The organism is Oceanobacillus sp. Castelsardo (assembly GCF_001659985.1).
GTDB lineage: Bacteria > Bacillota > Bacilli > Bacillales > Amphibacillaceae > Oceanobacillus.
Genome location: NZ_LYCS01000001.1, coordinates 461,371 through 576,713 on the forward strand (window position 1 = coordinate 461,371; position 115,343 = coordinate 576,713).

General features: G+C 34.3%; 132 protein-coding genes (2 of these 132 only partly in view). 6 read left to right on the top strand and 126 right to left on the bottom strand.

Annotated elements, in window-relative coordinates:
- The 22 genes from A9178_RS02315 to A9178_RS02400 form a co-directional block, all read right to left on the bottom strand.
- On the bottom strand, nucleotides 1-39 hold the start of the coding sequence (locus tag A9178_RS02315; protein WP_068672299.1) for a hypothetical protein. The gene continues 384 nt to the left of window position 1, outside the view; only the first 39 of its 423 coding nucleotides appear in the window; its start codon is at nucleotides 37-39; its stop codon lies off the left edge, out of view.
- Nucleotides 32-586, bottom strand: a complete 555-nt coding sequence (locus tag A9178_RS02320) for a hypothetical protein (protein WP_068672300.1) — start codon at nucleotides 584-586, stop codon at nucleotides 32-34. Before A9178_RS02320 ends, A9178_RS02315 begins: the two co-directional genes overlap by 8 nt.
- 100 nt (nucleotides 587-686) lie before the next feature.
- Nucleotides 687-854 carry a hypothetical protein gene (locus A9178_RS18855; protein ID WP_156520683.1) on the bottom strand — a complete coding sequence of 56 codons (168 nt, stop codon included), beginning with the start codon at nucleotides 852-854 and terminating at the stop codon, nucleotides 687-689.
- Between the two features lie 2 nt (nucleotides 855-856).
- A complete protein-coding gene (locus A9178_RS02325) occupies nucleotides 857-1,390 on the bottom strand; it encodes a Clp protease/crotonase-like domain-containing protein (protein WP_068672301.1) in 534 nt (177 codons plus the stop codon).
- Nucleotides 1,391-1,510: 120 nt separating this feature from the next.
- Nucleotides 1,511-1,864: a hypothetical protein gene (locus A9178_RS02330; RefSeq protein WP_068672302.1), complete on the bottom strand. Its 354-nt coding sequence runs from the start codon at nucleotides 1,862-1,864 to the stop codon at nucleotides 1,511-1,513.
- Between the two features lie 13 nt (nucleotides 1,865-1,877).
- Nucleotides 1,878-2,348, bottom strand: a complete 471-nt coding sequence (gene ssb / locus A9178_RS02335; protein ID WP_068672303.1) for a single-stranded DNA-binding protein — start codon at nucleotides 2,346-2,348, stop codon at nucleotides 1,878-1,880.
- Nucleotides 2,338-2,592, bottom strand: coding sequence for a hypothetical protein (locus A9178_RS02340; protein WP_197482141.1), 255 nt, complete (start codon nucleotides 2,590-2,592; stop codon nucleotides 2,338-2,340). Before A9178_RS02340 ends, ssb begins: the two co-directional genes overlap by 11 nt.
- A gap of 20 nt (nucleotides 2,593-2,612) precedes the next feature.
- A complete protein-coding gene (locus tag A9178_RS18860) occupies nucleotides 2,613-2,783 on the bottom strand; it encodes a hypothetical protein (protein ID WP_156520684.1) in 171 nt (56 codons plus the stop codon).
- Nucleotides 2,776-3,003 (bottom strand): hypothetical protein, encoded by a 228-nt coding sequence (locus tag A9178_RS02345; protein WP_068672305.1) that lies wholly within the window; start codon nucleotides 3,001-3,003, stop codon nucleotides 2,776-2,778. Before A9178_RS02345 ends, A9178_RS18860 begins: the two co-directional genes overlap by 8 nt.
- Complete coding sequence (locus A9178_RS19110) at nucleotides 3,000-3,161, bottom strand: DUF6011 domain-containing protein (protein ID WP_197482142.1); 162 nt, start codon at nucleotides 3,159-3,161, stop codon at nucleotides 3,000-3,002. Before A9178_RS19110 ends, A9178_RS02345 begins: the two co-directional genes overlap by 4 nt.
- Nucleotides 3,162-3,941: an ATP-binding protein gene (locus A9178_RS02350; protein WP_068672675.1), complete on the bottom strand. Its 780-nt coding sequence runs from the start codon at nucleotides 3,939-3,941 to the stop codon at nucleotides 3,162-3,164.
- 10 nt (nucleotides 3,942-3,951) lie between these two features.
- A complete protein-coding gene (locus tag A9178_RS18525) occupies nucleotides 3,952-4,863 on the bottom strand; it encodes a phage replisome organizer N-terminal domain-containing protein (protein WP_082918064.1) in 912 nt (303 codons plus the stop codon).
- A 174-nt stretch (nucleotides 4,864-5,037) separates the two neighbouring features.
- On the bottom strand, nucleotides 5,038-5,844 hold the full coding sequence (locus A9178_RS02360) for a recombinase RecT (RefSeq protein WP_068672306.1): 807 nt from the start codon (nucleotides 5,842-5,844) through the stop codon (nucleotides 5,038-5,040).
- A gap of 1 nt (nucleotide 5,845) precedes the next feature.
- The gene (locus A9178_RS02365) at nucleotides 5,846-6,778 is read right to left on the bottom strand and encodes a YqaJ viral recombinase family nuclease (RefSeq protein ID WP_068672307.1); all 933 of its coding nucleotides are present in this window, start codon (nucleotides 6,776-6,778) and stop codon (nucleotides 5,846-5,848) included.
- A complete protein-coding gene (locus A9178_RS02370) occupies nucleotides 6,779-6,991 on the bottom strand; it encodes a hypothetical protein (RefSeq protein WP_068672308.1) in 213 nt (70 codons plus the stop codon).
- A gap of 99 nt (nucleotides 6,992-7,090) precedes the next feature.
- Nucleotides 7,091-7,306 (bottom strand): hypothetical protein, encoded by a 216-nt coding sequence (locus A9178_RS02375; RefSeq protein ID WP_068672309.1) that lies wholly within the window; start codon nucleotides 7,304-7,306, stop codon nucleotides 7,091-7,093.
- 32 nt (nucleotides 7,307-7,338) lie between these two features.
- Nucleotides 7,339-7,488: a DUF7336 domain-containing protein gene (locus A9178_RS18865; protein ID WP_156520685.1), complete on the bottom strand. Its 150-nt coding sequence runs from the start codon at nucleotides 7,486-7,488 to the stop codon at nucleotides 7,339-7,341.
- Between the two features lie 203 nt (nucleotides 7,489-7,691).
- Complete coding sequence (locus tag A9178_RS02380; protein ID WP_068672310.1) at nucleotides 7,692-7,928, bottom strand: hypothetical protein; 237 nt, start codon at nucleotides 7,926-7,928, stop codon at nucleotides 7,692-7,694.
- A 97-nt stretch (nucleotides 7,929-8,025) separates the two neighbouring features.
- Nucleotides 8,026-8,283: a hypothetical protein gene (locus A9178_RS02385; protein WP_068672311.1), complete on the bottom strand. Its 258-nt coding sequence runs from the start codon at nucleotides 8,281-8,283 to the stop codon at nucleotides 8,026-8,028.
- Entirely contained in the window at nucleotides 8,280-8,558 is a 279-nt protein-coding gene (locus A9178_RS02390; RefSeq protein WP_068672312.1) for a helix-turn-helix domain-containing protein, read from the bottom strand. Before A9178_RS02390 ends, A9178_RS02385 begins: the two co-directional genes overlap by 4 nt.
- Before the next feature lie 120 nt (nucleotides 8,559-8,678).
- Nucleotides 8,679-8,972 carry a group-specific protein gene (locus A9178_RS02395; RefSeq protein WP_068672313.1) on the bottom strand — a complete coding sequence of 98 codons (294 nt, stop codon included), beginning with the start codon at nucleotides 8,970-8,972 and terminating at the stop codon, nucleotides 8,679-8,681.
- Nucleotides 8,972-9,805, bottom strand: coding sequence for a phage antirepressor (locus A9178_RS02400; protein ID WP_068672314.1), 834 nt, complete (start codon nucleotides 9,803-9,805; stop codon nucleotides 8,972-8,974). The genes A9178_RS02395 and A9178_RS02400 overlap by 1 nt, the downstream gene beginning before the upstream one ends.
- 69 nt (nucleotides 9,806-9,874) lie before the next feature.
- Between A9178_RS02400 and A9178_RS18870 the strand changes: the two genes are divergently transcribed.
- Nucleotides 9,875-10,039: a hypothetical protein gene (locus tag A9178_RS18870; protein WP_156520686.1), complete on the top strand. Its 165-nt coding sequence runs from the start codon at nucleotides 9,875-9,877 to the stop codon at nucleotides 10,037-10,039.
- Here the strand turns inward: A9178_RS18870 and A9178_RS18875 are convergent.
- Nucleotides 10,031-10,201 carry a hypothetical protein gene (locus A9178_RS18875; protein WP_156520687.1) on the bottom strand — a complete coding sequence of 57 codons (171 nt, stop codon included), beginning with the start codon at nucleotides 10,199-10,201 and terminating at the stop codon, nucleotides 10,031-10,033. The two genes, A9178_RS18870 and A9178_RS18875, sit on opposite strands and share 9 nt — an antisense overlap.
- Nucleotides 10,202-10,387 (bottom strand): hypothetical protein, encoded by a 186-nt coding sequence (locus A9178_RS02405; RefSeq protein WP_068672315.1) that lies wholly within the window; start codon nucleotides 10,385-10,387, stop codon nucleotides 10,202-10,204.
- 70 nt (nucleotides 10,388-10,457) lie between these two features.
- On the opposite strand from A9178_RS02405, the gene A9178_RS02410 reads away from it, so the two are divergent.
- Nucleotides 10,458-10,658, top strand: a complete 201-nt coding sequence (locus tag A9178_RS02410; protein ID WP_068672316.1) for a hypothetical protein — start codon at nucleotides 10,458-10,460, stop codon at nucleotides 10,656-10,658.
- On the opposite strand, the gene A9178_RS02415 is transcribed toward A9178_RS02410, so the two are convergent.
- Complete coding sequence (locus A9178_RS02415) at nucleotides 10,624-10,824, bottom strand: hypothetical protein (protein ID WP_068672317.1); 201 nt, start codon at nucleotides 10,822-10,824, stop codon at nucleotides 10,624-10,626. The two genes, A9178_RS02410 and A9178_RS02415, sit on opposite strands and share 35 nt — an antisense overlap.
- Entirely contained in the window at nucleotides 10,824-11,051 is a 228-nt protein-coding gene (locus tag A9178_RS02420) for a helix-turn-helix transcriptional regulator (protein ID WP_068672318.1), read from the bottom strand. The genes A9178_RS02415 and A9178_RS02420 overlap by 1 nt, the downstream gene beginning before the upstream one ends.
- Before the next feature lie 175 nt (nucleotides 11,052-11,226).
- On the opposite strand from A9178_RS02420, the gene A9178_RS02425 reads away from it, so the two are divergent.
- The 4 genes from A9178_RS02425 to A9178_RS02440 all read left to right on the top strand — a co-directional run bounded on the left by A9178_RS02425 (nucleotide 11,227) and on the right by A9178_RS02440 (nucleotide 14,182).
- The gene (locus A9178_RS02425) at nucleotides 11,227-11,682 is read left to right on the top strand and encodes a helix-turn-helix domain-containing protein (RefSeq protein ID WP_068672319.1); all 456 of its coding nucleotides are present in this window, start codon (nucleotides 11,227-11,229) and stop codon (nucleotides 11,680-11,682) included.
- A 19-nt stretch (nucleotides 11,683-11,701) separates the two neighbouring features.
- Nucleotides 11,702-12,133 carry an ImmA/IrrE family metallo-endopeptidase gene (locus A9178_RS02430; protein ID WP_068672320.1) on the top strand — a complete coding sequence of 144 codons (432 nt, stop codon included), beginning with the start codon at nucleotides 11,702-11,704 and terminating at the stop codon, nucleotides 12,131-12,133.
- Between the two features lie 44 nt (nucleotides 12,134-12,177).
- Nucleotides 12,178-12,936: a hypothetical protein gene (locus A9178_RS02435; protein ID WP_068672321.1), complete on the top strand. Its 759-nt coding sequence runs from the start codon at nucleotides 12,178-12,180 to the stop codon at nucleotides 12,934-12,936.
- A gap of 109 nt (nucleotides 12,937-13,045) precedes the next feature.
- Nucleotides 13,046-14,182 carry a site-specific integrase gene (locus A9178_RS02440; protein WP_068672322.1) on the top strand — a complete coding sequence of 379 codons (1,137 nt, stop codon included), beginning with the start codon at nucleotides 13,046-13,048 and terminating at the stop codon, nucleotides 14,180-14,182.
- 88 nt (nucleotides 14,183-14,270) lie between these two features.
- Here A9178_RS02440 and glnA read toward each other — a convergent pair whose 3' ends face one another.
- The 100 genes from glnA to A9178_RS02945 form a co-directional block, all read right to left on the bottom strand.
- The gene (glnA, locus tag A9178_RS02445) at nucleotides 14,271-15,605 is read right to left on the bottom strand and encodes a type I glutamate--ammonia ligase (protein WP_068672323.1); all 1,335 of its coding nucleotides are present in this window, start codon (nucleotides 15,603-15,605) and stop codon (nucleotides 14,271-14,273) included.
- Between the two features lie 72 nt (nucleotides 15,606-15,677).
- Nucleotides 15,678-16,052 (bottom strand): MerR family transcriptional regulator, encoded by a 375-nt coding sequence (locus A9178_RS02450; protein WP_068672676.1) that lies wholly within the window; start codon nucleotides 16,050-16,052, stop codon nucleotides 15,678-15,680.
- A gap of 106 nt (nucleotides 16,053-16,158) precedes the next feature.
- Nucleotides 16,159-17,403 (bottom strand): methionine gamma-lyase family protein, encoded by a 1,245-nt coding sequence (locus tag A9178_RS02455; protein ID WP_068672324.1) that lies wholly within the window; start codon nucleotides 17,401-17,403, stop codon nucleotides 16,159-16,161.
- A 35-nt stretch (nucleotides 17,404-17,438) separates the two neighbouring features.
- Complete coding sequence (gene hflX, locus A9178_RS02460) at nucleotides 17,439-18,665, bottom strand: GTPase HflX (RefSeq protein ID WP_068672325.1); 1,227 nt, start codon at nucleotides 18,663-18,665, stop codon at nucleotides 17,439-17,441.
- Between the two features lie 368 nt (nucleotides 18,666-19,033).
- A complete protein-coding gene (gene spoVK / locus A9178_RS02465) occupies nucleotides 19,034-19,960 on the bottom strand; it encodes a stage V sporulation protein K (protein WP_068672326.1) in 927 nt (308 codons plus the stop codon).
- Nucleotides 19,961-20,085: 125 nt separating this feature from the next.
- Entirely contained in the window at nucleotides 20,086-20,310 is a 225-nt protein-coding gene (hfq, locus tag A9178_RS02470; RefSeq protein ID WP_068672327.1) for an RNA chaperone Hfq, read from the bottom strand.
- 47 nt (nucleotides 20,311-20,357) lie between these two features.
- Nucleotides 20,358-21,284, bottom strand: a complete 927-nt coding sequence (gene miaA / locus A9178_RS02475; protein ID WP_068672328.1) for a tRNA (adenosine(37)-N6)-dimethylallyltransferase MiaA — start codon at nucleotides 21,282-21,284, stop codon at nucleotides 20,358-20,360.
- Between the two features lie 23 nt (nucleotides 21,285-21,307).
- A complete protein-coding gene (locus tag A9178_RS02480; RefSeq protein ID WP_068672329.1) occupies nucleotides 21,308-21,772 on the bottom strand; it encodes a Dps family protein in 465 nt (154 codons plus the stop codon).
- Between the two features lie 108 nt (nucleotides 21,773-21,880).
- A complete protein-coding gene (mutL, locus tag A9178_RS02485) occupies nucleotides 21,881-23,749 on the bottom strand; it encodes a DNA mismatch repair endonuclease MutL (RefSeq protein WP_068672330.1) in 1,869 nt (622 codons plus the stop codon).
- Nucleotides 23,750-23,846: 97 nt separating this feature from the next.
- A complete protein-coding gene (gene mutS / locus A9178_RS02490; protein ID WP_068672331.1) occupies nucleotides 23,847-26,432 on the bottom strand; it encodes a DNA mismatch repair protein MutS in 2,586 nt (861 codons plus the stop codon).
- A 149-nt stretch (nucleotides 26,433-26,581) separates the two neighbouring features.
- Complete coding sequence (locus A9178_RS02495; protein ID WP_068672332.1) at nucleotides 26,582-27,154, bottom strand: outer spore coat protein CotE; 573 nt, start codon at nucleotides 27,152-27,154, stop codon at nucleotides 26,582-26,584.
- A 626-nt stretch (nucleotides 27,155-27,780) separates the two neighbouring features.
- A complete protein-coding gene (locus A9178_RS02505) occupies nucleotides 27,781-28,035 on the bottom strand; it encodes a hypothetical protein (protein ID WP_369801932.1) in 255 nt (84 codons plus the stop codon).
- Nucleotides 28,036-28,262: 227 nt separating this feature from the next.
- Nucleotides 28,263-28,691 carry a YlbF/YmcA family competence regulator gene (locus tag A9178_RS02510; RefSeq protein ID WP_082918065.1) on the bottom strand — a complete coding sequence of 143 codons (429 nt, stop codon included), beginning with the start codon at nucleotides 28,689-28,691 and terminating at the stop codon, nucleotides 28,263-28,265.
- Between the two features lies 1 nt (nucleotide 28,692).
- Nucleotides 28,693-30,267 carry a tRNA (N6-isopentenyl adenosine(37)-C2)-methylthiotransferase MiaB gene (miaB, locus tag A9178_RS02515; RefSeq protein ID WP_068672335.1) on the bottom strand — a complete coding sequence of 525 codons (1,575 nt, stop codon included), beginning with the start codon at nucleotides 30,265-30,267 and terminating at the stop codon, nucleotides 28,693-28,695.
- Nucleotides 30,268-30,414: 147 nt separating this feature from the next.
- Nucleotides 30,415-30,675 (bottom strand): stage V sporulation protein SpoVS, encoded by a 261-nt coding sequence (spoVS, locus tag A9178_RS02520; protein WP_047186108.1) that lies wholly within the window; start codon nucleotides 30,673-30,675, stop codon nucleotides 30,415-30,417.
- A gap of 236 nt (nucleotides 30,676-30,911) precedes the next feature.
- On the bottom strand, nucleotides 30,912-31,709 hold the full coding sequence (locus A9178_RS02525) for a TIGR00282 family metallophosphoesterase (protein WP_068672336.1): 798 nt from the start codon (nucleotides 31,707-31,709) through the stop codon (nucleotides 30,912-30,914).
- Between the two features lie 203 nt (nucleotides 31,710-31,912).
- The gene (rny, locus tag A9178_RS02530) at nucleotides 31,913-33,475 is read right to left on the bottom strand and encodes a ribonuclease Y (RefSeq protein WP_068672337.1); all 1,563 of its coding nucleotides are present in this window, start codon (nucleotides 33,473-33,475) and stop codon (nucleotides 31,913-31,915) included.
- Between the two features lie 592 nt (nucleotides 33,476-34,067).
- Nucleotides 34,068-35,096, bottom strand: coding sequence for a recombinase RecA (gene recA / locus A9178_RS02535; RefSeq protein ID WP_068672338.1), 1,029 nt, complete (start codon nucleotides 35,094-35,096; stop codon nucleotides 34,068-34,070).
- Nucleotides 35,097-35,488: 392 nt separating this feature from the next.
- The gene (locus tag A9178_RS02540; RefSeq protein ID WP_369801933.1) at nucleotides 35,489-36,739 is read right to left on the bottom strand and encodes a competence/damage-inducible protein A; all 1,251 of its coding nucleotides are present in this window, start codon (nucleotides 36,737-36,739) and stop codon (nucleotides 35,489-35,491) included.
- On the bottom strand, nucleotides 36,736-37,314 hold the full coding sequence (gene pgsA, locus A9178_RS02545) for a CDP-diacylglycerol--glycerol-3-phosphate 3-phosphatidyltransferase (RefSeq protein WP_068672339.1): 579 nt from the start codon (nucleotides 37,312-37,314) through the stop codon (nucleotides 36,736-36,738). The genes A9178_RS02540 and pgsA overlap by 4 nt, the downstream gene beginning before the upstream one ends.
- Before the next feature lie 83 nt (nucleotides 37,315-37,397).
- Nucleotides 37,398-38,333: a helix-turn-helix domain-containing protein gene (locus A9178_RS02550; RefSeq protein WP_068672340.1), complete on the bottom strand. Its 936-nt coding sequence runs from the start codon at nucleotides 38,331-38,333 to the stop codon at nucleotides 37,398-37,400.
- A gap of 52 nt (nucleotides 38,334-38,385) precedes the next feature.
- Nucleotides 38,386-39,171, bottom strand: a complete 786-nt coding sequence (locus A9178_RS02555; protein ID WP_068672341.1) for a YmfK family protein — start codon at nucleotides 39,169-39,171, stop codon at nucleotides 38,386-38,388.
- 151 nt (nucleotides 39,172-39,322) lie between these two features.
- Entirely contained in the window at nucleotides 39,323-39,574 is a 252-nt protein-coding gene (locus A9178_RS02560) for a DUF3243 domain-containing protein (RefSeq protein ID WP_068672342.1), read from the bottom strand.
- Between the two features lie 77 nt (nucleotides 39,575-39,651).
- Nucleotides 39,652-40,368, bottom strand: coding sequence for an elongation factor P 5-aminopentanone reductase (gene ymfI, locus A9178_RS02565; protein ID WP_068672343.1), 717 nt, complete (start codon nucleotides 40,366-40,368; stop codon nucleotides 39,652-39,654).
- 13 nt (nucleotides 40,369-40,381) lie between these two features.
- The gene (yfmH, locus tag A9178_RS02570; protein WP_068672344.1) at nucleotides 40,382-41,665 is read right to left on the bottom strand and encodes an EF-P 5-aminopentanol modification-associated protein YfmH; all 1,284 of its coding nucleotides are present in this window, start codon (nucleotides 41,663-41,665) and stop codon (nucleotides 40,382-40,384) included.
- The gene (yfmF, locus tag A9178_RS02575) at nucleotides 41,658-42,944 is read right to left on the bottom strand and encodes an EF-P 5-aminopentanol modification-associated protein YfmF (RefSeq protein WP_068672345.1); all 1,287 of its coding nucleotides are present in this window, start codon (nucleotides 42,942-42,944) and stop codon (nucleotides 41,658-41,660) included. Before yfmF ends, yfmH begins: the two co-directional genes overlap by 8 nt.
- Nucleotides 42,945-43,126: 182 nt before the next feature.
- Entirely contained in the window at nucleotides 43,127-45,409 is a 2,283-nt protein-coding gene (locus A9178_RS02580; protein WP_068672346.1) for an FtsK/SpoIIIE family DNA translocase, read from the bottom strand.
- Between the two features lie 156 nt (nucleotides 45,410-45,565).
- A complete protein-coding gene (locus tag A9178_RS02585) occupies nucleotides 45,566-45,766 on the bottom strand; it encodes a YlzJ-like family protein (protein WP_068672347.1) in 201 nt (66 codons plus the stop codon).
- Nucleotides 45,763-46,485, bottom strand: coding sequence for a ClpP family protease (locus tag A9178_RS02590; RefSeq protein WP_068672348.1), 723 nt, complete (start codon nucleotides 46,483-46,485; stop codon nucleotides 45,763-45,765). The genes A9178_RS02585 and A9178_RS02590 overlap by 4 nt, the downstream gene beginning before the upstream one ends.
- 128 nt (nucleotides 46,486-46,613) lie before the next feature.
- The gene (dapA, locus tag A9178_RS02595) at nucleotides 46,614-47,489 is read right to left on the bottom strand and encodes a 4-hydroxy-tetrahydrodipicolinate synthase (RefSeq protein WP_068672349.1); all 876 of its coding nucleotides are present in this window, start codon (nucleotides 47,487-47,489) and stop codon (nucleotides 46,614-46,616) included.
- Between the two features lie 289 nt (nucleotides 47,490-47,778).
- Complete coding sequence (gene dapG, locus A9178_RS02600; protein WP_068672350.1) at nucleotides 47,779-48,987, bottom strand: aspartate kinase; 1,209 nt, start codon at nucleotides 48,985-48,987, stop codon at nucleotides 47,779-47,781.
- Between the two features lie 22 nt (nucleotides 48,988-49,009).
- Nucleotides 49,010-50,056 carry an aspartate-semialdehyde dehydrogenase gene (gene asd, locus A9178_RS02605; protein ID WP_068672351.1) on the bottom strand — a complete coding sequence of 349 codons (1,047 nt, stop codon included), beginning with the start codon at nucleotides 50,054-50,056 and terminating at the stop codon, nucleotides 49,010-49,012.
- Between the two features lie 68 nt (nucleotides 50,057-50,124).
- Complete coding sequence (gene dpaB, locus A9178_RS02610; protein WP_068672352.1) at nucleotides 50,125-50,709, bottom strand: dipicolinate synthase subunit B; 585 nt, start codon at nucleotides 50,707-50,709, stop codon at nucleotides 50,125-50,127.
- Nucleotides 50,706-51,590: a dipicolinic acid synthetase subunit A gene (gene dpaA / locus A9178_RS02615; RefSeq protein WP_068672353.1), complete on the bottom strand. Its 885-nt coding sequence runs from the start codon at nucleotides 51,588-51,590 to the stop codon at nucleotides 50,706-50,708. The genes dpaB and dpaA overlap by 4 nt, the downstream gene beginning before the upstream one ends.
- 155 nt (nucleotides 51,591-51,745) lie before the next feature.
- On the bottom strand, nucleotides 51,746-51,991 hold the full coding sequence (locus tag A9178_RS02620) for a YlmC/YmxH family sporulation protein (RefSeq protein ID WP_068672354.1): 246 nt from the start codon (nucleotides 51,989-51,991) through the stop codon (nucleotides 51,746-51,748).
- Between the two features lie 263 nt (nucleotides 51,992-52,254).
- Complete coding sequence (locus tag A9178_RS02625) at nucleotides 52,255-53,475, bottom strand: M16 family metallopeptidase (protein WP_068672355.1); 1,221 nt, start codon at nucleotides 53,473-53,475, stop codon at nucleotides 52,255-52,257.
- A gap of 25 nt (nucleotides 53,476-53,500) precedes the next feature.
- Nucleotides 53,501-54,451 (bottom strand): polysaccharide deacetylase family protein, encoded by a 951-nt coding sequence (locus tag A9178_RS02630; RefSeq protein WP_068672356.1) that lies wholly within the window; start codon nucleotides 54,449-54,451, stop codon nucleotides 53,501-53,503.
- Nucleotides 54,452-54,620: 169 nt separating this feature from the next.
- The gene (locus A9178_RS02635; RefSeq protein ID WP_068672679.1) at nucleotides 54,621-56,735 is read right to left on the bottom strand and encodes a polyribonucleotide nucleotidyltransferase; all 2,115 of its coding nucleotides are present in this window, start codon (nucleotides 56,733-56,735) and stop codon (nucleotides 54,621-54,623) included.
- A 201-nt stretch (nucleotides 56,736-56,936) separates the two neighbouring features.
- Nucleotides 56,937-57,206: a 30S ribosomal protein S15 gene (gene rpsO / locus A9178_RS02640; RefSeq protein WP_068672680.1), complete on the bottom strand. Its 270-nt coding sequence runs from the start codon at nucleotides 57,204-57,206 to the stop codon at nucleotides 56,937-56,939.
- Nucleotides 57,207-57,335: 129 nt separating this feature from the next.
- Nucleotides 57,336-58,271 (bottom strand): bifunctional riboflavin kinase/FAD synthetase, encoded by a 936-nt coding sequence (locus A9178_RS02645; protein ID WP_068672357.1) that lies wholly within the window; start codon nucleotides 58,269-58,271, stop codon nucleotides 57,336-57,338.
- 18 nt (nucleotides 58,272-58,289) lie between these two features.
- On the bottom strand, nucleotides 58,290-59,177 hold the full coding sequence (truB, locus tag A9178_RS02650; RefSeq protein WP_068672358.1) for a tRNA pseudouridine(55) synthase TruB: 888 nt from the start codon (nucleotides 59,175-59,177) through the stop codon (nucleotides 58,290-58,292).
- 177 nt (nucleotides 59,178-59,354) lie between these two features.
- A complete protein-coding gene (gene rbfA / locus A9178_RS02655; RefSeq protein WP_068672359.1) occupies nucleotides 59,355-59,696 on the bottom strand; it encodes a 30S ribosome-binding factor RbfA in 342 nt (113 codons plus the stop codon).
- Nucleotides 59,697-59,756: 60 nt separating this feature from the next.
- Complete coding sequence (locus A9178_RS02660) at nucleotides 59,757-60,035, bottom strand: DUF503 family protein (protein ID WP_068672360.1); 279 nt, start codon at nucleotides 60,033-60,035, stop codon at nucleotides 59,757-59,759.
- Nucleotides 60,032-62,158, bottom strand: coding sequence for a translation initiation factor IF-2 (infB, locus tag A9178_RS02665; RefSeq protein WP_068672361.1), 2,127 nt, complete (start codon nucleotides 62,156-62,158; stop codon nucleotides 60,032-60,034). Before infB ends, A9178_RS02660 begins: the two co-directional genes overlap by 4 nt.
- Nucleotides 62,159-62,178: 20 nt before the next feature.
- Nucleotides 62,179-62,478 carry a YlxQ family RNA-binding protein gene (locus A9178_RS02670; protein WP_068672362.1) on the bottom strand — a complete coding sequence of 100 codons (300 nt, stop codon included), beginning with the start codon at nucleotides 62,476-62,478 and terminating at the stop codon, nucleotides 62,179-62,181.
- The gene (gene rnpM / locus A9178_RS02675; RefSeq protein WP_068672363.1) at nucleotides 62,468-62,743 is read right to left on the bottom strand and encodes an RNase P modulator RnpM; all 276 of its coding nucleotides are present in this window, start codon (nucleotides 62,741-62,743) and stop codon (nucleotides 62,468-62,470) included. Before rnpM ends, A9178_RS02670 begins: the two co-directional genes overlap by 11 nt.
- A gap of 9 nt (nucleotides 62,744-62,752) precedes the next feature.
- Nucleotides 62,753-63,850: a transcription termination factor NusA gene (nusA, locus tag A9178_RS02680; protein WP_068672364.1), complete on the bottom strand. Its 1,098-nt coding sequence runs from the start codon at nucleotides 63,848-63,850 to the stop codon at nucleotides 62,753-62,755.
- Between the two features lie 15 nt (nucleotides 63,851-63,865).
- Nucleotides 63,866-64,336 carry a ribosome maturation factor RimP gene (gene rimP, locus A9178_RS02685; protein ID WP_068672365.1) on the bottom strand — a complete coding sequence of 157 codons (471 nt, stop codon included), beginning with the start codon at nucleotides 64,334-64,336 and terminating at the stop codon, nucleotides 63,866-63,868.
- Between the two features lie 251 nt (nucleotides 64,337-64,587).
- Nucleotides 64,588-65,427, bottom strand: a complete 840-nt coding sequence (locus tag A9178_RS02690; RefSeq protein ID WP_068672366.1) for an STAS domain-containing protein — start codon at nucleotides 65,425-65,427, stop codon at nucleotides 64,588-64,590.
- A gap of 140 nt (nucleotides 65,428-65,567) precedes the next feature.
- The gene (locus A9178_RS02695; RefSeq protein ID WP_068672367.1) at nucleotides 65,568-69,860 is read right to left on the bottom strand and encodes a PolC-type DNA polymerase III; all 4,293 of its coding nucleotides are present in this window, start codon (nucleotides 69,858-69,860) and stop codon (nucleotides 65,568-65,570) included.
- 122 nt (nucleotides 69,861-69,982) lie between these two features.
- Nucleotides 69,983-71,254 carry an RIP metalloprotease RseP gene (rseP, locus tag A9178_RS02700; protein ID WP_068672368.1) on the bottom strand — a complete coding sequence of 424 codons (1,272 nt, stop codon included), beginning with the start codon at nucleotides 71,252-71,254 and terminating at the stop codon, nucleotides 69,983-69,985.
- Between the two features lie 186 nt (nucleotides 71,255-71,440).
- Nucleotides 71,441-72,232: a phosphatidate cytidylyltransferase gene (locus A9178_RS02705; RefSeq protein ID WP_068672369.1), complete on the bottom strand. Its 792-nt coding sequence runs from the start codon at nucleotides 72,230-72,232 to the stop codon at nucleotides 71,441-71,443.
- Nucleotides 72,233-72,247: 15 nt separating this feature from the next.
- Nucleotides 72,248-73,006 (bottom strand): undecaprenyl pyrophosphate synthase, encoded by a 759-nt coding sequence (locus tag A9178_RS02710; protein ID WP_068672370.1) that lies wholly within the window; start codon nucleotides 73,004-73,006, stop codon nucleotides 72,248-72,250.
- Nucleotides 73,007-73,339: 333 nt separating this feature from the next.
- Nucleotides 73,340-73,897, bottom strand: a complete 558-nt coding sequence (gene frr, locus A9178_RS02715) for a ribosome recycling factor (protein ID WP_068672371.1) — start codon at nucleotides 73,895-73,897, stop codon at nucleotides 73,340-73,342.
- 2 nt (nucleotides 73,898-73,899) lie between these two features.
- The gene (gene pyrH, locus A9178_RS02720) at nucleotides 73,900-74,622 is read right to left on the bottom strand and encodes a UMP kinase (RefSeq protein WP_068672372.1); all 723 of its coding nucleotides are present in this window, start codon (nucleotides 74,620-74,622) and stop codon (nucleotides 73,900-73,902) included.
- Between the two features lie 118 nt (nucleotides 74,623-74,740).
- Nucleotides 74,741-75,625 carry a translation elongation factor Ts gene (tsf, locus tag A9178_RS02725; protein ID WP_068672373.1) on the bottom strand — a complete coding sequence of 295 codons (885 nt, stop codon included), beginning with the start codon at nucleotides 75,623-75,625 and terminating at the stop codon, nucleotides 74,741-74,743.
- 174 nt (nucleotides 75,626-75,799) lie between these two features.
- A complete protein-coding gene (gene rpsB / locus A9178_RS02730) occupies nucleotides 75,800-76,552 on the bottom strand; it encodes a 30S ribosomal protein S2 (protein WP_068672374.1) in 753 nt (250 codons plus the stop codon).
- 185 nt (nucleotides 76,553-76,737) lie between these two features.
- Complete coding sequence (locus A9178_RS02735) at nucleotides 76,738-77,178, bottom strand: DUF6115 domain-containing protein (protein ID WP_068672375.1); 441 nt, start codon at nucleotides 77,176-77,178, stop codon at nucleotides 76,738-76,740.
- 45 nt (nucleotides 77,179-77,223) lie between these two features.
- Nucleotides 77,224-78,000, bottom strand: a complete 777-nt coding sequence (locus A9178_RS02740; RefSeq protein WP_068672376.1) for a FliA/WhiG family RNA polymerase sigma factor — start codon at nucleotides 77,998-78,000, stop codon at nucleotides 77,224-77,226.
- Nucleotides 78,001-78,038: 38 nt separating this feature from the next.
- A complete protein-coding gene (locus A9178_RS02745) occupies nucleotides 78,039-78,536 on the bottom strand; it encodes a chemotaxis protein CheD (RefSeq protein ID WP_068672377.1) in 498 nt (165 codons plus the stop codon).
- Nucleotides 78,529-79,158 (bottom strand): chemotaxis protein CheC, encoded by a 630-nt coding sequence (locus A9178_RS02750; protein ID WP_068672378.1) that lies wholly within the window; start codon nucleotides 79,156-79,158, stop codon nucleotides 78,529-78,531. Before A9178_RS02750 ends, A9178_RS02745 begins: the two co-directional genes overlap by 8 nt.
- 2 nt (nucleotides 79,159-79,160) lie before the next feature.
- A complete protein-coding gene (locus A9178_RS02755; protein ID WP_068672681.1) occupies nucleotides 79,161-79,610 on the bottom strand; it encodes a chemotaxis protein CheW in 450 nt (149 codons plus the stop codon).
- Nucleotides 79,611-79,856: 246 nt separating this feature from the next.
- Nucleotides 79,857-80,918, bottom strand: coding sequence for a protein-glutamate methylesterase/protein-glutamine glutaminase (locus tag A9178_RS02760; protein ID WP_068672379.1), 1,062 nt, complete (start codon nucleotides 80,916-80,918; stop codon nucleotides 79,857-79,859).
- Nucleotides 80,919-80,923: 5 nt separating this feature from the next.
- Entirely contained in the window at nucleotides 80,924-81,784 is an 861-nt protein-coding gene (locus tag A9178_RS02765) for a MinD/ParA family protein (protein ID WP_068672380.1), read from the bottom strand.
- Nucleotides 81,774-82,901, bottom strand: a complete 1,128-nt coding sequence (flhF, locus tag A9178_RS02770; protein ID WP_068672381.1) for a flagellar biosynthesis GTPase FlhF — start codon at nucleotides 82,899-82,901, stop codon at nucleotides 81,774-81,776. Before flhF ends, A9178_RS02765 begins: the two co-directional genes overlap by 11 nt.
- The gene (flhA, locus tag A9178_RS02775; RefSeq protein ID WP_068672382.1) at nucleotides 82,898-84,934 is read right to left on the bottom strand and encodes a flagellar biosynthesis protein FlhA; all 2,037 of its coding nucleotides are present in this window, start codon (nucleotides 84,932-84,934) and stop codon (nucleotides 82,898-82,900) included. The genes flhF and flhA overlap by 4 nt, the downstream gene beginning before the upstream one ends.
- A 17-nt stretch (nucleotides 84,935-84,951) precedes the next feature.
- The gene (flhB, locus tag A9178_RS02780; protein WP_068672383.1) at nucleotides 84,952-86,031 is read right to left on the bottom strand and encodes a flagellar biosynthesis protein FlhB; all 1,080 of its coding nucleotides are present in this window, start codon (nucleotides 86,029-86,031) and stop codon (nucleotides 84,952-84,954) included.
- Nucleotide 86,032: 1 nt separating this feature from the next.
- Nucleotides 86,033-86,809, bottom strand: coding sequence for a flagellar biosynthetic protein FliR (gene fliR / locus A9178_RS02785; protein ID WP_068672384.1), 777 nt, complete (start codon nucleotides 86,807-86,809; stop codon nucleotides 86,033-86,035).
- Nucleotides 86,810-86,812: 3 nt separating this feature from the next.
- The gene (gene fliQ / locus A9178_RS02790; protein ID WP_068672385.1) at nucleotides 86,813-87,082 is read right to left on the bottom strand and encodes a flagellar biosynthesis protein FliQ; all 270 of its coding nucleotides are present in this window, start codon (nucleotides 87,080-87,082) and stop codon (nucleotides 86,813-86,815) included.
- Between the two features lie 176 nt (nucleotides 87,083-87,258).
- Nucleotides 87,259-87,924: a flagellar type III secretion system pore protein FliP gene (gene fliP / locus A9178_RS02795; RefSeq protein WP_068672386.1), complete on the bottom strand. Its 666-nt coding sequence runs from the start codon at nucleotides 87,922-87,924 to the stop codon at nucleotides 87,259-87,261.
- The gene (locus A9178_RS02800; protein WP_231889780.1) at nucleotides 87,917-88,552 is read right to left on the bottom strand and encodes a flagellar biosynthetic protein FliO; all 636 of its coding nucleotides are present in this window, start codon (nucleotides 88,550-88,552) and stop codon (nucleotides 87,917-87,919) included. Before A9178_RS02800 ends, fliP begins: the two co-directional genes overlap by 8 nt.
- 15 nt (nucleotides 88,553-88,567) lie before the next feature.
- A complete protein-coding gene (locus A9178_RS02805) occupies nucleotides 88,568-88,930 on the bottom strand; it encodes a response regulator (protein ID WP_068672387.1) in 363 nt (120 codons plus the stop codon).
- Between the two features lie 134 nt (nucleotides 88,931-89,064).
- On the bottom strand, nucleotides 89,065-90,207 hold the full coding sequence (fliY, locus tag A9178_RS02810; RefSeq protein ID WP_068672683.1) for a flagellar motor switch phosphatase FliY: 1,143 nt from the start codon (nucleotides 90,205-90,207) through the stop codon (nucleotides 89,065-89,067).
- A 20-nt stretch (nucleotides 90,208-90,227) separates the two neighbouring features.
- On the bottom strand, nucleotides 90,228-91,211 hold the full coding sequence (gene fliM / locus A9178_RS02815) for a flagellar motor switch protein FliM (protein WP_068672388.1): 984 nt from the start codon (nucleotides 91,209-91,211) through the stop codon (nucleotides 90,228-90,230).
- Nucleotides 91,212-91,236: 25 nt separating this feature from the next.
- On the bottom strand, nucleotides 91,237-91,656 hold the full coding sequence (gene fliL, locus A9178_RS02820) for a flagellar basal body-associated protein FliL (protein WP_068672389.1): 420 nt from the start codon (nucleotides 91,654-91,656) through the stop codon (nucleotides 91,237-91,239).
- Entirely contained in the window at nucleotides 91,649-91,885 is a 237-nt protein-coding gene (locus tag A9178_RS02825) for a flagellar FlbD family protein (RefSeq protein ID WP_369801934.1), read from the bottom strand. Before A9178_RS02825 ends, fliL begins: the two co-directional genes overlap by 8 nt.
- Before the next feature lie 28 nt (nucleotides 91,886-91,913).
- Nucleotides 91,914-92,762, bottom strand: coding sequence for a flagellar basal body rod protein FlgG (flgG, locus tag A9178_RS02830; protein WP_068672685.1), 849 nt, complete (start codon nucleotides 92,760-92,762; stop codon nucleotides 91,914-91,916).
- Nucleotides 92,763-92,831: 69 nt separating this feature from the next.
- Entirely contained in the window at nucleotides 92,832-93,206 is a 375-nt protein-coding gene (locus tag A9178_RS02835; RefSeq protein ID WP_068672686.1) for a TIGR02530 family flagellar biosynthesis protein, read from the bottom strand.
- A 14-nt stretch (nucleotides 93,207-93,220) separates the two neighbouring features.
- Nucleotides 93,221-93,682 carry a flagellar hook capping FlgD N-terminal domain-containing protein gene (locus tag A9178_RS02840; RefSeq protein ID WP_068672390.1) on the bottom strand — a complete coding sequence of 154 codons (462 nt, stop codon included), beginning with the start codon at nucleotides 93,680-93,682 and terminating at the stop codon, nucleotides 93,221-93,223.
- Between the two features lie 11 nt (nucleotides 93,683-93,693).
- Complete coding sequence (locus tag A9178_RS02845; RefSeq protein WP_068672391.1) at nucleotides 93,694-95,304, bottom strand: flagellar hook-length control protein FliK; 1,611 nt, start codon at nucleotides 95,302-95,304, stop codon at nucleotides 93,694-93,696.
- 29 nt (nucleotides 95,305-95,333) lie between these two features.
- Nucleotides 95,334-95,933: a MotE family protein gene (locus A9178_RS02850; RefSeq protein WP_068672392.1), complete on the bottom strand. Its 600-nt coding sequence runs from the start codon at nucleotides 95,931-95,933 to the stop codon at nucleotides 95,334-95,336.
- Nucleotides 95,934-95,937: 4 nt separating this feature from the next.
- Nucleotides 95,938-96,384, bottom strand: a complete 447-nt coding sequence (gene fliJ, locus A9178_RS02855) for a flagellar export protein FliJ (protein WP_068672393.1) — start codon at nucleotides 96,382-96,384, stop codon at nucleotides 95,938-95,940.
- 4 nt (nucleotides 96,385-96,388) lie between these two features.
- On the bottom strand, nucleotides 96,389-97,699 hold the full coding sequence (gene fliI, locus A9178_RS02860) for a flagellar protein export ATPase FliI (RefSeq protein WP_068672394.1): 1,311 nt from the start codon (nucleotides 97,697-97,699) through the stop codon (nucleotides 96,389-96,391).
- On the bottom strand, nucleotides 97,692-98,465 hold the full coding sequence (fliH, locus tag A9178_RS02865; RefSeq protein ID WP_068672395.1) for a flagellar assembly protein FliH: 774 nt from the start codon (nucleotides 98,463-98,465) through the stop codon (nucleotides 97,692-97,694). The genes fliI and fliH overlap by 8 nt, the downstream gene beginning before the upstream one ends.
- A complete protein-coding gene (gene fliG, locus A9178_RS02870) occupies nucleotides 98,458-99,474 on the bottom strand; it encodes a flagellar motor switch protein FliG (protein ID WP_068672396.1) in 1,017 nt (338 codons plus the stop codon). Before fliG ends, fliH begins: the two co-directional genes overlap by 8 nt.
- Nucleotides 99,475-99,484: 10 nt before the next feature.
- Nucleotides 99,485-101,080 carry a flagellar basal-body MS-ring/collar protein FliF gene (fliF, locus tag A9178_RS02875; protein ID WP_068672397.1) on the bottom strand — a complete coding sequence of 532 codons (1,596 nt, stop codon included), beginning with the start codon at nucleotides 101,078-101,080 and terminating at the stop codon, nucleotides 99,485-99,487.
- Between the two features lie 60 nt (nucleotides 101,081-101,140).
- Nucleotides 101,141-101,440: a flagellar hook-basal body complex protein FliE gene (gene fliE, locus A9178_RS02880; protein ID WP_068672398.1), complete on the bottom strand. Its 300-nt coding sequence runs from the start codon at nucleotides 101,438-101,440 to the stop codon at nucleotides 101,141-101,143.
- Nucleotides 101,441-101,459: 19 nt separating this feature from the next.
- On the bottom strand, nucleotides 101,460-101,912 hold the full coding sequence (gene flgC / locus A9178_RS02885; RefSeq protein ID WP_068672399.1) for a flagellar basal body rod protein FlgC: 453 nt from the start codon (nucleotides 101,910-101,912) through the stop codon (nucleotides 101,460-101,462).
- Between the two features lie 2 nt (nucleotides 101,913-101,914).
- Nucleotides 101,915-102,310, bottom strand: a complete 396-nt coding sequence (gene flgB, locus A9178_RS02890; protein ID WP_068672400.1) for a flagellar basal body rod protein FlgB — start codon at nucleotides 102,308-102,310, stop codon at nucleotides 101,915-101,917.
- Between the two features lie 477 nt (nucleotides 102,311-102,787).
- On the bottom strand, nucleotides 102,788-103,567 hold the full coding sequence (codY, locus tag A9178_RS02895) for a GTP-sensing pleiotropic transcriptional regulator CodY (RefSeq protein WP_068672401.1): 780 nt from the start codon (nucleotides 103,565-103,567) through the stop codon (nucleotides 102,788-102,790).
- A gap of 29 nt (nucleotides 103,568-103,596) precedes the next feature.
- Nucleotides 103,597-104,988 carry an ATP-dependent protease ATPase subunit HslU gene (gene hslU, locus A9178_RS02900; protein ID WP_068672402.1) on the bottom strand — a complete coding sequence of 464 codons (1,392 nt, stop codon included), beginning with the start codon at nucleotides 104,986-104,988 and terminating at the stop codon, nucleotides 103,597-103,599.
- Nucleotides 104,989-105,007: 19 nt separating this feature from the next.
- Nucleotides 105,008-105,553 carry an ATP-dependent protease subunit HslV gene (gene hslV / locus A9178_RS02905; protein ID WP_068672403.1) on the bottom strand — a complete coding sequence of 182 codons (546 nt, stop codon included), beginning with the start codon at nucleotides 105,551-105,553 and terminating at the stop codon, nucleotides 105,008-105,010.
- Nucleotides 105,554-105,697: 144 nt separating this feature from the next.
- Nucleotides 105,698-106,612 carry a tyrosine recombinase XerC gene (xerC, locus tag A9178_RS02910; protein ID WP_068672404.1) on the bottom strand — a complete coding sequence of 305 codons (915 nt, stop codon included), beginning with the start codon at nucleotides 106,610-106,612 and terminating at the stop codon, nucleotides 105,698-105,700.
- A gap of 358 nt (nucleotides 106,613-106,970) precedes the next feature.
- Entirely contained in the window at nucleotides 106,971-109,046 is a 2,076-nt protein-coding gene (gene topA, locus A9178_RS02915) for a type I DNA topoisomerase (protein WP_068672405.1), read from the bottom strand.
- A 510-nt stretch (nucleotides 109,047-109,556) separates the two neighbouring features.
- Nucleotides 109,557-110,459, bottom strand: coding sequence for a DNA-processing protein DprA (gene dprA, locus A9178_RS02920; protein WP_068672406.1), 903 nt, complete (start codon nucleotides 110,457-110,459; stop codon nucleotides 109,557-109,559).
- Between the two features lie 587 nt (nucleotides 110,460-111,046).
- Entirely contained in the window at nucleotides 111,047-111,949 is a 903-nt protein-coding gene (gene sucD, locus A9178_RS02925; RefSeq protein WP_068672407.1) for a succinate--CoA ligase subunit alpha, read from the bottom strand.
- Between the two features lie 24 nt (nucleotides 111,950-111,973).
- Complete coding sequence (gene sucC, locus A9178_RS02930; RefSeq protein ID WP_068672408.1) at nucleotides 111,974-113,134, bottom strand: ADP-forming succinate--CoA ligase subunit beta; 1,161 nt, start codon at nucleotides 113,132-113,134, stop codon at nucleotides 111,974-111,976.
- Between the two features lie 92 nt (nucleotides 113,135-113,226).
- A complete protein-coding gene (locus tag A9178_RS02935; protein ID WP_068672409.1) occupies nucleotides 113,227-113,496 on the bottom strand; it encodes an EscU/YscU/HrcU family type III secretion system export apparatus switch protein in 270 nt (89 codons plus the stop codon).
- A complete protein-coding gene (locus A9178_RS02940; RefSeq protein WP_156520688.1) occupies nucleotides 113,493-114,689 on the bottom strand; it encodes a hypothetical protein in 1,197 nt (398 codons plus the stop codon). Before A9178_RS02940 ends, A9178_RS02935 begins: the two co-directional genes overlap by 4 nt.
- 43 nt (nucleotides 114,690-114,732) lie before the next feature.
- Nucleotides 114,733-115,343 carry the 3' portion of a ribonuclease HII gene (locus tag A9178_RS02945; RefSeq protein ID WP_068672411.1) on the bottom strand. Its footprint extends 190 nt past the window's final position, so the window shows 611 of its 801 coding nt (coding positions 191-801); the start codon falls outside the window, past its right edge; it ends in the stop codon at nucleotides 114,733-114,735.

Below are 115,343 nucleotides of genomic sequence, written 5' to 3' on the forward strand. Positions count from 1 at the left end.
ATAACCATAAGCGCGCTTTATCTCTTCCAACCTACTCATCTTCATTCACATCCAATCTTTTCTCCACCGGGCAAACAAGTTTGATCATTCTGATATCCCAACTGTCACCCATCTCGTCTTCCACTGAGTTGTCCCATACAGATTCAACTTCTCCCAGCACTAAAAAATTGTTAATCACCTTAAAAATATCACCTTTTCTGTACTCGTTGACTTCCCTATCATGTGACTTCCAAAATCTACGCTCTTTTTCTTCTTTGATTTCTTGTGGTGTGGCGTGGCGTAGTTTTTCTTTGTGGATGTAACTATTATTTATAAAATACGCTTTTGATTCATCAAGTTTCATGGTGACTCCGGTTTCTGTATTAGTTATATAATCATTTTCCTTAAACTCCGGTTTTACTTCATAACCGGTGTATAAAGCTTTAATAAATGTATCTAAATCTAGATTGTTAAGTTTTTTCAATTCCCCAACAAAACTCCAACCTTTATAAAATATGTGGGTCTTAATTAAATCGGTTTTGCTATGATGTTTTTTTCCGTATTCAATCGCTTCTGCTTGCTCTTTAGTAACCCTTACCCTTTCCATTTCAATCCCTCCAAATTAATCAATTTAAGCCGTTCTAAGACGTTTTATTTATTTCGTATAGTTTTAGTCTAGCAAACTACTAAAAACGCTTTGAGCGTTATCAGAACCAATCAGAATGAGGTGACTTAACTTCCACTTCCATCGCTCTTAATCTAGCTAACTGGTTAACTAATTCTTTATAATCCTTTTCATCGGTATCATGGTAGTTGTATTTTCTAAGTTGCTCGATGACAAAACTCTTTTTATAATCATCGAGTGTTTGGTTCATCGTCACTTCTCCTTATACTGTTCGTTTATTGGTTCTGTCGCTGCTCTTTCGGGATCCCATCCATAACTTCTTATTCGAGCGCTATAGGTATTTGCAGATATACCGTTAGACAATGCTATATTTTTGTATTTTCGATACTCTAACACCCTATCTTTATTTTCAGGGGTAAGTCCTCTTGGCGTTGTACTCGCTTCTTCTATCGTCCAACCTTTTTTAATACGGTTAACAAAATTTTGATAAGTTATATTTAGTCCGTTTTTTACCGCCTTTTCATGTTCTTCAGAATAAATTTTTGTTTTTTGCTTCGGCCGGGTTATGGCTTTCTCTAAAGGCCATCCGTGTTGATAAATTCGTGTTCTAACCAATTGTTTAGATATGCCGTTCTTTTCTGCTATTTCATAATATTTATCTAATGTTTTTCTCATCGGGGAAGTTAGTGCTTTTTCTTTACTCCAACCGTGATATATCCTTGACCTCAACGCAGTTTCTGTTATCCCGTTTTTCTCAGCTTGCTTAATATCTTTAATCGTTAACATACCTTTACCAACCCCCGAACATGGCGTAATATTTACCTTTCCAGTAACTCGACAACCTAGCGTCAAATTTATTACCTACATCTACACCGCGTCTTTTGCTGATTTTGAATTTAATAGTGATCATGGTTTAACCTCCAACGCTATACGTGCTTTATTCCCTTGATCATTGTCGATTTCCAGCAGTCCATCAGCGCTTCTTTCATTTGCTACATAATTTTCCTCATTCGCATAAAACTTCAAAGCTTCTTCGAGTTCCTCAATCCGTTCCAACAGCCCCACAACATAAACCTGTCCGTCCCTTAATTCCTGCAATGCATGTATTGCTAATTCCTTACCGGTCCAACTGCTAGGTGTAAATGGTTCTGGATATTTTTCAGCACCTTTTTTGATTTGCGTTTCTTTTACTTCATCCGTAATTTTGTCTACTTTTTTATAAAATGGATGGTTAAAATGGTTAATTAGATTTTCATTCATCCCTTAATCCCCCTTAAAAAGGTAATTCATCGTCGCTAATATCAATTGGTTGTCCATTATTAGCAAAAGGGTCCTCGTTATTGAAATTAGATTGATTCTGGTTGTTTTGTTGATTCGGTTGAGTGTTTGTTCCTGGTTGATTGTTTTGCCCTGTGTTGCCGTTATTTTTGCTTTCTAGGAACTGGATGGATTCTGCTAAAATTTCTGTAACATAGACTGTCTTTCCATCCTGTCCTTCGTAAGTTCGAGTTTGTACACGACCATCAACCCCGATAAGATTTCCTTTCTTTTGATAGTTTGCTAGGTTTTCAGCCTGTTTTCTCCAGGTTACACAGTTTACAAAGTCAGCTTCTTGTTGTCCTTCTTGATTCTTAAATGGACGATTCACTGCTACAGTAAAATTTGCCACTGCATTTCCTGTGGGTGTGTATCTTAAATCCGGATCACGTGTTAAACGGCCCACTAAAATTGTTCTATTCATCATTTGTTTTCCTCCTATAAGCAAATGCTCTAGTAATTTTTCCCTCGTCCGCTAAGTAAGCCAAAGCGTATAATATTTCCATGTACGGACGTTTAAAGCGTTCCATCAAATCCTCAATTTCCCAACCATTTTCATATAGAATGTTTATTTCATGTAACAATCCTGTGGAGAACGCATCATCATATTTGCTTGTTACATAGACAAGCCCTCCACCTGGCAGTTTTTTATCGTTCTTCCACCTTTTCATCCGATGTTCTTCAATGGGAATCATGCTATTTCACCTTTTAATTTCGCTAATCGATATTCATAATATTTCAAACGCTTTTGCTTTTCCGTTTCACTTTTATATTCACAATGACTATCGGGGCAAGGATGAAAAGTTATGCCCCATGAATGCTCTGTGTTTATTCCGCCTGTTCCGTTGCAGGTTTTACACATGGGATTCACCTTCTAACAGTTCTGGATTTTCAAAGACAGTGCCAATCTTTTTATTTCTGTTGTCTCTGTCGTGAAAGACTTCCCAAAATTTACCCTTACCATTTGTCAATTCAATTGTCTTCGCTTTATGTCTTATAAAGATTCCGATTTTAGTTGGATTGTTTTCCCCAGCCCAACCATTTTCAATAATGTCACCGAACATAAATCTTTCTAATTTCACACCGCATCCCCCTCTATCACTTCATCAATCGTCACTTGGTTCTTTTCAAATTCCGCATCAGCCAAATCCCTCAAATGCTTCTCATAACAAACAGGTCCATATCCACGATCAATGCTTTTCTTGTCTTTTAGTTTTCTTCCGCATGTAGTGCATTGCATTTACATTGCCCCCTTAGCAAATTTCCCTAATCGGTAATTATCTCCATCAATTTCCACAACCGTTGTATCTCGATTGACAATCCTGCTGAAATTCCGTTCGCCTAACTTTGCTTCCAAATCGTTGGGGTTGTAGTTTGATGTATAAATCGTATGAAGACCTTGCCTGCTATCCACGATTTCAAATAACTTTTCCCATGCCCACTCGCTTGATTTTTCAGCACCTAAGTCATCCAGAACTAAGACGTCCGTATTGTTTAACATTTCGATAATGTCACCTTCTGAATAATCGCTATCCTTGTTATAACTAGCTCTAAACTTAGTTAGCAGTTTAGGAACTGAAATGAATATCGCACTATAAGGTCTCCATTCTTCTCTGCCGTTATCATGAATGACTTTATATTGCTTTTTGATAATCTCATCCGTGATTGACTTTGCTAGATGCGACTTTCCAACTCCATAAGTACCAGAAAAGAGTAGATTAATAGGTTTATCTTTATCGAATACCTCAACAAATCGTTCCGCTACCATTTTTGCCTTTGCTTGCGACTGGTTACTAGCTTGATAGGTTTCAAATGAAGCTTGCTGAAGGTCCTTGTTGATAAGAGAATACCGATTGAAAAACTGCTTCATTTTGGCTGTTTTTAGATTGTTTAAGCTATTCAATGATTTTTTAGCTAAAGCTATATCCTCACACTTGCAACCATATTCAACTTCATCAATGGTTTCTCTTGGTGTTATCTCGATTTTTTTGCCTTTGTCTGGGCCTCCTACCAATTCCATTTCGTAAACTCTAGTTTTCATCTTGCAGCCAGGACACGTTTCCTCCCTTAGAAAAGTCATATTTGGAGTAATCTTGCCTATAACTTGACTGAGTGATTTCATTTTGTTTACCTCCATTTATCGCTTTTAATGATGGTTTATTTATAGTATTTAACCGGTCTAGAGCTTCTTCTCTACTCGTGTTTCTCATAATACCGATGGTGTAATCTTCTTTTTTTCCTGCATGAACTTCTATATGTGTTTTAAGTGCATATTCAATGACAGCAGGATCGTATTTCTTCCACTTTTCCATAGTGTTACAAATTACACTTTTTGCTACTTTTCCGGTTTTCCTAGTTTCCCTAATGACATCCCAATATTTTTTATTTAATTCATTAAAATTATTTATTGGGGAAAAGACCGGCAATAAATCTTTGATTTTTGACGTATAGTCTTTTTCTTTATCTCTTTCTATATCTTCTTCTCTTTCTTCTTCTGTACCGTCACGTGACGTCACGCTAACGTCACTTTCTTTTTTTGTCTCAATTTCAAGTTGTTTTTTTCTCTCTCGATACCTTCTATTTCGCTCTGCATTAAGCTTTTTAACACGTTCCATACCTTCAATGTTTTGATGTTTTTCCCAGTTAGAAATTGAAATAAAGGCATCTTCGTCAATCTCTATCATTCCAAACTGTTTAAACGTCTCCAGAGCCATTCTTATTACATTTAGAGGACGATTAAATATAGTTGCTAACATCTCATCTGTGTATGGGATATTCTCACTCAAATAGATATATCCACTTGCGTTTGTTTTTCCCGCCTGCGACAGAAGCTTGACCCAAATAATGAGGATGGTATCAGCTTCCGGCATTTGTTCAATAAGCCTTATTTTCTCGTCCTCAAACATATTCGTACTTAACTTTATCCACTTCACATCACTCATTACTGGATCACTTCTCCTTAGTTTCTCGGTATCTCACAGACTGCAAATCTACCTTTTACTTTTTTAATGACATATCCTGGATAGTGTTGCATATATTGTAGGATGTGCCTTTTTAATTCTTCTTCGTTTTTTGATTGCTCCCAGATCCAGTCTGGGAGCCTTACATTTGATTTGTTATGCATTTTCTTCTACTGTAAAATCTTGCTGTTCGTTTTCGCCTACTACCTCGTAATCTGCATCTATAACATCAGACGAAAATTCTTCATTTACTTCTACCGGATCCTTGCTATCCTCAACCATGCCTTTTTGCATATCAATAGAAAGGATTCCCCATTTATTTAGCATGTTACGAATAACTGTTTTCCTAGCCATAGCATCCCAGTCGTTTTTCCATCCGAAATCTGATTTACTGAATCTTTTCTTATGTTTTTCTACATCTTCTTTAGACCAATAAACTGTCTTTCTAAAACCATTAATAAGTTCAAAATAGCCTGTATACCCAATTACTTTGTCCGATGTTCTGCTTTCGAAATCTAATTCAATTTCTTCTGTAAGACGGTCCCATTTTTTCAATTCACCTTCATAAACCTCAATCACGTTTATATTGCGATATTGACCTGTTCTAAGCGCTAATTGAATGTATCCTTTGTAACCCATTTGGAATTGCGCTTTACCACCGTAAGGGACAATCCATGCATACCCTAGGTTCTTATCAACTGGAAGGTCTAAAGTAGCCGCAATCATGGCACTTGAAATAACACTCATTGGTTCGGCTTTTTGAAGCATTTTCTCGCTGTTATAAAGACCTAGTATCGATGCTGTGAATTGATTAGCGCGTTTCCCTAACACTTCCTCAAAACGATTCATAACAGCTGGAGAAGCTAGTAATTGCTTCATTGTTGTTCCTTGTGTTTTACCTACCTGGTTATTACCTTGTTTTTTATTTGAAATTTGATTTTTTAAAGTTGAATTTGTGGCCATATTATCCAATCTCCTTTACGCCGAATCTACGGCTTGTAGTTTGCTTTAAAACTGAATTATATATATCTGGATACTTACTCTTTAAAAGCTTGCTATCGACCCTATTTGACGTAACGGGCTTCCAATCAACTTGGTAGTTCTTAACGAAACCCGTTTCGGCTTCTTTTAATTCATGCTTAAGCTCGTTTTCTGTTTGCTTCGCCAATTCTTGTAACTGTTTGATGTTTTGTTTTAACTCCAAGTAGTTGTCCAGTTTTTCTTTATAACCGAAAGACAAGTCAACAATTTTTTCTGGATCCGATTCTTCATATCGTTCTTTCAAGAATTTTTCTGCTGCACTTGAACCATCTAATGCAGGTGGTACGTTCCCTAATACATGGTGATTCCAGAAGTGAACCTCCGCATCAAATATCATTTGAATAAGTTCCTCATCCCGTTCAATGTCTTTCCAAATGAATCGTTGTCCACCTACTAAAACAGCTATATAAGCGTGTTTATAACCAGTTACACCTAAATAGTGTTGGACTTGTACTAAATAGGGCGCTGGGATTTCTTCGCTTTCCCAATCTTTAGCCAAGAATGCACTAGCTGTCTTGCATTCGAGAATGGCATCCTCCCCAACAACTTTTCTATCAATGTTTGCTGTAATGAAGTTAAATTTTGGATGTTGCATCATAAAGTTGTTACGACGTACTTTTTTACCCGAACGAACTTCAAACTCTTTTGCAACTACTTCTTCAAGCAAATTTCCAAAGTATGCTGCTTCTGCTTGTGATTCTTCTACATGGGTTTGACCTGTCTTCTCTAGCCACAATTCAAATGGTGTACGATATTTATTTAATCCAAGGATGATGGAAGCATCACTTCCGCCAATTCCTTTTGTACGTTCTTCAAGCCACTCTTGGCGAGTCATTTCAAGTGTGTTTTTAGCCATTTACTTATCCTCCAATTCTTCCAGTTCTTCTAATCTATCTTTATCAACAAGAACTTCATCAAAATTGACTACAAAATATACTTCCTTGTTTATGTTGCTATCATCAATAACCAAGTTATCCCAATGTGTATCTTCACCAGTTGTTGTCTGCACTTGCACTTCATAATCCATATCGTAATCAAGTAAATTTTCAATTAACTCCCTAACAGTCATCTTATTTCCTCCTATTGTTTAAATTAGCGATTCATCGTATAATGGAAATACGATATTATTAAAATAATCTTGATTTAAAGCCCTCTGCCAAAGGGCTTTTTATTTTGCGAATTCATAAGTAGCACCTATCGCTTCCAATGCTTCTTTTGTTTCATTCATCAATGTTTCCACTAAGAAAAATTCATCTTCATATACTAGGATTTCATCACCACAAAACACTTCATTACCAAGTGCATCAATTCCGTATTCTTCACGGCGTGGACTGTAGATTGGAAAGCCTGTCCTAATTGTTCTTTCAATTAATGGATGTTCCATGTTATGACCTCCTTTTTTTATTGAAAACTTCATTAATTAACTTCTCTTTCATCGATAAAAAAATTATTGGATGATGTTGTTCTTTCACTGATATAAGCTTCAGCTTTTTCTCTTGTTGAAAACGCGCCTTCTATCGCCCAATCATCAAATGCATCTACCCAAACAACAATGTAAACTTTCACTTCCTTCTTCCCCCTTTCCCATGTACTAGGGTTAATCGCCCCTTTGTAACCGAGAACCATATAATTAGGAGGATCATATGGCTTAAATTCAGGGGAGAATTGCAGTTCTCGGCTACAAAGGAAGGACTAAACCTTCCTTGCTAGATGTATTTGTGATATAATAGGTGTACCGATATTTACTGACTCACGTTTGCAGACGTGGGTTATTTTTTTGCCTTGAGAAAGTTTTTGATTGCAAATTCACCTTTCCATCCTTTTACGACCGCCAACGCATCATCATCATCTCTATCTATCGTGTAATAACTTCTTTTAATTCCTTCAAAACGTTTTAAGAGTTGATACGCTTCTTTTTCAGAGGGGCTATTATGGTTATAAATTTCCATTTTCAACCCCATATCCAACAACTCGCCAACTGTGTAATCCCTATAATTCTTTTGCATTTCCATTCCTCCTAAAGTGAAATTATTAAAGCGAAATATACAAACACTAATGTTGCGATTCCCAACCCTAAGTAAAATCCATCTACAAACTTTTCATTCATGACAACATTCTCCTTAAAATTAATTCTGGTGTGATTCCTTCCAAGATTTTTGCCAATTTATCCATGTGTTCTTTGTTATCTTTCATCTTTTGTAATTCTCTTAAAGAACGAATAACGTTTTCGTGATAGATAGCTGCCTTTTCAAAATTTCCATTCATAGAATGTTCCATAGCTTGTGATTGGCAGTAAATGTAGCAATCCGCCTCCCTACTAGCACGTTCTAAATCTGACTTTAAAAACATTGATTTGTTCATATGAATAATCCTCCTAAAAGTAGTATTGTTCCTGTGATTAGTTGTGTGATAGGTTGTAACTGATTAACTACTTCAACGCCTGCATAAAGCGCCATTAGTACATCTGGGTTGTTAGTTATACGGCACCACTTAATTAAGTCAGCTGCCTTTAATTCCATTCGATTATTTTCTAATCTTGATATGTTGCTCCTGGACATATGTAGCTCTTCTGCCATTTCTTCTTGGCTTATGTCAGCAACAACCCTCATTTTTCGTAAAATAGAGCCAAATTCCATGTGCTCACCTCCTATGTGCGTATTCCGCACAATGATTACTGGAGTTGGGCAGTAAATCTTAGGTGACTGTCATATAATGTAATTACCAGCTTCCCTCAAGTTGGTTGTTTTGCTAGATTGTTAGATAGCTTCCTGCGATAGAAGGGATTTATATTGGTTATCCTTTGCCCATCGTTCTAAAAACGCTCGGCATTCTTTCGCAGGAAAGTACCACTTTCCACCTGTACTAAATTTTGGAAAGTCCGGATCATGGAAGAACTTATCCTGTATCGTATTCCAAGACATGTTGGTTTGTCTTTTAAGTTCTTTCGTGTCCCAAAAAGTGATTTCAAGTTCAATTTTGTTCAATCGTTTTTGTATTTCTTCCAAGTAAATTTGTTTTAATTCATCTTGATTGACTTGGATTTGGAACATTAGATAACCTCCTGTTGATTTAGAAATTTATTAATAAAGTAAATTTGACCTTTGCCAGTAATTTTAGGAGTGCGAGTCTTTTTCATTTCGCCATCAGATCCACTTCTTAACCCGTGCTTGGTAACCATAATTCCTAAGTCAAGGCTTCTTTGGGTTGGTGTGTTCCATAATTCGCCTTTTTGTCTGCAAAGATAACCATTACTTCGCAACCAATCGAAAAGACGATTTGTTCCAATATCAATACCTTTTTGTCGTAAGACAGTTGCCAAATCCTTTATTAGGACAGTGTCTTTAGAAACACTTACGGCATCAGCGTAAATCACTTTTGGTTTTTGTAATTCGATTGTTTGTTCAGCTTGTATACGTTTTTGTTTTTCTAATTCTTTTTGTTCGCGTTCTTCTTTCAAATCAGTTGCTAATTTAATGATCGTATCTGGGTTAAGAAGAACTTCTTCTATTTTTTCTGGTGTCATATATGCACCGTGTTTTCTGATAGATGGGATGACTTCATGAGTTATCCAGCGTTTGAATTGTTTCGCTTCTTGTTTACGAGATTTTAAAACCAATTGATATAAACCAAATTCATTAACAACGTTCACTTCTTTGTTTCCGAACTGGGTAGGTATTGTGTAGGTAGCTTTTTCGTCTTCGTCAAGTCCGCCCGATACATACCTATTTCCTTTTTTATCAATTCGTTCTTGACCATTAATTGTTTGAGAAATATTTTTAATTTCTAATATGTCGCAAACATCTTTTGCAACAAACCAAGGTTCGTTGTTTTTCTCGATAATTCTTAAGTGCTTACCGTTAAATATTTTTGTTAATTGATTCATTGTTATTCCTCCTCAAAGGATTTTTGTTCCTTCCTGTCGAAAGTAGTACTTAGGAAGGAGGTGTGCATTATGTCTAAAACTGATAAAGAATTAGCTGTTGAAATTGCGAAAGCTTATATTGAAGCTTCATCCAACCTTAAGCAACAAAATGGCGCTTCAAAGCCGATAGTCAAACCTGATGAAGTGTTAGGACTGATTAAAGATTTTCATGCTGAACTAAAGAAATTAGATTGATACACTTTGTTCGAAATAAGAGTGAAGAAGGTTAATAACTTTGGCGAGTTCTTCTTCGCTCCAACCCTTTGATTCAGCAAACTCAACTAGTTCTTGTGACTTTTGAATAGTTTCTCTTATTTCCTTGATGTCAATTGATAAGGTTGTTTTTAATTGATTCATTTAATTACCTCCTTGAATTTGCGATTCTACATCGATTGGATCAGTAATTTTTACTAAGTCATCAACAGCCTGTTCTCTGCTGTAGTTTTGATCAGATGATAGTTCGAATGCCACGCGTAAAATTTGCGTTTTGATATCTGACATAAACCAGGCTTTTTGGATTTCGTTTTTAAACTTCTGTTCCAACTAGATCAACTCCTTAAAGGTTTTCCCTCACCTCATGTCGAATTATGACTATGGAAGGAGGTGAATATTTATGGAACGCTATTCTCGAATTTATTCCTTTAACGCATACGGGAATAAAACTAACCTAGAAAAGACAATCAAAAATTTTGTTGATGCTGGATGGGAATTTATTGGTGATACTCCCGTTCTTACTGCTCCATTCATCAGCGTTGGTTGGCTAAAAGAAAAAGGAGAAATTATTTACCCGGATGGTTATCCCAAACCAAAATAAAATAGTCTGAATAATGGGGTAAATCCATTTCACCGGCTTTTGTTCCTGGCGCCCATACTGGAGTCCAACCCTTGGATATCATCATTTCAGCCTCTTCTCGTTCTCCCACAAACGTGATTAGGTTGAATGATTTTCCAAGATCGACAGTAAATTGTGGTTGATTCATTAAACGACCTCCTTTTCGGTTTGTTCCTTTAAGGAACCACTGTTTTCAAAAAAAATCACCCAATCAAACTTTAATGTCTTAGCAATACGTTTTGCTACTTCTACAGATGGTGTTTTATTTCCTTGTTCGATATGGGTGTAATGACTTCTTGAGATGCCGGATAACATCGCAACTTCCGATTGCGTTAAACGTCTGCTATCACGCATTTCTTTTAACCAGGTTCTCATTTTACACCTCCTAATGTTCCGTTAAGGAACCTTTAACTTAATTACATTATATGTTCTTTATAGGAACATGTCAACATATATTTAAAATAAAGTTATACTTTTAGAAACATATAGTGAAGTTACTGTGAGAAACATTTATAATGAAGGTGTTGGTATATGAAAGAGAGGAACATTTATGACCGTATTCGCCAAAAGATTAAAAACTTATAGGGAGAAATTGAAGAAAGAAGATTCAAAATGGACTCAAAAGTATGTAGCAGATAAAATCGGTTTGGCTAGAGTTACATATACAGCTTATGAAAACGGAACAAAGATGCCCCCATTTGATACAATAAATAGGATTGCAGAATTATTCGACATAAAAACCGATTATTTAATGGGAAGAACCGATAACCCTAAAAGGAAAACCACGTTATCTGAAAAAGACGAAAAAGATATTGCTAAACGCATGGAGAAAATGAAAAGAGATTTAATAGAAGGAAATGCCGAGGGCGAAGGTTTAAGCTATAGAGGCGAACCCATGAGTCCGGAAGCTATCGAATCTTTATTGGAAGCTCTGGAACACGCTGAACGAATAGCGACTTTAGCAAATAAGAAATACACCCCTAAAAAATATAGAGATAAAGAATAAAATATAGGGGGTCAATTGGATGTGGATTAAAGAGATTGTAGAAAACCTAGTAGATAAACATGGCACGAATGACCCGTTTAGAATCGCGGAGGCAGAGAACATATATATCGTTGAACAGGATTTACATGAGGAAATCCTTGGTTTTTACAAATACATAAGAAGAAACAAGTTTATTTTCCTAAATTCCAATTTAGAAAGTAACGAAAAACTATTTACATGCGCTCATGAATTAGGTCATTCGAAATTACATCCTAGAACAGACACCACATTTTTAAGAAGCAAAACACTTTTTTCAGTTGATAGGATAGAGAATGAAGCAAACCGGTTTGCGGTGGAACTTCTCATGCTTGATGAGAATTTATATGGATTTAAAAATACAAATCTAACAATCTATGATGCTGCTGATTTGTATAGTGTTCCTAAAGAAATCTGTCATCTGAAAAAATTTTAGACTCAATATAGATATATTTTACCGGATAAAAAGGAGGATTTTTTATGAAAAAGTATTTATATCTTGTGTTTACCGTTTTATTAGTTTTTATGGTTGCTTGTGGTAGCGAAAACACGTCTAATGATGCGGGTAGTAGTGAAGGGAATGAAGAAGAACAAGCAGAGGTTTCCGAAGATGATAAAAGTTCCGCTCAAAAACAGGCTGAATGGATGGAGCAACAAGAAAATGCAGATAACCAAGAAACACAAGAATTTAACGAGGATACCGGCAAAGGTTATATTGAAGATTTAGGATATGTTGAAACCGTAGGCGTTGGCTATAGCGATGAATTAGGGATTGATGGCACAGATGCACCTCTGCAACCAGTAGAAATGGGAAGTGCACAATTAGAAATAGAAGGATTAGCAATCTTAGAAGTTAAACCAAATGAAGATGCAAAGCAGTTGTTTTTTGATGATAAGGAAAAAGTGAAAGCTATTGTAGTAGGTATGAAAGCTGAAAACACTTCAGATGATGATATAGAATTCCATCCTAACAACTCTATCATGGTCACAAACACAGGTGAACAAGTGGAGTCGGATATGTTTTTGATGGGTGATGCAGGTGGAGAGTTTTTAGGCAAGGTTAAAAAGGAAGGACAAACATGGTGGATCCTTCAAGATGCAGATGAGGACATCTCAGAAGTGAAAATGATAATATCCCCTCCTTATACTATGGATGACTGGGAAGATCTAGCAGAGGAAAAACGTATTGAGTTTGAAGTTTTAAGTTGGGAAGAAGCACAAGAAAGAGATGCGAAATAGTCACAAGGTGTACATTAATTTGTACACCCTCTCTTTTACCATTGGATAGAACATACATTCTTTATAAAAGTTGCAGAATCTGCACAAAACTAGAAAGGAGTTTATAAAAATGAATATAACTTATCGGAAACACAATGGAAAATGGGAGTTTCGGATTCGATACAAGGATCCAATTTCCCAAAAAAACCGTGAAAAATCAAAGCGTGGCTTCAGAACCAAGCCAGAGGCAAAAAAAGCTGCCGAAGAAATTCAAAGGCAACTACAGGAAGGATATGACCAAAGTGGTATGTTGTTAAAAGACTTCTTAGATTTTTGGTTAAAGGAGTATAAAGAAGGTTCTGTTAGAAAAAACACCCTATCCTCTTTGCAAAACAGTGTTGATAATCATATTAAACCATATTTCGAAAATATTGAACTGAGGGATATTACCCCTGATTTATACCAAAAATTCTTAAATTACCTTTATAAAAAAGGTTTATCTAAAAATACACGATCGCGAATACACAATTGTTTTTATAGTGCTATGAAAAGGGCCGTTATTAATAAGTTGATAATTTCAAACCCTGCCCAGGTAGCTATTATTAAAGGGGAAGTTAAAAAAGAGGAAATTAAATTTATTGATTCTTCTGAAGTGGCTAGTTTTCTAACTCACGCTTATCAATACGGCTATATTTATTGGATTTTCTTTAAAACCCTAATTGAAACCGGTATGAGAAAAGGAGAAGCTGCTGCTCTTCAATGGACGGATATAGATTTTAAAAATATGACTATTACTATTAATAAAAGTCTCGATTTTCAACCTAGAAGTAAGGATGAGCTATTTGGTGACCCAAAAACATATCATTCAATAAGAACTATTTCCATGAGTAAATCTTTAGCTGATTCTTTTCGGTTTCATATTAATTATCAGAATCAAAATAAACTTGCATTAGAAGATTTATACCATCATGAACTTAATTTAGTGTTATGTAGAAATGATGGTAACTTTATGCCAAAATCCACTTTATTTAATGCTTTTGAACGCATTTTAAAACGTGCTGATTTACCTAAGTTACCTATCCACTCTTTAAGACACACTCACGCCGTCTTACTTTTAGAAGCTGGTGCAGAAATGAAATATGTTCAGGAAAGATTAGGCCACGGAAGTATGCAAATAACATCTGATATTTATTCCCATGTGTCTAAAAAAATGGAACAAAAAAATATCGCCCAATTTGAAAAATACATGGACGATATTCTAAAATAATATTTTTTTGGGGTGAATTTGGGGTGAGTCTAATTTTTACTCTTTATATTTAATACCACCCCAACATCAAAACCCTGTCATATCAAGCTTAATAGATACTCATGTACTGTTCCCTTTCCCAAGGATGCACTTGAAGTCGAAACATATCCCATTCAATCTCTTTCGCTTCCATAAAGCGTTCAAATAAATGATTACCTAAAGACTCGACAATTACTTCATCTTTTTGCAAAATATCTAATGCGCCTTTTAGTGTAACTGGTAAGTCTGCAATTCCTTCTTCTTCACGTTCTTCTTTTGACATAACATAAATATTTCTATCAACTGCAGGAGGAGGAGTCAATTTATTCTCAATACCTGAAAGCCCAGCTGCTAATAACACAGATAATGCCATATATGGATTTGCTGAAGGATCTACACTACGAACTTCAAGACGAGTACTTAATCCTCTTGAATTCGGAACACGTAATAACGGACTTCTATTTGATGTAGACCACGCCACATAAGAAGGCGCCTCATAGCCGGGAACTAAACGTTTATAAGAATTTATAGTTGGGTTTGTAATTGCAGTGAAAGCTGTTGCATGTTTAATGATACCCGCCAAGAAATGATATGCTGTTTCACTCAACTCTAAATCCCCATTTGGATCATGGAATACATTTTTTCCATCTTTAAATAAGGACATATTAACATGCATTCCAGATCCATTTACACCGAAAAGTGGTTTAGGCATAAATGTTGCATGCAAGTTATGTTTTCTTGCAATTGTTTTAACTGCTAATTTGAAAGTTTGAATATCATCCGCATGTTTAATAGCAGCAGAATATTTAAAATCAATTTCATGTTGTCCTGGAGCACTTTCATGGTGAGAAGCCTCAATTTCAAATCCCATTTCTTCTAATTCAAGAACGATGTCACGACGACAGTTTTCTCCTAAATCCGTTGGCGCCAAATCAAAATAACCTGCTTGGTCATTCAATTCTAGCGATGGATGACCTTTTTCATCTAATTTGAATAGGAAAAATTCTGGCTCCGTCCCGATATTGAAAGCATCAAAACCAAGTTCTTTCATTTTCTCTAGATTACGTTTAAGGTTGTATCTTGGATCCCCTTCAAATGGTGTTCCATCTGGTTTATAAATATCACAAATAAAACGTGCTACTTTTCCCTTTTCAGAGGTCCACGGGAAAACGACAAAGGTATCTAAGTCCGGATATAAATACATATCAGACTCTTCAATACGTACAAATCCTTCAATGGAGGAGCCATCAAACATCATTTTATTATCTAGAGCCTTTTCTAATTGACTTAAAGGAATCTCCACATTTTTAATGGTTCCAAGCATATCCGTGAATTGTAAACGAATGAATTTAACATTGTTTTCTTTAATTTGTCTCACTACATCTTCTCTAGTATATTTTGGCATTTGTTGTCCTCCTACATAAAGTTAATAGATTATTTTCTAACTAGCCAAATAAAATGTAAATTAACTTACCAATTAACGATTTAGAAAAAATCTCGAAAGCTCACCTTGTCTTAAATTTACTTGTCCTAATCTGTCTGGGTGTTTTAATTCATTCCCCAAGATCTTTCTTAGCTCTTTCAAACTCAAATCGTTATCCTTTGATTTTAGATTCTTTTCTATCTCTACTTTCGCTGATTCTTCAAGCATTAACTTTATCCCAGCTAAATTTAATCCCTTATCAAGAAGATCTTTAATTTCTAATAGTCTATCCACATCATTGAAAGAAAATAAACGTTGGTTTCCTTTCGTTCTTTCCGGAAAAACTAATCCATGCTCTTCGTAATATCGTATTTGTCTAGCGGTTAATTCTGTTAATTTCATAACGATACCAATTGAAAATAATGGCATTGAGCGACGTTCTTTATCATTCAAAAAGATAACCCCCAATACTTTTTAAAGTATAAATGATGTAAGGTTTAGTGTCAATAAATTGTTAGGTTTCCTTACATGAGGTTTATTTTACGGTTAAATGACCTGCTTCCACTAGACTTTTTACAGATTCGATAATGGCAATTTTTACATGAGCATATGTTAAGCCTCCTTGGACAAAGGCTGTATAAGGTGGTCTTATTGGTCCATCAGCAGAAAGTTCAATACTAGCACCTTGTATAAAAGTACCCGCCGCCATAATAACCTCATCGTCGTATCCCGGCATTTCACTTGGATATGGAGTAACATAAGAATTAATTGGCGAATTCTGCTGTATTGCCTGGCAAAAAGAAATCATTTGCTGCGCATCATCAAATGTTACCGATTGAATAAGATCCGTTCTTTTTTCTAAATAATCAGGTGCCGTCTGAAAGCCTGCTAGTTCTAAAAATCTTGACGTAAAAATGGCGCCTTTTAATGATTCCCCTACGATATGAGGAGCTAAAAAGAATCCTTGGAACATTTCCTGTAACATATTAAATGTTGCACCTGTTTCTTTTCCAAGACCTGGAGCCGTTAAACGATTCGCACAGCTCTCAACCAATTCTTGCTTCCCAACTATGTACCCTCCAGCTCTTACAATTCCACCACCAGGATTCTTAATTAAAGAACCAGCCATAATATCTACACCAACATGAAGAGGTTCTATTTCCTCAACAAACTCTCCGTAACAATTGTCTACAAATACAATTAAGTTTGGATTAATTTCTTTAACAAACTGTACCATTTCTTGAATCTCCGCTATTGTGAAAGATGGTCGATCATCATAGCCTTTGGAACGCTGTATACCGATTACTTTTGTCTTTTCCGATATAGCTTTTTCTACCCCTAGAAAATCGATGGCCCCCTCTTTTGTTAAGGATACTTGATTATAATCAATATGAAAGTCTTTCAAGGATCCCGAATTTTCACCTCTAATACCGATCACTTCTTCCAATGTATCGTAGGGTTTCCCTGTAATATAAATAAGTTCATCTCCAGGACGTAAAAGACCAAAAAGCGCGGTAGTTATTGCATGTGTTCCCGAAACAATCTGTGGTCTTACAAGTGCATCCTCTCCACCAAATACTTCAGCATAAACCGCTTCTAATCCTTCTCTACCCATATCATCGTATCCGTAACCACTAGTTGACTGAAAATGACTATCACTAATTCGATGTTTTACAAAAGCATCTAACACCCTTTTTTGATTCACTTCCACTATATCCTGGATATTTTTATGAATACCTTCACAATCTTTCTCTGCTTGTTTTACTATTGTTTCTAACATTTCTCCATTCTCCTCACCTAAAACTTACCAATATTTTAATTCATTAAATGGTTTAACGGATGATTCATCCGAATATACCCACTAATGATAAATTCATTTGATTGTTCATCAAACTCTTTAGCAGTTATTATTGTATCACGTTCTAATTTAGCTAACATATTTCCATCATTACTTTGAATGCTGTAGCTTTTCCATTCTTCCATCAATATTTTCTCAATTCGCTTTAACATTTTATGAAGATCATCATAATCATAAGCACTAATTAAGATGTTTGGATGTTGTATTGGAAAAAACTCCGTTTCAACTAAATCCCTTTTGTTATATACAGTAAGCATTGGAATCGTGTGAGAGTCTAATTCCTCTAGTAGTTTCATTACAGTTTTTTGTTGTTCTACTTGATTCTCCTCGGATGCGTCTACTACATGTATTAAAAAGTCCGCTTCTTTTACCTCTTCTAACGTAGAACGAAAAGCAGCAATTAAAGCAGTAGGTAGATCTTGAATAAACCCAACAGTATCTGTTGCTAAAGCTTCAAAACCTGATGGAAATTTAATTTTTCTGGTCAAAGGATCTAACGTTGCAAAAAGTTTATTCTCTTCAAGCGAATCACTATTGGTTAAACGATTGAACATGGTCGATTTTCCTGCATTCGTATAGCCAACAATAGCTATTTGAAAAACTTCATTCGTTTTTCTCCTTTTTCGATATTGTTCACGTTGTCGAACCACCATTTTTAATCTTCTTTTTATATCTACTATTCGATTTCTAATATGACGTCGGTCTGTTTCCAGTTTAGTTTCTCCTGGACCTCTTGTCCCAATTCCAGCACCAAGACGAGACATTTCAACACCATGTCCTGCTAATCTTGGTAATATATACTCTAATTGCGCCAATTCTACTTGTAATTTACCTTCTTTTGTTTTAGCGCGGCTAGCAAAAATATCTAAAATCAACTGACTTCTATCAATGATTCGCACCCCTAAAAAATTAGCTAAGTTTCTCAATTGACCTGGGGACAGCTCATCATTGGAAATGATTAAATCAATGTCCAATTTTTCTACTTCCAGTTTTATCTCTTCCATCTTCCCTTCACCAATATAGGTTGCAGGATGAATTCTATTTCTATTTTGTGTAATTACTTGTACAACGTTCCCACCTGCTGTCCTTCCTAAAGAAATAAGTTCCTCTAATGAAGAATGAAAATGTTCATCCTTCTGTGTCGGCTTTTTGACCGCAATAATTAAAATTTTCTCTTCTGGCATACATTAAACCTCTTTCTTATAAAATGAAACTCATTCAGTGGGGGGCGACGCACAGGACGTGCTAGTGCCGACGCCTGAGACAAATCATTACGATGGGACGAGTAATCGGAATCCCAGGACGTCGCGATTTTAGTTGACCTTTCATCCCACACTGAATGTTAGTTGAACTTATCAGGGCACTACTGGCTGGTGTCCCCCACTTAGATTTCTCAGTTAACTCGATTTCTTGAAGCGAGGGTCTTACAGCGAGTTAAGACGTGATAAGCGAATTATTCTTAGGTTATCCTTAACTTATTATTACACCATAGAAATGATCAGAAAACAAAAATAACCCCAGTTCATATAATGAGGTTATTTTTGTTTAAACATTATGATGACTCATTCAGCTGAATATCTTTTGCTGTAATATAAACTAAATCATCCGTTGTAAAACGTTCTTGTTCCAATAATCTTACTGCATGCATACGAATGGAATGTTCAATCACATTTCGTATAAATCTAGCGTTAGCAAAATTCCGTGATTTTTCTTGAATTTTTTTATATAAATGATTACGAAGTTCCCATTCCGCTTCTTTCGATAATTTATATTCCCTATCTGCAGCCATTTGTTTCGCAATATCCATCAGTTCATTAACATCATAATCAGCAAAATCTAAAATAAAGGGAAACCTAGATTTTAATCCGGGATTTAATCGCAAAAATCTTTCCATCTCTTGCGGATAACCTGCTAAGATAAGTACAAAGTCATTATGATGATCTTCCATATGTTTTACAAGACTATCGATTGCTTCTTTACCAAAATCCTTTTCACCACCACGGGCAAGTGAATAAGCTTCATCAATAAAAAGAACTCCACCCATTGCTTTTTGAATAATGGCACGCGTTTTTTGTGCAGTTTGGCCAATATACTCTCCAACTAAATCCGCTCGTTCCGCCTCAATAAAATGACCTTTAGAAAGTAAATTCATATCAAAGTAAAGTTTAGCTAATTTCCTAGCAACTGTCGTTTTACCTGTACCAGGATTCCCTTTAAAAAGCATATGAAGAACTTGTTTTGAATTTTTTAAACCTAATTCTTTTCGTTTTTCATTGATTACTAATGTAGCATAAATTTCTTTCACAGTAGATTTCAGTTTATCCATTCCAATAAATGCCCGGAATTCATCATCTATATTTTTAAACGGGTTATTTTCCTTATAATCGATATTTGTTCCATTCTCGACCTTCACTCTTTTATTTTCATGTAAAACTATATTGATTTGCCCATTTTTGTGACGATTTATTTGCGATTCCACACGATCACCCCTTTTGTCACTTTTAGTATACTCACCACATAAAAAAATTGTGACAAACGCCTAGGCTTTTGAATTCTAAAAAATCACAAATTAAAAACGGGCACTTATTTATGCCCGTTTGGATATTATTCTTTATCAAGTGAAATATTTTTAACTGGAGCAAAAGTTGAGATTGCATGTTTAAAAATCAATTGTTGTTTGCCCTCTGATTCTACAAGTACTGTAAAATTATCAAATGCTTTCACGATACCCCTTAATTGGAAACCATTCGTTAGAATAACTGTTACAGAAATATGGTTTTTTCTTAATTGATTTAGAAATTGATCCTGAATATTGACAGATTGCGCCATCGTGCTTCCTCCTCTTTTCTATCTATACATAATAAATTCTACTTTTTTTACAAAATTCCTGCTATATCGTCTAAAATTATATGAAACTTTTCTTTTGTATTAAAATCAGACATATCATACCAGTTTATGTTCATTTTATTTTTAAACCATGTGTACTGTCTTTTTGCATACCTTCTTGAGTTTCGTTTAAGCGTTTCAATCGCTTCATCTAATGAGATTTCACCTTTTACATATGGAACCAATTCTTTATAACCAATCGCATTCATAGATTGACAATTTTCATATCCTTTATCTATTAATCCCTTCACTTCTTGAATTAAACCTTCTTCTAACATGTTGTCAACACGATGATTAATTCGGTTGTATAACTCGGTTCTATCCATTTCTAATCCAATAAGAATTAAATTATACGGCGATTCAAATGTTTGTTCATTTTGATATTCTGTCATCGTTTTTCCAGTTGTTTCATAGATTTCTAAGGCACGAATAACACGCCTATAATTGTTTGGATGTATTTTTTCGGCTTGGACAGGATCAATTTCTTTTAAATCATTATATAAAGGGATTGGGCCTTCTTTTTCTATCCTTTTTTCTAATTTTTGTGTAAGAGCTTCATCCCTTTTTTTGTTGGAAAAATTGTAATCATATAAGGCGGCTTGAATATATAATCCACTACCGCCAACGAGAATTGGTAATTTATTTCGATTAGATACATTTTCAATATAATATTGTACATGTTGTTTAAAATCAGCAACAGAAAATTCCTCATCGGGCTCTTTTATATCAATCATATGATGAGGAATATTTTCCATTTCTGATTTTTTTATTTTAGCCGTTCCAATATCCATCTCTTTGTAAACCTGCATGGAGTCTCCACTAATTATTTCTCCGTTAAACCGCTTAGCAATCTCAATGCTTAAACTGGTTTTCCCGACAGCGGTTGGGCCCATAATAGAAATTACGGTTTTTTTCATCAGTCTTCCCCTATTTTAGTTATTTATTCATTTGAGTCATATGCTCGGTAACTATTTAGCATCCAAACATATTTTTCTAATTTCCCTTGAATAGTGATTAATAAATCTGCAGTCGGTTCATCCTGCTGTTCTTCAGCTAATGATAGACCTTTCTCTTTTATTTCACCAATTATCTGCTGATAATCTTGTATTAATTGATTGACTATTTCATTTTCCTTGTCATCTGCGTTTGCTTCCGTTAATGTTGTTTCTTTTAAATACTTGGTCATTGTCGCAAGTGGTTTCCCATCTATTGCTAGAATTCGTTCCGCTATTTCATCTAAATCAGTTGCTACCATTTCATACATTTCTTCAAATTTCTCATGAAGCGTAAAGAAATGTCGTCCTTGTATGAACCAATGGTATCGATGAAGCTTTACATATAATACGAAGTAATTGGATAGTTCCTGATTAAGAAAATTAATTAATTCTTGATTTTTGTTTTCCAAATTCCACACCCCTTTTTATACGTCCAGCTCAAGCACTAAACGGGCGCTTACGCCTTTTACCCTATTATTGCCAATAGGGTGTGAAATTTATACCTTATATTACATAACTTACATAACCCGTTTAAACATCTTTTCTAACTCATAAGTAGAAAAATGAACAATAATTGGTCTTCCATGTGGACATGTAAATGGATCTGTCGTACTTCTTAAATCTTCCAATAGACGAAACATTTCATCTTGATTTAAATAATGATTCGCCTTTATCGATCTTTTACATGACATTAATATAGCCGCATCTTCTCGAATGGATTCGACATTGATTTTTTCCTCATTCATTATTTGTTCAATCATTTCACGAATGACCTCTTCTTCAAATCCATTAGGAAACCAATTCGGATGGGATCGAATAATATACGTTTGATTTCCAAAAGCTTCAAAAAATATCCCAACTTTTTCTATTTCTTCTTTATATTGTTCGATAAAAAGGGATTCCTGCTTCGAAAATTCAAATGTCATCGGAAGCAATAATTCTTGTAATTCATTGGTAGGCTTCCCTAATTTATCTCTAAAAAATTCATATTTAATTCTTTCTTGAGCCGCATGTTGATCAATCATATATAGACCATTTTCATTTTGTGCTAAAATGTATGTTCCTTGTAACTGACCTATCGGGTACATCATCGGCACCCTTTGTTGGCTGACATTTTCAAATACTATTTCATCAGTAGTATCATCACTTTTAATTCCATCTTCATCTTCATTTATTTCATAAGTAGAAAGTGTTTCTTCTTGTTGACTATATGAAGTAGATGGCGTGATGTTATCTTTCAACGTAACTTCTTCATCCTCGGTAGGTTTCTGCCAATTCGTTATATTTTCCCTGACACTATCATTGAATTTTGGCATGGAAGCTGAGCTGCTAAAATCCATGGAATGTTGATAACTTTTTTCTTTTGGTTTTGGTTTTTGAGTCTCAGTCATTTCTGGAATCAAGGTAATTTCTCTAAATTTATGACGGATAAGTTCTTCTAATTGGGTAAAAAGTTCCTTATCTTTACTGAAGCGTACCTCTAGTTTCGTAGGATGTACGTTTACATCAACTAAAATAGGATCCATTGTAATAGACAGTACGACTATTGGTGATCTCCCAATAGGAAGTAATGTATGATAACCACGTATGATTGCTTGATTCAACGGGATGCTTTTAATGTATCTCCCATTAATCATCGTAGATATATAATTTCTTGACGCTCTAGTTATCTCTGGCTTAGCAATAAAACCTTCAATATGAAAATCTAAATTTTCTTCTTGGACCATCAACATGTTTTTCGCCACGTTCATACCGTACACTTGTGAAATAACTTGTAGCAAATCTCCAGTACCTGCTGTCTTAAATAGGCCCTTCCCATTATGTGTTGCTTCAAATCGTATATTAGGATGAGAAAGAGCTAATCGATTTAATAAATCTGTTATATGACCTAATTCTGTATGCAGGCTTTTCATATATTTTAAACGAGCCGGTGTATTAAAGAACAAATCATTTACTGTAATTTCTGTCCCTTTTCTTGCATCACTTTTCTTTTTGTCAATTTTTTTACCGCCCTCTAGTATTAATTGAATTCCGGCTTTATCTCCTTCAGAAGTTTGAACGGATAATTTACTTACCGAGGCAATACTAGCAAGTGCTTCCCCACGAAATCCTAGAGTTTTTACATGGAATAGATCACTTTCATTCCTAATTTTACTTGTTGCATGAGGTAGAAATGCACGCTCTGCATCGGCTTCCGACATTCCTTCCCCATTATCGGTAACTTTAATTTCTTCTAATCCCGCTTCCTTAATATCGACTTTGATCCATGTACTGTTTGCATCAATACTATTCTCTACCAATTCCTTTACGACAGAAGCCGGTCTTTCTACCACTTCCCCAGCTGCTATTTTATTTGCTAATGCATCAGACATTTGAACAATCTTCATTAAGGCAAATTCCTTTCTAACAGTGGTTGTTCAAAAAGTCCGGTGAAAATGACACTTGGTACTTCATCCTTCTTTTTGAACACACACTAATATTTCTCTATAGTTTTTTTACTTCTTTTTGTAATTTATATAATTCATTCATTGCATCCATTGGAGTCATATCGAATAAATCAAGCTCTTTTAAAGCTACTAGTATTTTATTCTCTGATATAGAATTATTTTCTTTCTTCACTATTTCACTAGATTCAGCTTCCTTGAAAAAGGAAAGTTGTCCAGGCTCTTCATTTACATTAGCAGGTTCTGATTTATCCCCAGCCTCTAAATCTTGTAAAATAACATTCGCTCTATCTATTAAGCCCTCTGGTAAATTAGCTAACTTGGCAACATGGATTCCGTAACTTTTATCCGCAGCACCTTCATTAATCTGATGTAAAAATACAACATTACCCTCGTATTCTTCTGCACGAACATGAATGTTTTTTAATCTCGGTAACGTCTTTTCTAAACTAGTTAATTCATGATAATGGGTGGAAAACATTGTTTTTGCATGGATATGATTATGAATATATTCCACAATTGCTTGTGCCAAGGCCATTCCGTCATACGTACTTGTCCCACGCCCTATTTCATCTAATAAAATTAAACTATTCTCTGTTGCGTTACTAATCGCGTGATTCGTCTCCAACATTTCAACCATAAACGTACTTTGCCCAGAAACTAAATCATCTGCTGCACCTATTCTGGTAAATATTTGATCAAAAATAAACAGTTTCGCCACGTCCGCTGGAACAAAACAACCAATTTGAGCCATAATTACCGTTAGAGCAAGCTGACGCATGTACGTACTTTTACCTGACATGTTTGGACCAGTAATTAATAACATGTTCTTTTCTTCATCTAATTGAATATCATTTGGAACATAATTCCCTTCATTCATGACTTGTTCTACAACCGGATGTCGCCCATTCTGTATGAAAAGTTCTTTTTCATCAAAAATTGGCCGTTTATAATTATTCTTTTCACTCACAGTAGCAAAAGCTTGTAGTACGTCAATTTGACTTACTACCTCTGCGATATGTTGTAATTCGGGGATATGCTCTTTTATTTCTTCCCTAATTTCTACAAATAATTGATATTCTAAATCTACACTTTTTTCTTCTGCTTCCAAAATTAATTCTTCTTTTTCTTTTAATTCTGGAGTAATAAATCTTTCTGCATTCGTTAAGGTTTGTTTACGTTCGTATTTTCCTTCGGGCAATAAATGTAAGTTTGCTTTCGTTACCTCAATGTAATAGCCGAATACTTTATTAAACCCTATTTTTAACGACTTTATATTCGTTTCTTGTTTTTCTTGTTGCTCCAATTCAGCTATCCATTTCTTGCCATTCTTAGAAGCATCTCTATAAGAATCAAGTGTCTCGTTATATCCTTCTTTTATAATCGATCCTTCTTTAATAGATATTGGAGGTTCATCTATAATACCCTTCTCCAATAAATCTATTATGTGTTCAGGGTAAATTAAACGATTAGCTAGATTTTTAATTTGCTCTTGTTCAAATTGAGTTAAAACTAACTTTAATTCTGGAATTTTCTCTAATGATTGTTTCAATTGAATTAAATCTCTCGCATTTACATTTCCAAAAGCAATTCGACCTGCTAATCGTTCTAAATCATAGACAGATTTCAAAATTTCTCGTATGGAATCTCGTTCCATAAAACTGTTGTAAAAACTTTGTACTACGTCTAATCTATTTTCAATCTGTTGTCGATTTAATAAAGGCCTTTCCACCCATTTTTTTAACGTTCTAGACCCCATTGCTGTGACCGTTTGATCTAACACCCATAGTAAACTTCCATGTTTACCCTTCTTGATAATCGTTTCCGTTAATTCTAAGTTTCTCTTAGAATACATATCTAAGGAAAGATGATTGTTTAGTTGGATTACTTCTGCTTTTTTTAAGTGATCAAGCGATCTTTTCTGAGTATATTGGATATAATTTAATAATCGACTGAATGCTTTCATAAGTTTCTTGTCATTTAGATTTTCGCTTAAATCCCGATATTCCGCATTAAAAGTAACTTCTTTTTGATAAGACAATGTTACATTTAATTTATCCTGCAATTGCTTTTGTAGATTTTCAGGAAGATTGGATGATATAACAATCTCTTTTATCGGTTGATTATAAAGTTCATGAACGACTGCATCCCAACCATTAGTAATCTCTGCAATCCGATTTTCTCCTGTAGATAAGTCATTATAAACAATTACATATGTGCCATCTTCAAAGTGGGATAGACTAGCAATATAATTATTTTCACCTTCATTTAGCATATTACTTTCCATAACTGTCCCAGGAGTAATCAATTGAACTACCTCTCGTTTAACCACTCCTTTAGCCGTCTTAGGATCCTCTACTTGCTCACAAATTGCTACTTTATAGCCTTTCTCAATCAATGTCTTAATGTATCCTTCAGCTGAATGATAAGGAACGCCGCACATTGGGATTGGTTCGTTTTTTCCGTTACCACGTTTCGTTAACGTAATTTCTAATTCTCTTGCTGCTTTTAATGCATCATCATAAAACATTTCATAAAAGTCGCCAAGTCTATAAAATAAAAAAGCATCCTTGTAATCTGCCTTTATTTTCATATATTGTTCCATCATTGGTGTCAGCTTAGTCATATAAATCCTCCAAAAAACCGATATTTACTACAAATATTATAGCATAAATATGAGTTAATTCGACAAAGCACTCAAATCTAGAAAAATTAGAAAAACTTTACTTCACACCGAACAAAAAATACGAGAGAAAAGTTCTCTCGTATTTTCACCTAATCTTTTTTATTTAAAAAGTTCGGTTTTACATTTTCTAATTCATCATCTGTTACTTTATAGTCCCATGAATCATCAACATCATAATCATCATGATCGTGACTCCATTTAGGATCTACTTTAACAAATAACTTTGTCTCACCAATCACTTGCACAAGAAACTCACGCTCCACCTCAACGACAATTTTGTGACCTTTGTTTGTAATTTTGCATTCTAGGCAATTAGGCTGTTGTACCACTTTAGCTAAAACATCACATTCATCACTAAGCATATTTTCATCTTTAATGGAAAGTGGAATGATATCTGTATACGTTACTCTTTCTGTAACAACTTCTGTTTTCGTATTATCATTATACGAATACCACACGTTGATATCATAGCTTCCTGTTATTTCAACCGTATCCTCTGATTTTTGTTTTGCATTATATAAATGGTTGATAACCCAGCATCCTAAAATACTTGAAGGTCTATGTGATGGGGTAATGGAATGTGAGTCTTGTGTGAATTTACGCCCTTTTCCAATAACTGCTTTCGTAATAATCTGTCTGTAGTCTTTATCAAGAAAAGTCATAATTACTCTTACCTCCTCTTATTTCATTGTCATTTTATGCAAGACAAATACCTAAAGTGCATAGAAAGCTTGGTTATTATTTATCGGCTTTTAAATCAACACATATTTATGTATCCGCATATTGGGAACTTTAGCGTTTTTTAAGCAATTTAAAGAAATATCTAATATCAATGAAATATATCTATGGAATGAGCCCCGTCTTTCCGCGCCGGGGCTTCATCCAAACTATCTTATTTTCAGTAATATTTATTGCAGCAATAACAAAATTCCTTTTTATGCTTCTTCTTACATCTATAAATTGGTCCACAGTGATCATCATGATGTTTATGCTCTTTGCATTTATTATGGTGATGTTCTTTTTTACAGCAAGAACGATGATGATGTTCTTTCTTGCAACAAGAATGATGATGCTGTTTACATTGGTCGTGACAACACATAAATTTTCCTCCCTTCTTACTATTAGCATACGTATATAAGAAGAGAGAGATTGGACTAGTCTCGTAGTTATTTAAATCATTTTTTAAGTCCTCCAGCTACCACTTCACATAAAGTGAAACTTGAATCAGTGGGATCTTATAGCCAGTTAACCTGCGATAAATTAAAAGAAGCAACAGTTCAAAACACTGTTACTCCTTATCTGTTTTCTGTGAAATGTTTTTGCTACCACTATACAACCCTGTTGCTGACAAACCAAGCATTAATCCAATAATAATTCTTTGCTTTACTTCTGCATCGATATAAAATATTCCAAATAGTAAACCGACAACTAAAGCTATAAAAGGTGAATACTTTATAGGTACCCCACTCCGCTTAAATAACTCAACAACCCCTAGTATAAGTGGAATAATCGCAATATCATAAATTTCAAACAATGTATACACCTCCTAAAATATGTTCTTTATATAATATTCAATCAACAAATTTTTGTATGGACAGGTAAATAAAATTGAATACCTAGGTGGTCATCTATCATTGGTAATCAAAATGTCATACTTGCTACTAAATCTTTCATATCATTCTGATTATCGATTGCCAAAATATCAATACAATTTGTTTAAATTCTTCACATAAAAAAACCAAGCAAAATTAATTTTGCTTGGTTTTTTTATTAATGAGAGCAACCTATTTTATTTTTTGATTTCGAACCTGTCTCCCCTGATAAAACATCTCCACCAGTTGATTCGATTACACGGTTCGTTACCTCTCTAGCAATAGTTCCTGAAACAAGTTGTAAAACGTCATTTACTACAATTTGCGTTTCTTTAAATTCCTGAACTACGGGAATTTCGTCAATTTCATTTTGTAAACGCTCAATTTCTTCATCAACTTTTTTTAACGCTTCATGCTTTCCATATGCTTGAAAATTTACTGCTTGTTTTTGTAACGTTTTTATTTTTTGAATTAACTTCTGTACTTTTTGATTTTCGTTTAATTTAGCTTCTACTTGCTTAAATCTTTCTATTTCATCAGTGCTTGAAAGCATTTCAGCTAATCTTTTCGCTTCATCTAGTACATCTTTACGTGTGTAGGTAGCCACATTAGTTCACCTCAATTGTATTTTCCACCATTATACCATCTAACGACCAAGTTTTGGCTTCCGTAATTTTAACCTCAACAATCTTACCAATTGAAGATTTCGGACCTTTAAAGTTTACTAATTTATTCTTTTCTGTATATCCCGCCAATACGTCAGGGTCCTTTTTACTTTCCCCTTCAACTAGAACCTTCACTACTTTATCTTTGTAAGTCTTCATGGATTCTGCTGCTTGTTTATTAACTAATTCATTTAAACGGTATAGACGTTGTTTTTTCACTTCTTCCGGTATATCATCTTTCTTACGCGCTGCTGGTGTTCCTTCACGTGGAGAATAAATAAAGGTATAAGCAGCCTCAAACCCTACTTCTTCCACTAACGACATCGTTTCCTCAAATTGTTCATCTGTCTCATTAGGGAAACCAACAATGATATCTGTTGTAAGTGTTGCGTTTGGGATTGCTTTGCGTATTTTACATACTAATTCTAAGTATTCTTCACGGGTATATTTACGGTTCATTTTCTTCAATACTTCACTGCTTCCAGATTGAACTGGAAGATGAATATGATCAAGAAGGTTGCCTCCCTGAGCTAGCACTTCAATTAAGTGATCATCAAAGTCTCTCGGATGGGAAGTAGTAAACCGCACTCTCGGAATATCAATCTTATGGATGTCATTCATTAAGTCACCAAATGTATAATCTATATCTTCAAAGTCTTTTCCATACGCATTTACATTTTGGCCTAGTAATGTAACTTCTTGATACCCCTGCGCAACTAAATGACGAACTTCTTGAATAATGTCTTCTGGACGACGACTTCTCTCTTTACCACGCGTCATTGGAACGATACAATATGTACAGAATTTATCACATCCATACATAATATTAACCCAAGCCTTAATTTTACCTTTTCTTACTTTAGGAAGGTTTTCAATAATATCGCCTTCTTTAGACCAAACTTCAACAACCTGTTCTTTCCCGAACATTGCCCCTTTAACTAGGTCTGGTAAGCGATGGATATTGTGTGTTCCAAAGATTAAATCAACATGGGGATGTTTTTTCATGATGCGATTTACAACCGACTCTTCTTGTGACATACAGCCACATACACCAAGAATTACATCCGGTTTTTCCAATTTTAGTGGTTTTAAATGCCCAATTTCTCCGAATACTTTATTTTCAGCATTTTCACGAATTGCACATGTATTTAATAGAATAATATCAGCTTCATTTGTTTCAGAAGTAGATTCATATCCCATTTCATTTAAAATACCGGCCATCACTTCGGTATCATGTTCATTCATTTGACACCCATATGTACGTATAAGGAATTTTTTACCTTTTCCAATCGTTTTCATATCCTCTGGAATAGAAAAGTCATAGTGAAATTTAACGTCTTCTTTAAAACGTTTTCTGGCTTTTTTTATATCAGGAGGCTGGTAACTTTTATGAAAGTATTTCGCTATCATTTCTTCACTTGTAGTGTTTTTAATGCGTTCTATATTGTCGTGATTACTATTTTCTACTGAATCTACTTGTTTTATTTGTGCTTGTTCTTTACGTTGTTCTTCATTCATAATGATACTCCTTTCATAGGAAATAAATATACATAAGTTTACAATTTTACAGTATAACCCTTATTATTAAATTTAACAATAATAAGTCCGATGAGCAAATAAAAAACCCCCCCTAAATTCTAAGTAAGGGAGGGTTTAAAAAGACCTTTATCTAGGTTCTACAATTAGTTTAATCGCAGTTCTTTCTTCATTGTCAATCATAATATCTGTAAAAGCTGGGATACAAATTAAATCCACTCCACTTGGTGCGACAAATCCTCTTGCTATAGCTACAGCTTTCACTGCTTGATTAAGAGCACCTGCTCCAATAGCTTGAATCTCCGCTGTACCACGTTCTCTTAAAACATTTGCAAGTGCACCTGCTACTGAATTTGGACTTGATTTCGCTGAAACTTTTAATACTTCCATGACTAGTACCTCCTTCATTTGCTATTATAGTTCTACTGATACTATATTCGTGGAGATGTTAGCTTATTCCCTATTATGCATCAATTTTTCAAAAGATTCAATAAACCACTTTAGGAATACCGATAAAATGTACGATAGAAGCATATTTCTTAGGCAGTAAGGAAAGTATAAAATCTTTCCCGTCTGCATAAGTGCAACTAAGACATCGCCAAAAGGCTTGGCGAATGCCAAGTTTTCTAACCGAAGAATGGATGATCTTCATTAATTAAAATACGTTCAACATTCGTTGCTTTACCGCTCTGATTGTCTATTGTGATTACTACTGCTCCTAGCTGGGTCCTTCCGTTTTTCGTTACTTCAAAACGGACAGGTAACGATGTTAAAAACCGTTTTATAACCGCATCTCTATCCACACCTAAAATTCCGTCGTATGGGCCTGTCATTCCTACATCAGTAATATATGCAGTACCTTCTGGCAAAATGCGTTCATCTGCGGTTTGTGTATGTGTATGCGTACCTACAACCGCACTTGCACGTCCATTCACATACCAACCAATAGCCTGCTTCTCACTTGTTGCTTCCGCATGGAAATCTATAAATATAATATTAGTCCTTTTCTTGGCTTCCTCTATTAATTCGTCTACTTTTAAAAACGGATCATCAATTGCTGGTAAAAAAGTCCTTCCTTGTAAATTTATGATAGCAACTTCTACCCCATTTACATTAATATAGATGATCCCTTTACCAGGTGTACCTTTAGGAAAATTAGCTGGACGAATCATATATTTTGCATCGTCAATAAACTCAAATATTTCTTTTTTATCCCAGGTATGATTTCCCATCGTTATTACTTGGGCACCCCACTCCATAAATTGTTTATATATTTTTTCTGTAATACCTTTTCCTGAAGCAGCATTTTCGCCATTTATAATAGTTAAATGCGGGCGGTACTTTTCTTTTAATTTAGGTAAATATTCTTTAACCATTTCTCTCCCTGGAGATCCTACGACATCACCTATAAACAATATTTTCATTCTTATCATCCTATCCTTTATAATATGTATAGTTTTCCATAATCATTTTCCATTGTCAAAATCTTTATTAATACTTTTGTTAAGAAAAGGCGCTGGAGCCGGATGTGGCAATTTCGCGAATTAGTTATTAACAAGTAGTTATTTTTATAATTTCCCAAACGAAAATAAAAAACAAAAGTAGCCAGTTAAGTTGGCTACTTTTGTTATTTTGCATATTCTACTGCTCTCGTTTCCCTTATGACAGTTACCTTTATGTGACCAGGGTAATCGAGCTCGTTTTCTATTCGTTTCCTTATATCCCTAGCAACGCGAACAGATTCTAGATCGTCAATTTCATCTGGTTTAACCATTATACGAATCTCTCTACCTGCTTGAATTGCAAAGGACTTCTCTACACCTTCAAATGATTCAGAGATTTCTTCCAGTTTCTCTAATCTCTTAATGTAGTTTTCGAGTGTTTCACTTCTAGCACCTGGTCTTGCTGCAGATAATGCATCGGCAGCGGCTACTAATACAGCAATGATAGATGTAGCTTCTTCATCACCATGGTGGGAAGCGATAGAATTAATGACAACAGGGTGTTCCTTGTATTTAATTGCTAATTCTTTACCAATTTCTACGTGACTGCCTTCTACTTCATGGTCTATAGCTTTACCAATATCATGTAGAAGTCCTGCTCTTCTTGCTAACGTTACATCTTCGCCTAATTCAGCAGCAAGCAACCCTGAAAGGTATGCAACTTCAGTAGAATGCTTCAACACATTTTGACCATAGCTTGTACGATATTTTAGACGACCAAGTATTTTCACTAAGTCTGGATGTAGACCATGTACGCCAACCTCAAATGTTGTTTCTTCTCCAACTTCACGTATATATTCGTCAACTTCACGTCTTGCTTTGTCCACCATTTCTTCAATTCTTGCTGGGTGGATACGTCCGTCTTGAACGAGTTTTTCTAAGGCAATACGAGCAATTTCTCTTCGAATTGGATCAAAACCAGATAAAACAACCGCTTCCGGTGTATCATCGATAATTAAATCAATACCAGTTAACGTTTCAAGTGTACGTATGTTTCGACCTTCTCGACCGATAATACGTCCTTTCATTTCATCATTTGGAAGGTTTACAACAGATACAGTTGTTTCAGCAACGTGGTCTGCAGCACAGCGCTGTAAAGCAAGCGATAAAATACTTTTAGCCTTTTTGTCAGCTTCTTCTTTGACACGATTCTCAGCTTCTTTAATCATAACTGCTGAATCATGTTTTACTTCTTTTTCAATCTTCTCTAAAATAATCTGTTTCGCTTCGTCTGATGTATATCCAGATATGCGCTCAAGTTCCATTTGCTGCTGTTCTTTCATAGCTTCCACTTTGCTTTTCATTTCTTCAATTTGTTGTTGTTTGTCTGCTAGACTTTGTTCTTTACCTTCTAACAACAGTTCACGTTTGTCTAATGTCTCACTTTTCTTATCAAGACTTTCTTCTTTTTGCAACAGACGATTTTCTTGTTTTTGTACTTCTGTTCGACGTTCTCTGAGTTCTTCCTCTGTTTGCTGGCGAAGTTCATGAATTTCATCTTTCGCCTCAAGAAGTGCCTCTTTTTTAGAGGCTTCCGCATTCCGATGTGCTTCTTCTACAATCTGCTTCGCTAAATTTTCCGCACTAGAAATCTTAGCTTCTGCAATAGATTTACGTATCAGATAACCAACAACAATACCGACGATCAGAGTAAGCAAAATGGAGATGATTACATAAATAAGATCCATCTTTTCACCTCCTATTGCCATAGGTTTAACTTTCATATTGTCGGCATGTAACATTTAGATGCATAATCTAACAATTAATCTTATAAAAATTATAAAATTATACAGTACAATTGTAATTGTCTGTATTATAAATGTCAAGAAAACGTCATAAAAACACTACAAAAAAATCCATATATTTCCTGTAGCAAGAAAGATTCTATTCCTTTCGTACGGATTTTTGTAGTTCGGTCAGTCGATTAAAACTGAAAAATGTTTCTTTTCCTACGTTTCGGTATTCATTTACCCGATGAGTTGCGCCTTGAAAGTTTTTTCTCCGCGTTCCGGCATTCATCGCCTCATATAGATACAAAATGAATTAATGGTATTGTTAAATAATCACTTGAGATAATGCGTGGATGAAATTTTCGGTGCAATCAATTTTTCGGCAGATTTTCGAAACAAAACCAACTATAAAAACAAAAAAACCAAGGGAAGTTTTTTACTTTTTCCCTTGGCTTTTTCTCGTTAAGTAGAGGATTTTGTAACAGCAACCCTTTTATAACAGATAAGACATTCGCCAATGATTGACGAATGTCCAGATACTAACTATTCATTAAACATCGAGACTTTCTTGTTCTGCCTCTTCAGGAGCCGCATCATCTAAATTATAATGATTTCGAATTGCTAAATGTATTTCATCCATCATTTCTGGATTTTCTCTTAAGAATATTTTAGCATTCTCACGTCCTTGACCAAGACGTTCACCATTATAGGAATACCAAGCACCACTCTTTTCAACAATATCTAAGTCCGATCCAATATCTAGAATTTCTCCTTCTTTAGAAATTCCCTCACCGTACATAATATCTACTTCAGCTTGTCTAAATGGAGGTGCAACTTTATTCTTAACTACCTTAATTCTTGATTTATTCCCAACAATTTCATTTCCTTGTTTTAATTGTTCCGCACGGCGAACTTCTAATCTTACAGAGGAGTAGAATTTAAGCGCACGTCCACCTGGTGTTGTTTCAGGGTTTCCGAACATAACACCAACCTTTTCACGAATTTGGTTAATGAAAATGGCAGTTGTTTTAGATTTATTAATCGCACCAGACAGTTTTCTTAATGCTTGTGACATTAGTCGCGCTTGTAAACCAACGTGAGCATCTCCCATTTCACCTTCAATTTCTGCTTTCGGTACCAGTGCTGCAACGGAGTCTACAACAATAATATCTACCGCTCCACTACGAACTAATGCTTCAGCAATTTCTAATGCTTGTTCACCAGTATCAGGCTGCGAAAGTAATAATTCCTCGATATTTACTCCTAATGCACGTGCATAAATTGGATCCAAGGCATGCTCCGCATCGATGAAAGCCGCTTGTCCACCTTGTTTTTGAGCTTCCGCAATTGCATGTAACGCTACAGTTGTTTTACCGGAAGATTCTGGACCATATATTTCTATTACTCTACCTCTTGGATAACCACCTATACCTAATGCAACATCCAATGCTAGAGAACCACTCGGAATCGTTGCAATCTTCTCTAATTCTTGTTCACCAAGTTTCATAATCGAGCCTTTTCCAAATTGCTTCTCTATTTGTCTTAAAGCCATATCTAAAGCTTGTTTTCTATCGCTCAACGAGACTACCTCCTTAAATTAACTATTAGAGGATGTTCAAACAAGTCCGGTAAAATGACACTTCGAATTTCTTCGTTGGCTTGCTTTTCCGCTCCTCATGTACCTTTTGATGTACACTCCGCTCCTTGGAAAAGAAGAACACTTTTCCTTCGTGCGATGCGGAATCAGAGAAGCTTTCCTTATGCTCAAAGCTAAGCCGCCTCGAACTTCTCGGTCCTTTTATCCTCCTTTTGAACATGCACTATTACCATCATACAATGATTTTTAACTTTTGCCAAGAAAGAATCGAATAAACGTTCTTATGTTTTGGTAGTTAAAAATATCCAGAAATGTCTATTTGAACTACTAAGATGAATAGAAAACATCAAATCTATTACTCTTTTCGTGTAGATTTAAGATTTTAGAAAATGGAAAACTATTTCTAAACCTTTTAAAGTTGCTCTTCTTCTAATTGCATTTCTATCACCAGAAAATATAAACTTCTCTACTTTTTTATCCCCATTACTAGTTACGAGTGCAATATAAACAGTACCAACGCCTTTGCCTTCTACTTCATCAGGACCAGCAACTCCAGTAAAACTAAGTCCAATATTTGCATCTAGTTTACGAGCGACCTGTTCTGCCATCTCCAAAGCACATTCTTCACTAACCGTCCCTTTATTTTGAATGGTCTCTTCAGAAACACCTAATACATCTTGTTTTACATTCGTATCGTAACAAACAATTCCTCCACGACAAACACTAGAGGCACCACTAACCGAAATAAGTCGATGGGAAAACATTCCACCAGTTAAACTTTCTGCACTAGCAATCTTCATATTTTTCTCTTTTAACAATGAAATAATTTTTTCTTCTATCGTCTCATCGTTAATTCCATAGAAATGATCGCCAACTTCATTGAGAATCTGTTTTTTGCTCTCTTCTAATAATTGATCTGCACGTTCCTTCGTCTCCTCTTTTGCAGTTAAACGAATAACGACACCAGTATTTTGTGCTAATGGTGCAATAGTAGGATTTTTTTGTGTCTGAATTAAACGGCTTAATCTATGTTCTAATTCTGACTCTCCAATACCGAGGAATTTCAATACTAACGACTTAATGACCTCGTTATTCCCAGTTAGTTTTTGGAGATATGGGAAAACTTCATCTGTATATAAACCTTTCATTTCCCTTGGTACACCTGGAAGGAAAACCCATGTGGTGGAATCATGATTAATAATCATACCCGGGGCCATACCTTTCCTATTAAAAAGAACCTGGCTTCCTTTAAAAACTCGTGCTTGTCTCCTATTATTCGGTGTCATGGGCTTATTATTTTTTTCAAAAAATGATTCAATTTTGTCCATGGATGGTTTATGTTCAACTAATTCAAGTTTTGTCATCAGTTGAAAAGCTTCCCTAGTCAAATCATCCTCTGTTGGCCCTAAACCACCAGTAACGATAATAATATCTGACCGTTTTTGAGCTTGTTCAAATGATTCATGTACACGATTTAGATTATCACCTACTACTCCATGCTGGTACACATTGATACCTAAAGACGCAAGTTGTTCCGATAACCATTGAGCATTCGTATTTGCTATTTGTCCTAATAGTAATTCTGTTCCAACTGCGATTATTTCAGCTTTAAAATTTTTCATCATTTAGAATCCCTCATTACATGCCAATTTTTTATAAAATAGTCAACACCTGATAAAACGGTGAAAAATAATGCAATATATAACATGATTATTCCTATTGGTAATCCAATATACGAGAATGGAAAATTATGCAATAATAAAATGGCTATAGCAATCATTTGTGTTGCTGTTTTAATTTTACCCATGCCACCTGCAGCTAAAACAATTCCCTCGCCAGCGGCAACCAGACGTAAACCTGTTACAGCAAACTCTCTACTAATAATGATAATAACAACCCATGCAGGAGCATTTCCCATTTCAATCAGAAGAATTAACGCTGCAGAAACAAGTAATTTATCAGCCAATGGGTCTAAAAACTTACCAAGGTTTGTTACTAAATTATGCTTTCTTGCTATATAGCCATCTACCCAGTCCGTTGTGGATGCAATTATAAAAATCAGTGCAGCTATAAAATGTGCTACAGGTAATTCACTATTTCCTATATCCCATACTCCCCACTCAAATGGAAAACTAAGTAATAAAATAAAGATCGGAATCATTAAAATTCTAGATAATGTAAGTTTATTTGGTAAATTCATGATTTAATTCCCTTCTATCTTAAATGCTTAAATGTAACTAGAGAAACCCTTCCACATAGATAACTTGGAAGGGTCTACTATGTTTATTCAATTTCTTGATTATTAATATTAATCCATAATTGTTGATGCACATATTTATTAGCATCAACTGGATATTCTAATTCCATACCATTGATGGTTACTTTTAAATCGGAGGCATTTCCAATGTTCAAGAAAATTTTACTTGATCCACTTAAATCTAATTCAAGTGGTGAGTTCTCAGCTTCTAGAGTACTACTAAATAAAGACTGATCTTGATCATCTTTTACATCAAGCCATGTTCTTGAATTTGTCTCAAAAACTAAATTAATTTCTTCTCCAACATTCGATAATTCAAGAGTAGATTTAGGGCTAGATCCTGACCCTTCTTCAACTACCGTTAACTCTGGTTGAGATTCATTTTCTTGATTGCCTTCCTTATTCGTATCCTCTTGTATTTCTTCAGAATCTGTTTCTGAGTTTCTTGAATCTTCATTTGTTTTGTTATCTTCTATTGCAGAATCTTTTTTATCTTCATCATTCGGGTTGTTAATGATAATTTCTGTTTCATCCAATTTGTCTTCTTTTGCATTATTATCCCCATTATTTAAACCACCACTAAAAAACCAAATTACAAATACGATAGCAAGAATCAATAAAATAACAATAACCGTCGGGAATGCAGAAAAGAGTTTCGAATTTTTCTCTACACTTTCCTTTTTAGATCTCTGCATTCGACTATATTCAGCCGGAGATGATTCTTCTTTTGTTTCCGGAATTTCTTCTTTATGTTCTTCTAGTAATTCACTAGGCTCAATTCCAACTGCATCTGCATATTCCTTTATAAAAGCTCTTGCATAGAACTTACCCGGAAGTATTTCTAATTTTCCTTCCTCAATTGCTGCTAAATATCTCTTCTGAATTTTAGTTATTTCTTGTAGTTCATCTAATGACAAACCTTTAGAAACTCTCGCCTCTTTCAGTCTTGCCCCTATGTCCATAAAAAACACCTTCCGTTCTAACTATAGGTTAATCTGAAGTCTGATCACAAAGTTAAAAGCCGAACATAGAAAATCCATTTCCGCCATGAAATTGTTGTTCTTCAAACTTTTCATATGTAATCTCTTCGTCTTCATGACTCCTTAATTCAATAATATAATCAAAATCTTCCATTGTATATTCTGTTGACTGAACAAATATATCCGGATGCTCTACTATCTTGACTGCTGGTAATTGCATCAATTCTCGAATTAATTGCCAGTGTTGTTCATTAGCTTTAGTGGACACAATACCGTCCATAATATAAATAGTATTTGTACTATATTCTCCTTCTATTAATTGATTTCGTATTGTCTGTTTAAGCATTGTACTAGAAACAAATAACCAACGTTTACTTGCGCATACACTTGCAGCTACAACAGATTCTGATTTCCCAACCCTTGGCATTCCACGGATCCCAATTAATTTGTGCCCATCTTGTTTAAATAATTCAGCCATAAAATCAACTAATAAGCCTAATTCACCTCTAACAAAACGAAAGGTTTTACGGTCATCTCGATCTGTATGAATATATTTTCCATGCCTTACAGCCAATCTATCTTTCAACTTTGGTTTTCGTATCTTTGTTATTTTTATCGTTTCCATCATTTGTAAAACAGTTTTTAGACGTGCAATATTCTCATCATATTCCGATAGTAGAAGCATACCCCGTCTAGAATTTTCTACACCATTTATTGTAATAATATTGATGGATAACATACCTAATAATGACGATATTTCACCTAACAACCCTGGTCTATTTGTTTGAATTTCATACTCAAGGTACCATTCTTTATCCATAGAAAGCCCCTTTACGATACATTATTCAATACTAGTACTATCATAAATGATTTTATCACTAGTGAAAAGTATAATATGTAAACTTTGCCAATTTCCCTATTTAATTATGAAAAGAAGCTGTACCGTTAAGTATACAGCTTCTAGAAAAGATTTAATTTGATTTTTGAACTAATTTTACCATCGTACTCGCAATAGCTTGCTGTTCTTGTTCAGAGGCAGCATTCCAAAGTTCTTTTAATACAGCCTCTTCCTTGTTTTTTGCATCCACATTCTCAGCTAAATAGTCGCCAACTTCTGCAGCAATACTGTTTATTGTTTGTTGATCCATCCCCTGTTGCTGCGCCTGTTGTAAACGATTTGCTAAGAAACCTTTCCATGTATCAAAATTTTCAAGAATTGACATATTATTTCTCTCCTTTTTCAAGTTTATTACAGAAATAGTATGTGACTTTGAAAATCATTTATACATGTTCGAGTGTATTACCACCCACCATTCACATTCAGAATTTCACCTTGTATATAACTTGATTTTTCATCCAATAAAAAAGATACGGCATGTGCAATTTCACTTGGTAAACCAGCACGATTTACCGGGATTTCTGATATAACTTGTGCTTTTTCTTCTTCTGATAATGTCCAATTCATTTTCGTATCAATAAACCCCGGACTAATAGCATTTACTGATATACCGCTCGGTCCTACTTCTTTAGCCAGTGCTTTAACAAAACTATTTTGTGCTCCTTTAACAGAAGAATATACAACCTCGTAACTTGCACCAACATTACCCCAAATGGATGTAATAAATATAATATTACCAAAATGTTGTTTAATCATATTTGGCAATACCTGTCTTGTGATTTTCCAAGGAGCTTTAACGTGAAGTTTTAACATTTGCTCCATTAATTCGTCTGACATCTCTTGAAATAAACGAAATTCGGCTTTACCACTTGCAAAAACAACGATATCAACTGGAAAGACTAACTGGTTTAAAAATTCATTTGTTTGTTTTTCATTACTAAGATCTGCTTGTATAACACTAAGAACACCTTTGTCATTAATCTTGTTTCGTAGTTCCATCATCGCTTCTGAATTTTTATTATAATGTAAAATCAATTGATATCCATCTTCTGCTAAACGTTCCGCAATCGCTTGACCAATATCTCCACTAGCACCTATAACTAAAGCATTCTTCCCCATACCTACTCTACTCCTACTTAGAAGAAATCGTACAAACTGCTAAACGTTCTTCCTCAATCCACTCATTTAGAAATTGATTTGCTTCATCTAACTTTAATGCTTGAACCGTTGGGATGATATCAAACAAATCTACTTTTGAAATATAATAATGCGTATATTTATTCGCCATAAATTCTAATGAATTCATGGAGCGTAACAGTCTACCGATTTTTTTCTTCTTCATACGGTTAAAGTCTTCTTCTTTTATAGTTTCATTACGGGTAGATAATAATAATTCTTTTACTTTCTTAGAAAATAGTTCAGGGTTGTCGCTATTACTACCTATCAACGTATATCCATAATTTTTATCTAATGTTGTTTCAAAATAAAAGCTATCGTCAATTAATTTTTCTTGGTAGAGTTTTTGATAAAAGGAACCACCTTTTGAAAAATAATAATCCACTATCATATTTTGTAATAAATCTTTTTTAAGGAATTCTTCTCCACTTAGTTCTTTCGATGATTCCTTTATCCCGACCGTACATTTAGGAACTGAAACTGGCATTTTGATTTGATGTTCTTTCATGGCCACTTCTTTTGGCTCATCCGGTAAATTACGATTAATTTCTTCCATCTTCTTAAATTCCTTAGAAGCCTGGTTTATTTTGATCAAATTCATCATTTGTTCAGGATTAAAATTACCCGCAATAAATAGCGTCATATTTTCTGGATGATAAAATGTATAATAACACGTATATAAATCATCCTTCGTTATTTTACTAATGGACTCTACTGTACCAGCTATATCAATATTAATCGGATGATTCTTAAACATCGCTTTAATGGTTCCCATAAACGATTGCCAATCAGGTTGGTCATCATACATTTTAATTTCTTGACCGATAATACCTTTTTCCTTTTCAACCGATTGTTCTGAAAAATAAGGATCCTGTACAAAGTTAATTAATGTTTCTACATTCTTCTCTATATGATTGGTTGCAGAGAATAAATATGCTGTTTTAGTAAACGAGGTGAAAGCATTCGCAGAAGCACCTTGCTTTCCGAAGTCAGCAAATACATCATGATCTTCTTTTTCAAATAATTTATGTTCCAGAAAATGTGCGATACCCTCGGGAACCGTTATTTTTTCAGTTTGACCAATCGGAACAAACGTCTGATCTATGGACCCATAATTAGTTGTAAAAATTCCATATGTTTTAGCCATTTCGGGTTTCGGTAATAAAAATACAGTTAAACCATTATCTAATTTTTCAGTATAGAGTGTTTCAGCAATCTCATCATACGTTTGTTTATTCATTTTCTTGGCCTCCTCCACTCGTTAAAAGATAAACTGTATCTTCTTCTATTTTTTGTGCAACTTGTATGACTTGTTCTTTTGTTACACTTTTAATTTGACTAATTATTTCATCTGGATCTATTGTTTTCTCCCCAACTACTTGTTGATATAAAAGCTCAATTAAGCCTTGGGGGTGATCCATTGTCTCTAACATTTGATTACATATTAATTCTTTCGTTTCTGATAAATTCGTTTCCGTAAAATCCCCATTTCTCATCGCCGTTAATTGTTCTCTAATAATATCTCTAGCCTTTTCAAAGTCTTCGGGTGCTATCCCACTAAATACGAAAAGTAATCCTTTATGACTCTCCATTCGTGAGGAAGCATAATAGGCTAGACTATTTTTTTCTCTAACATTGATAAATAGTTTAGAGCTTGGAAATGCACCAAAAATACCATTAAACACTTGTAAAGCATAATAATCTTCATCTTTAAAATAAGTGTTGGTTCGATAACCAATATGCAATTTAGCTTGTTGAACATTTTGTTTCTCGATAATTTCTTTTGGTTCCGTAATTTCCTTTTTTGTTACCTCTTGTCTATCTAATACGTTTACCGAGCCGCGATTCATTGAAGTAATCATTTCGCTTTTAATTTCTTCTTCATTAAAATCCCCTAAAACATAGATATCCATTTGATTATCCTGAAGTAAGCTTTGATAATAGCTATAAAGATCTTCAGATGTTAACGAATTCAAGTCTTCCTCATACCCGTGAACATGTAATGAATAAGGTTCATCTTGACACATTTCATCGATTAATCTCATGTTTGCATATTGCATTTTATCATCTTGAATCGCACTCATTTTTTGTTTCAATGTTTCTTTTTCACGATCGAAAACAGTTTCATCAAATGCATTGTTGTTACTATTCGAATGGAAAATAAATTCACTTAATAATGCTATACCCTCTTTGATAATGGAAGTCTCTTCAGGAATGAATTTCGGATTCGCCAATTCCAATCTAAAGGTTAGAATATGATTTTCTCCCTTTTTCCCTCCATCAACAGATAAAATTGCTCCGTATAAATCATCCAATTTTAATTGTAATTCTTTTCTCGTTGGATAAGATTTCGTACCTTGCTTCAATATATAAGGTAGTAATGCTCTTTTGGTAATCGTTTCTCTTTCTAAAGGTGCTTTTAATTTTGCTACGATGTTAATTGTTTTATATTTATTACTTTGAATAAAATGTAACTCTATATCATTTTCATTCAAACGTTTTTCCGTTATATCCTGCATGAATGAACCTCCCAAAATATAAATTTCCTTTAAAGAGGATGTTCAAAAAGTCCGGTTCTCTCCTTTTGAACATGCACTTATACTTCTATATTGCACATTTTTTCCAGTTATCATCCATTATACGGTAAAAAAAGCAGACTTGCGAACATCACAAGTCTGCTAAATGATTTATTTCTTTACATTTATGAAGTTTTTTCCTCCTGAGTACCGGAAACTAATACTGTTCTTGGTTTACTTCCTTCATAAGGTCCGACAATTCCACGATCTTCCATCGCATCAATTAGTCTTGCAGCCCTTGTATAACCAATTCGAAATCTTCTTTGTAACATGGAAACACTTGCACTTTGCATTTCTATAATAAGTTGTACTGCATCATCATAAAGTTCATCATCCACTTCTGTAAGGACCTCTTCATTCTCATCTGGTATCATTTCTTCTTGATAAGAAGCTTTTTGTTGATCGATACAATGATCCACAATTCTTTCAACTTCATCGTCTGATAAAAATGCTCCTTGAACCCGTTTTGGTTTGGAAGCACCTACTGGTAAAAACAACATATCTCCTTTTCCAAGAAGTTTTTCTGCACCACCAGAATCCAATATGGTTCTAGAATCTGTTTGCGATGAAACACTAAAAGCAATTCTTGATGGTATATTCGCCTTAATAACCCCGGTAATAACGTCCACTGAAGGCCTTTGGGTAGCAATGATAATATGAATACCAGCAGCCCTTGCCATTTGTGCAAGTCTTGTAATAGAATCCTCCACATCATTAGAAGCAACCATCATTAAATCAGCAAGTTCATCAACAATCACAACGATATATGGCAAGTGCGGTTGTGTCTGTTCAGATGATAAATTATGCTTACGAATATATTCATTATATCCTTCTATATTTCTAGTTCCAGTATCAGAAAACAGGTCATATCTTCTTTCCATTTCAGATACCACTTTTTTCAAAGCTCTTGAAGCTTTTTTCGGATCTGTAACAACGGGAGCTAATAAATGGGGTATTCCATTGTAAACATTTAACTCCACTTTTTTCGGATCAATCATCATCATTTTAACCTCATGTGGTTTCGCCCGCATTAAAATAGTTGTAATAATTCCATTTACGCAAACACTTTTACCACTTCCGGTAGCACCTGCAATAAGTAAGTGTGGCATCTTATTTAATTCAGCAACGACAGCGTCCCCTGAGATGTCTCTTCCTAATGCAACTAGTAGTTTGGAAGATTTATTATTCCATGTACTATCTAAAACTTCCCTAATCGATACCATTGCAACCTCTTGGTTAGGAACTTCAATTCCAACTGCCGACTTCCCAGGTATTGGAGCTTCAATCCGTAAATCCTTAGCAGCTAGAGCCAATGCCAAATCATCATGTAGACTTACAATCTTACTGACCTTCACGCCTGCCTCAGGTGATATTTCGTATTTTGTAACTGCAGGACCTACATTTACCTTCGTAACCCTTGCACGAACTCCAAAACTTTTAAATGTACGGTCTAACTTTCTTACCGTTGCTTGAATTTGTGATTTTTCTTGATACTGTGAATTATGAGCTGGTTCCGCTAGTAAATCAGGAGAAGGTAAAATATATTCATAGTTTTCCGTCTCAGTCATCGGAATTGTCATTGGATAATCCACTTCTTCATCATCTGCATTGTTAGACTGGACTTCTTCCTTTTCATTTTGTTGATTTATTTTTTCATCATTTGTTGCTTGAGCATGATAAGCAACATCTGTAAAATCTGTTATTTCAGGTTCTTCCATACTTACTTGTTGATTATCTACTATTTCAGGTTCTGTTACGCTATCTTCTTTCATTTCATTTCGCTTCACTTTGGCATTTTTAATTCCTTCACCAAAACGCACAAACATGTTCTTACATTTCCCTATTAATTTCGAAAAAATATCCCCTAAAGATAATTCAGTTAAGAATACGATACCAATAATGATAGAAAAGACTGCAACAATTTTTGCCCCTACTAACGAAAATAAATAATTTGTAAAAGTAAAGAGGATTCCACCTATCATTCCCCCACCTGTTTGCACAGTATTACCATTACCATTTATAAATTGTAAAAAATGATGCCATGTTGAGCTAATGATAGAGGAGTTTTGCAGTAATAACTGTTCAAAGGTTTGTATATGTGTTATCAATAAAATCCCAGCGAATAAAATATAAAATCCGACTAATTTCTTATGAAAGAAATCTGGATACCTTCTTTTGACCATAAGAAAGATACCAATTACTAGTAAAAATACCGAAGCTATAAAATACCAGATTCCTAGAAAGAATCGGAATAAATATTCTAATCCACCAGGAATAGCCCCGTCACTAATTGCACTTGCCCCACTTCCAAAGATAGCTAAAGCAACGAACAATAATCCTAGCAATTCTTTTTGCAATTTCTTTTTACGGTTTGAATTTTTCCTTTTCTTTCCCTTCTTTTTTTTCATTATTTCACCTCACTATTTTCTAAAGGTAGTCGCTGAGCGCTGGAGCTGGATGTAACCAATAAAAGAAAACCTTGCCAAATTTGGCAAGGATTATATCAACTATATTATAACATAAAGTCTATTATCATTGGATAATTGTAAGACAGCTGAATAAGGTTAATTTAAAATGGATCCAGGTGAAAATTTTAGAAAATCTTGCGGATCAGTGGATAACAATTGTACCATTTGATAGGAGCCATCCAAGTTCTTGTCTGCTATCATCATCTTTCCATCATATGAAATGCATTCCCTATTTTTAAAGCCTTCATCTGAAGGTGGAAAGATATCTGATTGTGATAAAGGCGTATATAAGATCACTGTATCACCTGACTTTCATTTCCTCTATTATTATCGATGAGCTCATTTAATTTCTTCATCGCATTACTTACCCCTCCAACCTCATCAATCAACCCATGTTCTACTGCATCCGTTCCTACTACGTTTGTTCCAATATCTCGGGTTAAATTCCCCTTTGCAAACATAAGATCTTTAAATACTTCTTCTTTAATATTAGAATGATTGACAACAAATTGAATTACTCTATCTTGCATTTTATCTAAGTATTCAAATGTTTGAGGAACACCAATAACAAGACCTGTTAATCTTACAGGATGAACGGTCATTGTCGCTGTTGGTACGATAAAAGAATAATCCGTTGATACGGCGATTGGTACTCCAATCGAATGACCTCCACCTAAAACAATGGAAACAGTTGGTTTTGACATGGAAGCAATCATTTCAGATAGTGCCAATCCGGCTTCTACATCTCCTCCTACCGTATTCAATAAGATTACGACACCTTCTATCTTAGGATTTTGTTCAATCGCAATCAATTGTGGGATAATATGTTCATATTTTGTTGTTTTGTTTTGTGGTGGAAGTTGAACATGACCTTCTACCTGGCCAATAATTGATAAAACATGAATATTCGAATCAGGAGCTTGTGGAACATTAGTTTGTCCTAATGATTGAATTTTTTGTACTAACGATGAAGCATTCGATTGCTCGTCCTTTTTTTCTTCTTGTTCTTTATTCATAAACGTTCACTCCCTAAAGCTTATATCAATCTTAGTATGAACATAATTTGTATTAACGATGCAGGATTTTTGAGAATAAATAAAAGGAGTTCATTAGACATTTAAACATTAAAAAAATATCGGCTTTTTTATAAGCCGATATTTTCTATTAGTGTTTTTAGTTTATTTCTTTCTAATTCATCTAATGGTAATAATGGTAATCGAACCCCACCGGCATCTATGTTTTTCATTTGCAAGCCAGCTTTAACCGGCGCTGGAGATGGAGACGTAAATAATCCATTCATTATCGGTAACAATTTACGGTGCATATTTGCTGCTGTTTCTATATCCCCGTTGGAAAAACTTTTAATCATTTGTTTCATTTCATTTCCAATAATATGGGAGGCAACGGATACAACACCAGTTGCTCCAATAGATAGCATTGGTAAGGTCAAACTATCATTACCACTATAAACCGTAAAGTCATCATTCGTTTTTTCAATAATTTCAGAGATCTGATCTAAATCAGTCCCCGCTTCCTTGATAGAAACGATATTATCTATTTTACTTAACCTAACCACTGTATTTACATCCATATTAACGATAGAACGTCCGGGAATATTATACAACATGACTGGCAGTTTCGTTTCTTTTGCAATTTGAGAAAAATGTTGAAACATACCTTCTTGATTAGGTTTATTATAGTACGGTACTACAAGTAAGAAACCGTCAACCCCTAATGATTCCGATTGTTTTGTTAAGAAAATAGATTCCTTTGTATTATTACTTCCAGTACCGGCTATAACAGGAACCCTTTTATTTACTATTTTTACTACATAGCGAAATAATTCAAGCTTTTCATCAACTGATAACGTTGGTGATTCACCAGTAGTTCCACCAACAACCAATCCATCTGTACCATTTTTTAATAAATAGTCAATTAAAACTTCTAATTGATTATAATCTAATTTACCATCCCTATTGAATGGCGTTACCATTGCAGTTAATACTTGACCGAAATTCATATTTTCACCTTCTTAATAATATTGAAGAAGATCCTGTTGGCTTTTAGGGGAAGTTCAAAAAGTCCGGTAAAAATGACACATCGAATTTCTTCGTTGGCTTGCTTTTCCGGTACTCACGTATTAATTACATACGTTCTGTTCTTAGAAAACTCGACATTCGCCATGCACTTCGGCGAATGCCTTAGTTGCACTTATGCAGAAATGCCCTCTTTTCTGCCTCAAAGCTACGCCGCCTCGAACTTCTTGGTCCTTTTTATCCTCCTTTTTGAACAAACATTTTACTATATTATTAAAGAGTAAAAACATTGTGTAAAGCATTCACAGCAGTTTTTAAATCTTTTTCGTGAACAAGAACCCAAATTGTCGTGTAACTATCAGCAGACTGTAGAATCTGGACACCTGCATTTGTTAATGCTTGAACGATTTCAGCTGCAACTCCGGGTACTCCAGTCATACCGGCGCCTACAGCTGATACTTTTGCACAATTTCTTGTAATTTCGGGTTTAAACCCTAAAGTTTCAAGTACGTAAACTGCCTTATCTGCTAAATTATTTGGAACAGTATAAATTACCCCTGCTGGTGAAATGTTGATGAAATCAACTGAGATTCCTGCTTCCGCCATAGATTTAAATACATCCGATTGGAGTCTGTATACCTCTTCCTTCGTTTGAACTTTTATTTGGGTTATAGAAGACATATGGGCTATCCCTGTAACTAAACGATCCTGAATATCAACACCCATTTCCTTGGCTCTAGATGAGGTTACTAATGTTCCCGGTTCAAGTGAGTAGGTTGATCTGACGCGCAACGGGATTTTTGCTTGCATTGCGATTTCTACCGCTCTAGGATGAATTACTTTGGCACCTTGATAGGCAAGGTTACAAATTTCGGAATAAGTAACAACATCTAAAGAATGAGCATTTTCCACTATTCTTGGATCTGCCGTCATAATACCTTCAACATCCGTAAATATTTCAACCATTTCTGCCTGTAGTGCAGCTCCTAGAGCCGCCGCAGAGGTGTCACTCCCCCCGCGGCCAATGGTAGTAATTTCTCCCATTTCTGTCTGTCCTTGAAAACCTGCTACTACAACGACATCATTTTCTTCTAACTCTTTATAAACTCTTTCTGGTTTTACTTCTTTAATCTTCGCTTGCGTAAAGTCATCACTCGTAATAAATCCCGCTTGTGCGCCTGTTAATGCAATTGCATTAATATGTTGTTTTTTTAATTCATTTGATAATACAACAGAAGAAATAATTTCCCCACAAGACATAAGCAAATCCATTTCACGATCAGAACTTTTCGCTCTAGGGAAATTCACTAACTCTAAAAGTGAATCTGTTGCATATGGATCTGGCTTCCTTCCTAATGCAGAAACAACAACTACTAACTTATAATCTTTCACAAGTGCATTTTTAATATGCTTTATAACATGTTGTCTATTTTCTTCAGATTGTACAGAAGTACCACCAAATTTTTGTACTAAAATCTGCATCTTAACACCTCAAATAAACTGCTTATAGCCAATTATTTTTTACCAATGTTTGGGCAATTTGTACCGTATTCCAAGCAGCACCTTTTAGAAGATTGTCAGATACAATCCATAAGTGAAATCCCTTATCATTGTCTAAGTCTCTTCTTACTCGACCAACAAAAACTTCTTCTTTATTTGCTGAACTTAAAGGAGTAGGATACGTTTGAGTAGATGGATCATCTTGTAAAATAATTCCTTCTGCATTTTCTAAAGTTTCCCAAATATCTTGAACAGTTACCCCATCTTTTTCTACTTCAATATATACACTTTCCGCATGAGATGTGAAAAATGGTAAACGTACACATGTAGCTGCTACTGGTAAATCTGGTTCATGCATAATTTTTTTCGTTTCATTTATCATTTTCATTTCTTCAAATGTATATCCATTTTCTTGGAATAAATCTATTTGTGGTAATGCATTAAATGCAATTGGATAATGCTTTTTGTCACCGCCAACGGGTAATAAATTTGCTTCCATTTCTTCATTGTTCAAGTATTGTTTTGATTGTTGTTCCAATTCACCAACTGCTTTTGCACCTGCTCCTGAAACAGCTTGATAAGTGGAAACAATAATTCTTGATAATCCAAAATGATCTTTAATTGGTTTTAATCCTGCTACCATTTGAATGGTAGAGCAGTTCGGATTTGCGATAATTCCTTTATGTTCTTTGATATCTTCCGCATTTACCTCAGGTACAACTAGAGGCACATTTTCATCCATACGGTATGCACTAGTATTATCAACTACCACCGCTCCCCTTTTAACAGCTTCTGGGGCTAATTGTTTAGAAACAGAGCCCCCAGCAGAGAACAACGCTATATCTATTCCTTCAAAGCTTTCTGGTTTCGCTTCTTCCACTACAATTGTTTTACCAGCAAATGCTAGTTCTTTACCAGCTGAGTTTTTTGAGGACAAAAGCTTTAATTCATTAATAGGGAACTTTTTTTCTTCTAATATTTTCATTATTTTTTGACCAACTGCACCAGTTGCTCCAACCACTGCTACATTATATGCTGTTTTTTCTAACATTTAAAATTCTCCCCTCACTCTTTTAAAAAATAAAATCTCTTAATATATTATTTTAACATATTTTTATATTAAAAAGGAATAATAATAGGTTGGAGTTGCTCATGGTCTATCGCAGACTTTATTGTGTCTTCTAATAGATCCAGATTCGCTACTAATGAGTTTGGTTTTTTCATGGGATTATCTTGCCCAAATGGTACAAAAAATATATATTTACTGTTTAATAATCGCATCAAATTAACACCATTTAGCCCGAGAGCATCATTGGTAGTAACGGAAAGAACAACAGGATTTTGGTTTCTTATAGTGGATTTTGCAGCCATTAATACGGGATTATCCGTAATCCCATTAGCAAATTTTGCCATGGAGTTTCCGGTAAGCGGGGCAATCACCATACAATCTAGTGGTTTGTCGGGACCTAAAGGCTCTGCATCGGGCATAGAAGTAATTACTTTTTGACCGGTTAATTCCTCTAATTTTTTTAAATGGTCCTCTCCTCTACCAAATTTAGTTTCAGTACTCTGTACAGTATAGGATGCTATTGGAATGACTTCGACACCTTGATTCATTAAGTTTTCAATTTGCAAAAACACTTTACTAAATGTGTGATGGGAACCAGTTAAACCAACACCGACACGTTTCCCTTTCAAATTCATGATAAACTCCCCTCATTCAATAATATTTGTTTAATAACGTCTGCCAGAATTCTTCCAGCTGTTTTCGGGGCTACAATACCTGGCAAACTTCCTGTTAAGATTGCTTGAATACCGCGTTTATTTGCATATTCAAAATCAGTCCCCCCTGGATTTGACGCAAGATCTAAAATTATTGCATTGGAAGGTAAATGTTGTATCGCTTTTTGATCAACGACCATTGCTGGTACAGTATTTATTAATATGTCACAATCATTAGTATGTTCATGAAGTTTATCAATTGGAATTGCAGTTAAACCCATTTCTGTAATTCTTGCCAATTCTCTAATATTATTGGCGCTAACTGCTACTTTTGCTCCAAAAGCAGCAAATCGATTTGCTACTGTTTGACCAACTCTACCGAACCCTGTAACGAGTACGCGTGAGGAATGGATTGTATAGTCTGTATTCTCAATTGCCATCATGATGGCACCTTCTGCTGTAGGTATAGAGTTATAGATAGCGACATCATCCCGATTAAATAATGGAATAAGCTCTATTCCAACTTCTTTTGTAACTTTATTCAAATAGTCATTTGTAATTCCGGTAAACATTTTTGTTGTTTTTTGTAGCTGTCCGAACCACTCAGGGGTTAACTTTATTTTTTGATCGGAAAAGACCGTTTCGATATTTCCTTTAGAATCTGTTCCAGTTATTGGTAAAATAACACTATCCAATGTATTTAATTCTAATTCAGCAAATTGGATTTGTTTCAATCCTGTAAAACTTTGATTTAAATTATCAAAACCAACAAGAATAATAGTTGTTTCTGGCATTAATTGTAATTGCCTAATTAATTCTAAATATCTTGCATCTCCACCAATTACAGCAATTATTCGACTCATGATTATTTCTGCCCTCCATACATAACTAATCCAAAATCTGTTCCTTATAGCTTATGTCTTTCCACAATGAGAGTGATTAGTCCATACTTAAAAACATAAAAAAAGGTCATAATCTTTGATTATGACCCATAACAATTAATATATTTTTATTTTAATTAAAACTTATTATTTTTCATTTCCACCATAATCATATCTTCACCAATTTTTTTAACTTCACTCCAATGAATTTTCGTCATTTCCCCTTCTTTTTTCAATCCAAACCATTTATATGTTGGTATAATGAAGGCCTCAATCTGTCCGGTTGTTTCATTAATTTCTAAATCGGTCTGCCCAAGTATTCCTAACCTTTCTCCTTCATTGATATTAACAATCTCTTTACTGCTAATATCTTTAAAGCGCATAAAATTACCCCCATCGTATGATTATAGTAAATTTATATGTATCAGATTATGGTCGTATGTCATATTTATAGTTTAAACAAAAAGAGGCTGGGACAAAAGTTTTTTTACCACATAAAATCCGAACATGGTTGAGCAGATAATCGCTCCGGAAATATACTTCGCTTAGATAGAGGATTGTTCGGCTTTGGGATTAAGCACTTTTGTTATGTCCCAGCCTCTTCATATTTAGTAGATAATTGGGATTATACCCATCATAAGTGAAATTAAAGCATTTCCGGTGCAATTAATGCAACTGATTGAGAATTACTAAACGTATTATTAATTACTTTTCTTATAGATTCGTGACTTACTGCATCGATTTCTTTAATCATATCATCTAAACTTCTATGTTTTTTGAGTAATAATTCATTTCTTCCATTTCTACTCATTCTGCTATTTGTGCTTTCTAAACTTAACATTAAGCTTCCTTTTAGCTGCTCTTTACTATTTCTTAACTCTTTATCTGTTAGGCCATCTTTTATTAATAACTCTAATGTATTATTAATCGTATTTTGCAGTAATGGTAGTTGTTCTTTGCCTGTACCTGCATAAATGGTAAGAAGTCCATTATCCAAATAGGTTGAATGATAAGAGAAAACAGAATAAGCAAGGCCTTGTTTTTCTCTAACATCTTGGAATAGCCTTGAACTCATACTTCCACCAAGTACATTATTCATGACAACTAAACTGTACGTATTCTTATCGCCTAATTTTATTCCGTTGAATCCTAAACATAAGTGTGCCTGTTCCGTATCTTTATTTCTTTCAATACGATTCGCTAAAAAGGTTGGTTTTTCAATCGTTTCCTTACTTTCATTTCGTTCAAACTCACCAAAATAAGAAGCTATATTGTTGATAAAGCTCTCATCCACATTACCGGCCACAGAAATTACTACATTATCAGGTGTATATCGTTCCTCTACATAATTACGTAGGTCTTTAGGTGAAAATGACTTTAAATGCTCTTCTGTACCAAGAATAGGATACCCTAATGGATGATCACCAAAAGATGCTCGAGCTAATAGATCATGCACAATGTCATCTGGAGTATCTTCATACATCTTTATTTCTTCATAAACAACTTTCTTTTCTCTTTCCATTTCTTCTTCATCAAATGAGGAATTGAAGAACATATCTGCTAATATTTCTAATGCGTACTCTTTATGTGTATCTAAAACTTTCGCGTAAAAGCAAGTGTATTCTTTAGAGGTAAAAGCATTGATTTGACCACCTATAGAATCAAATGCCTCTGCTATTTCTTGTGCAGATCTTGTATCGGTTCCTTTAAAAAACATATGTTCCAAGAAATGCGAAATACCATTATTCATCTTCGTTTCATTTCTAGAGCCGGTTAATACCCATATCCCAATCGTTACTGAACGTACAGAAGGTATATTTTCTAGAACAATTCTTAATCCATTTCCACATGTATGTCTCTGTATCAAAGTTCGTCCTCCTAAAGCGTTTTATTTACCTTTCTTCACTTAATAATTTTTCAATCGTACCTATACGATACTCTTTTTCTTTAATTACTTTAATTAAATCATCAAGTCCATTCGCAATTACAGATGTCGGATGCATCAAAATAGTTGCTCCGGGGTGAATTTTACTATTTACTCGGTTAATCATAACATTTACAGAAGGATTCTTCCAATCAATCGTATCTACCGTCCATAGAATCGTCTCCATTTTTAGATTAGAAGCACTTTGTACAACCTGCTCATTAAAGCTTCCACTTGGTGGGGCAAACCATTTCGGAGTTTTATCTGTGATTGCTGTTATAATTTCATTTGTTTGTGCAATTTGCTCCACTATTTTCTGATTAGACAGTGTCGCCATATCTGGATGATTATAGGCATGATTACCAATGATATGCCCTTGCTCATCAATCATTTTTACCAAATCCGGGTTTTCTTTAGCCCATTTCCCTTCAATAAAAAATGTTGCTTTCACCTTATGATCATTTAATGTTTTTAAAATATCCGGAATATATTCCGTTCCCCATGAAACATTAATCAAAAATGAAACCATTTCTTTCTCAGGATGGCCCCTATAAATCGGAGATGCTTGTAAATCTGCTAATTTAACTTTAGGAGGGATTTCATTATAAACTAAAAGGGATTCATCGAATACACCTTTATCCTTCATTTTTTCATATGATTTATCCACATTTACCTTAATTCCATTTCTACCCGGGGTTTTCTTCCACACTTCATCAATATATGCATCAACTGGTGGTTGCTCAAATTCCTTGCTTTTTTCCTCTATTTCCATATATAGGGAATCTTCTTTTTTTATAGCATGAGAGAGAGTTGTTGTTACCTCTTCATTTATTTCAATTGGATTATTAAAGCTATTGTAGGATAATGCCACAATAATAATAAATAAACATAAATTAATGTATTTTCGGTATCGGTACATCGTCTTGCCCTCCTTCTTATACAAATGTATGCATAAGAGGGACAAGGTATGATAAAGTTACTAAGATGATATTTTGGGTATAAAAAAAGAAACTGCTCATACAGCTTCTTTCTCTTACTATTATTGCTTGTTTAATAAGGTGGAATCCCACATACTTTTTAAACAACTTTTATTGATTCGCCTTTTCTTTTCTTTCCCTTTCTTCAATTAAAACTGCTTTTCTAGAAAGGTTAATTCTACCTTGACGATCAATTTCTTTTACTTTTACTAAAATTTCATCGCCAACGGATACTACATCCTCTACTTTATTTGTTCTTTCTTCTGCAAGTTCGGATATATGAACTAATCCATCTTTTCCTTTGAATAATTCAACAAATGCACCGAACTTCTCAATTCGTCTCACAGTTCCTAGATACATTTGTCCAACTTCGACTTCACGAACTAAATCCTCAATAATTTTCTTCGCTTTTTCATTCATTTCAGGGTCTGTAGACGAAATAAAAATACTTCCATCTTGCTCAATATCAATCTTAACACCTGTTTCGTCAATGATTTCATTGATTTGTTTTCCACTAGGACCGATAACCGTACGAATTTTATCTGGATTAATAGACATAGTTAGAATTTTAGGTGCATATTGAGAAAGACCTTCTCTAGGTTGATTAATGGTGGCAAGCATAGATTCTAGAATTTGCATTCTGCCTTTTTTAGCTTGGGTTAACGCTTCTTCCAAGATTTCTTTCGACAATCCATCAATCTTAATATCCATTTGTAATGCAGTTACACCATCTTTTGTTCCTGCTACTTTAAAATCCATATCACCAAGTGCATCTTCCATCCCCTGAATATCAGTAAGAATCGTGTAATCTTCTCCTGATTTCACAAGACCCATGGCAATACCTGCAACTGGAGACTTAATTGGTACACCTGCATCCATCATAGCTAACGTACTTGCACAAATACTTGCTTGTGATGTAGAACCATTTGATTCAAGTACTTCCGAAACTAAACGAATGGTATAAGGGAATTCTTTTTCGGATGGAACTACTTTCTCTAACGCTCTTTCACCTAATGCACCATGTCCAATTTCACGACGACCTGGTCCACGAATTGGTCCCGTTTCCCCTACACTATATTGCGGGAAATTATAATGATGCATGAAACGTTTGGATTCTTCCAAATCTAACCCGTCTAATATCTGAACATCACCTAGAGCCCCAAGCGTACATACACTTAGCGCCTGTGTTTGTCCACGTGTGAATAGTCCGGAACCATGCGTTCTTGGTAAAACTCCGACACGTGAAGATAGTGGGCGAATTTCATCAATCATTCTTCCATCAGGGCGAACTTTTTCAACCGTAATTAGACGTCTAACTTCAGCTTTAACTAATTTATCTAAAATAGTTTTAACTTGATTGTAAATTTCGGGTTCTTCTTCATCGTAACCTTGAAGAACATTATCTTTAACCTGTTTTATTGCTTCTTCTCGTGCATGTTTTTCTTTTACTTGAATTGCTTGTAGTAGACTATCCTTTGCTTCTGCCTCAACTTTAGCATTTAATTCTTCTTCGGTATCAAATAATTGAACTTCAAATTTCTCCGTACCAATTGTTTGAATAATTTCCTCTTGGAATGCTACCAATCGTTTGATTTCTTCATGACCAAACATGATTGCATCGAGCATTACTTCTTCGGGTACTTCATCTGCACCCGCTTCTACCATATTAATAGCATCTTTAGTTCCCGCAACAGTTAAATCAATATCGCTTTTTGCCTCTTGTTCTACGCTAGGATTAATAACGAATTCACCGTTGACACGTCCAACATGGACACCAGCGATTGGTTGTTCAAATGGGATGTCAGATACACATAATGCGATAGATGACCCTACCATTGCAGCAATCTCGGTTGAACAATCTTGATCAACACTCATTACTGTACTTATTACTTGTACTTCATTTCTAAAACCGTCAGGAAACATAGGACGGATTGGACGATCGATAAGTCTGGATGCAAGAATTGCCTTTTCACTCGGTCTTCCTTCACGTTTAATAAAACCACCAGGGATTTTACCAACTGCATATAAACGTTCCTCATAGTTTACAGTTAGAGGGAAGAATGGTAAATCTTTTGGTTCATTTGATGCTGTAGCAACAGCTAATACTGAAGTATCGCCATAATGAACCATACAAGCTCCATTTGCCTGTTTAGCCAATTCTCCTATTTCTACGGTAAATTTTTTACCTGAAATTTCAGTGGAGAAAACATGTTTTTCATCTGTCATTTCATATAGTACTCCTTTCATTGCTCATTCTACCTTCATTTTATAGTTTATAAACATAAATGTAAATTTTATGCCCTACTAGAGGTTGTTGTTAAAAACACACTACTAGATATTAGGAATTTACAGGTTCTGTTTATATTATGTACTTTAAATTTCCCAGATAATAGAAGAAGCAGGATTGCTCCTGCTTCTGCAAATTCATTATCGACGTAAACCAAGTCTTTTAATTAGTTCACGGTAACGAGTAACGTCTTTATTTCTTAAGTAGTTTAATAAATTACGACGTTTACCAACCATTTTAAGTAGACCACGACGTGAATGGTGATCTTTCTTATGAATACGTAAATGTTCATTTAATGTGTTGATTTCCTCTGTTAGTACAGCGATTTGTACTTCTGGAGATCCAGTGTCTGTTTCATGAACTTTGTATTCATTAATGATTTCATTTTTACGATTTTGTGTAATTGCCATTTTGGCACCTCCTAATATAAATTTCATATCCCCAATCTCCTAGCAAACGTCGGAGTTACGTTTTGCCAAGGGATGGTTCACGTTCTTTAGCATAACGCTTTTGAATCGAAATTGCAAGAAAAAGATTCACTAAATAGAGAAAAAACGACGAATATTGACCTCATCTAACTTCATTTGGTCAATTAACGCTTCTACACTATCAAATTTTTCTTCCTCTCGTATATACTTGTACCATTCTACTGTTAATTCTTGACCATATAAATTGTTATTATAATCTAAAATATTAACTTCTATCGATAAGTCTTCCCTATCAGCTGTAAATGTTGGGTTCGTCCCAATATTTGCCATGCCAAAAAAAGGTTCATTATTATATAGTACCTTTACAGCATAAATTCCTGGTTTAGGTAATAATGCTTGCTTATCAACTTGTAGATTTGCTGTAGGAAAGCCAATTTCCCTTCCACGTTGATCTCCCTTAATAACAATCCCCCTCAATTTAAAAGGGCGGGTAAGTAATTCATTAGCTTCCTCAACACTACCCTCTTTTAGGAGTTTTCTAATTCTAGTAGAACTTACTTTTTCATGATCTAATGAAACTTGTTCCACAGTAGTATAGGAAAATTTATCTCTAGTATATTCACCAATATTCTCCATATTACCTTTACCTTTATGACCAAAAGTATAGTCAAATCCTGCTACAAGATGCTTAATATTTAAATCAATAATAAATTGATCGATAAACTCCTGTGGTAATAACTTAGAAAATTCTTTATTAAAATCGATAATATATAATCGATCCACACCTAATTCTTTAATGATTTCAACTTTTTCTTTTAATGGTGTTATATAGTTAACGTGATGGTCATCTTTTAAAACAACTAAAGGATGCGGATGAAAAGTTATAACAGCGCTCTCCATATTATTTTCTTTTGCTCGTTGAATTGCTTCATTTATTACTCTTTGATGTCCCCTATGTATACCATCAAAAAAGCCAATCGCTGATACTGTATTTGGAATATCATCCTTTAATAAAGAATGCGGAAAACTCAATTCATAGATATTCATATTCTTCACCTGCACTTATTACCCATTAAAAACACGAATAGGTTTTATTTGATTTTTGTTTTCAGGGTGTATTTGATAGATTGCGAGTAATTTATTTTTATGTATTACCATAAAAGGATTGGTCTTTGGAAGAACTTTTGGAATCGGAAGCTTTTGTCCATTCTTTACTTTACTCTCCAAAGTTTCATCCACATAAAGTATATCTAAGTGATCTAATCCTTTTATTATCGGAAATAGTAAGTTGCTTTCTTCATTATTCATTACCGCTTCTTCTATAGTAGCAAAATCTACTGAATTTTTCTCTGAAAAAGATCCTGTTTTTATTCTTGTTAAATCTGACATATGTGCAGGGTATCCTAATTTTCCACCTATATCAACACATAAAGTACGAATATATGTACCCTTTGAGCAAATCACTTTTATTTTAAATGAGTCATGCTTCTTCCCTAACAATTCAATGTCAAATATAGTGATTGTTCTCTTAGGTCGTTCCACTGTTTTATTTTCTCGTGCATACTCATATAGCTTTTTACCATTCACTTTAACTGCTGAGTACATTGGAGGAACCTGTGTGATCGGACCTTGGAATGAAAGCAAGACATTCTGAATGATTTCCAGTGTTGGTGATTCTGATACTTCCATTTCTTCTAGAATTGTTCCATGGGCATCTTCTGTGTCCGTGGCTGTTCCTAATTTTACCTCAGCTATGTATGTTTTTTTAGTATCGGTTAAGAAAGGAACAATTTTTGTAGCATTACCAATACATATAGGTAAAACACCATCTACCTCTGGATCCAAAGTCCCTGTATGTCCAACTTTTTTCGTTTTAAAAAGTTTTCTACATCGTATAACACAATCATGTGATGTCATTCCCCGTGGTTTCCATAATGGTAATATACCATCCACGTCATCAACTCCATTCATGTTGAATGATCAAAAGTTCATTTGTTTCTTGCGCCTTTGTTTTTTGTGGCTATGGATACTTAGATACCAAAATAGCGACGTCCGGCTCCAGCGCCTTTTTCTTTCTATGGAAAAATCTGACTCACTTCCCGAGTCAGATTTCCAAATGTTATTAAAATCCTATTTATTCAAATCACGTAGTATGTTTTCTATATGATTACCATAGGCGTATGCTTCATCAAATTCAAAAGAAATTTCTGGTGTTTTTCTTAAACGAATTCGTTTACCAATTTCAGAGCGTATAAACCCTTTAGCTTTAGCAAGTCCTAATAAAGTATCTTTTTTCTGTTTTTCGTCTCCGAGAACAGAAATGTATACTTTTGCTTGCTGAAGATCTCCAGTTACTTCTACATCCGTAACTGTAACAAAACCCACTCTTGGATCTTTAATTTTCCTTGTAAGAATCTCACCTAGTTCTTTTTTCATTTGTTCTGCAATACGATTTGCTCGTAATTCAGCCATTATATTCACCTCGTGAAAAACCGTTATTTAAGAAGTGATCTAAAGAGGTTATTCAAGCATTTAAACTCTTTCTACATTTGTAATCGTACGTTCCAATTCAGGGAACGTATCAATGACACGTAGCACCTCTTGAATGATTTGTTCCGCGTTTGTCAAACTTGTTGAAATAGTAACTATTCCTAATTTTGTACGCTGCCACAAATCGTGAAAATCTAATTCTGTAACAGCGACATTAAAGTCTTTTTTTAGTTTAGCGATTATTTTTTTAATAATGGATCGTTTATGTTTCAGTGAATGTCCATCATACATGATACATTCGACTTCTGCATATAAAATCATGTACGTTCAATTTCCTCCATTACAAATGCCTCAATAACATCTCCAACCTTAATATCATTAAATTTGGTGATTGTTATACCACATTCATAATTTTGTGCTACTTCTTTTACATCGTCCTTGAATCGTCTTAATGTATCAATTTCACCTTCATAAAGGACAACTCCATCACGAATAATACGGACACCAGAATCTCTAGTAACCTTACCATCTGTTACATAACATCCCGCAATTGTTCCCACTTTTGAAACCTTATATGTTTCACGGACTTCTACCTGACCAATTACTTTCTCTTCAAATTCTGGATCAAGTAATCCTTTCATTGCGGATTCAATTTCTTCAATTGCTTTGTAAATAACGCGATGCATACGGACATCCACTTTTTCTCTTTCCGCTGAGCCTTTTGCATTTGCGTCTGGACGAACATTAAAACCAATTACAATCGCATTGGATGCTGAAGCTAAGATAATATCGGATTCCGTAATAGCACCAACACCAGTGTGGATGATATTAATTTTAACACCTTCCACATCAATTTTCTGTAGTGAAGAAGAAAGTGCTTCTGCAGAACCTTGAACGTCAGCTTTTATAATGATATTTAATTCTTTCATTTCACCTTGTTTGATTTGTTCAAACAAATCATCCAGACTTACTTTAGCCTGTTCATTACGATTTGCCGCAATAGCTTCTTGTTGACGTGCTTCTCCAATTTGACGGGATTTTTTCTCATCATCAAATACTACGAATCTGTCTCCAGCTTGCGGTACATCTTGTAAACCTGTAATTTCTACCGGCATGGAAGGTCCTGCTACTTCAACACGTTTTCCTGTATCATTTATCATTGCACGAACTCTACCAAATGTATTTCCAACAACTAATGAATCTCCAACATGAAGGGTACCATTTTGAACAAGTAAAGTTGCAACACTTCCACGACCTTTATCTAATTCCGCTTCAATAACCGTTCCAGTAGCATTTGCTTCTGGATTAGCCTTTAATTCTTCCACTTCCGATACTAGTAGTACCATTTCTAACAAATCATCGATTCCTTCATTCTTCAATGCGGAGATATTAACAAATATCGTACTACCGCCCCAGTCTTCCGGGATTAACTCATACTCTGTTAATTCTTGCATGACGCGATCAGGATTTGCTGATTCCTTATCCATTTTGTTAACTGCAACAATAATTGGTACTTCCGCTGCCTTGGCATGATTGATTGCCTCGACTGTCTGTGGCATAACACCGTCATCTGCAGCTACGACTAGAATAGCGATATCCGTAACCTGCGCACCTCTTGAACGCATACTTGTAAAAGCAGCATGACCAGGTGTATCTAAAAATGTTATCTTTTTACCTTCGACTTCTACTTGGTATGCACCAATGTGTTGGGTAATACCCCCTGCTTCACCAGCAGTCACTTTTGTATTACGTATAGAATCAAGTGTAGTTGTTTTACCGTGGTCAACATGTCCCATAATTGTAACAACAGGAGGTCTAACCATTAAATCTTCTTCTTTGTCTTCTACGATGTATTTATCAAGATCTGTATCTTCTAAAATAACTACTTTTTCAACTTCCACATTAAATTCACTACAAATAATTTCTACTGCATCATCGTCTAAATCTTGGTTCTTAGTTGCCATCACACCTAAAAACATTAATTTTTTAATGACCTCTGCTGGTTCTTTATGAAGCTTATCAGCTAAATCACTTACAGTTAACGTATCACTATACGTAATTTTTTCAGGTGTCTCTTTTTTGACAGGTTCCTGATAATTAGTAGCTCTATGATGCTTATTAGTCTTCTTAGGACCTTTATGATTCTTATTTTTAGGCCTACTGTTATGTTGATTTTTTGGTTTTTGTTTATCTGACTTGTTATGATCAGATTGTTTTTTATTGCCTGACTTCATTCCTTCAGGTTTTTGTTTAGGTGTTTCCTTTTGTTGGTTCCCTTTATTATCTTTGGAACCAAATTTCTTATCCAATTGTGTTACAGTATCTGTTGAAATAGTAGACATATGGTTCGTTACTTCCACATTTAACTCTTTTAAATAATTGATAACGTCCTTACTAGTTGTATTAGTTTGTTTAGCATATTCATATACACGAATTTTGCTCATACGTTCACCCCCGAAATTAATTACCCGAGCAACGATTTAATTTTATTGGCAAAACCTTTATCTAAAATTGCAATTGCTACTCTATGGGATTTTCCGATTGCATTGGATAACGTTTCTCGATTATCCACCAATTCATATGGTACCTTGTAAAACTTACATTTATCTGTTATTTTTTTTTTCGTTTGGGGACCAATATCATTTGCAAGTAAAACTAACTTTGCCCGATTACTTTGAATATCTTTAATAATTGTTTCCTCACCTAGTGATAATTTTCTTGCACGATATGCTAACCCAAGTATGTTTAAATAATTACTTTTCATTGTTTTCTACCATTTTTTTTAGTTCATCGTATACAGATGAATCTACTTCAGCATTTAAGTGTCTGTTTAATATATTAGATTTTTCTGCCTCTACGATTACATCTAGGTTCTTGGTTAAGTATGCCCCACGGCCATTCTTCTTGCCTGTAGGATCTACTGACACCTCGCCATCTTTATTTCGAACTACACGGATGAGTTCCTTCTTTGGCATCATTTCATTTGTTACAACACATTTTCGTTCAGGTATTTTTCTTTTTTTCACCATGAATCCCCCTTATTCAAACAAATCTTCATCATCGTTGGAATAAGCGTCTTCTAATTCCGATAAAATTCCTTCTTCTCTAGCCTCTGATTCACTCTTAATATCAATTTTCCAGCCGGTTAATTTAGCTGCAAGCCTTGCGTTTTGGCCTCTTTTTCCTATAGCTAGTGAAAGTTGATAATCAGGGACAATAACTGTAGTCGCTTTTTCCTCTTCATCAACTAAAACTTCTATTACTTTTGAAGGGCTTAATGCATTTGACACGTAAACTTTAGGATCTTCTGACCATTCAACAATATCAATCTTTTCACCCTTCAATTCGTTAACGATTGCTTGAACACGTTGCCCTTTTTGACCTACACACGAACCAACCGGATCCACCTCCGGATCTTGTGCATGGACAGATATTTTTGACCTATCCCCTGCTTCTCTGGCAACTGACTTAATTTCTACCGTTCCATCGTATATTTCCGGTACTTCCATCTCAAATAATCTTTTAAGTAACCCAGGATGTGATCTAGAAATATAAATTTGTGGCCCTTTACTTGTATTCTCAACTTTTGTTACAAACACTTTTATACGATCGTGAATGTTATATTCTTCATTAGGTATCTGTTCTGTATCTGCTAATTTAGCTTCGATTTTACCCAGGTTCACATAAATGAAGCGTGAATCTTTTCTTTGGATGATACCTGTCATAACATCTTCTTCACGATCGACAAATTCAGAAAAGATAACACCTCGTTCGGCTTCCCTTACTCTTTGTGTTACAACTTGTTTAGCTGCCTGTGCCGCTATTCTTCCAAAATCCTTTGGTGTCACTTCGACTTCGATTATATCGTCCACTTCATGATTGGGGTCGATTTCTCTAGCAACATCTAATGATACTTCCTGTTGTGGATCTTCCACCTCTTCTACAACTGTTTTTCTAGAAAAAACAGCCATTTTACCGGTATCTTCATTTAGTTCAACTCTCACGTTGGAAGCGGATTTGAAATTTTTCTTATATGCAGAAATAAGAGCAGCTTCTAGTGCTTCTAACAGAATTTTTTTATCTATTCCTTTTTCCTCTGACAAACTATTCAATGCGTCAAACAATTGACTGCTCACTTTACTAATCCCCCTTTAAAAAACTACTGCAAGCCTAGCTTTAGCGACTTTTTCATATGGTATTTCTACCTGTTTTTTTCTCGTTTTCACTTTGTACTCAATGGTTAAAATATCATTAGCGAAAGCTATTAATATGCCTTCGTATTCTTTCTCTCCATCAATTTGTTCATAAAGTTTAACATTTATGTTTTGATTAATGTTGTTCTCAAAGTCCTCTTTTTTCTTTAACGGCCTTTCAACACCTGGGGAAGAAACTTCTAAGAAATAAGGATCTTTTATCGGATCTAATTCATCTAATTTCTCACTTAATTGTTCAGATACTTCTCCGCATTCAGTAATATCTACCCCACCAGGTTTATCAATATATATACGAAGGAACCAATTCTTTCCTTCTTTAACGTATTCTATATCAACTAATTCTAAACCCTTATCATGGAGAATCGGTAAAACTAATTCTTCTGTTGTTTGAATAACCTGTGAACTCATCGTAATCCTCCTTTACGCTGAATTGTTTATTTCTTATTATGAACTATTCAATTGAATCCTATCTATTCAATATAAAACCCCTGCCCAAAAATACTTGGCAAGGGGAATTCGAGTTCATGAAGAATGGGTATGAAGAAAGAGTGAGCATACGCCCACTCTTTTAACATTTCGTATCATTACTTACCAATAAAAATATATCACAAAAATAACTTTCATGCAAGAATTAGCATTTCCTTACATTTTTGGTATTTTTACAGCGCCCTATCTGGAATTAAATAGTTATCTAACGCTTGTTGTAATGTCGCTCTTATTTCAGCCTTATCTTTTAAACGTATATTTAATTCTACAATCTTTTTAACTATATCTGGTCGTATACCTGTAATAATCGGTTTGCACCCCATCATTACTATTCCATCCAAGAACCTAGAAGTATGCTTCAGTGCCTCGGTGTCGATTTGAACGACACCGGATAAATCAAGAATTAGTGTTTGAATACTTTTCTCGCCGATTTGCATAAGAATCTTTTCTTCAATGACTTTCATACGTATCTCATCCATCGTTCCTATTAAAGGTATAATACTAGTAGTTGATGATATTGGAATCATTGGTACAGATAAATTTTCAACTAATTTTCTTTGTGCTTCTATTAATTCATCCTTATAATTTGAATAACTAATGAAAAAGCCTTTAAAGAACTCATCAATTAACGAATTAATTTCTTTTCCCATTCTAAAAAACTCGTCACTATTTATGGAATGGGAGTTCAATTGATCATAGTCGTATAAAAAATTCCATAAGGTAGTTCTGATTGCTTGAATCCATTCTACTTTTAAAGCCAAAGTTAAATCATGTTTAGCCCAAGCTACGCCCTCTTGATTACCGAATTTAATTACTTTGTCCTCTAATTCATCCACTACATATAAAACTACTGTTAACGCATTTTCAACTAAATTAATATTACCTAATAATTTAATTTCTTCAATTTTATCCCGAACATTAATTGCTTCTTCTAACAACTCTCTTTTAAATACATCTTGATTTTCAATTATAAAATGTTTAATTGTCATATTATCTTTATATTTAAGTTTCAATACCTTCACACTCCAGAACAGATGATAACATTTTGCCTGTATTAATTAACAATATTTTAAAAATTACATCTATCATTATACCATGTAAAATATAATATAATAAAAAGAAAAGAAGCAAGCATTTGCTTGCTATCTCATCTTTAAAATAAGGACAATTGGTTTTTTTCTGCCATACCTTCTAAACTTCCCTGATTATCAAGGTATTCTAACACTGTTTTGGAAATTTTACTTCTTTCCCTAAGGTCTTCTTTAGAAAGAAATTCTCCCTCTTCCCTTGCCTTCACTATATTAATAGCGGCATTAGTACCTAAGCCATCGATTGCATTAAATGGAGGAATTAAACTATTGCCTTCTACTATAAATTCTGTAGCACTTGATTTATATAATTCCACTTTTTTAAAAGAGAACCCTCTCTCACACATTTCAAGAGCCACTTCCAATACTGTCATTAAGTTTTTCTCTTTTGGTGATGCATCATTCCCTTTAGCAGCAATCTCACCAATTCTATTTTTAATAGCAGTCGAGCCTTTTGCCATTGTTTCTAAATCAAAATCATCTGCTCTAACTGTAAAATAAGCAGCATAGAATAATATAGGATGGTGTACTTTAAAATACGCAATACGAATTGCCATTAAAACGTAGGCAGCCGCATGGGCCTTCGGGAACATATATTTTATTTTTTTACAAGAATCAATATACCAATCTGGCACATTGTTTTTTTTCATTTCTACAATCCAATCATCCTGCAATCCTTTCCCTTTACGAACAAATTCCATAATATTAAACGCTAGAGAAGGCTCTAATCCTTTATGCATTAGATAAACCATAATATCATCACGACACCCAATTACATCGGATAATTCACAAATACCGTCATTAATTAAATCTTGCGCATTCCCTAACCATACATCTGTACCATGAGATAAACCAGAAATAATTAATAGTTCCGAGAAAGTGGATGGTTTTGTATCTTCAAGCATTTGTCGAACAAATTTAGTCCCAAATTCAGGAACACCAAGAGTACCAGTCTTACAATTAATCTGTTCCGTAGTTACCCCTAATGATTCTGTACCTGAAAATATTTTCATTACTTCCTTATCATCGGTTGGGATTGTTTTCGGATCAATACCACTTAAGTCCTGTAACATTCTAATAACAGTCGGGTCATCGTGTCCTAGTATATCTAGTTTCAATAAGTTATCATGTATGGAATGGAAATCAAAATGTGTCGTTCTCCATTCACTATTCCGGTCATCTGCTGGATACTGAATTGGTGTAAAATCGTATATCTCTTTATCATCAGGTACTACGATTATTCCACCAGGATGCTGACCTGTTGTTCGTTTTACGCCTGTACAACCTTTTACAAGACGGTCCACTTCCGTATTCTTATAGACAATATTATGATCAGAAGCATAACCTTTCACATATCCATAGGCGGTTTTTTCTGCAACCGTACCTATCGTCCCTGCTCGATAAACATAATCTACACCAAATAATTCTTTTGTATAGTTATGTGCCCTTGGTTGATAATCACCTGAAAAGTTCAAATCAATATCGGGAACTTTATCCCCTTTGAAACCTAAAAATGTTTCAAAAGGAATATCTTGTCCATCTTTAGTTAAAGGATTTCCACAGTTTGGACAAACTTTATCTGGTAGGTCAAAACCACTACCAACAGAACCATCATTAATAAATTCGTTATAATGGCAGTCCAAACAAACGTAATGCGGTGGAAGTGGATTAACTTCAGTAATTTCGGTCATAGTTGCTACGAAAGAAGAACCAACCGACCCACGGGAACCTACTAAATATCCATCTTCAAGGGATTTTTTAACCAGTTTTTGAGAAATTAAATAAATAACAGCAAATCCATTACCGATAATACTATCCAATTCTTTCTCTAGCCGATCACTAACAATCTTTGGTACTGGATCACCGTATATTTTCCTTGCACGTCCATAGGAAAGTTCTCTAATTTCTTCTTCTGCCCCTTTAATAGTTGGTGTAAATAAACCATCTTTTATAGGAGAAATTTCTTCAATAAGGTCAGCAATCGCATTCGTATTTGTAATAACAATTTCTTTTGCCTTTTCCTCCCCTAAAAAACGAAAACAGTCTAACATTTCAACTGTTGTACGAAATGGAGTGTCTGGTAACGTTTGACGGTTTAGAGGATTTCCCGCTTGGGACTTAATTAGAATTTGTCTATATACTTTATCATGCTCATCAATATAATGAACGTTCCCTGTTGCGACAACAGGTTTATCCATACGATCTCCTAATTTTACTAACTTAGATATAATATCAAGTATTTGTGCCTCATTTTGTACCAATTCTTTTTCAACCAGATGAATATAATTAGTTGGTGGTTGAACTTCTATATAATCATAAAACTTAGCAACTTTTTCTGCCTCTTCTTCGGACTTCTGCATCATCGTTTCAAATACTTCCCCTTTATCACATGCAGTACCAATTAAAAGGCCTTCTCGATATTTTTGTAACACGGATCTAGGTATTCTAGGAACACGATAAAAATAATCAATATGGGCAAATGAAACTAACTTATAAAGATTTTTTAATCCCATTTCATTCTTAGCTAAAATAGTACAGTGAAATGGTCTCGAGCGTTGGTAAGCATTCCCTTCACCCATATGATCATTTAACTGATTATGATTAACAATTTCTTTATTAAGTAGTTTTTTAACTAGTTTCCAAAGAATATAACCTGTTGCTTCTGCATCGTAAATGGCACGGTGATGTTGCGTTAATTCAACATCTAAATGCTTACTTATAGTATTTAACCGGTGATTCTTTAATTCTGGGATTAGGAATCTAGCAAGTTCTAATGTATCAATTACTGGGTTTTCCGCTTCATCATAACCAATCTTCTTCAGTCCTTGGTTTAAGAAGCCCATATCGAAGCTTGCATTATGTGCTACTAAAATCGCATCACCCATCCACTCATAATAATCTTTCAATACTTTATCAATATCAGGGGCATTTTTAACCATTTCGTCTGTAATACCTGTAAGATCTATAGTCGTTTGTGATAACGGATGATGCGGATTTGCGAAAGCTTCAAATCGATCAATAATTTCACCATCCTTTATTTTAACTCCTGCAAGCTCTATAATGGTGTCATAAACCGCTGATAGTCCCGTTGTTTCCACGTCAAAAACTACATAAGTGGCTGATTCTAATTCAATATCTTTCTCGTTATATGCGATTGGTACACCATCATCAACTAGATTGGCTTCCACGCCATACAATACTTTTATATTATTTTTCTTTCCCGCAGAAAAAGCTTCTGGAAATCCTTGTACACCAGCATGATCTGTTATAGCTACAGCTTTATGACCCCATTTAGCAGCTTGAGCTATTAATGCTTGCGGTGAAACAACAGCATCCATTTGACTCATCATTGTATGAGCATGGAGTTCAACACGTTTTTCTCCTTCAGCAGATAAATCTTTTCTTGGCTCTACTGTAATTTCATGAATATCATTTGCCATCATACCCAATTCATTTGTATACATATCTGTCTGGATACTTCCTCTTGCTTTAACCCACATTCCTTCTTTTACCGTTTTAAACTTTTCTGCATCTTCGTCCCCTTTAGAAAACATTTTAATAGTTAGAGAATCTGTATAATCAGTCGCTTTAATAATTAAAAGGCTTCGTCCAGAACGTAATTCACGTATTTCCGTTGAGAAGATATACCCTTGAACAACAACACGGCGCTCTTCTTCCAGAATACTTTCCATCTGAATAGGCTCATCTTGAATTTTATATCCTATCATTAAAGGTAGAGATTCTTCTTGATTTCCTTTTTCTTTATCCCGCTTCTCTTTTTCTTTTACGGTTTTTAAAACCAATTGCTGATCTTCTAATGCTTTTTGCTCTTTAAATTTTTCAATATCAGCCAAATTCGTTTTCACTTCTATGTCTATTTGATAAATGGCCATTCCTATTTTTCTACAATAGGACTTAAAACTTTCGTCTAACCGTTTTTTTAATGCATGAGCTTCCGCATCATTTCTAGCAGTTAACATAATCTTATTATTAGTGACTTTTGGTGTTTGGTTTTGGACTAAATCTTTATAAGCAGGAGACAAATTCGTTATAGACGTAATAAAATATTGCCAGTAGCCAATAACCGTATTTTCATCACATATTTTGTTTTCTGTATTAATCGATAACTTAACTTCGGCTATTGGTTGAAATATTTGTTTTAATTTTGAAATAAAAACTTGGTATACATGAGGAGGCAAAACATGATTTAGATGAACGTGGAAATGCCATGTTTTTGACTTTTTATATACTTCTAATTTTTCTAGATAACTATTGGAGAAAAAACTTAACATTTGCTCATCAGTAATTTGTATTTGTTTTAATAATAAGTTCATTTTTTCTTGTTTGGATATATCCATATTTATCCCCCTAAAAACAGGTGTTGGTAAGAAGTATTTTAACTGGTGATTAATACCAAAATAACTTGTAAATTATGCGGAACCCTTGCCAAATATTAGACAAGGGTTCCGTTTACTATTTATTAAAGAAATAATCGTTGTATATCATTCCAGGTCACTACAATCATAAGTAACATTAAGAAAGCAAATCCAATAAAATGGAATACTCCTTCCTTCTCCGGAGGAACAGGTTTTCCCCGAAGTTTTTCAATTCCTACAAATAATAAACGTCCACCATCAAGTGCAGGAAGCGGAACTAAGTTGACAATACCTAAATTTACACTCAGCATAGCTGTCCACATAATTAAACTGATAAAGCCACTTTGAACAACTTGATCCGTAGCGTCATAGATTCCAACAGGGCCTGAAAGAATTTCTAAAGGAACCTGACCGGTGATTAACATACCTAAATTGGTTAATACCATTTTGGTAACGGTATAGGTTTGTTCAAAGCCATATTGTATCGTTCCAATCATGGATTTTTCAAAAGCTTGACGAACCCCTATTTGACCAATAGCGATTGTTTCACCTTTTTCATTCATGGCTTCTACTTCTTTAGGTACAATATTAAGAATCTCCTCTTCTCCATTACGAAGAACGGTTATAGATAATTCCTCGCCAGGATTTTGCCTAACTATACTTGTAAACTCTTCCCATGTAGTAATCGTGGTATCTTCTATTTTAGTAATTTCATCATTTTCTATTAACCCAGCTTGTTCTGCAGGTGTATTAGGCTGGATTTCACCCATTTTTGCTTCATCAACTGGAACACCATGAACTAGTCCAATAATTAAGAATAGAATAATCGCAAGTATGAAATTCATCATTGGACCAGCAAATAATTGCATCGCTTTTTGACCAGCAGTTTTCGAGGCAAACTGACGATCATAAGGTGCAATCTGTGTTTTTCTTTCATCCATAATGAAAAATGCCTTCCGATCGACCTCGAATATAAGTCTCTCGTCCTCGTCCATTTCGTAACCTTCAATAATTAATTCATGATCTAAATCGACGCGTTCAACTTCAATTACTCGCGCATTGGGATGCTTAGATTTATTGTTAACGATTATTTTGTTAACTTTACCAGAATCATTAAACTGTAGCCCTATATGATGCCCTGGTTTTAATTCAATAATTTCTGGATCTTCTCCAGCAACACGTACATATCCACCTGCTGGAATCAAACGGATTGTATATAATGTTTCATTTTTAGTAAATGAAAAAATTTTTGGACCAAAACCGATTGCAAATTCTCGAACAAGCATTCCTGCACGCTTGGCAAAAATCATATGTCCCCACTCATGCACAAACACGAGTAAGCCAAACATAAAGATAAACGCAATAACAGTGGTCAAAGAAAGCACATCCTTTTCCAGTCTAAATAACTTATAGTATCTAAATAAGTTTAACCGTTTATAGAGGTTTGTTCAAGTAAAAAATATGAAATAAACAACTTGTTGAAATCTATTTAGCCCTTTGAAAAATTACAGTTAATACCTATGTGCACTTACTTAGGAAGAAAGTTTATACTCTCCTACTGGCTAGAAGAATTGGATTATATGTAAAAGAGGAATAACAAAAAGTAAGCTATCAAAACGATCTAATATCCCACCATGTCCTGGTAAAATCTTTCCAGAATCTTTCACTCCATAAATTCGTTTCAAAGCTGATTCAACCAAATCCCCAACTTGACCAAAAATAGAAGCAATTATTGTAACTATAATAACGGCAAGTATTGTGTGTGGAAATGGTGTTATTAGGTGGAAAATAACGGAAACCACAACAGCAATAACAATTCCCCCAATTGCTCCCTCAATTGTCTTATTCGGACTAATAGTTGGCCATAGCTTTCTTTTACCAAAAGCTCGTCCGAATAAATAAGCCCCTGTATCTGTAGACCAAACGATTAAAAAGGCAAAGAAAATATTTTTAAGTCCATCCATGCCAGAACCGTCTCTAGTTTCAATCAAATAGTAAAATCCAATTCCAACGTAGAAAGTGGCCATAAGAATAAATCCTGCATGATCAAATGTGAATTTATTTTTTACTAATACAGTATAAGCTAGTAATAGCAAAATAATGATTGTTACCCATTCAAATTTTGAAAAATCTGCTATTAAGAAATGGGTATCACGTAATAATAAAGTCCACAAAATTAAAACAGCTAATATGGCTGGAACAATATAGCCCCCAATTTCCCGCATTCTAATTAATTCGAATAGTGCAATTGTAGCAAGTAGGTAAACGAAAAGTTCGAATGCTAAGCCACCTTTAATAATAAAAGGTATAAATACTATTAGTGCTAATATTGCTGTAATTGTTCGTTGCTTCATTTATTAGTCACCATCCTACAATCCACCATATCTTCTCTTACGATGTTGGTATTCATTTAATGCTTCGTGGAAAACTTGTTCATCAAAGTCTGGCCAAAGAACATCAGTAAACCAGAATTCACTATATGCACACTGCCATAATAAGAAATTACTCAAACGTTTTTCCCCGCTAGTTCTAATTAGTAAATCAGGATCACGAAAATCATTCGTATATAAATATCGTGAGAATAATTTTTCATCTAAAACTTCGCTTGAAACTTTAGATGTCTCCATATCATTTACTAAATGCTTAATTGCTTGAATAATTTCAAACCGCCCACCATAATTTAAAGCAAAATTTAATATCATGCCAGTATTATTCTTTGTTTTTTCCATCGCATAGTCAAAAGCACTCTTTGCATGCTTAGGTAATTCATCTATTTCACCAATTGTATTAATTTTTACGTTGTTTTCCATAATTTCAGGTAAATAAATATGTAAAAATTCTTTAGGAAGTTTCATTAAGAAGTCAACTTCAGGTTTTGGTCTTTTCCAGTTTTCGGTAGAAAATGCAAATAAGGTAAGAACTTCTACGTTCGCATTTGATGCAGCTCTTACTATTTTATTAACTACATGTACGCCTTCCTTATGTCCGGCAACACGCGGAAGACCTTTTTTTTCAGCCCAACGACCATTCCCATCCATAATAATAGCAACATGTTTTGGTACATTTTCTATTTCATCCTGTTTTTCATTTTTTTGTTTCTTTTTTAAAAAAGGAATTCTCATAGACATGGTTGGTCCTCCGAATATTGTTATTGCATACATTCCTTTTACTATTGTTATGTGAAAAAAAGGAAATATATTACGTACCTTATGATAAATAATATTTATAACTCACTATAGTATTAACAAAAGCTAACCCGAATATAAAAGCCCCCTTATAAAAGAGGGCTTTAATCTATTTTACACTTTTTTAGCAGATAAGAAAGTCTAAACTTACTTAGCCTGGGCTTTAATTACTCGCCCCACCATAAAGATTTGCAAAAGTGCAACTAAGGCAATCACCAGCCTAAAAGTAAATGCCAGGTTTTCTAACAGGTTTAAGAAAGATCCATAATGAAAGTATTAAACTTCCATTATTTCGTTTTCTTTATCTTTAGTAAGCTGCTCAATTTGTTTGATTTGGTTATCTGTTTCTTTTTGAACATTATCTTGTAAACCTCTTAATTCGTCTTCAGTAAGTTCACCATTTTTTTCAAGTTTTTTTAATTGGTCGTTTGCATCTCTACGAATATTTCTTACTTGAACACGGTATTCTTCTGCATATTTCCCAACTACTTTTACTAAGTCCTTACGACGTTCTTCCGTTAACGGTGGGATACTGATTCTAATGATGTTCCCATCATTAGAAGGAGATAAACCTAAATCAGCTTTTTGAATTGCTTTTTCAATATCGGATAATGCAGATTTATCATATGGAGTAATAACAAGCATTCTTGCTTCAGGAGCTGACACATTTGCTAACTGATTAATTGGTGTAGACGCACCATAATAATCTACAAAAACATTGTCAAGTAAGCTCGGATTTGCTCTTCCCGCTCTAACTGTAGCTAAGCTTTTTGAGTAAGATTGAACTGCTTGATTCATTTTTTCACGCATTGTGCTCATAACCGTATCTGACATACTTATTTCCCCCTTATTGTTGTTCCAATTGTTTCACCTTGAACAACTTTTTTAATATTTCCTTCTTCTGTAATAGAAAATACAATCAATGGGATATCATTATCCATACATAATGAAGAAGCTGTAGAATCCATTACCCCAAGACCTTCATTTAACATTTCTAAATAAGAAAGGGTCTCATATTTCTTTGCATTCTTATTAATTTTAGGATCGTCGGTGTATACACCATCAACATTATTTTTCGCCATTAAAATTACTTCTGCTTCAACTTCTGCAGCTCTAAGCGCAGCAGTAGTATCTGTTGAAAAATAAGGATTTCCAGTACCTGCCGCAAAAATAACTACACGTTTTTTCTCAAGATGGCGAATTGCTTTTCTTCGTATGTATGGTTCAGCGACTTGACGCATTTCAATAGATGTTTGTACTCGGGTAGGAATCCCAATTGTTTCTAAGCCGTCCTGTAAAGCTAGTGAATTCATTACTGTGGCTAACATTCCCATATAATCAGCAGTGGCACGATCCATTCCCATTTCGCTACCTACTTTTCCACGCCAAATGTTTCCACCGCCTACGACAACAACTACTTCTACACCTAATTCAACGACTTCTTTGATTTGGCTAGCAACAGATTGAATTACTTTAGGAGCTATTCCATACCCTTGCTCTCCACTTAATGCTTCACCACTCAATTTTAACACTATTCTTCGGTATCGTGCTGTTGTCATAATAACCTCCAAGAAAACATTTATTATAATTTTTAAAACATGGTGAAATAGGGAACATTAAAGTCCCCTATTTTTATTTTGTTTTAGTTAATAATCATTCTTTTATAAAATACGCTTATTATTTTTTCATTTGGTTCATTACTTCTTCAGCGAAGTTTTCTTCACGTTTTTCAATACCTTCGCCTACTTCGTAACGTACAAATGCTTTAACAGTTGCACCTTTAGCCGCAACATATTTCTTCACTTTTTGATCTGGATCTTTAACGAAATCTTGTTCTAACAAGCAAATTTCTTGGAAGAATTTGCTTAGACGGCCTTCAACCATTTTTTCAACAATATTCTCAGGTTTACCTTCGTTTAATGCTTGTTGTTTTAATACTTCACGTTCATGATTAACTTCATCTTCACTAACTGCATCACGTGATACATAACGAGGATTTACTGCCGCAACGTGCATAGCAATATCTTTACCTAATTGTTCATCATTTGTACCTTCAAGAACAGTTAATACGCCGATGCGACCACCCATATGTAGATATGCACCAAATACGTCATTATCTGACTTAGTAAAAGTAGTGAAACGTCTTAGAGTAATTTTTTCTCCGATTTTAGAAACTGCTGTATTGATATAAGTTTCTAAAGTTTCACCTTCACCATGAAGTTTTTGTCCAAGTGCTTCTTCAACACTAGATGGCTTTTGAGATAGAATATGTTTTCCAAGTTCAGATAATAAGTCTTTGAACTGTTCGTTTTTTGTAACGAAGTCTGTTTCACAGTTAACTTCTAGAAGAACTGCTGTATTATTTTCCACTTCAATATGTGTTAAACCTTCAGCAGCAATACGGTCTGCTTTTTTCGCAGCTTTAGCAATCCCCTTTTCACGTAGGAAGTCAATTGCTTTATCCATATTTCCTTCCGTTTCTTGAAGTGCTTTTTTACAATCCATCATACCGGCACCAGTTTTTTCACGTAATTCTTTAACCATTTTTGCAGTAATTGCCATGATTATTCCTCCTTATTATCGTTAGTTTTTTATTAAGTATATGTTCAAAAAGAGGGTAAAACAGACCGAATCGGCTTAGTTCGAAGTGTCTTTTTTACCGGACTTTTTGAACGACCTTTTTTAAAAAAGGTGATAAAAGGCTCTTATTCCTCTTATCACCCTCACCTTTTAAAATTACTCTTGATTTGCTACAGCTTCTGCTGCTTCTTCAACAGTTTCTGCTACTTCAGCTTCCTCAGTAACTTCACCTTGTTTCACTTCAAGGATAGCATCTGCCATTTTTGAAGTTAATAGTTTTACAGCACGGATTGCATCATCATTTGCCGGGATTACATAATCAATTTCATCAGGATCACAGTTAGTATCAACGATTCCAACAATTGGAATGTTTAATTTATGTGCTTCAGCGATTGCAATACGTTCTTTACGAGGATCGATTACAAATAGAGCGTCTGGAAGACTCTTCATCTCTTTAATTCCACCTAGGAATTTAACAAGACGTTCTTTTTCTTTTAATAAGTTTACCACTTCTTTTTTAGGTAGTACTTCAAATGTACCATCCTCTTCCATTTTCTCAATATCTTTCAAACGGTTAATACGTTTGCGGATTGTTTGGAAGTTAGTAAGTGTTCCACCTAACCAACGTTGGTTAACATAGAACATTCCTGAGCGAATAGCTTCTTCGCGTACAGATTCTTGAGCCTGCTTTTTCGTACCAACAAATAGAATTGTACCACCATTTGCTGCGATATCTTTTACGAAATTGTAAGCTTCATCAACCTTTTTAACTGTTTTTTGTAGGTCAATGATATAAATACCGTTACGTTCTGTGAAAATGTATTTTTTCATTTTCGGGTTCCAACGGCGTGTCTGATGTCCGAAATGTACACCAGCTTCTAATAATTGCTTCATAGAAATTGCTGACATAAAAATTCCTCCTAATTGGTTTTTTTCCTCCGTTTAGATCATCTTCACATAAACACCACAATAAGTGCGGCACCATTTATGCAAATTACTAAACGTGTGTTTTTTACTCTATTCTTTCAACAAAACATGAGCATTTACACCAAAAGTTAATATACCATATCAATTCTTCATTATCAAGACTAATTCTATTTTTTTTCGTGAAAACGAATAATTAATTCTGCTTCTGTTTTACCACAATCTAATTTTTTCGCTATATCTGTAACAGATAAACTTTGATGATACAACTGTAAAACTTTAGCTTCTAGAGAAGATTCCAAGGAGTCATTTACCTTATCCACATTCTTCAACCATTCTTTTTCTGAACCTTCCATTATATGACTGTCAACCAATTTATTTTTCTTGTCTACCTGAACTTCAATTGGTTTATCACTCTTATTATGGGGGTACCTTTTTAGGTCATTTTTTAATCGAGTATTTTCTTTTTTTATTTCTTCTAAATACTCTTCGAATAGTTGTGCAATTTCAGTTGTGTCTTCTTTCTTCTGTACTTGTTTATTTAACATATAAATAGCGTAGATTGATATGATATGAAGTAAAAAGCTAATAATTAGTAAAAATGAAATCATAAAATCCCCTTCTATATGCACACTTTGAGTTATTTCGGATTCATATTACGATATATATTTTAGTTTATTTAATGTTTTTCGCAATTTAACAATCGCTTTTTTATGAATTTGGGATATACGAGAAGTTGTTAACTCAAGAACATGTCCAATTTCTGTTAACGATAATTCGTTAAAATAAAATAAACTAATTACTAGCTGCTCTTTTTCATTTAATTCTTTAATTCCCTCGACTAATTCTTTTTCTAATTCTTTTTGTAAAATTTTTGACTCTGGTAATTGTGAAGTATCATCTGCAATCGAATAACCAATACCTAATTCCTGCACATGATCTATTTTAGGTTTTTCTTCAATTGATAGAACATTAGAAAACAATGAGTCTTTTATCGTGTTTTCTACTTCATCAACTGTTAACCCTGAATACTTAGCAATTTCCTCTGCATTTGGAGAGCGTTGGTATATTTGTTCAAGATTTTGACTAGCTTGTTCTACTTTTTTAACCTTATCCCTTAATGATCTTGGTAGCCAATCCTCTCTTCTTAATCCATCAATAATGGACCCGCGAATACGAATAGATGCATATGTATCGAATTTTAAGTCGCGATTTGGTTCAAATTTTTTTAATGCATCATATAATCCAATGAAACCAAGGCTTTTAATATCTTCTTTGTTAATACTTTTAGGAAGGTGAATGCACATTCTCTCAACATGAAAATGAACTAAATACTTGTAGTGTTGTATTAACTCATTTGCGTTATTACTATTTTTATCATTTATCCAGTTATTCCATAAATCTTGTTCAAGAGAAGATGGATTATGAGACATAGATTTTAACTCCCCTTCACGAGTAACCATTACACTAATTATATAAATAACGTTTCCTGATTGACTTTTCGGACTTTTAACTGACAACTAACTGGGTCAAATTCAATCGTTCTTCCAACATTTCCACCAACATCAGATGAAATAATTGGAATGTTAAACTTAGTAAGTTGATCTCTAACTGCATCTATATTCCTTGCGCCAATCTTCATTGTTTTAGAATTACTTGCAAATTGAAACATTTGGGCTCCACCGGCCATTTTTGCTTTTAGGGAAAATTTTCGTGCTCCATTAGTTAATAATTTCTCAATTAATATAGGAACAGCAGTATCTGCATATTTAAATTTATTGAAAGTACTTTGCTTCGTTAAGCTTGATTCCGGCAGTAATACATGAGCAAGACCAGCTATTTTCTTTGAACTATCATATATTATGACACCAACACAAGAACCTAATCCAGCTGTACGGATAATATCCGGTGATGTAACGATATTTAAGTCTGCAATCCCAACTTTAACTATTTTCTTCTCTTTAATCATTTTCAATACCTAAAGCTTCAAATATTCTATCTATGGAGTCAGGTTCTGGTAAAAGGAAAAAATGACCCTGAACATTTTCTGTAGAATCACTTACAATGCTAGTATTAATGACAATTGCATAATCAGAAACCTCAGAAATCTCTACTAATCCCGCGGTTAATGTTGCTCCTGCCATATCAACACTTAAATAAGGGATGGAGGGATGCAGATGACATTTAATAAAGTCTGATAATGCAGATAGATAAGATCCAATCACAATATTTCCAGTTTCCTTGAGTGCAGACATTGCCAATTCATCATGAGATAAGTCGTTCATTAATGTAAAATTCTTGTTATCTGTTAAATTCTGTATTAAATTTTCTGCTTCTTCAATAGAAAGTATAAAATAAACTGTACACGGAAATTCACCTTCAATTTGAAATAACAAAGCAACAATCAATTCTTCTGGGCCACCTATTATATCCATCATGTCATTGTAGTCCACTATACTAACTGATGGAACGTTCATATCAATTTTCCTATTAAGTAAAATAGACATGGATGTAGCAGCATTTCCAGCACCGATATTTCCAACTTCTCGTAGAACATCTAATTGCATACCAGTTAAATTTGAATACTCCATGTTTACTTTCCTTCCACTATTTCTTCTAATGCTTCAAGTTGTAAAACCTTATGTAAATCTAATAATATAAATAAACGATTATCTATTTTTGCTACCCCTTCAATATAATTCACGTCAATAGAACCGATAACTTCTGGATTTGGTTCGATCATATCTTCGGGAATATCCATCACATCATTTGCAGAATCTACAATTAAACCTACTTCCATACCGTTTATATAAACTATGAGAATTCGTGTTGCATCCGTTATTTCTGCTTCTTGAAAACCAAATTTTAAACCCAAGTCTATAATTGGAGTAACGACGCCACGTAAATTAATAACACCTTTCACATGTTCGGGAGTTTGTGGAACTCTAGTAATTGGAACCATCCTTTCAATGGAACCAATCTCCTGAACACTAACCGCATACTCCTCTTCTTTCAACTGAAATACAATCATTTTTCTTACCATTGAATTTGTCACGGTAAATTTCCCCTTCTATAATGTGAATATTTTTTGTATAGAAAAATATAAAGAAGACTTGGTTCGGGTGAAGTTAAAACTCCACCTGAAACTTAATCGCCCTTATTTTGAAGCTTGGCGGCACTTATCTCCCGATTGTAAAGGCAGAAGTTTTGGTAACGCCGCATAGATAAAATTTCTTACAAGATAAACGCAACTAGGCATTCATCCTTAAAAGAATTTCAAGATTTATAATCATTTCTTTCCCTTTTGTAAGTCTTGTAACTTCTCTCCGATTTGATTTATAGGTAAAATATAATTTACTTTTTTTGAATTTATTACCGCTTTCGGCATTCCATAAATAATTGCTGTTTCTTCAGACTCTGCAATGACAACGGTATTTTCATTCACTTCTTTTAATTTGAGTATTCCTTGTGTCCCATCGCTTCCCATTCCAGTCAATATAACAGCAATTTTATGAATATCTTCTAATTCAGCAAGTGATTCAAACAAAACATCAACGGATGGTCGATGTCCGTTTCTAGGAGAATCCTCAGCCAGTTGAATGGTCAATGTGTCTCCTCTTTTTTGGACTCTCATATGTTGATTACCCGGTGCAATATAAACCGTTTTTGACTTTATTTGTTCTCCATCTTCTGCTTCTTTGACATATATGTCGTTATTCATATTAAGTCTATTAGCAAGCGATTTAGTAAAACCGGCCGGCATATGTTGTACTATAAGAATTGGAAAAGAATAATTACCAGGGAGATCATTTATTACTTTCGCCAATGCCCTTGGACCTCCAGTAGATGAACCGATTGCTACAATTGCTTTTTCACCAGACCACTTACTAGCCGGATTTTTTATAGTAGGAACTATTTTTTTTATTTCTATATTTTTTTTATCTATTTTTCTTATGGAAGCAGCAGCCACAACTTTCGAAATTATTTCATTTTTAATTGAATCCATATTTAATGAAATAGGGCCTGAGGGCTTTGCAATGAAATCCACAGCCCCTTTAGCCATAGCCTCTAAGACTTGAGTTTTATTATCTTCTGTTTCCCCACTTAACATAATTACTGGTAAAGGGCTTTTTTCCATTAAGATTTCTAAAGCCTGAATTCCGTCCACGATTGGCATTTGTACATCCATAGTGACCACATCAGGAGAGAATTGTTCGATTTTCTTAATTCCATCCATACCGTTTCTTGCAGTAGATATTACATCTATTCTTTCATCACTAGATAAAATATCTGTAATTATTTTTCTCATAAATGCAGAATCATCAATTACAATGACTCGAATCCGCTCCATTTATTCTACCTCTCTATCAGTAGTTGTTTTAGTTTTTGTATAAATTTTGGTTGTATCGAATTAAGTTCAAATGTATTATTTAAATAGTTAACCGTTATTTGTTTTAACGCTTTCGTAATAGACAACTTTTCATTAAAAATATAAGGCTCTTGATGAAGGACAGCCAGTGTAACAGCTTTATCCTCTGGTAAAATTCCCATTTTAAAGATGTCTATTTGCAAAAATTGTTTAATTACCTTCCTAAATTGCTCTAACGCCTGTTCTCCGCTTTTCTGTGATAAACATCGATTCATAATAACCCTTATTGGCATACTAGCTTGATTATTGATTAGTTGTTTTATCATACTGTAAGCATCTGTAATCGAGGTAGGCTCTGGGGTTGTAACAACAATACATTCATCAGCCGCCAAAATAAAAAACAAACTATCTGAATGAATACCTGCACCCATATCAAAAATTATATAATCATAACTATGGATTAGTTCTTTATATTGATTGATAAAAAATTGTTTCTTTTGACCATTTAATGTGAAAAGCTCATTTAATCCAGATCCCCCTGCTATAAATTCCAAACCGTTCTCGTGGACCTCGATAATACTATGAATGGTCTCATTACCATTAAACATATCATTAATATTTTTTTTTGCTGATTTTCCTAATAATATTTCTATATTTCCCATGCCTATATCTAAATCAAATATTAATACTTTTTTTCCATTGTGGATTAAATCTAATGCAAAGTTAATAGCAACATTAGATTTCCCCACTCCACCTTTACCACTTATGATACAAATAGTTTTTGCTTGTTTTGGATTCTTTAACTTTTCTATTCTTCTTCTTAATTGGGTAGCTTGATCATTCTTCATTGTATTCCCCTACGATCAATTCGGCTATCTTATACGGATTTCCTTCTAAAATATCATACGGAACATCCTGGCCATTCGTCATATATGCTATTCCAACTTCTTTTTCCATACAAATATTCAAAAGACTACCAAATTGTCTAGTCTCGTCTAATTTGGTGAAAATTACCTCTTTCATCGGTATATGTTGAAATTGATCATAAATTTCTAAAATATCCTTTGGTTTGGCTGTTAAAGATAAGACTAAAAAGGTTTCCATCTCAATATTTGCATCTAGGTTTTTCAATAAATCCTTCACATATTTTTCTTCTCTGAAATTTCGACCAGCTGTATCAACTAGTATCAGGTCATAAGAATTAAATTTATTAATTGCGTTTTTATAATCTTCCACTGTATAGGCTACCTCTAATGGAACATGGAGAATTTGTGCATATGTTTTTAATTGTTCTACTGCTGCAATCCGATAAGTGTCCATCGTAATGAAGGCAACTTTTTTCTTTTCTTTTAAAACGAGATTGGAGGCAATCTTAGCTAAGGTCGTAGTTTTACCTACACCAGTCGGACCAATAAATTGAATTATTTTTTTACCTGTATTCATTCCATCAAACGAATAATGTTGAAGTGACTTCGTTATTATACGTTTCAACTCTTCTAATATTTGGTTGTTTGTTAAGTTTTTATCTTTATGCTGTTCTATCATCGTATCAATTAAATTTTTAGCGAGTTGGGGAGTAACCTCTTGATTAATTAAATGTTGATAAAACAGCTCATAATTTATTGGATAACTATTAACGTTTTGATTTTTAGATTGTAATTCAACAAATTTCCTTAGTTGCTGGATTTCTTGTAAGACATCCTTATTTGTGGAGTTCCTCTTATTATTAGTATTTTCTTGTTGTATTGAAGAAGGCTTTTCTTTTTTGACTTGAATTGCTTGTTGCGATAATGGCTCAGGATCTAACCCTACAATTACTTCAATCTTCTTTTTTTTAAAGAAGCCTAAAAAGCCTCCTTGAAGTATTTCCCTAGAATTTAAAATAACCGCGTCCGTACCTAATTCTTTACGTATTTGTTTCATTGCCTCCGCTATATTTGGGGCGATATATTTTTTTATTTTCATGCAACATTCACCACTCCAACACTTTGAACTTGAACATCTGGTTCTAATTCATTATAAGATAAAATAATGACATGAGGTAGATATCGATCTAATAATTGTTTAAGGTACATACGTGTAGCTGGTGAGCATAGAACGATAGCTGTATCTTCCTGAATTAATAATTTTTCCACTTCTTGATGAATAGAAGAAATAATGCTTTGTTGCGTTTCAGGATCTAAGGACAAATAATTTCCATGCTCTGTTTGTTTCACATGCTCCGCAATCGTTTTTTCTACTTTTCCAGATATGGTAACAACATTTAACGACATGTCTTCTTTCATATATTGTTTTGTAATCTGGGCGGATAGAGATTGTCTGACATACTCACCTAATAGTTCCGTGTCATTCGTCATTTTAGAGAAATCAGCAAGTGTTTCAAATATAATAGGTAAATTCCGTATTGAAATATTTTCTCTTAATAATTTAGAAAGAACCTTTTGTACTTCGCCTACTGATAGTGGGTCCGGTGTAACTTCTTCCACTATGATTGGATAGCTTTCTTTCAAATGATCGATTAATTGTTTTGTTTCTTGTCTTCCTAATAAAATATGTGCGTGTTGTTTAATAACTTCTGTAATATGGGTTGACACTACAGATGGAGGGTCTACAACTGTATAACCTGATAATTCAGCTTCATCTTTTAGTTCTTCACTAATCCATTTTGCCGGAAGACCGAATGCGGGTTCTTTTGTATCTATTCCGTCCATTTCATCTTCCTCTTCAATTCCGGGTGCCATCGCCAAGTAATGATCTAATAATACCTCGCCTGTTGCTACTTCATTTCCCTTAATTTTCAATCGATATTCATTCGGTGCTAATTGAATATTGTCACGTATCCGAACAACCGGGATAACAATTCCTAATTCTAAAGCAAGCTGTTTACGAATCATAACAATTCGATCAAGTAAATCTCCACCTTGATTTGTATCCGCTAAAGGAATAAGGGCATAACCAAATTCAAATTCAATTTGATCCATACTCAACAGATTCATTACATTCTCTGGGGTTTTCATCTCGTTACTTTCTATCTGAATATCTTCTTCTACATCTGGAATTTCTGTTTCTTTTGTTTGATTTTCTAAAATATATCCACTACCAGCTAACAAAAGTGCAATGAATGTTGTTAGAAAAAAGTTAATAGGGGTTAAACCCAACAAAAAGATAGTTCCAGCTGCTATATATAACATTTTTGGATACTGAAATAACTGAGTAGTTACTTCTGAACCTAAATTATCTTTCCCACCTGAACGTGTTACGACAATCCCTGTTGCAGTAGATATCAATAGTGCTGGTATTTGACTTACTAATCCATCTCCGACTGTTAGGCGAGTGAATGTATTAATAGCTTCATTAAATGGCATATCCATTTGAACAATTCCAATAATAATTCCGAATAAAATATTTATTAAGACGATAATAATTCCCGCAATTGCGTCCCCTTTTACAAATTTACTAGCACCATCCATTGCTCCATGAAAATCCGCTTCATTTTCTACTTGTTCCCGTCTTTCTTTCGCCTCTTTTTCAGATATAAGACCGGCATTTAAATCAGCATCTATACTCATTTGTTTCCCGGGCATCGCATCAAGAGAAAAACGAGCAGCAACCTCAGAAACACGTTCTGACCCTTTTGTAATAACTAAAAAATTTATAATAACCAAAATAATAAAAACAACAAAACCAACTAGAGGATTACCCCCAATAACGAATGAACCAAACGTATCGACAACTCCCCCTGCATCACCTTCAGAAAGGATAGATCTAGTCGTGGAAACATTCAATGCTAAACGAAATAAAGTTAATAATAAGAGTAATGTTGGAAAGACAGAAAACTCTAACGTGGAATTTGTATTCATTGCTACTAATATAACTATTAGGGATAATGAAACATTTAATAGAAGAAGCACACTTAATAGACCACCAGGTAACGGTACTACTAACATAACAATAATGACTATTACACCTATTAATACTGATAAATCTTTTGCTTTCACGATGGTCTCTCCTCAAATTAAACATTTTTTTCCACTCGATAGACATAAGCTAATATTTCAGCAATAGCTTGATAAAATTCTTCGGGTATGACATCCCCAACTTCAATTACTTTATAAAGTGACCTTGCTAATGGTTTATTTTCAACCATATAAATATTATTTGCTTTCGCGATTTCTTTAATTTTTAATGCAGTATGGTCAGTTCCCTTTGCTAAGACATATGGTGCTGTTGCAATTTCTTCATCATATTTAATTGCAATTGCAAAATGAGTCGGATTCGTAATGATGACGTCCGCGTTTGGTACTTCACTCATCATTCTTCGGGTTGCCATTTCTCTTTGAATGGCTTTCCTTTTAGATTTAATTAAAGGGTCACCTTCCATATTTTTATACTCATCTTTAATATCTTGTTTCGACATTCTCATATTTTTTTCATAGTCAAATCGTTGATATGCAAAGTCAAATATAGACAAAAACAATAATGCAATAATAGCCGCTATTCCCATTATCATCGTAATTCTAGAAAAAAAAGATAATGCTCCATTGGCATTTAAAAAAGCCGTCATTAACATATCATCTTTATAAATCCAAATAATGAAAAAAGTAATGGAACCAACAAACGTTATTTTTAATAAAGATTTTAGTAATTCGACTAGCGCTCTAATAGAAAATATACGTTTCGCTCCTTGAATTGGGTCTATTTTTTTCAGATCAAATTTCAATGGTTCGGTTGTAAATAAAAATCCAACTTGTGATAAGTTAGCAATTAATCCACCGATTAAACCTAATACCATAATAGGAGCTACTATTTTTCCTGTTTCTAAAACGACTCCAGTAAATAATCGCTGCGTCGTTTCTTCAGTAATGTTCCAACTTATCAAATCAGTAAAAGTATGCTTGTACAAGTCCAACATATGACCTAACATATAATTACCAAAAATAATTAAACCAATCATACAAAACAACAAAAGTAAAGCTGTATTTACGTCCTGACTTTTGGAAACTTTACCTTTCTTTCTTTCATCTTGTCTTTTTTTCGGGGTGGCCTTTTCCGTTTTTTCTCCTGCAAAAAATTGTAAATCTAATTTCATTTGCAAACTAGCCACCCCCAAATAAATTCATAAGATTTCTCATGGTTATAAACATTAACTCAAATATTTTTTTAGCAAGTGTGTAATATAAGCTTAAAAAAACAAAAATCGCAATAAAACTAACGAGAATTTTTAACGGAAGTCCAACTACGAATACATTGAGTTGTGGTACAGCTCTTGCAACAATCCCTAATGCTATATCTACCAAAAATAAACATCCTACAATAGGTATAGCCATTTGAAAAGCAATTAGAAACATATTATTAAAGCTATCTATTACAAAATCGGCTATCGACTTGTTACCAAATGGGATAAATTGGTCCATACCAATGAAATCATAACTGTTTACTATTCCATCAATAATCAGATAGTGACCATTTACTGATAATAAAAAAAGTAGTGATACAATATTTAGGAATTGCCCTGTTAAAGGACTCTGGGCTCCTGTCTGTGGATCCATCACATTGGCAATGGCAAACCCCATTTGGAAATCTATAAAGCCCCCAGCAACTTGTACGGCAGAAATAATAACAAAAGCAATTAGACCGATTAATAAACCTACCAAAATCTCTTTCATTAATAAAAATAAATACGTATGGTCAATTATTAAAGTAGAACTTTCTACTGTGTAAAACATAATTAACGCTAAAAAGAAACTAAACCCAAGCTTAAATGGTAAAGGGATCGTTCGATAAGAAAACAAAGGCATTGTTACAAAAAAAGAAAAAACACGTGCAAATAAAAGCAATAATATTGGAAAACTAACAATAGATTCTCCTAACATACATTACCCTGCAAACTGATTTAGATTTTGAAAAGTATTAACAGTAAAGTCAACGATTAAGTTAAGCATCCATGGTCCAAAAAAAACTAATCCTACTAATACTGCTATAATTTTTGGAACGAATGCCAATGTTTGTTCCTGTATTTGGGTTGTTGCTTGGAAAATACTGATGATTAATCCAACTGCAACAGCTAAAATCAGTAACGGTCCTGCTATAAGTAATAATGTATAAATTGCATTTTCTGCCAACGATATTACATTTTCACTGCTCATTTTTCTGTGCCTCTTTCAATGTAAATTACTCTTTATAGTGAGTGTTCAAAAAGGAGGGTAAAAATTAGAAAACTTGGCAGACGGGAAAGATTTTATACTTTCCTTACTGCGAACCAAGGACGTGGCGGAACTCCTTAGTACGATGTGTCTTTTTACCAGGCTTTTTGAACATCCTCTTAAAAACTTTGTAACAATGAATTCGTTATTAAATACCATCCATCAACTAGTACAAATAACAGGATCTTAAACGGTAAGGAAATCATAACTGGTGGAAGCATCATCATCCCCATTGACATTAAAATACTAGCTACTGCCATATCAATAATTAAAAATGGAATAAAAATCATAAAGCCCATTTGAAATGCTGTTTTCAGCTCACTTATGGCAAACGCCGGTACTAAAGTCGTAAGAGGAATCTCTTCTAAACTTTCCGGTCTTTCCGCATTTGTATAATTTAAAAATAATGCTAAATCTTTCTGCCTTGTATGTTTTGCCATAAATTCCTTTAGTGGTGTACTAGCTCTAGTGTACGCTTCATCTAACGTTATTTTCTCATCAAATAAAGGTTCTAACGCGTCTTCATAAACATTATTAAAAGTCGGTGCCATAATAAAAAAAGTTAGAAATAATGCTAGCCCAATTAATACTTGATTTGGTGGCATTTGTTGGGTTGCTAGTGATGTTCGGACAAACGACAAAACAATAATGATTCTAGTAAAACAAGTCATTAATATTAATATTCCAGGCGCTAAAGATAAAACTGTTAATAATAATATTAGCTTTACAGATGTAGCGACATTCGTTGGGTCTGAACTTGAAAACATATCTATGAAATCATTCATGTTTATCTTCCTTCTGCTTACGAATCAAATCATTGCGATTTTGTTTCAATTTTTCAAGCTCATTTGAAAATAATCGTTTAAAATCGTTTTTATTATTGGTTTTTGCGTCAGAAGAACCAAACGATGGCAACAATGAACTAATCATTGTCTCATTGGATGTATTCATATTATTTATTAGTTCTTGTTTCATTTCTTCATCGGTAATTTCTTCTAACAAATTAATGTCGTCACCTACACCAATTAAATATACTTTAGGTCCCACCCGAATAATTTGTATTGATTTGCTTTGTCCTAATGATATACCACCTATGTTTTCTAACATTTTTCCTTTTGGAGTTAATTTGTTCCGCTGATTTAAAAACTTTAACACAATGTAGATAAGTGCTAAAACAAGAATTAGCGCAAAAAACATTTTTATTAAATCAAATAGAACAGATCCTTGATTAGAATCCTCCGAAAGTATATTTTTATTTTCTTGAGGCTCTACGTTTGTAATCTCTTCATCACAATTCTCTTCAGCTTCTATACAATCCATTACATTTTCAGGAGATGCATTAACATCCATTGGAGATGCAATAGTAAAATAAAGAAAACAGACAAGAAAACCTAACAGGTATTTTCTACACAACTTGCTCACTCACTTCTAACCTATCACTTTTTGAATTGCTTCAATTACACGATCAGCCTGAAATGGTTTTACAATAAAGTCTTTTGCTCCGGCCTGGATTGCATCAATAACCATTGCTTGTTGCCCCATTGCGGAACACATAATAATTTTTGCTTCAGGATTAATTTGTTTAATTTCTTTTAAAGCAGTAATTCCGTCCATTTCCGGCATCGTAATATCCATTGTAACTAGATCAGGAGATAATTCTTTATATTTTTCTACAGCCTGTGCTCCATCTTGAGCTTCTCCTACTACTTCATAACCATTTTTCGTTAAGATATCTTTAATCATCATGCGCATAAATGCTGCATCGTCAACGATTAATACTTTTTTACTCATTATATTTTCCCCCTAATAATTTTTTAAAAATATGTCTAGCTCCTGCGCCCAGCGACTAACTAGACTTCCTTCACCTTCGTACATCGCTACGACGCAGAGGACGTCGCGCCCTTAGCCTATATGGGCCGCTTTTCCTATTTTAATTTCATTAATCTATCTGTTTTACTTACAATGTCTGTAACTCTGACACCAAAGTTTTCGTCTATTACAACAACTTCCCCTGTAGCAATCAACTTATTATTAACGAGAATATCTACGGGTTCACCTGCCAATTTATCTAGTTCAATGATAGAACCTTTGCTAAATTCAAGTATATCCCTAATGGCACGCTTTGTTCTTCCTAATTCTACTGTTACATTTAATGGAATGTCCATAAGCATATCCAAATTTCGGTGTTCATTTTGATTCAAATTGACTCTTTCAAGATTTGAAAAAGAAGCTTCTTGAACGTTTGATTGTTCTGGCAACATACTATTCCCTATAAACTGTGGATTATATGGTTGTTCCGAATGATTTGAAACAGGTTCTGAATAACGATTTTCATTTGTTTGTTCTGAATGGTCTAATTCAGGTTTATTTTCAAATTCGGTTAAATTAGTCATTTCCGGTTGAGCCTCGTTAGGTTCGTTTAACAGCTGGGATACAGTTTGTTTCGCAAAACTAATAGGCATCAACTGCATCATATTAGAATCAATTAAATCCCCAATTTTTAATGTGAAAGAAATCTTCACATACGATTCTTCTTGAAAAATATTTTCCTGATCTACTGTATCGTCGATTACAGATGGTGGAGATATATCTACTTTCGTGTTAAATATAGTCGACATACTAGTAGCTGCAGTACCCATCATTTGGTTCATCGCTTCTTGCACAGCACTTAAATGGATTTCATTCAATTCTGTATCTGGATTTAAACCATCTCCACCAAGCATTACATCAGCAATAATGGCTGCATCAAGTGCTTTAATAATGAATACATTTTTTCCTGTTAATCCTTCTACATAATTTACTTGAACACTAACAGGTTCAAACGTTATAGAGTTATCTAAATCCGCTTTATTTATGATTGAAACCTCAGGTACTGTGATTTCTACCTTCTGATTTAGGAGTGTAGATAAAGTGGTAGCAGAACTTCCAAATGAAATATTTCCAATTTCTCCTAACGTATCAATTTCTATACTTGTTAGTTTTTCCTCCGTTTTATTTTCATGAGAATCTTGAGCATCACCATTTGAACCAATGTTTAAAAGTGCATCAATCTCCTCTTGTGTTAACATTCCATCATCATTGGCCACTCTTATTCCCCCCTTATCATTTCATCTAATATTTGTACAGACATTTTGTTCTTATGTTTTCCTGGTTGGACATAATATTTAGGTTGGTTATTTATAATTAAAGTTAAAGGATCATCAATAGCTGTATCCAACGCTATAACATCGCCCTTCTTTACTTTGAGAAACTCATCAATCGTAATATTTGCATTTCCTAGAATGGAAGTAATTAATACTTCCGCTTCTTCTACTTGTTTTGACAATAAATGGTATGCTTCATCATCTCTCGTTTTTTGATGTGTTTGCATCCAATAATGTTCCGATAATTTTGGTATAATTGGCTCTAAAATAACATGAGGGATACAAATATTAATAACACCACTTGATTCCCCAATAGTAGTTGCTAAAGAAACAACCACTACCGTTTCATTTGGGGCAACCATTTGAATAAACTGGGGATTCTCTTCAAATTCTTCCAGTACTGGATCTATTTCTGAAACTGAATCCCAAGCTTCTTTAAGACAATATACCCCTTTTTCAAATAATTGGGTAAGAAGTAGTTTTTCTATTTCAGTAAAATTACTATTTTTACTCAAACTATTTCCCTTCCCACCTAAAATTCGGTCGATTAATGCATATGCTATGTTAGGATTTATTTCAAGAATTAATTTACCATCAAGTGGTGCCACACTGTATATGTTTAACACCGTCAATCTTGGTATAGACCTAACAAATTCCTCATAGGGAATCTGATCAACAGATGTAACAGAGATGTTTACATACGTTCTTAACTGAGTTGTAAAAAAAGTAGTTAGCAGTCTAGCATAATTTTCGTGGATTCGTGTAATACTCCGAATTTGATCTTTCGAAAATCGTAATGCCCGTTTAAAATCATAAACCCTTACTTTCTTTTCGCTTTCTTCCTTTTTTAACTCTTCTGCATCCATTTCACCTGATGTTATGGCCGAAAGTAGTGCATCAATCTCATTTTGCGATAGAACTTCTTCCATAATGACACTCACCTCCAAAGTGGAGTTATTGCAAAATCTTGTTTATCGTGTATACGTCAATAATTTCTCCCTCAGTCATTACTTCATTTAATTTATTTTTTAGTTGCGATTCTAAATCTGGCAAACTAGATTTAAAATCATCTTCTGTTTTTGTTGCAAGTTCTTTTATTAATATATTTTTCAATTGAAAGTCGCGTTTCTCTATTTCCTCTTTGGCGTCTTTATTGTTTGTTAATATTTGAAATTGTACTCTTACAAAACTTCCATCTGATAAATCTGTTGTAATCTCAGGTGATTGATAGGAGTATTCAACAATTTCATCGATGCCCAACTCTTCCGATTGATTATTTGCATCTGTTACATTTATTACAACAACAAAACCAGCAATCACAACTATCAATAACATAGCTAAAGATGTTAGCATCGTTTTAACTAATTTACTCATTTCCATCACCTGCTTTCACGTGTAATTGAAGTCCTATCGTCTGGTAAAAGGAAGTTACCTTTTGGACAATTTCGGATTTTTTATTTTTCACTACTAATTTTTTACCGTTATTTAGTGTAATGGTAGTACTATCGGGTAACGATTCTACTTGTTCAATAAGCAATGCATTAAGATTAAATGAATCCCCATTTAAACGTATTAATTCAATCATATATGGTGGTAGAGACATAGATTAATAGTCTCTACCTACCTCCTTATTATCGTTTTAAGTTAACAAGTTCTTGTAAAATTTCATCTGATGTTGTAATAATTCTTGTATTTGCTTGGAAAGCACGTTGCGCCGTAATCATTTCTGTAAATTCTTCTGCTAGGTCGACGTTGGACATTTCAAGTGTGCCACTAACAAGTGATCCAATTCCCGCTGAACCTGGAGTAAAGAATGAAACATTTCCACCAGCTACATTATGTCCAGCGTTTTGCGTATCTAAGTATAAATTTCCGCCAACTTTTTCTAGTCCAGAGGGGTTTGAAAAAGATGATATTCCTATGTTTAAGACAGTATTGTCATTAGACCCTACAACATTAATGCTTCCATCATCCCCAATGCTAAAACTTTGGGCATCTGTTGGAATTCTCATTTTATATCCTGACACAGGACCTGCTCCATCATCTGCATTAACAAGTTCATTACCAGCCGTTCCTAACAGGAAATTCCCATTTGCATCAACTATAAATCCGTCTTGATCTAAATAAAAATTCCCAGAACGTGTATAATTAATGGTCTCACCATTAAAAACCGCAAAAAACCCATCACCCTCTATTGCTATGTCTAAAGGATTGTTAGTAGTTTGAAGAAAACCTTGTGTATGAATGTTATCAATAGATCCTGTTTGTGAACCAAGCCCTACTTGTTTTGGATTTATACCTCCTCGTCCAGCTGTTGGCGCTTGTGCACCAGCATTAGTTTGACTCAACATATCCTGGAAAGTAACTCTACCTTTTTTAAATCCAGAAGTATTTACATTTGCTATATTATTACCAATTACATCTAATTTTGTTTGGAAATTTTTCATCCCGGAAATACCTGCATACATTGAACGTAACATTTTTTTTCCCCTTTCAGAATTAGCTGTATCTGTCATTCAACAGCTATCGGCTTCCTTTATCGGTCCAGCCTAATCATTTATTAAAATTGTTCCATTAATATTAGTAAAAATTTTATGATTTGCTTCTTCTTTGTTCATTGCTGTAACTACTGTATTATTCTTTGTACTAACTAGTAAAGCAGCATGGTTTGTTACTACTAAAGAATCAGTTATTCCTTTTTTTCTTGCTTCTGCCATTTTCGTTTCAATCAATTGCCACTCTTTGTCATCAATATCAATATTTCGTTCTGTTAGTCGTTGGCTCGCATGTTTACTTATTTTTAATTTCTGTTGATTCGCTAAAATTTCCTTAAAAGTATGATTAGTATTCTCTAATACTTTCTTTTCTCCCGTAGGAAAATGTAGCGCATACTGCGGTGGTACTTGATGAACTCGATGATCCAGTTTCATCACTTCCCCTATTTTGAGTCTTGTTTATCATCATTTTCATCTATTAAACTAACTTTTGAAACCATTGTTACTTCAATTTTTTCTTTATTATCTAGCTCCAATATTGCAATACCATCACGTTGACTTACTGCAATCACTTTTCCAGTCTCTTCCCGGGATGTCTCAGAATCTCCTGTGCTAGAAAGGTACGTTACATTTTTCCCAATCAGATGACTATGTTGCATAATTGGTGACTGAGTTTGGTTTTCAACTAGCATTTCAATTGATTTTGATATATTCATTGTTTGCTCTAACGATGTTAAAGTAGCCATTTGCTGAACCATTTCATTTTCATTCATTGGAGCTGTTGGATCTTGATTTTGTAACTGTGTCATTAGTATTTTTAAAAATCCATCTTTATCTATTGTTGGTTTTGGTTCCCTAATAACTTTTTGATTCGATAAATATAATGATGGGTCAATTTTGCTCATATTATAATCCCCTATACTTTGACATTCATTAGAAGGTCGTTAAAAGATAATTCCGTTTCATCCGAAGAAGACTCATTTCCTTCTTGGTTTGAATGACTTGAATGTTGTTCACCTTCGCCTTCCCATTGTTGATTGGAACTAGGATCCTTTTGCATCATATTTCCTTGTGTAGGTAATTCTTGTTTTTCAATAATTACTTGATGTGGAAGAAACATATTCCTTAACTGACCCATATTAGATTCAAGCATATCCTTAGCTACTTGAGTAGAAACAACCATTTTAACAGTCATTTCTCCATTCATTTGTACCAATTTAATTCTTATTTGTCCTAAGTTTTCTGGATTTAATATAATAGATAATTGATTTGTACCATTTGGACTAGCTAAAAATCGACTTGTTTTAATAATGGATTCAAATTGTTTGATTAATTGTTGATTTACTTTCGATGTTTCTTGGTTATTGTTCAAATGAATTACATACTGCTCTATTTTCGATAACGGAGTCCCAGTATGAATTTGATTCGTTGTTACTGGCTCTGAAAGACTATGTTTTTCAAGAGACTTTATCAACCAATTAGTTACATCTTTACTTGTAACTTCAGAGTGAACATTATACTGTTGTTTTATTGATAAGTTTTCTCTTTTAGAAAAAAAATCTATTAAATCTTGCCAAATTAATTGTTCTTTATTATTCACGTTATTTTGTTGGAGATTACTAGTTAAATATTGCCCCGTTTTATCCAATTTTAAATAGTTCTTTAAGAGCTCTAACACTTTAGGTGAAATTTTTGATAAATCATCTGTATTATTAAGTTGTGTTATTAAGTTATTAAAATTTAATATTATATCTTTTAAAATATTTTTATGTTCAGCTCTTACTTCGTCTTTAATACTACTTGTTACCTGAATCAGTTCATTACTATTTAAATGATCGATAAGTGTTGAACCATTTTCAGTTGGCATGATAAACGGACTATTTCTAGTCAAATATGTTTTATCATTATCAAATAAAGCTGATAGTTGGTTATTTATATTTTGCGTTTGTTCTTCTATTTTATTAAGGAGTTGAAGCACATTGCTTTTCGACACTTGATCAACTGTCTCTGCATTTTCCGAAATATTATCTAGTAACACTGCAAGTTGATTATTTATATCTTGTATTTGTTCTTCTATTTTGTTAAAAAGTTGAAGCACATTGTTTTTCGACACTTGATCAACTGTTTCTGTGTTTTCCGAAATATTATTCATCAACATAGCAAGTTGATTATTTATATCTTGTGTTTGTTCTTCTATTTGATTAATTAATTGGGCTATATCTGTAATCAATACTTGGTCAAATGTTTCCGTGTCTTCCGAGATATTATCTAGTAACATAGTAAGTTGGTCATTTATGGTTTGATTTTGTTCTCTTATTTTATCTATTGACTGCGAAAGATTAATTACCATTTCATGATCTGTTGTAAAATATGAATCTACCCGTTTTTTCTGATTTTCATTCATAACTAGCTCTTGATTGTTTAGAATTTGTTCAAAAGAAAGGTTTTCTGAAACGGTAAGATTTCCTTGATTCATTTGTTCCGAAACTTTAACTGATAAAGGAATATAAGTGCCGACTGCATTCATTATTTCACCTCCTTTCAATTGGGAGATTGTTAATTTTCCATTAAATTCTTGGTAACCTCTGCAGCTTTCTTAGGATCCATTTCTTGTAATATCTTACCACGGGAATCATTAGAGATTTCTTTCAAAATTAAGACTAGACTAGATTGATCAGCCATGTTCGTCAATATTTCAGCAGCTTTTTCTGGTGCCATTTCCTCGTATGACTTTGCCACTGTTTTTACTTTTTTATTGGAATCCTCTTCTTCCGATTCCATAGTTTCTTGGAGATTTTTATTGTCCGATTCCTTTTTTTCTAATTGGGTAATCTCTCTCTCTAAATCTTGTATTTTTGCTTCTTGATCATTCATACTTTGAGTTAAATCCTCAATTTTTTCATCTTTTTTTTCAATTACTTTTTGTAAATGCATTTCACTAGATTGCTGTTGCCCCTCATCATCTGTAGTTATCATATTAGAAATAACTGGTACACTATTGCCTTTTTCTTTTAGCCAGTTAACTGCGTCAAATCCGGCTATATTTAAGATTATTAAAACGATTGAAATGACAACTGCGACTGGTATGACTACTGCAAATACAAACCAAAGAAACGGATTTATCTTTCTACTTTTATCATTTTTTTTCTTTGCCATGATCTCACCTATTTTTACTGTTCATAAATTGATTTAATGAGATTTCATCCATAAACGCCTTTTCTATTCTATTAATTTGGTCACGTTCCTCATTTGTTCGGCGTTCTATTAATTTCTCAAACTTTTTCACTTCTATATGGGCATCTGTTAATTCTGCTTGTTTTAGTTCCATTTCGCTTCTTGCTTTATTCACCTTTTGTTGCAGGGTAAGAATATCTTCTTTAATTGATTCAATATAAAAGGCAATTTGTTTAATTTGGTCTAAAGGTACACTTGAACTTATATAATCTTCATACGTTTTTTCAGCATCTTCTTTTTTCTTTAACAAACGATATAAATTCATAGCTACAGATTCAAATTTTTCCATTGACTGAGAATAATCTTTCTGAACCATTTTTTTTTCATTTTCTCTAACATCTAAAATTTTATTAAGAACCATTGTCTTAGCCATATATTCATCCTCCATTCAATAAGCTATCCATAGAATGAATGGTTTCTTCTAAAGAAATAACTTCACTAACATCTTGTTTTAAAAATGCCTGAATTTTTGGATATATAGATATTGCGCGATCGATATCTTTATTTGTACCTGGTTTATATGCACCAATATTGATTAATTCGACATTATCTTCGTAACTAGAAATCAATGTTCTTAATGCATTTGCATTTCTTTGGTGTTCTTTTGTAGTAACTTGATTCATCACCCGACTGACAGATTTTAAAACATTTATTGCAGGATAGTGACCACGCTCCGCAATTTTTCTATCCATTACAAAGTGTCCATCTAAAATACCCCTTACTGTGTCGGCTATTGGTTCATTCATATCATCTCCATCAACTAGCACCGTATAAAATGCGGTAATAGTCCCTGAGGCGTTTGTTCCAGTTCGCTCTAAGAGCTTTGGTAGAATGGAAAAAACAGAAGGTGTATATCCTTTAGTTGTTGGAGGTTCACCGACCGCGAGTCCAATTTCTCTTTGCGCCATCGCTACACGCGTTACAGAATCCATCATTAAATTAACTTGATAACCAAGATCCCTAAAATATTCACTAATTGCTGTAGCCGTATAAGCACCTTTTATTCTCATTAATGCTGGTTGATCGGAAGTGGCTACTACAACAATAGACCTCATTAATCCCTCTGGACCTAAATCTTTCTCAATAAACTCCCTAACTTCTCTTCCACGCTCCCCAATTAGAGCGATGACATTAATATCTGCCTTACTATTTCTAGCAATCATGCCTAATAAGGTACTTTTTCCAACTCCACTCCCCGCAAATATACCTACCCTTTGTCCTTTACCGACTGTCAGCAGGGAATCTATCGCTTTGACTCCTACCTGTATCGGTTCAGATATAGGGGGACGAAGCATTGGATTAGGTGGAGTTTTATCAGTTGGTATATTAGTTAACCCTTTTGGAAGTGGTGTTTTATCTAAAGGAAATCCTAATGGGTCAACAACGGAACCAATTAAACCACTTCCTGCTTTAACTGTTAATGAATTTCCAGTTGATTCAACTAAACAACCCGGGCCAATTTCATTTACTTCTGAATATGGCATTAAAATAATTTTTTCATTGTTAAAGCCTACTACTTCTGAAAGAATGGGAGCTTTCCCTTTAAAGGCATGAATATAACAAACATCTCCAATATTAGCATGCGGACCTTGAGATTCAATCATAAGCCCAACGACACGTAACACTTTTCCATAAAATTTATATGGAACAGCTTGATCAATTGCAGAATAAAGTTGAGACTTATTCATTACTACTATTCTCCTGTACTACATCTTGTAATATCTGTTTAATTTGGTTTAATTGTGTATCAATACTTGCATCAATTTGTCCAAAAGCATGTTCAATAATACAAGCATTTACATCCAGTTCTTCCTTAACAAATATAGATAATTTCATATTGTTTTCTAAAATCTGTGTTAATTCCTGTTTATGTTCCATAACATATGTGTATTTTTCAGGATGCAAATAAATGGAAATGTCAGATTGATCCTGCAATTCTTTCATAGCCCTTTTGACAATATCTAAGAACACCTTTGAATCTTCTTGTATCTTCTGGTTTAACACTTTTTCCGCAACATAAATTGCCAAATTCAGAATAGATTCGTCACTTTTCGCAACAATTGCATGGTATTCCTCGTTTGCACGTTTCACTATAGAATTTGTTTGATTAATTAAGTCTCTATACTCCTGAAAAGCCTGTTCCTCACCTGTGGAGTAACCTCTCTTATAACCTTCTTCTTCTGCCTTTTTAATCCACTCATTTTTCTCTTGTTGCCAATTACCCTTTTCCAATTCAATTTCATTTTTTGTTCTTTCTATTAATTTAGCTTGTTGACCTTTTAATAAATCTAATTGCTCCGTTGCTATACGAATTTCATTTTGAATTATATTAAGTTCATCATGTTCAGGTAACCCGCCATCCACATGTTCTTCCGTTTTAAAAAAATCATGGGATTTAATTTTAATTACCCGTTTTTGTGTTTGTAAATGATTCATTTTCTGGAAATCAGACAATGATATCATCTCCTCCACCACGTGCAATAACTATTTCGCCAATATCCTCTAGTTTTCTAATAGTAGAGACGATTCTAGTTTGTGCTTCCTCTACATCTAGCAATCGTACTGGACCCATGTACTCCATTTCCTCTTTAAATGTTTCCGCCATACGTTGGGACATATTGGTAAAGATTAAATTCTTCACTTCTTCACTAGAAACTTTCAATGCTAATCTTAAATCTTCATTCTCAACTTCACGAATCACTCGTTGTATTGCACGATTATCGAGTATAACGATATCCTCAAAAATAAACATCCGTTTTTTAATTTCATCTACAAGTTCTGGATCTTGCGTCTCTAATGCATCAAGAATTGTTTTTTCAGTACTTCTATCTACTTCATTCAACACTTCCACAACCGCTTGAATTCCACCAGTTTGAGTAAAATCTTCAGTAATAGTACTGGATAAATTCCTTTCTAGGACTTGCTCTACTTGGCTAATTATCTCCGGTGATGTGGAATCCATCGTTGCGATTCTCCTCGCAACATCCGCTTGCATCTCTTGCGGCAATGCCGATAGAATTTGTCCAGATTGTTCTGCATCTAAGTAAGAGAGTACAAGTGCTATAGTTTGTGGATGCTCACCCTGGATATAGTTTAAAAGTTGTTGCGGATCAGCCTTCCTAGCAAAATCAAAAGGTCTGACCTGTAATGATGAAGTTAGTCTATTTATTATGTTCGAAGCTTCCTGTTTACCAAACGCTTTTTCCAGTACAGTTTTTGCATAACCAATTCCACCTTGCGTAATATAATCCTGTGCAACTACTATTTGATGAAATTGTTCGATGATGTCCTCTTTAACATTTGGTTCTACTTTTTTTACAGAGGAAATCTCTAAACTTAACCTTTCAATCTCTTCATCTGTTAGATATTTATAAACCTGGGCTGACACCTCGGGACCGAGTGCGATTAAAAGAATTGCAGCCTTCTGTTTCCCTGTTAAAACAACGTCTTTTGACCTAACCATAATCCCCCTCCTAATCTTCACCGATCCAACTTCTTAACAATTTAGCAAAATCTTCAGGATTTTCTTTTGCAACCTTTTCTAATTGTTTTCTTCTAACAACTGCCTCGGATTCCACATTGTCTTCTAAATCTGGTATTTCATTAATAGTTTGAGAAATAACTGTCTCTTCTTCCTCTAATTCATCTTTCGTTTTTCTGTTTTTAATTAAAATGAACGCCAAGATTAAAATAATAATAAGTAATATAGCCCCGGCGATATACAACCATGTAGGAATAATTGGTTTCACAGTTTCTGTAGATGTTGGTCCACCGGTAAATTCCTGAAATACGATTGAAATTTTCTCATCTGGATTGATTTCCCCGTACTCTTCATCAATTGATGTAGATACAATGGAATTTAAAATGGATGATATTCCACCCTCAACAGCATTCTGTTCTTGTTGGGATAAGTATTCAGCTTCACCTGTTGCGTTTTTCAAACTATCTACTGCAACTTGTATACCTAAATCTCTTACTTTATAAGGACTTTCTACAATTTCCTTTCGAATACGATTAAACTCATAATTAATCGTTTCCTTGTCCATCTCGTAGTCACCATTACCATTTTCTTCAGCTGCTTGGTAATTCGTTACATCTTCATCCCCGGTTCCGGCGACACCTCCTTGGGCACCATCACCTGAATAGGATTCTTGAATTGTTTCTAAACTTACAGGGAGACCTTCCATGTCATCAATGTTAACAGGCTCTACCAATTCTTCCGTTCTATTTTCTTGGGTAAAATCTATATCTGCAGTTACAGAAACTATTACATTCTCCATACCGACCATATTGCCAAGCATTTGTTGTAGACGTTTTTGTATATCACGTTCCACGTCTTGTTTCACTTTCTGCTGATACATATGTGCATCTTGTGTTGCCAAATATTGCCCTTGAGATTGCTGATCATAATACTCAAAATACTGATTCATAATAACGATGTTTTCCTCAGGCAAGTTAGGAACGGCTTGTGAAACAAGATGATATAGTGCATTAATTTGATTTCCTTGAAATTGGTAACCGGGTTTTGTATTTAAAACAATGGATGCACTAGCTTCTCCAATTGTGTCACTCGCAAAAATAGGTTCTTCTGGGATGTTAATCATAACTTGGGCATCATTAATCCCTTCAATACCTTTCATTAAAGTTGCAAGTTCTGTTTGCATCGCATCAAGTTTCATAATATTAAACTCATTATCCGTAATGCCCCAAGAAGAATTTTCACTAAAAAAGGAATAATCTATATTTCCACTATTTGGTATCCCTTGTCCTGCTAATTCCACAAGTAATGAATCACCTTGTTCTTCCGGAACCGAAATGGTGGTGCCACCTTTTGTTAATTCATATGGAATACTTCTTGAATCCAACTCTGTTTTTATTTGATTCGCTTCTTGTAATGACAAATCACTATATAATGTTACGTAATTTGTTTTAGAAGTTAGAAACACCGTTCCAATAATTAAGAAAATCACCAATAGTATCGAACTAATGAGGATTACCTTTTGTTTTTTGGAACGGTCTACCCAAAAAGAAACAGCCGAATCCTTCCAATTTAATAACTTCTCTTTCATACATACTGTCCCCTAACTAAAGCGCAAAAAAATTATAGTCTATTTATAACGAAAAATAAATTAAACTTGCATTCTCATAATCTCGTTATAAGCATCTATCACTTTTTTTTGGATTTGCACTGTAGTTTCTAAAGTGATACTTGCTTTTTGTGCTGTGATCATAACTTCATGTAAATCATCAATATTACCACTTGCCAGAGCTTCCGTTTTCTTATCTGATTCAATCTGAATTTCATTCAAACTATCGACTGCACCTTTTAATACATTTGCAAAGTTCTGTTTTGTTTCTTTAGATGAATCTACTTTCTTTGCAGGTATCGAATTTATATTCATACCTATTGAATCAATACTCGGATTCATATCTTAATCCCCTTATTTTTTATTTTCCTATTTCTAAAGCTTTCATTAACATACTTTTACTAGCATTGACTGCTGTTATATTTGCTTCATACGATCTTGTTGCACTCATTAAATCAACCATTTCTTGAAGTGGATCAACATTTGGCAACTGTACATAACCATTTTCATCGGCATCAGGATGGTTTGGGTTAAATACTAATTTAAATGGTTTTTCATCCTCAATTATTGCTGAAACTTTTACACCTGAGGTCGCTTTTTTATTCCCAGATGCTTTCTCTAAATACTGTTGAAAAGTATTCTTATCCGATTCAAGTACAACCATTTTCCTTCTATACGGCTCATATTCTCCATTTTCATTTCGTGTCGCACGAGTTGTTTGTGCATTAGCTATATTAGAAGAAACAACATCCATTCGTAACCTTTGTGCTGTCAGTGCACTAGAACTCGTATTTAAAGCATCAAAAATAGACATGATTAATTTCCACCTCTTATTACAGTTCTAAGACTATTAAACTTCCCGTTCATACGATCAACTAAACTATTATAATAGATTTGATTTTTCGCTAAGTCGCTCATCTGTTTATCAATATCCACATTATTACCATTGTGATTATAAATAGTGTTATTTTTTGTTATAACACGGTATGTAGATTTATTTTCTGAATAAAACGGAAGATGCTTTTCATTCGTCTTTCTAGCTTCTAATTTTGATTGAATTGCATTATCCAAAATGTTTTTAAACACTACATCTTTTGTTTTATAATTTGGCGTATCAACATTTGCAATATTATTTGAAATTACTCGATTTTTGGTAGATGCATAATCAAGTGAATTTTCCAACGTACGCACAGTACCTCCAAATAAATCCACTATTATTCCTCCATTACTAGTTAAAATATCTAATTCATAAAGATTACCCTAGAACATTTTAATTTATTCAGTCGACAAAGTCACTACTTTTCGACATTTTTCGCTCCAACGATAGTAAAAAGTTTTTGTATTAACTGCCATATATTGGGAAAATAATCACATGAAAACATAAACTTTTAAGACACCTTAAGTAAAAGCATTATCTTCTTACTAATACTTATTACCTATCTTATTTTAACTTATTTAATTAAAAAACGATATATAAATGTCGAAAATTGTATGAACAGAAAAGTAATTTTTATTGGATAATAATTACGAACACAGAAGCTCTAAAGAGGGGTAAAAAATTAAATTATTTTGGAGGTTCAAAAAATAAAGAGGAAAATGGTAACTAAAAATTAGAAAAAGCTAGGTTGAAACCTAGCTTTTTTAAGGAAAGCAGTCCGTTCGTCGCCAAACAAACATATTCTTTACTCTTTATCTTGAACGTAATTTATCAAGTTCAACTAAGAATTTGTCATTTAACACTTTAATATAAGTACCTTTCATCCCTAATGAACGTGACTCAATTACACCGGCACTTTCTAATTTCCTTAGTGCGTTAACTATTACTGATCTCGTAATACCTACTCTGTCAGCTATTTTACTTGCAACTAATAGTCCTTCCATTCCATTTAATTCTTCAAAGATATGGTCAATTGCCTCTAATTCACTATATGATAATGAACTAATTGCCATTTGTACAACAGCTTTACTCCTTGCTTCCATTTCGATTTCTTCCGTTTTTTCATGAAGAATCTCCATACCTACAACTGTTGCACCATATTCAGCTAATAGTAAATCATCATCATTAAAGCTATCATCTACTCTACCTAGAATCAACGTACCTAAACGATCTCCGCCACCAATGATAGGAACAATTGTTGTTAGAGCATCTTTAAATAATTCTTTGTTTTCTTCAGGGAATACAGAATATTGACTGTTAATGTCTAGGTTTGCTGTTGTTTCATGAATACTGAAAAGTCCTTGAGTGTATTCTTCAGGAAATCTTCTTTCTTCTAACATGTTTTTCATGCGGTCATTTGCAATTTCTTGGTTTACAGCATATCCAAGTAATTTTCCGCGTCTACTTAAGATATAAACATTCCCACCAAGTACATTTCTTAAAGATGCGGACATATCATTAAAGTTTACAGATTTCCCAGTTGCTTTTTGTAACATTGCATTAATTTTTCTTGCTCGGTCTAATAGTTTCATGTTGTAAATCCTCCATTTCATTCTTCAAACTATAGTATAAATTGACTAAGATCTCTATTCTCAGCTATTGATTTAAGTTTTTCATCCACATAGCTAGGTGTAATCTTAATTTCTTCCATCGTTATATCTGGTGCTTCAAAAGATAAATCTTCTAATAATTTTTCTAAGATTGTATGAAGTCTTCTTGCTCCAATATTATCGGTTTCTTGATTTACTTGAAATGCAATTTCTGCCAGTCTAATAATAGCATCGTCAGTAAATATTACATTTATACCTTCTGTTTTCAGTAATGCTTGATATTGTTTGATTAAAGCATTGGAAGGTTCTGTAAGTATACGTTTAAAATCTTCAACGGACAATTTCTCTAATTCTACTCTTATCGGAAATCTCCCTTGTAATTCAGGTATTAAATCAGAAGGTTTTGCCATATGAAAAGCGCCTGCAGCTATAAAAAGTATATGATCGGTCTTTACTGCTCCATGCTTCGTCATCACAGTAGACCCTTCGACGATTGGTAGAATGTCCCGCTGAACCCCTTCTCTAGAAACATTTGCTGAACTATTGTCTTTACCAACCACTTTATCAATTTCATCAATAAAGACGATTCCAGACTGTTCCGCCAATTCAACGGCCTCTTGCGCCACTTCTTCCATTTCAACCAATTTTTGCGCTTCTTGGTTAGTTAAAACCTTTCTTGCCTCCGATACAGGGAGTTTGCGTTTCTTTTTCTTCGTTGGCATAAATTGACCAAACATATCTTGCATATTCATTCCCATTTGTTCCATACCCGACCCTTGAAGCATGTCAAACATAGATGGTGGCATTTCGTCAATTTCCACTGTAACCATGTGATCCTCTAATTCACCAAGTGCAAGTTTCTGTTCAATTTGACTTCTTCTATCGTTAAACTCTTCATCTCTTTCATTATTATTACTTTCTTCTTCGGATGATTGAGTTGAAAAAAGCATTTCAAGAGGATTTTTTATTGTATTTTGTTTTTTAGCCTGTGGAAGAAGCAATTTTACAAGTTTACGATTAGCTTCTCTTTCAGCTTGTTCTTTAACTTCATTTATTTTTTCTTCCTTAACCATTCTAATAGACATCTCTACCAAGTCCCGAATCATAGATTCTACATCTCTACCAACATACCCAACTTCGGTGAATTTAGTTGCTTCCACTTTAACAAAAGGCGCACCGACAAGTTTAGCTAGCCTTCTCGCAATTTCTGTTTTACCAACTCCAGTGGGACCCATCATCAAAATATTTTTTGGCATAATCTCATCTTTTAAAGAATCTTCCAATTGCATTCTTCTAAAGCGATTCCTTAAGGCAACTGATACTGACTTCTTAGCGTTCTTCTGTCCTACAATATACTTATCTAATTGGTCCACTATTTCTCTAGGAGTATAACGAATACTCATTTATTAGATAGACCTCCTTCTATTCAAGTACTTCCAAAGTAATTTGATCATTCGTAAATACACAAATTTCCCCAGCAATTTCAAGAGCCGCTTGAGCAATTTCTCTTGCTGTTAACCCTTCAGAATACTTAATTAAAGCTCTTCCAGCACTTAGGGCATAATTACCACCTGAACCAATTGCTAGAATCCCGTCATCAGGTTCAATGACCTCTCCCGTACCAGATACTAAATACATCTGATCTTTATTCATGACAATAAGCATTGCTTCTAATTTTCTTAACACCTTATCACTACGCCATTCTTTCGCTAGCTCCACTGCAGCACGTGTTAAGTTACCATTATATGTTTGTAATTTCCCTTCAAACTTTTCAAATAATGTAAAAGCATCAGCAACAGAACCCGCAAAACCTGCCAAGACTTGCCCATTAAATAATCTTCTTACCTTTTTAGCTTTATGTTTCATTACGACTGCATTACCTAATGTCACCTGGCCATCTCCACTCATGGCGCATTGCCCATTATGCTTAATAGCAAATATTGTTGTTGCATGCATTTCAATAGTCACTCATCTCACCTCAAATATGATTAGTAAACTTAGAATTTGCTCCTAAACTTACAAATGCCTTAGTTACACTTATGCAAACCTTTACCGTGGGGCGAGTAATTGGAGCCCCAGGAAAAAGAAGATATATATTTCTTTTCTGGTAAATTAATCTTTTGCTCGCGGATGACTTTTCATATAAACATCTCGTAAGTAATCTTTTGTGACATGGGTATATATTTGTGTAGACGATAGATTCTCATGCCCTAAAAGTTCCTGAACAATTCGTAAATCTGCACCTTCATTCAACATATGTGTTGCAAAAGTGTGCCTGAGTTTATGAGGATGAACATGAACTGTCAATGCAGCATCATTAACCATTTTATTTAAAATAACTCTTATTCCCCTTGCAGTTAAAGGGGTTCCTTTTGCATTTAAAAAAAGAGCATCAGATTCAGTTTTCGATTTTTGTTGCAAAATCAATCTACCTTCGTTCAAGTATGTTTCAAGGGCAATTTCTGCAAATCTTCCAAATGGAACGTAACGTTCTTTATTTCCTTTTCCTCTAATAAAGATTGTTCCAATGGAGAAATCAATATTTTTTAATACGATCTCCTGACATTCACTTACACGGATACCCGTACCATATAATATTTCAATTAATGCTTGGTTGCGTTGACCTAGTGGTGTTGTTATATCACTTACCTCAAATAATTTTTCCATTTCTTCTTTATATAAAAAGGTAGGAACTGCTTTCTTATCTTTCGGTAACGTTATAAGTGCAAATGGGTTACCAGTATTCAACCCTTCTCTTTCCAGGAATTTAAAAAAACTTCTTAATGAAGAGATTTTCCTAGATACTGATTTCCTACTTAGCTGTTCCTCATAAAGTTGGGTAAGGAATAATCGTATTACAGTCGTATCAATCTGTGCCAATTCGTATATAGATTCTTTCTTTAAAAAGGCAAAAAAAATTTCAATGTCTTTTTGGTAAAACATAATAGTGTAGGGGGAAACATTCTTCTCGATTTGTAAATATTCCATAAAAAGTTCGGAGTATCTTACAAAATTCAATTCTGGCATTTATCCACCCCATTTAGCGTTAAAATCATACCATAATTATTTTTCATTTGCAATCAATTTAACAGAATTGAAATAAAATTCTGAAAGGTTTTGCACATTATGATTATAACATAATTATTTGATTTGTCACGCAATTTGTTTATTTGCGCAATCAACAATTGACAATTATAGCTATTCTTTTTTATATAGTCAATAAATTACAATTCAATCTTTTTAGATATACGGGTGAAATGTGAATATTATGTGAATAAATATATACTTCTTTTATAGCCAAAAACGTAAGATATTATTCTTGTTTTCAAAATTTTATTTATTGCAATGTTAAAGGCTATTCACTTTTAGTGAACAGCCTATATCTTTAACTCTGAACTTCTTCTTTATAATCACAATTTGTACATTGTACTTGTGTTTCCTTTTTGTTTTTCTTTTCCACTAACAGTGATTCACATTTTGGACAAGGTCTTTGTATCGGTTTATCCCAGGATACAAAATCACATTCAGGAAAACGATCACACCCATAAAAAGTTCTTCGTTTTTTAGATTTTCGTTCGACTATATTTCCTTCCGAGCATTTCGGACATTTTACACCAATCTCTTTCAATATTGGTTTGGTATTCCTACAATCTGGAAAATTAGAACATGCTAAGAATTTTCCGTATCTCCCCATTTTATACACCATTGGGTGACCACATTCTTCGCAGTCTATTCCAGCTGGCTCGTCTTTTATCTCTATTTTTTCCATCTCTTTTTCAGCTTTTTCTAAACGCTCACTAAAGCCTTTATAAAATTCATCAATAGTAGAAACCCAGTTACGTTGACCTTCCTCTATGGAGTCTAAGTCACCTTCCATTTTCACTGTAAAATCAACATCGATTATTTCAGGGAAAAATTCTTCCATTGATTCATTGACGATTGTACCAAGTTCAGTCGGTATAAATCGTTTATTATCTAAAGTAACATATCCACGACGTTGTATTGTGTCTAGTGTTGGTGCATATGTGGAAGGCCTTCCGATGCCAAGTTCTTCCATTGTTCTTACCAACCTTGCCTCTGTATATCGTGGAGGTGGTTGAGTAAAGTGCTGATTCGGTATAATTTCCTTTGAATCCACAACCATACCCTCAGATAAATCTGGAAGAAATTTCTCTTCAACTTTTTTATTATCATCTGTTCCTTCAATATATACTTTCATAAAACCTTTAAATTTAATTTTTGAACCCGTTGCACGGAACTCCACATTGTTACTATATAAATGAACCGTCATTGTATCCATTATAGCAGGTGCCATTTGACTTGCTAAAAAGCGTTCCCAAATCAATTTATACAATCTGTATTGATCTCTTGATAGTATTTCTTTTAATGATTTCGGATCTCTATTTACTGAAGTTGGGCGAATAGCTTCATGAGCGTCTTGTGCACCCTCTTTATTTTTTTTAGGTTTATTTTCCCCATGATACTCTTTACCAAATTTCTCTAAAATATAATCATAGGCTTCTGATTTTGCAGTATCCGAAATTCTAGTAGAATCTGTACGCATATACGTAATTAATCCAGTGATTCCTCCAGATTTCTTACCTAAATCTATCCCTTCATATAACTGTTGGGCTATCATCATTGTTTTCTTTGCCCTAAAATTTAACTTCCTCGCTGCTTCTTGTTGTAAAGATGAGGTAATAAAAGGTTGAGCCGGGTTGCGTTTTCTCTCTCGTTTTGTAACTTTTTCAATGGTAAATTTCTTTTCTAATTGGTTTGTAATTTTTTTTACATCGGCTTCCGTCTTTAATTCTTGTTTCTTTCCATCTTCACCGTAAAATGAGCCTTCAAACATTGTCCCGTCTTTTAAAAATTCGGCTTGAATCGACCAATATTCTTCCGGATTGAAGGTTTGAATTTCTTTTTCACGATCTACGATTAGTTTCATTGCCACCGATTGAACACGGCCGGCACTTAACCCTTTCTTCACTTTTTTCCATAGTATAGGGCTGATATTATATCCAACTAATCGGTCTAAAATACGTCGAGCTTGTTGTGCATTCACTAGATCAATATCAATCGAACGAGGATGTTTGAATGATTCTTTAATAGCGTCTTTTGTAATTTCATTAAATACGACGCGGCAATCTGAAGTTTCATCTACATTTAAGATATGCGCTAAATGCCAAGCAATTGCTTCCCCTTCTCTGTCCGGGTCCGCTGCTAAATATATTTTTTTGGCCTTTTTTGCTGATTTACGTAAGTCTTTTAACACATCGCCTTTACCACGAATCGTAATATATTTTGGTTTAAAATTTTCATCAACGTCTACACCCATTTGACTTTTGGGCAAATCACGGACATGGCCCATTGAAGCTTTAACTTCGTATTTTTTTCCTAAATAGCGTTCAATTGTTTTCGCCTTTGCAGGTGATTCTACAATAACTAGATAATCTTTCATCTATGATCCTCCTAAGATGAGGTTGGCAATATACAGAAATAGTTTATAAAGTTGAATTTCTTCGGTGGGAGGTACGACGACAGAATGTGCTGGTAGCATCGCTATATTTTTAGTCAGATTTACCTCTCACTAAATATCTGTTGAACCCAGTAGTATTTTACTCGCTGCCTCCTATTTTCTATCCTTGTTTTAATTGAATTCTACTTGTTTAGAGCTACAGCTAGTAAAGTAGGAATAAAAAAGCTTTTAATTAGTCTTTACTTTTATTTCGTTATCTTATTTTATATACTTTCTGGCTATTATATTACCTTACTAAATAATTTTGAAATCTTCACTAATACTAAATAGTTATAATGAATTTGTCAAACAAACTGTTACTGATATTCGTTTTTATCATCATTTACCGATAAAGCAACTCTTCATTCAGTTGGGTCGAAGTAATTGCAGCTGGACGAGTAATTGGATTCTAAGACATGCCAATTCCTACATTGTAATAGGACGCCTGAGTTTTTAGTCGGCCAACCAGTTAACCTTGGATAAATAGTCCCAATCCTCTTGAATATCAATAGGGGATTGAACTAACTTAGCACCATCTTGAATCATTTGATGGCAACCTTTCGTCTGGGGAATGGTTGGAGAGCCTGGTACAGCATATACTTCTCTTCCTTGGTCTAGTGCCTGGTCCACAGTAATTAAGGTTCCGCTTTTTTCAGTTGCTTCAATTACTAAAGTTCCAAAACTAAGTCCACTTATAATCCGATTCCGTTCAGGGAAATGGTACTTAACAGGTCGAATATCTGGTGGATACTCAGATAAAACTAGTCCATATTTAGCTATTTGATGAAATAGGTTTGTATTCTGTTTTGGATATATATGATGAAATCCACTTCCTAATACAGCAATTGTTTTACCCTGATTGATTAAAGCAGTTTGATGAGCGAGGCTATCTATTCCTTTGGCTAAACCACTAACAATTAACCAATTATCCTTCACTAACGGCTTAACGATATGTTCTAATTTGATCATAGCTTCTTTGGATGGGTTTCGAGTACCAATTACACTCAACTTCTGTTTATATTGTAGTAATGATAGGTCTCCTTTAACATATAAAACAAGAGGTGCATCTTTTATTGTATTTAACATGGCTGGATAGTTTTCGTCAACTATTGTAATAGTTTTATATAATCTTAAATCCTTTATTAATTGTTTCTTCATTCTATTTTGATGAAGATCTTGATAAAATAATGTGGCATTTTTAAAGGGGATTTGGAGGTGTTTTGAAATTTCATGGGGAGTTAATTTATAGACACCACTTAACGTGGAATCAATTTGGAGAAGCCTACGAATTATCCTTCTTGTTATACCGCGGCATCTGGAGATGTGGATCAAGCGAAGGCGAACATTATTATTCAATTCATCACGTCCTATATGTAATGTTTAGCAGATAAGTTATATAAGCTTTACTAATCTGCATTAGCGCAACTAGAGCATTCGCCAAATCTTATAGCGGATACTAAGTTTTTTAATAGTTAATAGAACCTAAAAGAAGATAGTCTTTTAGGTTCTATTACACTACTTTCGCTTTTCTTATCTAGCTCAAGTAGCCAGCGACTAGCGAGACTTCCTTCACCTCCGTACGATAAGTCAACATCAACTCACTCCGTTCGTTGTGTTTCCTTTATCTCCTTCGGGAGGGGAATGTCCGATTAAGACCGACGCTTTGCGCGTCAACATCGGACCGCCTGGCATGGCCAGGCGCAGTCCGTACGTCGCTACGACGCAAAGGATGTGCTAGTACAGACGTTGCGACAGGACGTCGCGTTCCTAGTCTGTACGGCTACTTTCGCTTTTCTTGGCTAGCTCAAGTAGCCAGCGACTAGCGAGACTTCCTTCACCTCCGTACGATAAGTCAACATCAACTCACTCCGTTCGTTGTGTTTCCTTTATCTCCTTCGGCTCAGTCCAGTCCGTACGTCGCTAAACGGCTACTTTCGCTTTTCTTAATGTGTTTTACATTTTTGATCTAGTCCTTTTTCTTTTAGGACTTTGATCATCGTTTCGCCGATTACTGCAGGTGTATCTGCTACAGCAATTCCGCATTCGTTCATAACACGTATTTTTTCTTCTGCAGTACCTTTACCACCTGAGATAATAGCTCCTGCATGTCCCATACGTTTTCCTGGAGGAGCAGTTGCACCACCTATGAACCCTACTACCGGTTTAGTCATATTGGCTTTAACCCATTCTGCTGCTTCTTCTTCAGCAGTACCACCAATTTCTCCAATCATTACTACTGCTTCTGTTTCCGGATCTTCATTAAATGCTTTTAAAACATCAATAAAGTTCGTTCCGTTTACAGGGTCTCCACCAATCCCAACAGCAGATGTTTGACCATAGCCAGCTTGGGATAATTGGTGTACCGCTTCGTATGTTAACGTTCCGGAACGAGAAACTACACCAATGTGTCCTTTTGTATGGATATATCCAGGCATAATTCCTACTTTACATTCATCAGAAGTAATTACTCCAGGACAGTTTGGTCCAATTAATCTAGTTTTCTTACCTTCCATATAACGTTTAACTTTTACCATATCCATTACCGGGATATGCTCCGTGATACAAATTACTAAATCTAATTCTGCATCAACCGCTTCCAAAATTGCGTCTGCTGCAAATGGTGCAGGTACGTAAACAACAGAAACCGTTGCTCCAGTTTTACTAACCGCCTCTTGTAATGTATTAAAAACTGGTACACCTTCTACTTCTGAACCACCTTTTTTGGGGGTTACACCACCAACAATTTTCGTACCATATTCAAGCATTTGTTTTGTATGGAATCTAGCAGTTCCACCAGTTATTCCTTGGACAATTACTTTCGTGTCTTTATTTAAATATACGCCCATTTTTGTACGTCCTTTCTTTCAATTTTATTTCACCATTGCTACAATTTTTTGAGCACCGTCAGCCATAGAATCTGCTGAAGTAATATTCAATCCAGATTCATTTAAGATTTTCTTCCCTAGGTCAACATTGGTACCTTCCAAACGAACGACTAACGGAATCTCTAAACCTACTTGTTTTGTTGCTTCTACAACACCCTCCGCAATAACGTCACATTTCATAATTCCACCAAAGATGTTTACAAAAATACCTTTTACATTAGGATCGGATAAAATAATCTTAAATGCTTCCGTTACTTTTTCAGCAGTTGCTCCGCCCCCAACATCAAGGAAGTTTGCCGGTTCGCCGCCAAAATACTTAATAATATCCATCGTGGACATAGCAAGTCCTGCACCATTTACCATACAACCGATATTTCCATCTAATGCAACATAACTTAAGTCGTATTTAGAAGCTTCGATTTCTTTTTCATCTTCTTCTTCTAAATCTCGTAATTCCATGATTTCAGGCTGACGGTATAAAGCATTGTCATCAAAGTTAAGTTTAGCATCTAATGCAAGTACTTCCCCATCACCAGTTGTTACTAATGGGTTGATTTCTGCAATGGAACAATCTTTTGCAATAAAAGCATCATATAAGCCTGTCATGAATTTAACAGCCTTCCCAACTAGTTCATCTGGAATATTAATATTAAATGCTAGTCTACGAGCTTGATAAGGTGCTAGTCCAACAATTGGATCAATTACCTCTTTAAATATTTTTTCAGGGGTTTCTGCAGCTACTTCTTCAATTTCTGTTCCACCCTCTTCAGACGCCATCATAACAACACGAGAAGTAGCGCGATCTAAAACAACACCAACATAATATTCTTTTTTGATATCGCATCCTTCCTCAATAAGAAGGCGCTTTACTTCTTTCCCCTCTGATCCTGTTTGATGGGTAACTAAAGTCTTTCCTAAAATTTCATTTGCATATGTACGAACTTCATCCAAATTTTTAGCTACCTTTACACCGCCAGCTTTCCCGCGTCCTCCAGCATGGATTTGCGCTTTGACAACGGTTACAGCACTACCTAATTTTTTTGCTGCTTCTACAGCTTCATCCACTGTATATGCTACGTGTCCATTGGGAACTTTTACACCAAATTCACGTAAAACTTGTTTACCTTGGTACTCGTGAATGTTCATTGTTCATCCTCCTAGTATAATTACTGCAATTTCATTGTATAAAAAAAACATAATTTAAACAAGAAAAACAATCTTAAATTATCACAAAATTGTCATTTATTTTGTTTAATGCTCTGTTCAGTATTATATATAAACGCAAATACCTCTGCAACTGCTTCATACAATTCTTCTGGAATTACCTCGTTTATATTAAGTTTCGAGAGCAATTCTACTAACGCAATGTCTTCTACAATCGGAATTTGATTTTGTGACGCAATTTCAAGAATTTCGTCCGCCGTTTTCCCCTTTCCAACTGCAGTAACTACAGGAGCTGGATTCTTTTTTTGGTTATATTTTAAGGATACTGCTTTTTTATTAGTCATATTCGAAAATCAACTCCTGTAAAATTGGATGGATTATATTTTTTATTAGAAAGAGTATTTGTAATATTAGATTCAGATGGCATTGGTTTAAATAAAACGTTCGTTAGATGATAATTTAGTTTTTCTAATCCGGATTTTAACCGTTTTTGTAACGAGAAGGTCCTTTCTTTCAATCCTTCGACATTATTATACACTGTAATAGTCACATTTCTTTGTTGTATATGCATATCTATTATTGTTTCATGCAGATACTCAAGTTCTAAATAAAAATAAATTCTACAGTAATTCGGATCAATCGTTCCTTTTTTTGTTTTTTTACTTTTTAGTTCTAAATCTAAATCTTTTTTTAGCCCTAATACCTCACCTGGCAAATTATAATTAACTTGGATGAAATTGTCTGTTTCGTTTATTGTGTTTAATTGCATTCCATTTAGATGGTGAAGAAGTTTTTCTGCATGAATTTGATGCTCCCCATCCATCGATAACATTTGTAGTAAATATCCCTTAATAGATGGTAGATGAATGTCACCCTGTTGCCTTATCGTATATTCATAGTCTAATCCACTATTTGACAAAAACTGATGAAGATGATGAAGGAACAGTTGTTTAGGTTTCATTTCAATATTATTGTTACCTAGCATTGGATCTGGTTTGACAAAACTCTGTAGCATGGTATAGGCATTAGTAAATTTTTCTTGACTTTGAAGTTCATTTATCAAATTACGAATTAGCTTAGACTGATTGTCCGTACTTTTAGAATATATCGCTTGAAATATGGAATCAGTTAAGGGTAATCTTCGTTGAATTAATTCTTTTAATACGTCTTTCACTTGTTCGTTATCCTTATATTTTTCTAATAATTGAAGAGCTTGTAACAGTTGTGTCTTTTCAAATGGAACTCCATCTACCATCAATTTTTGTACAAACAAACGGTTAGCTTCTGTATTTTTCACCCCTAAATTTTTTAATAAAACCGGTACATCTAATTTAGATTGATTTTTTAACTTTTTACCAATTACCTTTAAGTAAAGTACTTGATTTGAGACATGAACTTGAAAATGATAACGATCTCCTATCGTTAATGGTATTTCCAGTTTCGCTATAACAGTTTGATTCTTTAATTGAATTTGGGCCATATTATTAGGGTATAATTTGGAAACTTTTCCTCTTACTATCTGACCTTGCCTTAGCATGGATTTATTTAACAAAGACGGTGAATGTATCTTTCCGAATATTTTACTTGTTTCCAGCTGTAACTTCCTCCTTCATGCTGATCACATTTCTCACAGGGCTAAATGTATAACGGTGATATGGAGTTGCACCCAGTTCTTTTAATTTTTCCATATGAATTTTGGTACCATACCCCATATTTGATGCAAAGTCGTACTCTGGATATTTTTTATGTATATCTTCCATAATCCCATCACGCGTTACTTTTGCTATAATACTTGCAGCAGCAATAGATACACTTTTTGCATCCCCTTTTATAATCGATTCGTAAGTACATGTAAGGTTTTTCAAATTTACTGCATCTATTAAAACGTGATCCGGGAAAACATTGAGACCTTTTATAGCTTTCATCATAGCTAATTTAGTAGCCTCAAAAATATTAATTTCATCAATTTTTCTGCTATCCACTACTCCCACACCATAACTTATTGCTTTTTCAATTATTATGTCATAGTATTTTTTTCTAGTTTCTTCATTAAGTTGTTTGGAATCGTTTAGTCCTAATAATTTAAAATCCATTGGTAGTATAACAGCTGCGGCTACGACCGGACCTGCTAATGGGCCTCTCCCAGCCTCATCAACGCCTGCTATATATTGTTTTCCATGTAACCTAGCTC

Coding starts and splice junctions, on each gene's coding strand:
- A9178_RS02320 (WP_068672300.1), bottom strand. CDS start 586: ATGGAAAGGGTAAGGGTTACTAAAGAGCAAGCAGAAGCGATTGAATAC.
- A9178_RS18855 (WP_156520683.1), bottom strand. CDS start 854: ATGAACCAAACACTCGATGATTATAAAAAGAGTTTTGTCATCGAGCAA.
- A9178_RS02325 (WP_068672301.1), bottom strand. CDS start 1,390: ATGTTAACGATTAAAGATATTAAGCAAGCTGAGAAAAACGGGATAACA.
- A9178_RS02330 (WP_068672302.1), bottom strand. CDS start 1,864: ATGAATGAAAATCTAATTAACCATTTTAACCATCCATTTTATAAAAAA.
- ssb (WP_068672303.1), bottom strand. CDS start 2,348: ATGATGAATAGAACAATTTTAGTGGGCCGTTTAACACGTGATCCGGAT.
- A9178_RS02340 (WP_197482141.1), bottom strand. CDS start 2,592: ATGAAAAGGTGGAAGAACGATAAAAAACTGCCAGGTGGAGGGCTTGTC.
- A9178_RS18860 (WP_156520684.1), bottom strand. CDS start 2,783: ATGTGTAAAACCTGCAACGGAACAGGCGGAATAAACACAGAGCATTCA.
- A9178_RS19110 (WP_197482142.1), bottom strand. CDS start 3,161: ATGCAATGCACTACATGCGGAAGAAAACTAAAAGACAAGAAAAGCATT.
- A9178_RS02350 (WP_068672675.1), bottom strand. CDS start 3,941: ATGGAATTGGTAGGAGGCCCAGACAAAGGCAAAAAAATCGAGATAACA.
- A9178_RS18525 (WP_082918064.1), bottom strand. CDS start 4,863: ATGAGTGATGTGAAGTGGATAAAGTTAAGTACGAATATGTTTGAGGAC.
- A9178_RS02360 (WP_068672306.1), bottom strand. CDS start 5,844: ATGGCCACAAATTCAACTTTAAAAAATCAAATTTCAAATAAAAAACAA.
- A9178_RS02365 (WP_068672307.1), bottom strand. CDS start 6,778: ATGGCTAAAAACACACTTGAAATGACTCGCCAAGAGTGGCTTGAAGAA.
- A9178_RS02370 (WP_068672308.1), bottom strand. CDS start 6,991: ATGACTGTTAGGGAGTTAATTGAAAATTTACTTGATTACGATATGGAT.
- A9178_RS02375 (WP_068672309.1), bottom strand. CDS start 7,306: ATGGAACATCCATTAATTGAAAGAACAATTAGGACAGGCTTTCCAATC.
- A9178_RS02380 (WP_068672310.1), bottom strand. CDS start 7,928: ATGCAAAAGAATTATAGGGATTACACAGTTGGCGAGTTGTTGGATATG.
- A9178_RS02385 (WP_068672311.1), bottom strand. CDS start 8,283: ATGAACAAATCAATGTTTTTAAAGTCAGATTTAGAACGTGCTAGTAGG.
- A9178_RS02390 (WP_068672312.1), bottom strand. CDS start 8,558: ATGGAATTTGGCTCTATTTTACGAAAAATGAGGGTTGTTGCTGACATA.
- A9178_RS02395 (WP_068672313.1), bottom strand. CDS start 8,972: ATGTTCCAAATCCAAGTCAATCAAGATGAATTAAAACAAATTTACTTG.
- A9178_RS02400 (WP_068672314.1), bottom strand. CDS start 9,805: ATGAATCAATTAACAAAAATATTTAACGGTAAGCACTTAAGAATTATC.
- A9178_RS18870 (WP_156520686.1), top strand. CDS start 9,875: ATGTCTAAAACTGATAAAGAATTAGCTGTTGAAATTGCGAAAGCTTAT.
- A9178_RS18875 (WP_156520687.1), bottom strand. CDS start 10,201: ATGAATCAATTAAAAACAACCTTATCAATTGACATCAAGGAAATAAGA.
- A9178_RS02410 (WP_068672316.1), top strand. CDS start 10,458: ATGGAACGCTATTCTCGAATTTATTCCTTTAACGCATACGGGAATAAA.
- A9178_RS02415 (WP_068672317.1), bottom strand. CDS start 10,824: ATGAATCAACCACAATTTACTGTCGATCTTGGAAAATCATTCAACCTA.
- A9178_RS02420 (WP_068672318.1), bottom strand. CDS start 11,051: ATGAGAACCTGGTTAAAAGAAATGCGTGATAGCAGACGTTTAACGCAA.
- A9178_RS02425 (WP_068672319.1), top strand. CDS start 11,227: ATGACCGTATTCGCCAAAAGATTAAAAACTTATAGGGAGAAATTGAAG.
- A9178_RS02430 (WP_068672320.1), top strand. CDS start 11,702: ATGTGGATTAAAGAGATTGTAGAAAACCTAGTAGATAAACATGGCACG.
- A9178_RS02435 (WP_068672321.1), top strand. CDS start 12,178: ATGAAAAAGTATTTATATCTTGTGTTTACCGTTTTATTAGTTTTTATG.
- A9178_RS02440 (WP_068672322.1), top strand. CDS start 13,046: ATGAATATAACTTATCGGAAACACAATGGAAAATGGGAGTTTCGGATT.
- glnA (WP_068672323.1), bottom strand. CDS start 15,605: ATGCCAAAATATACTAGAGAAGATGTAGTGAGACAAATTAAAGAAAAC.
- A9178_RS02450 (WP_068672676.1), bottom strand. CDS start 16,052: ATGCCATTATTTTCAATTGGTATCGTTATGAAATTAACAGAATTAACC.
- A9178_RS02455 (WP_068672324.1), bottom strand. CDS start 17,403: ATGTTAGAAACAATAGTAAAACAAGCAGAGAAAGATTGTGAAGGTATT.
- hflX (WP_068672325.1), bottom strand. CDS start 18,665: ATGCCAGAAGAGAAAATTTTAATTATTGCGGTCAAAAAGCCGACACAG.
- hfq (WP_068672327.1), bottom strand. CDS start 20,310: ATGGCGCAATCTGTCAATATTCAGGATCAATTTCTAAATCAATTAAGA.
- miaA (WP_068672328.1), bottom strand. CDS start 21,284: ATGAAAAAAACCGTAATTTCTATTATGGGCCCAACCGCTGTCGGGAAA.
- mutL (WP_068672330.1), bottom strand. CDS start 23,749: ATGAAGATTGTTCAAATGTCTGATGCATTAGCAAATAAAATAGCAGCT.
- mutS (WP_068672331.1), bottom strand. CDS start 26,432: ATGACTAAGCTGACACCAATGATGGAACAATATATGAAAATAAAGGCA.
- A9178_RS02495 (WP_068672332.1), bottom strand. CDS start 27,154: ATGACTTTTCTTGATAAAGACTACAGACAGATTATTACGAAAGCAGTT.
- miaB (WP_068672335.1), bottom strand. CDS start 30,267: ATGAATGAAGAACAACGTAAAGAACAAGCACAAATAAAACAAGTAGAT.
- spoVS (WP_047186108.1), bottom strand. CDS start 30,675: ATGGAAGTATTAAAAGTTTCAGCGAAATCAAGTCCAAATTCAGTAGCA.
- A9178_RS02525 (WP_068672336.1), bottom strand. CDS start 31,709: ATGAAAATATTGTTTATAGGTGATGTCGTAGGATCTCCAGGGAGAGAA.
- rny (WP_068672337.1), bottom strand. CDS start 33,475: ATGGATCTTATTTATGTAATCATCTCCATTTTGCTTACTCTGATCGTC.
- A9178_RS02540 (WP_369801933.1), bottom strand. CDS start 36,739: ATGATGAAAAATTTTAAAGCTGAAATAATCGCAGTTGGAACAGAATTA.
- pgsA (WP_068672339.1), bottom strand. CDS start 37,314: ATGAATTTACCAAATAAACTTACATTATCTAGAATTTTAATGATTCCG.
- A9178_RS02550 (WP_068672340.1), bottom strand. CDS start 38,333: ATGGACATAGGGGCAAGACTGAAAGAGGCGAGAGTTTCTAAAGGTTTG.
- A9178_RS02555 (WP_068672341.1), bottom strand. CDS start 39,171: ATGGATAAAGAATGGTACCTTGAGTATGAAATTCAAACAAATAGACCA.
- A9178_RS02560 (WP_068672342.1), bottom strand. CDS start 39,574: ATGTCAATTCTTGAAAATTTTGATACATGGAAAGGTTTCTTAGCAAAT.
- ymfI (WP_068672343.1), bottom strand. CDS start 40,368: ATGGGGAAGAATGCTTTAGTTATAGGTGCTAGTGGAGATATTGGTCAA.
- yfmH (WP_068672344.1), bottom strand. CDS start 41,665: ATGAATAAACAAACGTATGATGAGATTGCTGAAACACTCTATACTGAA.
- yfmF (WP_068672345.1), bottom strand. CDS start 42,944: ATGCAGGATATAACGGAAAAACGTTTGAATGAAAATGATATAGAGTTA.
- A9178_RS02580 (WP_068672346.1), bottom strand. CDS start 45,409: ATGAAAAAAAAGAAGGGAAAGAAAAGGAAAAATTCAAACCGTAAAAAG.
- A9178_RS02590 (WP_068672348.1), bottom strand. CDS start 46,485: ATGAATAAAGAACAAGAAGAAAAAAAGGACGAGCAATCGAATGCTTCA.
- dapA (WP_068672349.1), bottom strand. CDS start 47,489: ATGAATTTCGGTCAAGTATTAACTGCAATGGTAACGCCATTCAATAGG.
- dapG (WP_068672350.1), bottom strand. CDS start 48,987: ATGCAGATTTTAGTACAAAAATTTGGTGGTACTTCTGTACAATCTGAA.
- asd (WP_068672351.1), bottom strand. CDS start 50,056: ATGTTAGAAAAAACAGCATATAATGTAGCAGTGGTTGGAGCAACTGGT.
- dpaB (WP_068672352.1), bottom strand. CDS start 50,709: ATGAATTTGAAAGGGAAACGTGTCGGTGTTGGTTTAACTGGTTCCCAT.
- dpaA (WP_068672353.1), bottom strand. CDS start 51,590: ATGAGTCGAATAATTGCTGTAATTGGTGGAGATGCAAGATATTTAGAA.
- A9178_RS02620 (WP_068672354.1), bottom strand. CDS start 51,991: ATGCGCTTTAAAGATATTAGCAGTAAAGAGATTGTTAATATCAATGAA.
- A9178_RS02630 (WP_068672356.1), bottom strand. CDS start 54,451: ATGTACCGATACCGAAAATACATTAATTTATGTTTATTTATTATTATT.
- A9178_RS02635 (WP_068672679.1), bottom strand. CDS start 56,735: ATGACAGATGAAAAACATGTTTTCTCCACTGAAATTTCAGGTAAAAAA.
- rpsO (WP_068672680.1), bottom strand. CDS start 57,206: ATGGCAATTACACAAAATCGTAAAAATGAAATCATTAATGAATACAAA.
- A9178_RS02645 (WP_068672357.1), bottom strand. CDS start 58,271: ATGAATATCTATGAATTGAGTTTTCCGCATTCTTTATTAAAGGATGAT.
- rbfA (WP_068672359.1), bottom strand. CDS start 59,696: ATGGCTGAATTACGAGCAAATCGTATTGCAGAACAAATGAAAAAAGAA.
- A9178_RS02660 (WP_068672360.1), bottom strand. CDS start 60,035: ATGATTTTATATGCAGAAGTCGAATGTATCATGTATGATGGACATTCA.
- infB (WP_068672361.1), bottom strand. CDS start 62,158: ATGAGCAAAATTCGTGTATATGAATATGCTAAACAAACTAATACAACT.
- A9178_RS02670 (WP_068672362.1), bottom strand. CDS start 62,478: ATGAAAAGTAATTATTTAAACATACTTGGGTTAGCATATCGTGCAAGA.
- rnpM (WP_068672363.1), bottom strand. CDS start 62,743: ATGGTGAAAAAAAGAAAAATACCTGAACGAAAATGTGTTGTAACAAAT.
- rimP (WP_068672365.1), bottom strand. CDS start 64,336: ATGAGTTCACAGGTTATTCAAACAACAGAAGAATTAGTTTTACCGATT.
- A9178_RS02695 (WP_068672367.1), bottom strand. CDS start 69,860: ATGGATATATCCAAACAAGAAAAAATGAACTTATTATTAAAACAAATA.
- A9178_RS02705 (WP_068672369.1), bottom strand. CDS start 72,232: ATGAAGCAACGAACAATTACAGCAATATTAGCACTAATAGTATTTATA.
- A9178_RS02710 (WP_068672370.1), bottom strand. CDS start 73,006: ATGTCTATGAGAATTCCTTTTTTAAAAAAGAAACAAAAAAATGAAAAA.
- frr (WP_068672371.1), bottom strand. CDS start 73,897: ATGTCAGATACGGTTATGAGCACAATGCGTGAAAAAATGAATCAAGCA.
- pyrH (WP_068672372.1), bottom strand. CDS start 74,622: ATGACAACAGCACGATACCGAAGAATAGTGTTAAAATTGAGTGGTGAA.
- tsf (WP_068672373.1), bottom strand. CDS start 75,625: ATGGCAATTACTGCAAAAATGGTTAAAGAATTACGTGAAAAAACTGGT.
- rpsB (WP_068672374.1), bottom strand. CDS start 76,552: ATGTCAGCAATTTCTATGAAGCAATTATTAGAAGCTGGTGTACATTTC.
- A9178_RS02735 (WP_068672375.1), bottom strand. CDS start 77,178: ATGATTTCATTTTTACTAATTATTAGCTTTTTACTTCATATCATATCA.
- A9178_RS02740 (WP_068672376.1), bottom strand. CDS start 78,000: ATGTCTCATAATCCATCTTCTCTTGAACAAGATTTATGGAATAACTGG.
- A9178_RS02745 (WP_068672377.1), bottom strand. CDS start 78,536: ATGATTAAAGAGAAGAAAATAGTTAAAGTTGGGATTGCAGACTTAAAT.
- A9178_RS02750 (WP_068672378.1), bottom strand. CDS start 79,158: ATGGAGTATTCAAATTTAACTGGTATGCAATTAGATGTTCTACGAGAA.
- A9178_RS02755 (WP_068672681.1), bottom strand. CDS start 79,610: ATGGTAAGAAAAATGATTGTATTTCAGTTGAAAGAAGAGGAGTATGCG.
- A9178_RS02760 (WP_068672379.1), bottom strand. CDS start 80,918: ATGGAGCGGATTCGAGTCATTGTAATTGATGATTCTGCATTTATGAGA.
- A9178_RS02765 (WP_068672380.1), bottom strand. CDS start 81,784: ATGAAGAATGATCAAGCTACCCAATTAAGAAGAAGAATAGAAAAGTTA.
- flhF (WP_068672381.1), bottom strand. CDS start 82,901: ATGAAAATAAAAAAATATATCGCCCCAAATATAGCGGAGGCAATGAAA.
- fliR (WP_068672384.1), bottom strand. CDS start 86,809: ATGTTAGGAGAATCTATTGTTAGTTTTCCAATATTATTGCTTTTATTT.
- fliQ (WP_068672385.1), bottom strand. CDS start 87,082: ATGAGCAGTGAAAATGTAATATCGTTGGCAGAAAATGCAATTTATACA.
- fliP (WP_068672386.1), bottom strand. CDS start 87,924: ATGAATGATTTCATAGATATGTTTTCAAGTTCAGACCCAACGAATGTC.
- A9178_RS02805 (WP_068672387.1), bottom strand. CDS start 88,930: ATGAGTAAAAAAGTATTAATCGTTGACGATGCAGCATTTATGCGCATG.
- fliY (WP_068672683.1), bottom strand. CDS start 90,207: ATGTTAACACAAGAGGAGATTGATGCACTTTTAAACATTGGTTCAAAT.
- fliM (WP_068672388.1), bottom strand. CDS start 91,211: ATGGAAGAAGTTCTATCGCAAAATGAGATTGATGCACTACTTTCGGCC.
- fliL (WP_068672389.1), bottom strand. CDS start 91,656: ATGAGTAAATTAGTTAAAACGATGCTAACATCTTTAGCTATGTTATTG.
- A9178_RS02825 (WP_369801934.1), bottom strand. CDS start 91,885: ATGTCTCTACCACCATATATGATTGAATTAATACGTTTAAATGGGGAT.
- flgG (WP_068672685.1), bottom strand. CDS start 92,762: ATGTTACGTTCAATGTATGCAGGTATTTCCGGGATGAAAAATTTCCAA.
- A9178_RS02840 (WP_068672390.1), bottom strand. CDS start 93,682: ATGAGCAAAATTGACCCATCATTATATTTATCGAATCAAAAAGTTATT.
- A9178_RS02845 (WP_068672391.1), bottom strand. CDS start 95,304: ATGAATGCAGTCGGCACTTATATTCCTTTATCAGTTAAAGTTTCGGAA.
- A9178_RS02850 (WP_068672392.1), bottom strand. CDS start 95,933: ATGGCAAAGAAAAAAAATGATAAAAGTAGAAAGATAAATCCGTTTCTT.
- fliJ (WP_068672393.1), bottom strand. CDS start 96,384: ATGGCTAAGACAATGGTTCTTAATAAAATTTTAGATGTTAGAGAAAAT.
- fliI (WP_068672394.1), bottom strand. CDS start 97,699: ATGAATAAGTCTCAACTTTATTCTGCAATTGATCAAGCTGTTCCATAT.
- fliG (WP_068672396.1), bottom strand. CDS start 99,474: ATGGTTAGGTCAAAAGACGTTGTTTTAACAGGGAAACAGAAGGCTGCA.
- fliF (WP_068672397.1), bottom strand. CDS start 101,080: ATGAAAGAGAAGTTATTAAATTGGAAGGATTCGGCTGTTTCTTTTTGG.
- fliE (WP_068672398.1), bottom strand. CDS start 101,440: ATGAATCCGAGTATTGATTCAATAGGTATGAATATAAATTCGATACCT.
- flgC (WP_068672399.1), bottom strand. CDS start 101,912: ATGTCTATTTTTGATGCTTTAAATACGAGTTCTAGTGCACTGACAGCA.
- codY (WP_068672401.1), bottom strand. CDS start 103,567: ATGAAACTATTAGACCGAGCAAGAAAAATTAATGCAATGTTACAAAAA.
- hslU (WP_068672402.1), bottom strand. CDS start 104,988: ATGAGTATTCGTTATACTCCTAGAGAAATAGTGGACCAATTAGATAAG.
- xerC (WP_068672404.1), bottom strand. CDS start 106,612: ATGCCAGAATTGAATTTTGTAAGATACTCCGAACTTTTTATGGAATAT.
- topA (WP_068672405.1), bottom strand. CDS start 109,046: ATGAAAGATTATCTAGTTATTGTAGAATCACCTGCAAAGGCGAAAACA.
- sucD (WP_068672407.1), bottom strand. CDS start 111,949: ATGGGCGTATATTTAAATAAAGACACGAAAGTAATTGTCCAAGGAATA.
- sucC (WP_068672408.1), bottom strand. CDS start 113,134: ATGAACATTCACGAGTACCAAGGTAAACAAGTTTTACGTGAATTTGGT.
- A9178_RS02935 (WP_068672409.1), bottom strand. CDS start 113,496: ATGACTAATAAAAAAGCAGTATCCTTAAAATATAACCAAAAAAAGAAT.
- A9178_RS02940 (WP_156520688.1), bottom strand. CDS start 114,689: ATGCTAAGGCAAGGTCAGATAGTAAGAGGAAAAGTTTCCAAATTATAC.